The organism is Pseudovibrio sp. Ad13 (genome assembly GCF_001623225.1).
GTDB lineage: Bacteria > Pseudomonadota > Alphaproteobacteria > Rhizobiales > Stappiaceae > Pseudovibrio.
On record NZ_LMCC01000004.1, the window covers coordinates 342,791 to 450,711 of the forward strand.

Here is a 107,921-nt window from a genome sequence, read left to right on the forward strand (position 1 = left end):
AAGTGCAAAACCAGCTGCTGTCAGCCCAATTCCCTTAAACAACGACTTCATCGGAACATCTCCTGAGTGATCTTGTACGCGTCTGCAAACGCTTGTCATTTGCCGTTATATCGGAAACTTGACTTTCTCTGTCAACTAATAAACTTCGTGAAAACAATGAGATAGAACTATTCTAAACTGTGAAATTCAGCTTTTAAGGTGCTATCCACCTGCAATTGCGAATGATTTTCAATTGCGGCTCATGTCAGCCTCAAGGAAAAGTTTACTGAAAAACTCAGAGTTGTTGAAAACAAACGGGTCTGGAGGGAGTGCAGTACTCACGTTCATATGCAGAAACGATTCCAATTTTAAGGAGTCGGAGTGTCTCCTTGCAGCACTCGTGCCATCCAGATGCGGTTCATGTTTTGCCCGCAAAGGATGAAAGAAGCCTTTTTGTCTTGCAGATTAGCGCGCTCTTTTGAAAGGCCTGCCAGACCAGCAGCAGCAGCACCTTCGCACGCATTGTGCGTTGTGCGATAAAGCAGACGGATTGCTTCTGCAATCTCATCCTCGCTGACACGGATAATGCGCTCAGCACCTGATCTGATTAAGGCAAAAGCTTCCCGGGCAGGCCCTCGCACACAAATCCCTTCAGCAAAGGTATTGGCTGAAGACGTGAGTGTATATTCACCAACTTCAATGGAGCGCGCGCACCCATCCGCCTTTTCTGCGACCACGCCGATGATCTTTGTCTTCAGGCCAAAGAGGTCGCGCACAGAAATTAGTCCGCATATGCCAGTGCCCAAACCAACAGGCACATAGATGGCATCCAGGTCCTTAATCGCACGGAAGATCTCAAGCGCGTAAGTCGCGGCTCCAAGAACAAGATCATAATCAAAGCCGGGGGAGAGCACCTGCTTAGAATCCTCTGCCATTTGGCAGGCGAATGTATGGGCTTCCTCAAAGTCTTTGCCGTGCTCAATCAAAAATGCGCCGTAGCTTTGGATAGCCGCTGTCGTTTCTTTGGAAGTGCCTTGAGGAACAACAATCGCTGCGCGCTGGTGCAGCATTTTGGCTGCCCACGCGATGCCCAGTCCAAAGTTACCGCGTGTGGCGGCAACAAAGCTTGTAGAGCTGACATGCCGTTGTGATTGGCGTAGGAGATAAAGCAAAGCGCACCGGGCCTTAAACGATCCGGTGGGCGCATGGTTCTCGTGCTTGATGAAGACCTCGCAGCCCAAGGCGTCATTGAGCAAGGGCCAGCTGTAAAGCGCTGTCGGGGCCATATGGCGCCGCAGTTCCTGCGAAGCATCTTCCAAAGCAGCCAGTGTGAGCATGCGAATCTCCTGCGATGGTCAGGCCACCACAGGAGCGCGTTATTCGGCGAGAACTCGCTGAGGTGGGAAAGTGACTTCAGCCAGCGTACCTTCATCCTCTTCAGAATTTATTGAAAACGAAGCACGGTTCGCTTCCACAAGGGCTTTGGTTAATGGAAGACCAAGACCAGACCCTTCTGTTGAAGCAGAGGCATTAAGGCGGCGGAACGGTTGAAGCGCAGCTTCCAGATCAGCCTTCGACATGCCGTGGCCAGTATCCCGAACGCGCAAGTGCACTTCACCACTCGGATCAAGCACAAGCGAGATGATCACCTGACCGCCGGACCGGTTGAACTTAATGGCGTTAGACAGCAGGTTCAATGTGATCTGGCGCAGCGTTTTCGGATCCGCCACAATCTTAGGAACAGACAGAGGTGTACTGGCACGAATAATAACGCGTTGATCATTCGCCTGAGGCTGCAACAGTGCCACGCACTCATTGATTACATCGGCTGCGGAAACAGCTTCAAACGCCAGATCCATCTTGCCAGCCTCAATCCTGGCTAGATCGAGCAGGTCGTTGATCAACGTCAGCATATGGGAGCAGGAGCGATGAATATCGCGGGCGTACTCTTTATAACGCACATTCCCAAGCTCGCCAAAGCGCTCTTCCTGCATCACTTCTGAGAACCCGATCACCGCATTGAGTGGCGTGCGGATTTCATGGCTGATTTTAGTCAGGTACTCAGACTTGTGAGTGTTGGCTTTCTCCGCTTTGTAGCGGGCACTCACCAACTCTTCTTCAGCTCGCTTGAACTGGGTTATATCGCGCAACACAGCACAGAAAAGCTGCTCGTTTGCGTGGCTGACACGCCCCATGCTTAGGAAGGTTGGGAAGATATCGCCGTCCAGTGTTTGGCAAATGACCTCACGCCCGTCATTGAGCACACTGGAAACGCCATTGGCGACCAACCCATCCAGATAATCCAGCGCTGCAATGTGGCTCTCATCCGCAAGGAATGTCGTAAATGGAGCACCTAGAAGGTCATCTTCGCCGGCATTAAACAGGGCTTCTGCAGAGTGATTTGCACTGCGGATGATGCCGCGCTGATCCATCACCAGCACGCCGTCTGTCGCAGTTGCGAGAACGGATTCCAGCTCTTCAATGCGCGTGTGCAGATGTTTGATTTGAGTTTCGGAGCCAGTTGCAGCCTGAACGTGAGCCGAAGCTGCAGGGGCATCTGCTTCACCCTGTATCTTCTCCACCACAGAGATCATGAGCGCTTGCGCACCATTCCAAGGCACAGCATGCATACGCGCATCAACGGAAAGCACACCGCCTTCTGCGAGCCGTACGTGTACGATACGGTCTACAGTTTGAGAGCTTGGAGTAGGGCACTCTTCAGGTTCTGCGAAGATTGCCTCAAGGCCTCCTGCCTCATTCAATCCTTCAAAGCGCTCGTAACCAAGCAGCTCAAGCAGAGTGTCGTTTGCATAAACAACATCGCGGTCGCGAACAACGGCGACCCCAATCGGAAGGCGGTCCAGAAGGCGGGGATCGATTGGCGCTACAATCGGCTTGTCTGGAATACGTCCAGTCTTTTCGCGAGCGCGTTCTGCAGCTTCTTCAATATCCGGTGGAACGCGTGGCAGAACCACATGGGTTACATTATCCTGCTTTGGCTCAGTCGCAACGGTTTCATCACGTGCCGCAGGTTCAGCGGGCAGCGGAATAATGTTGTCAGTTTTCGTCGCTGTTGCAGGCTTTGGTTTTTCGTGGAACTCAGTCTCCACCACATCAGTTTCAGCTACGGCGAGAGCTGCTGTCTCTTCGGGTGTAGCAGGAACTGTTTTTGCGGTTTCAGCTTGTGCCGGAACAGCAGCTTGCTCATCTTTCTTCTCAGCACCCAATGCCTGCGCAATCTTGTCGAAGGCATCTCGCTCTGGTTTGGAAAGTCCAACATTCTCTCTTGGAACAGGATGTTTATCTACCAGCCGAACAATGCTGTTGGTCAATTCCGCAAGGCTGCGTGGACCAGTTCTGACTTTCTTTTGCGGCGCGTCCGGCAAGTTTGCGATAGCACGCTCAAAGTCGTCTTTACTGGTTGGCTCGGGAACTGACGGAGCAGCGCTCACCTGTTCTGCAGTCTCTGGAGGAGCTTCCTCAGCCTCAGTAAGATCCTCTTCAAAAGCCTGCAAATCAGTTTCAGCCGTCACTTGTTTAGGACCTTCCGAAGCAGGAACAGTCTGATCAGCTATTTCAGGCTCAGAAACTTCCTCAGGTTGCGCTTCGATCTCAACGGGAGCTGCAATTTCAAGAGGGTCTGTCGGATCGTGAAGGACGTCAGCATCCGTCAGTTGAAGGAAACCCTCATTCTCCTCAACAGCAAGTGCTTCTTCGTCATGAAGAAAGTGCAATCCATTTTCATCTGGCTGTGTGTCTGACGCAGGTAGATCCGGTTCTGGTGGGAGGTTGATTTCAGCATCAGCAGCGTCGTCTGCTTCAGGCTCAAGAGCCACCGCGACTGTCACCTCTTCAACCGGATCAGCCTCGGGAGAGGTTTCCGGCTCAGGATGTTCGGCACTCTCAACTACTTCCTGCTCTTCTTCCTCTGCATCCTCGCTGAAATCAACGATCAACTCTGGAATCTCAGGTTCACTCTGTAAGAAACCTGGCGCCGTAATGCCATCAACCAGTGGTGTCTCAACAATTTCCGTTACCTGATGTGTCTCAGTCTCGGAAAGTGCTTCGATTGGTGCGACGTCTCCCTGCACAAATCGTTCTGGCTGATCGTGCTCAAGCGTCAGCCCAACATCAGGCTCACTGACAGGAGTTTCTGTCTTTGCCAGTTCAGAGGTAGCTTCAGTGTCTTCGCTTTCCTCTTTTAGCGCGGCACGCAACTTGGTCAGAACTGTAAGCGGATCAACAGGTTCATCGGATTTCTTTGCATCGACGCTGCGGATAACCCCAAATCCGCGCAAGCCATCATACTCGCCTGATTTTGTTTCTACCGGTTGAGCAGATAAATCGAGAGGAACAACTTTGTTGGAATTACAGGCAGGCCAAAGCAGTGTCGCACCGCTGACGGCACGCTGTTTTTTGATCGCCTTTGAAATTGCCGGGACCTTACCAATCCTCAGCTTTTTGCGGACAGCATCGAACGGGAGGCCGATCAAAGCGGCATCCTGTGGGCCTAATAGCTCGGCGAACTCCTTCGAGAAGCTACGAAAGCAGCCGTTTCGGTCCAGCTCCCAAGTGAAGCGGATCGGCCGTTGTCGGCGTTTGAAGACAAAGTCAGCCACGAGCTCGGTCCCTACTCTGAAGGTTTCCCAAGAAGGGGTTGGTTGAGAAACGCAATCTACTCTCTTTCACAGGCACCAAGACGCAAAATTGGCGGTGCTATCAAATGATATCCGGTTTGAAACGGGCATGTAAGCGACTTCAGCGGTTTTGCTGTAAGCTTACTAAAGAAACCTGCCTCAATTTATCAGGGGTACATTTTTCCAATTATAGCCCCACCCTACTTTATCTGTAAGCTTTGAAAAACCAGAGCCTGCCATTTAGGGCAACCCACCCACCGGCAATTTCAAAAGCTAAATCCTGATAAAGGCTTAGAGTTTAACAAATGAACGCCGAACTTCGCATCTGTCAATTCCAATAGATACAAGCCGCCCAATTATTCACCCCACAATTCCTGTATACTTAAAGTACCGTAAACTGCAGTGCTCGTCTAAGCTCCTATTTTCTTTCCCTATGGTTAAGTATAGCATTGCCACATCAGAGTAAACGAGTTGCAAATAGGGGAGGGAATAGGCCCTTTCCACAATGCGAATGAAACCTTAATCAACAATGGTGGAGGCTTGAGCATGGCAGATACAAAAGTTCCTTTTGAAGTTTCGGATCAAATGCGTGAATTTGCTGATCGAAGCATTGATCAGGCACGTAAGGCTTTTGATAATTTCATGGATGCAACCGAAAATGCGGTTAGCAGCATGGAAGATGCATCGAGCACAATGCATGTGGATTCCTCAGATATGCATCGTCAGGCCCTTTCATTTGCCGAGCAAAATGTGAATTCCGCTTTTGAATTAGCGCAGCGCATGTTTCAGGCGCGCGATATGGAAGAGCTTGTGGGCTTGCAGCAAGAGTACTTGCACAAGCAGATGGAGCAAAGTGGAGCACAAATGCGAGAGATGGGTGAGAAAGCCTCCCGCGCTGTAAAGGATGCAGCAAAAAAAGCAGGAGACTTCTGAGGAGCCTTGGTTTTAAGGGGGCTGATTCCTGCCCAAACAACGGCGGAATGAGGCGTATCAGCGCCTCGTTCGAGGTATGCCATTAAAACCCAACGCTGCAAACTCGCGATTTGCACCACCAGAATAAAAAAGTTTTCTTCTTCGTTTCAGCAGCTTAAGCGCAATCGATATTGTTGCGCTGCAAAATAATGTTGCAATGCACAAAATAGCTCCTATATTAATCTCAAGTTGACCTAAGGGGAGACGGTTCTCTCCCCCTTGATCCTTTATGTTTCTCCCAAGACGATAAGGAGCAATCCAAATGACTACTGCGAAAATTGATACTGCTAAATCCGAGAAGAAAACTGAACAGGCTGCTCCAAAAGCTGCCAAATCTGTAGAGAATGAGGTGTTTGCAATGAACAAGATGGAAGTGCCTGCATTTATCCAGGAAATGACCGAAAAGAGCGTTGATCAAGCGCGTGAAGGTTATGCCAAAGTGAAGTCTGCTTCTGAAGAAGCATCTGCAATGCTTGAAGAGACCATGGAAGTGACACGTGACAGCTTCATGGAAATCAATCTGAAAGCTGTCGATGCAGCGAAAGACAATTCCGAAGCTGCATTCTCTCACATTCGCGACATGTTCGGTGTGAAGAGCTTGTCTGAAGCAATCGAGCTTCAGTCTTCTTACAGCCGCAAACAGTATGATGCGATGAGCCAACAGGTGAGAGAGATGCAGGAAACTGCAACGAAACTTGCGACCACGATGTCTCAGCCTGCAAAAGAAGCTTTCGATAAATCTATGAAAGACATGAAGCTGGCATAATTCCGGCTAAATTTTTTCGAGAACGTACATATCCTCCCGATTGGATTGCATAGCAATTTGCAACTCATGCGGGAGGATTTTGCGTTTAAGCCTCTGAAAAACAGAGTGAAACCACCTAGTTGCAGTGTGTGACTAGCGATTTTTTATCAGTGTTGTGGACTTTTTTCATTTTGATGTTTCAAGGGACTTGCCAACCTTAAAAATTCTACCTATGTTCCGCGCCACTGGCAAGCAGACGTAGCTCAGTTGGTTAGAGCGTCGGATTGTGGCTCCGAAGGTCGGTGGTTCGAATCCACTCGTCTGTACCATCTCTTCTTAAGGCTCCTTAGTGAGATAGTTGAGATCATCTGCTTCGCCAGTTCTTTTCCTTATTTACTTGAAAAGACTGGATTATTCCTCAGGTATCTGCTTGGGAATAAGAATGGCGTTTGCATTCCTTTCAATAACTTCCCCAAGCCAGAACGCGCAATCGGATTGCTCAAAGAGATCCTCATAGGTTGCCTCGATGTTCGCACCCTGCAGGACATTGAAGTTTGATGGGTTGCCGATTTTCGGCCAGCTCCACAATTTCCAGCCTTTGGATGGTCCCTCTGTGGGGGTCTTTGCAAATTGCGCCCAAAGCGCGTTCATCTTCACAGCAAGGTCTTTGTCTTCTTGTGTCGCATCCGGCGGCATAGTGTTGAATACGAATGGCAATTCCGAAGCGTGACAGGCGTTGTTCCACTGGTTGTGTGGGCCGCAAGCATTATTCACCTTCGGGTTTGTTGGCGGTTTCTCCATATTCTCGACAGATGTCTGCGCGAAGAAATAGAGCCACGTGTTATCGCTCGGCTTTTCCCGCTCGATATTGGCGGACATAGTAGGGCAGGTGAGCACTGAATTCCCAATCAGGTTGGAAAGAGCCGTGGCCGGTGTCTTCGGGCGCAAGCCATATGCAGCAGGAGTTTGTGCGCCATACCCAGCGCGGCCCACAATCAGCATCGGGTTTTCGTAATCCCGACCCAAAATCCCGTTGAAAGTTACGGCGTTTAGCTTCCCGGTCGCGTCAATAAAGTTCGCGAACAGAACGCCTTCGTTCTTGTTAAACCCCAACATCAGAGGCTTTTCATTACCCTTTTCCATCTGCACATTGGGCTGCTCTTTAAGGAAACTGCCATCGATGATAGGGGAAAAGGCTATGCTGCCAGGCAGGGCGCTCAGGAACACGCCTTTTTTGAAGAGCGTATCCTGCAGCAAAGCCTGAGCCAGAAGAATTTGTCGCGTATTTGCTTTTTCCAGATCATCAAGCTGTGCTGTTAACGCACATTCATCCGAGTCTGGATTGCGAATGACAGCTCTCAGGCATTTTAGATAGAAGTAGAAGAGGTCACGCCCTTCCTCTTTATTGCGATACTTATAGGCAGATGCGCTGCTTTGCATGATGCCAGCGCGGAACAGATCCTTAGAGCTATCAGCGCTGAACATATGCAGGCCAACAGCCATCGCTCCGGAACTCACACCAAAGATCGTGACCTGCTCAGGATCTCCGCCAAATGATGAAATATGCTTCTGTACCCATTTCAGTGCAGTCTGCTGATCCTGCAAGCCGTAATTGCCACCGTTGGAAGGCTCTTGTCCGGTGATCCCGTCAGTCGCCAGCGTACCGAGAATGCCAAGGCGGAAGTTAACTGTCACGAGCACAATGTTCTGATCAGCAGCAAACGACTTGCCGGAATAAAGCTCAATGATCTCTTTATTGGCAGCGTGATAGGCCTTGTCTGCTCCTCCAGCCATAAAACCACCACCATGGAAAAACACCATGACAGGCAGTTTGCTGAGGTTCTTGATAGCATCAGCTGGTGCCCAGATATTCATATAGAGGCAGTCTTCTTCACCGCGTAGCTGATCTTTTGGATTCCAGATCGGCTGCGGGCAACGCGCGCCGTATTGCAATGCCTCGTAGCCGTTGGGCTCATACTTATCAAACACACTGGAGGGTTGCCACCGCGTCGCTTGCCCATACTGCACGCCCTTGAACACGCTGAGAAGCTGGCTTCCAGCATCATCAGCCTTCCCGCAAAGAATCTTCTTGTTGCTGAGAGTGATGCAGGGCTGCTCAGGCGGTGCTGGTTGGTCAGGGGCAAAAAGCAGCTGGTCATCTGCATTTGGGCTTTGCGCAAATGACCACGTCATGCTGAGAATGCTGAATGCAAGGACAAGCACCGTTTTCATGGAACCCCACCTTCTTGTTTGTTTTTGGGCTTCCCTTAGTCTTCATCTTTTAGGAAAAAACGGGGTTAAACAGCATGCTTTAAATTGCCTTGCGGAAATTGTGGCAAATTTTTGAGTGTCAAAAGGCTTTGTTTAATTCAGTGGTGATTTGTGTGACTGCTATCACAAACCAATAAAAATGGCTGTTTTCAGCGACAAATCCGGTGGAATTCAAGGACACTGTCTCATTGGGCACTTGTATTAGGCGCCCAGTGGCTTTTGATAGGGTTAATGTTCGATAGGGGGCAGATTCATTGTGATTCATCTGACCCTCAAAAATTACGATGTGAGAATTTTAAATGAAAAAACTGATGCACGCCGCGTTTGCTATTGTTCTCGGCCTTTCCGTTGCAGCATGTACAACAACCAATCCATACACGGGTGAGTCCCGCGTTTCCAAAACTGCAGGCGGTGCAGGCCTTGGTGCAGCCACTGGCGCAATCATCGGCGCAATCGCTGGCGGTAAAAGCGCTCGCGTTGAAGGCGCGCTCGTTGGTGCTGCTGCTGGTGGCTTGATCGGTGGTGGTATCGGTAACTACATGGACCGTCAGGAAGCACAGCTTCGTCAGCAGCTCCAGTCCTCTGGCGTTTCCGTAACTCGTAACGGCAACCAGATCGTACTGAACATGCCAAACGATGTGACCTTCGCTGTTGGTCAGGCAACTCTGTCCTCCCGCGCAATGCAGGTCCTCAACAGTGTTTCTCTTGTTGCGAAAGAATTCCCGCAGACACGTCTGAACGTTTACGGCCACACCGACAACACTGGGTCCGCTCAGTTCAACCTGCAGCTTTCTCAGCGCCGCGCAGACTCCGTCAGCAACTACCTGTATAATCAGGGTGTAAACGGTGCACGCATCTCCGCAGCAGGTTACGGCCTGACCAGCCCGATCGCGTCCAACGCAACCGAAGCTGGCCGCGCGCAGAATCGCCGCGTAGAGATCATCCTGTCTCCTCTGAACTAATCTTTCAGACAGGCAAAAGTTTTAGAGCGCGGCCCCTTACTGGGGCCGCGTTTTTTGTTAGTCTCCCATCGCAGATAGGGGAGGCTTGCACATGACACAGGAAAATCTGGCTGCATCATATTTCCAGACTGCTGGAGAGAACTACGCAAAGTATCGTCCAACCTATCCTACCGAGCTTGTTGAGTTTCTGGCCTCACAATGCCAGCAGCACAATCTGGCTTTGGATGTTGGCTGCGGGAATGGTCAACTCAGTGGCATGATCGCCAAACATTTCAGGAAGGTGCTTGCCACAGATGTCAGCGCCTCCCAAATCGAAAACGCAGCACCCGTTCCAAACATTCGCTTTGCGGTAGAACCAGCAGAGCACTGCTCAGCTGAAGATACGTCCCTTGATCTGATTGTCGCTGCGCAGGCTGCACATTGGTTTGATCTGACAAGTTTTTATGAGGAAGTCAGGCGTGTTGCAGCACCGGAGTGTGTGCTCGCACTCGTCAGTTATGGCGTTCTGTCCATCAATCATAATGAATGCAACGCCCGTTTTCGCCAGTTCTATTACGGTGAAATCGGCTCTTATTGGCCACCAGAGCGTCAGCATGTCGACAGCGGATACGCCAGTTTTGATTTTCCATTTCAGGAGCTGGAGTATCCGGAGATGTCTATTGAGCGGGAATGGGCGCTGGAGCAGTTCCTTGGCTACGTGTGCACGTGGTCCTCTGTCAAAGCAACGGCAAAGGCTGGCAAGCAAAGCCTGATGGAAAGCTTTGTAAAAGAGCTGACCAGCCTTTGGGGAGATCCTCAGCAACCCCGCAAGATCAGTTGGCCCATCGCAATGCGGCTGGGCCGTCTCTGAGCAACAGCTGCTTTATAGGCTGCTAGGCCATCGTGTGTGTAGGTCGTCAATCTTGAACTCATGCACGTGGCTCTTGCCTACTTTGTCGACGCCCTTTGACCAATGTGGATCATTGTCTGGCAGGTCCTCGTGGGAATGCCGCAACTTCTTTGCATCCTTGCTCGGCCACAGCAGCATTGCTGCGAAAACACTGATCCACGCCAATACTGCCATGAAGAGAAAACTGACCGGAATGCCCAAACGAGCGCCAACCCAGCCAGCCATTGGATAACCAATCAGCCAGCATACATGGCTGAGCGCAAACTGGCTTGCAAACACTGACGGAAGATCTCCACCTCTCGCAGAGCGTCGTAAAACCCGGCCAGAGGGTGTTTGTGCCGCAGAATAGCCAAGGCCCATCAGGAACCAGAGCGGAAGCAACTGCGTAAAGCTGCTCAACATAAACCCGAAGCTGAGGCAAACGGCCATGATACTAGCACCTAAGATCATGACGCTTCTGTCTTTAAAACGCTCCAGAACTTTAGGAAGGCTGAGCGCTGTAATCATGGAGCCAGCACCAAAACAAGCAAGAGCAATGGCAACATCATCAGCTTGCAAGCCAAACGTGCCTTGTACAATCACCACCGTATTCACAATCACCATGGACCCGCCAGCCGCGACAGCCAGATAAACAGCAAGCATTCCGCGCAGGCGAGGGGTACTGAGATAGATACGAGTGCCTTGCGTCATGCGCTTGACTGTACGCTGGTTCTCGACAGGTTTAAGCTTTGGCAAGGTGACGGAAACGACAAGTGCTGCAGAGGCGAGGAAACCGATCACCGTACCACCAAACAGACCATGAAAATTGATTACCAACAGCAAGCCAGCCGCGATCGTCGGGCTGAGCAGGTTCTCAAGATCATAAGCAAGGCGGCTCAAGGACAGAGCGTTGGTGTAGTCTTTCTCTTCTGGCAATACGTCAGGAATAACCGCTTGAAATGCGGGCGTAAAAGCAGCGGAAGCGGACTGCAGCACAAATATAAGCAGGTAGATTTGCCAGATCTCAGTCACAAACGGTAGCGCAAGAGCAACTGCCGCACGGATGAGATCCAGCCCCACCAGCACAGCACGTCTCGGCAACCGCTCAACAAACGCAGCTGCAATCGGGGCCAGCCCAACATAGGCAATCATCTTGATCGCAAAGGCAGTTCCAAGCACTGAACCAGCGTCTTCTCCGGCGATGTTAAACGCCAGAAGACTCAGGGCGACAGTGGCAAGACCAGTACCAAACAAGGCAATGACTTGAGCAAGAAACAGGTGGCGATAGGTTCGGTTCGCGAGTACAGACAGCACGCGGAAACTCCTTTGGCTTCTTGTTTTCTTGAGTTGACTATATCCCCCTAGAGGTAACGGGAGATTGCTTTGAACTCTTCAATCGTTTGCTCGGAATTTGCATCCGGATTGTTGACAGTGTCATCAAGGCAATGATCGAGATGATCGTAGATCAGGGTCTTCTTTGCCTGCATGACAGCCTTCTCAACCGCATGAAGTTGCTGAGCTATTTCCACACATGGGCGACCATCCTCGATCATGCCGATAATGGATTTGAGGTGCCCGTCAGCGCGTTTTAGGCGATTAACAATTCCCGGATGGGACTGGTGTGTGTGCTTATTAGTCATGTCTCACTATTATCCCCCCTAGGGGGATATTGCAAGCCGACTGAATTTAACAAATGTGCAGTTAAATCATTTGAATAACCCTTCGTGGTATCGTCCGCGGCAAACGGATGGCAGCAGGGTGGCCTGAAGACCTGAGGAAACGAGGGCTTGCTCACCAATGCAGAATGCTGAAACTGAGCTTGATTGATGGATATGCACAGCCAACAAGGCGTGCCAGGAGAATGACGTGCCGGATAATTTTGTTTTTGCAGTGGACACGGATGGCGGTGTTGACGACGCCATCGCACTCATGATGCTCATCGGCTCGGGCAAGAAGATAGACTTCATCACGACTACATTCGGCAATGTCGATCTGGAGCAGGCAACAAAGAACATTCTGGACACGCTCGCCATCTGCAATGCAGACATTCCCGTCCATAAAGGCGCCTCTGATCCAATTTCCGGCGAGCGTATTGATGCTGTTTATGTTCATGGACCAGACGGGCTAGGCGGTGTGGAACGCCCTCAGCACCTCCTGAGGCATTCAGGTGAGACAGCACACAATGCTCTCCGGGATGTTCTGCGCAAAGCTGCGCTGGGTGGGCCAAAGCTTCAGATCTTGACCATTGGACCACTCACAAATCTGGCAGAAGTCTTGCGCGAGGAGCCGGATCTGGTCGAAGGAGTTGATCGCATCTGGTCTATGGGTGGAACCTGCCACGGACGCGGCAACGTTACGCCCGCAGCTGAGTTCAACATCCTTTGCGATCCGGAAGCGGCAAAAGCAGTGTTTTCACAGGCGATCAACACAACGCTTATTCCATGGGAACCAAGCCTCCATGATGCCCTCCCGGGGGATGTGGTCGATGGTATATTTGAGCGTTTGGGAGATACGATCCCAGCCAAGTTTGCAGAGCATATGTGTACGTTCATGCGAGAGCGTGGCAAGACGTGGTACCACGAAGACCTTCTCATTCTGCCTGATCCATTGGCAGCTGCTGCCCTGTTGGACTCTGAGGTTATCGCCCGAACTATTGTTTGCGGCGTACTCGTTGAAACAGGTGGAGAGTTTGCCCGCGGTGCGACTATTCTGGATCACGAGGGTAAAACGCAGGCACCCATTATCGGCATCATGGAGCGGGCAGACCGCCCTAAAGTGGAACGTATATTGGAAGGAACACTGGCAGCGCTTGCCTCGCGCCACCAGTGAAAACAATTAGAGAAGCAAGGACCATGCAGTTGCCGCAAGCATTGCGATAGCCATGGCTATTGTAATGCCGCGCATCAAAGCGCCTTCGCCAATCACCTTAAGAATTGAAACCCCAACCATCGCCCACACACTGTGAGAGATCATGCCGCCGATCAAAAAGCCAGCTGTCAGGATCGCCGCATTCTCATAAAGCCCCATACCATTGGCCGCGAAGAAGCTGGTAAACGCCACCAGGCTCATCGCCCAGGTTTTGGGGCTAAGTGGGTGAATGAGCAAACCTTCCCAAAATGTCGGCAAGCTAACTTCGCCCTTTGGCTTGATGTTCAACTGCACAATGCGCCAGGCCAGATAGGTCATGTAGGCCATGGAGGCAAACTTAAATGCGTTGACCATCAGTCCCCCGCGAGCCATCAACTGTCCCAGTCCGAAAGCCACACAGAGGTTGAGCAGAAGGCTGCCCAGCTCTGCCGCAATGATAACCGGAAAAGCAGTGCGATAACCCGCGCTGGCACCAATCGCCATGAAGGTGAGGTTTCCCGGTCCCGGAGTGCCGGTCATAATGGCTACAAAAATCGCGAATGCGCTGAGTGTTGCCCAATCCATATTGTTATTCCAGTCAATTGATACAATCTACACGATGTGCTAAATTATTGTATCGATCGTATCTATCAATCTCTTTATTGTTATGAATACAATGTGGAAGCCTGACCCAAACAAGCTCTCAAGCCCAAAATACCTAAGTATTGCAACGGCTTTGGAACAAGACATCCAAACTGGCCGCCTTGTGGAAGGTGACAAGCTTCCGCCTCAGCGCGAGCTTGCCTATCAGCTCGGCGTAACGCTTGGTACAATCACGCGGGCTTATGCCGAGGCTGAGCGCAGAAAGCTGGTGCGGGGAGAAACGGGCAGGGGCACATTCGTTGCCAAGACCGCCAATGTGCACTCACCGCTGATGCTGATGCCCAACACCGAAGGCATTCAGAGCTATGATTTAGCTCGCAATCTAGGCCTCGCTCACCTGAACCCGGATCTGGGGCAAATGCTCAGGGAATTGAGCGATGATCCTCTGGTCAATTCCCTGAACGAATATGGCCCGTCTGAGGGAACGTTCTATCATCGGGAGATAGGCGCTCAGTTTCTCTCAGAGTTTTATGGCGCTCCGGCAAATGCCAGCCAGACACTGGTTACATGCGGGGCGCAACACGGTATTCAGATCGCCATGTTGGCTATGTTCAACCGAGGCGATGCCATTGCAATAGACGAGATGATCTATCCACCCATCCTGTCTGTTCTCCCGGCTCTGGGCCTGCAAATTGTACCCATCGAAGCTGAACGGGATGAGAACGGGCATATGGGGGCTATGTCTGCTGAGGCGCTGGAGGATGCTTGCACCAAACATGATATCCGCGGCGTCTTTCTGATACCGAACGCACAAAACCCGACAACTCATACACTGAGTAACGCCGAGCGCCAGCGACTGGCGACTGTGATTGAAAAGCACAACCTCACCGTTATTGAAGACGATCCCTATACGCCCTTTATTTCCAGCAAGCAGAAGAGCTTCTTGGAGCTGGTGCCCGAGAACACTGTCCTGATCGGTTCCCCGTCCAAAGTCATGTCAGCCGGGTTGCGCACCGGCTACATCCATGTGCCGGGCAATGTCAAAACGGCTTTTGCCAATGCCATCGGCGAAAGCACATGGATGGCAGCACCGCTCAATGTAGAGATCGTGTCCAGATGGATTACAGGTGGGGAACTGCAAGAAACACTGCAAAGAAAACGAGAAGTTCTCAGACAGCGCTATCAGTACATAAAAGAGGTGTTTCCGGACAACACGCTACAAGGTGGTGAGGAGAAACTCTTCACATGGCTGCAACTCCCCCAGCAGCAAAGTGCGGAGCTGGTGGCACAAGCGGCTCTTTTGAGAGGCGTGGAAGTGCTGTCACATCGCAATTTTCAGGCTATGCCGCGCACAGACATCAACGCATTGCGGGTCAGCCTGTCAACGATCGCGCATCATAAGCACTTTGAAGAAGCGATATCTCTTCTGAAAGCATCAATCGAACATCTGGAAGATATACAAGCCCCAAGGCCAATGGTGGGGTAAAGCATAAAAAAGCCCCTGCCTGTATTCAGGCAGGGGCTAATATCTGACCTAAGCCAGCATACTAAGCAAATCTTAGTATGGGCAAGCCATGTCGCTCATGTAGTCATGAACGGTGATTTTGCCTGAAATGATGTCTGCGCGAGCTGCTTCAACAGCTGCTTTCATTTCTTCGCTAACCAGTGGAGCGTTGTTTTCGTCCATTGCATAGCCAACACCGTCTTCAGCAAGGCCAAGAGACTGGATGCCGGTTGTGAAATTGCCTTCTTTTGCATCCATGAATGCATTTGCAACAGCTACGTCAACGCGCTTAACCATGGAGGTCAGCACTTTGCCTGGAGCCAGGTGGTTCTGGTTGGAGTCAACGCCGATGAACTTCTTGTCTTCATCAACAGCTGCCTGAAGAACACCAAGGCCAGTACCGCCAGCAGCAGCAAAGATTACGTCTGCGCCACGTGCGAAGTGAGACTTAGCAAGCTCACCACCTTTAACCGGATCGTTCCATGCAGCTGGAGTAGTACCAGTCATGTTTGCGAAGACTTCACCGTCTTTGTTGGTGGTCAGTGCGCCCTGCTTGTAACCACAGGAGAACTTGGAGATCAGCGGAATGTCCATGCCGCCCACAAAGCCAACCTTGCCGGTCTCGGATGCGAGCATTGCCATCATACCAACAAGGTAAGAACCTTCCTGCTCTTTAAAGACAACAGAACGTACGTTTGGCAGATCTACAACAGAGTCGATGATAGCAAAGCTGACATCTGGGAATTCTTTAGCAACTTTTTCAACTGGAGCAGCCTGCGCAAAGCCCATCGCTACGATTGGGTTCATGCCACGGCGAGCGAAGTTGCGAAGAGCCTGCTCACGCTGGGAAGCGTTGGAGATCTCAAATTCGCGATATTCGATACCGGTCTCAGCCTTGAAAGCCTCAGCACCATTATAGGCAGCTTCGTTGAATGACTTGTCGAACTTGCCGCCCATGTCAAAGATAACTGCAGGCTTAAAGTCCGCTGCCATAGCAGTTGTGCTCATTGCTGCTGCCAATACTGCAGTTGCAGCGATGGTTTTGATGGATTTCATACCCATTCCTCCGTTATATCCCAATGGGAAACCTTTACGTTGCCCTGTCCCCAAGTCTGTCTTCACCACTAAATCCCAACCTGGAGACTCACCTCATTGAGGTGAACGTCTAAGTGCATAACTTCCCCTGCGTAAGTCCAGCTAAGTGTTAGCTTGTCCTTAATTATGCGCCTATAGGTTGTCCAAAACGATCAGGCATGTTGAAAACAGTTATGTGTACGGCCTTTAGTTGGACACATGCCGGTGTTAGGATCAAGGTTAAAATGCGAATAAATATATTAGGACTGCAAAAATTTTCAGTTATCCGCCAATTTGGCTACTTTTATTCGTTAGAACGATCAAAATTGCTTAGTGAACATGCAGGAGTTTGGGGTGTTCGAATCATTTATTGACAAGGTTAAGTTCAAAACCAGAAAAGCCGGGCTATTACTTGGCGCTGGTCTGGTGTTGCTAGGCGTGTCTTTTGCTCAAGCTGCAACCTGTGGCGATACAGGGGCGGGCTTTGACCGCTGGTTGGCGTCCTATAAAAAGACGCTCCAGTCTCAGGGCATTTCAAGGGCAACTTTGAACAGATCCTTGAATGGCATAACCTACAACCGCAAGGTGATTGGGTATGACCGGAACCAGAAATCTTTCAAACTCAGCTTCGACGAGTTTTACAAGCTCCGCGTCAACAATGCGCTCATTAACAAGGGCCGCAAGTTGATGAAAAAGCACGATCGGCTTTTCACTCGCATCGAGAACGAATTTGGCGTTCCGCGTGAGATCATCACCGCCATCTGGGGTCTTGAGACTGGCTATGGTCGTGGCATAGGCAATATGAGCACCATACGCTCTCTGGCAACTTTGGCTTATGACTGCCGCCGTGCTGATTTCTTCCGCAACGAGCTCTATCATGCGCTGCTCATCGTCCAGAAGGGCGACTTGAAGCCGAGCGAAATGAAGGGAGCTTGGGCAGGTGAGTTGGGTCAGACACAGTTCCTCGCATCCTCCTACATCAAGTTCGCGATTGACTACAGCGGCGATGGCAAACGGGATCTGCTGTACAACACCTCAGATACTTTGGCTTCCACCGCGCACTTCCTCATGTCTTACGGCTGGCGGCCGGGTCAACCTTGGGGACCGGGCACACCTAACTATGAGGTGATCCGCTCTTGGAACCGCGCTGGCGTATATGTCAAAACAATCCAGATCATGGCTGAAAAACTAAGCAAGTAATCCAGCCAGAGAAATAGAAAAAAGGCCGCTGAGTTTTTGTCTCAGCGGCCTTTTTTGTTTGAGTGATGACTTTTAATCAGCGCGGTTAATCAGTGCAGTGAAGAACTGGGTCTTCGCCTGATTGAGAGTAAGTGCTGCCATAGGATCTATGCCGTCATCTTTCGCGATGTTAGGCCCAAATACTATGCCGATGTTATTAGCATTCATCCTATTTTCCTCTTGATGACCGAGCACCATTTTGGACAGCTTTACTGCGCCTTGAACGGAGTCTGGCAGCTCATTCAATGCAGGCAGATTACTGAGTTTAGGATCGTATGCCTTCACAAAATCGAGCACTTTTGCAGACTCTGTATCAGTCAAGTTATCTCTGAGATTTTGCTTAAATACGCCAGCAAGAGTATGTTCACAAATGCCGTCAAATCCTTCAGCTTTTCTATTGGCGATAAGTCCCTCAATTTCAGTTTTCTTACCTGATTTGCGGGTCACGCCTTCGCTCAATAGTAGCTCTGGGTTCTCTTCAAAATGCTCAACGATACCCTTGTTCTGCGCTTCAGCCAGTTGCTTTTGCAGGTCTTTCGTAACTGCGAAATCAATGCCAGTTGTAATCTGCTCGGCCGTTAGGCTGTGGGCTTTGCCATCGGTGTAACCGCAAGCTGTGCAGGCGTGTTTGTAAGCTTGATCACCAAGCTCCTTGCCAAACTTATCTTGCAGTGCAGTGCGGAATGCGCCCTGATCCTGAGCTTTGGCAGTGCCTTCAGAAGAGCTCAGCTTGTGCCAGGAAACCAGCTTCCCAGCAAGTGTGGAGCTGGCCTCACGGGTTTGCAGATCGCCGCCGTCTGTAACAGTCAGCTTCTGGTTCAGGTTACCGCTAATAGCAGCGCTTTCGGCTGCGCTTTGAAAATGTGAAAGGCTAATATTGGTCATACTCTCATACCCAAAGTTTCAAAAGAAGACTCGGCTGCAACACTGGCAGAATGTTGCCAGTCCATTTGAAGAGGGGCAGTGCTGTTCAATCGCTCATGCCAGGCAGCAGAGGTGCTAATGAACAGATCCAGCTTTTCTTGCAGCGTGAAGGAAGATTTGTCGGTAATGCTAACCACTTGAGACAGGTTGATATGGTCTGTCGCCGGATCAAGGTTGAAGCTCATGCCGTGTCCGTGTGTGAGAACACAGTTGGTCTGCATAAGGGCCTTCATCTTTTCCTGATCATCGCAAGGCTGCGTACACAACACTGCATTGAACAAGAGTGTCTGCGTCTCATCGCGCCACTGCACAGTCATGAAGAGTTCTTGCTCCAGTCCAAGCAAGAGCGTGTTGTCTTCATCCAAACACAGTCCATCAAGGCCAATCCTTCGCCCGATCTCGTTGAAGAGTTCATCCAGTAGTTGACGCATTGCTATCTCGACTTTTCTGAAGCAGACGAATCTTTCTGCTTAAATATTTCCTGCTGTTAAGATCAGACTAGTATTCCTCTTGCAGCTACTCTGTTCTTTTCAGCACTCAAATGTGTTGCTACGCGTTTATACGAAGTCATTCTGAAGTAAGGTGTTTGTGCCCTCAGCAAGCCAGAAGGCAGCCGTTGAAACGGCATCGATCAAGCGCTCAGGAACTGTGTCCTCCTGCACGTCAGAGAGGCACCAACGCTCGCAGTAAAGTGCCTGCATCTTGTCTTCATCAATGGCTAGACGTCCGGCTGCGGTCGATGTGCCAAGACAGTTGGCAGCAAGCATTGCTTTCAGGATGTGGGGCTGGTTGATGTCCAGACCCGGCAGATAGAAACTGAATTCCAGATTGTTGCCGTCAATGCGGCTCAAGACACCAGAAAAGCTGTCCTCAAAAAGCAGTGCCACATGCCCGGCTTCGTCAAACTTCAACTCCGGCAGACCAAGCGTCTCGCGAATAACCGGGACGATACGGTCCACATGATGCATCGTGCATCCCCTCAATTACGTTGCTTGAGAGGAAGCTAGCGAGTCGCCAACGCCTGAGATGTGCTGAAAGGAACATTAGGGTGGGGGAATGCAAATAAAACAAACTGCAGGCGTGATCTGAATTGGATCGCTACTACAAATAACAAAGGCCCCGAAGGTGCTTCGGAGCCTTATCTATGGATCTATTTCAACTGAACGGCAAACCGGAAAACAAGGAGTGTCTGCCTGTCTGGCGGAATGGCTTAGCTGTTCAGGGCTTCAAAGAGCGGCGGTTCTTCGTCCAGCCCCATCAAACGGCGTGCAGCAGTCAGGGTATTGCTCATCAGCATCGCAATGGTCATAGGTCCAACACCACGTGGAACTGGCGTGATCGCAGCTGTGTGACCGAGTGCTTCATCAAACGCCACATCGCCCACCAGACGGGTTTTGCCTTCGCCCTTTTCAGGCGCTGGAATGCGGTTGATGCCCACGTCAATGACAAGGGCGCCTGGCTTCAGCCAGTCGCCCTTGATCATCTGCGGACGACCCACGGCAGCAATAACAATATCTGCAGAACGAACCACATCAGGAAGATCTTTGGTGCGGGAGTGAGCAATCGTCACCGTGCAATGCTCTTGCAGCAGCAGCTGAGCAATCGGCTTACCAACAATGTTGGAACGGCCAACGATCACAGCGGTTTTGCCGGAAAGATTATCGCCAAGTGCTTTCTTTGCCAGCAAAACACTGCCAGCAGGAGTGCATGGCACAAGCGCACGGTCTGTATTGCCACTGCCCAGCAGGCCAACATTGATCGGGTGGAACCCGTCAACGTCTTTCTCAGGCTTAATGAGATCGAGGACCTTATTTTCACTGATGTGCTTTGGCAAAGGCAACTGAACCAGAATACCGTGAATGGTGTCATCTTCGTTCAGTGATGTCACAAGAGTCAGAAGCTCTTCCTCACTCACATCAGCTGATAGCGTGTGTGTGACGGAGTTGAAACCACATGCTTTTGCGGTTCGGCCCTTGTTGCGTACATAAACCTGACTGGCAGGGTCTTCACCCACAATCACAACAGCCAAACCCGGCTTAATACCTGTCTCAGATTCGAGGCGTGCAGCACGTGCAGCAATCTCGTCGGTGACAGATGCAGCAATGGCTTTGCCGTCGATAATAAGAGCCTCACTCATGGCAAGTCCTATTTAAAGATCACGGTACGGTCACCGTTAAGGAGAATTCGGTGCTCCAGATGATAGCGGACAGCGCGAGCAAGAACCTGACTTTCCGTATCACGCCCCTGGGCGATGAGTTCGTTCACCGAATGGAAGTGTTCAACCCGGCTCACGTCTTGCTCGATGATTGGTCCTTCGTCAAGGTCTGCGGTTACATAGTGCGCTGTGGCTCCAACCATCTTGACGCCGCGTGCATGGGCCCGGTGATACGGTTTTGCACCTATAAAGCTTGGCAGGAAAGAGTGGTGGATATTGATCACCTTGCCTGCAAGCTTCTCACAGAGCTCATTGGAGAGAATCTGCATGTAACGCGCCAGCACCACCAGATCGATGTTTTCGCGCTCTACCAGATCAACAATCTGGGCTTCCTGTTCCGCTTTGGTCTCTTTGGTCACTGGCAGATAGTGAAAGGCAATCTGCTCATGCTCAACGCGGGACTGATACTTGGTGTGGTTGGAAGCAACCGCCACAAGATCCATCGGCAGCTGGCCAGTGGAATTGCGGTAGAGCAGGTCGTTCAGACAGTGCCCCATCTGCGAGACCAACACCAGAACACGAGGTTTTTTGGAAAGATCGTGCACCTTCCAGTCAAAACCATAGCCCGTTGCAACAGGGCCAAAGCCCTCTTCAAACTGTTCTTTGGTCATCCCGTCCGGTGCGTTGAAAGAGATGCGCATAAAAAAGCGATCTGTCTCTGCATCGCCGTACTGAGCGCTTTCACAGATGTTGCAGTTTTGAGAAGCGATTGAGTTTGCAACCGCTGCTACGATCCCTTTTCTGTCTCCGCAGGAAAGGGTGAGCACATAGTTGGCCTTGGTGTTCATAGGAGGCTTAATCTACACGTTTGAACTGAATTTGCTGCCGCGCACAATAGGCGGGAGCACCTAATTTTTAAAGGGTAAATCAACACTGGGATGCAGAAAAAAGCATTGTGCTGCAGCAATGTGATTCTTTTTCATACCCACGGTAGAAACCACTAAAACCACTAAGCTTGTGCAGACAGATCCAGATACGCAGGAGATAGGATGCCAAGTAAGGAATTACCCTGATAAATACATTGGGAGATAATCGGGTATTAAATCAACCAGATTGAGAACAACACCGTAGATTTCTAGATTGAGCTTCGGTGCGTGCTCTTAAAACCAGATTTTCGAGTGTCTGGAGGCGCATCTGTTCGACCGGTGGGCCGGGGGCGCGTCATGAAGCTCTTTATAGTACAGGAAAGCTTCCTTGATGAAGACATTACTGAGATCACTGAGGTGGTCTCCAACGGCCTTGCTGCGCGTCAACACAACATCACTCTGATCACCCTGACGGGCAAACCAAGAGACCTTTCCCACTACTCACCACGAATTACGCCGGTATTTCTGGAAAAGGCCAGAGCCGCCGCAGCTGCAGCAGGCGTTGCCAGACTGGTCGAAAAAGAGAAGCCGGATATCATTCTCTCTCACGGCACAGGCAGCAACATCGCCTGCCTGTCCGCCGTCAAAACACGCTCGCGTTTGAAGGTGCCTGTGGCGATCACGCTCCATTCATCGGTTACCATTTCAGATCGTCTTGCACTGAAAACCCAAAAGAGCGCAGCCACCATAGCAGTGCCGCTGATTTATCGTGAAGCAGAGCGGGTGATTTGTACACTCAAGTCTATCGAGCATGTCGTTGATCTTTGCGAGCAGGTGCCCAAAGAAAAGATCAGTGTCATCTACAATCCTCTTGTTGAAATGAATGTGTTTGAAACGGCAGCAGAGCCGATTGAAGAGGAGTGGTTCGAAACCCACGGCACCAGCAAGGTAATAAGCGTCGGGGCCCCGTCCAGTCGCCATGCTCATCACCAGCTCCTCCGCGCCATGGCGCTCAGCCGTTACAAGGATAATCTGCGGGCGTATCTGTTGGGCAAGGGAGAGGAGCAGGAAGAGCTCCAGCTGCTGGCCTCCAATCTGGCGCTCGATGATATCGTCACCATGCCGGGTGAAGTCACCAAGCCGGAGAGGTTCCTGAGAGCGGCCAACGTGTACGTCTCAACATCTCAGCAAGACAGCGTGTCCGGAGAACTGGTGCGGGCAATGGCCTTGGGAACACCCATCATTGCGCTCGACAGCGGCGCAGGTGCCCGCGAAGTATTGAGCGATGTTCGCAATGGCTGGCTCGTTCCATCAGGTGACGCAGACAAACTATCAGAAGCGATCCTCGCCGCAGTGAAGTGCGACAGATCTGATGACACTTTGGCCACCAGAGCACGTGATTTCTCTCAGGAACGTGCAATTGATGCCTATGAGAAACTGCTCCTCTCCATGATTTCTGAGCGTGTCACAGACCTGCACTAAGAGTGACCTCCATGGAATATGCAGTCTAACTAGTTAATATAACTAGGTAAAATATGATGCCTCACGCCATTAGCGTGGGATAACCCGGCACACACCACAAGCGTGTTTGACCTGCAAAATCAGCATCAAGTACCCTTAGGTCAGCCGTGTTCTTGGCCAGTGTTTGAGTGTGCGTACAGCTTCGTTCTCCGCCAATAAAAGATACAGGTCATTGGAGCACCACTGTTGAGTGTCTGGTTCGGGTTTTGCAGCAAGATGAGGAGTTCTCCTGCGCCTACGGTGTGTCGGCGTTCCTCTCTTATGCTGTTCTTCCTGCTGTCAGCCTGCATGGTAGGCCCGGATTTCAAAAGGCCAGAGCTCTCACCAGAAGCCAAGTTTACCCGCAATGATCCCGGTGCGACTGTGTCCGCTGACATTCAGGGTGGAGCCTCGCAGAACTTCTCTACTCAAAGAGACCTGCCGGGAGAGTGGTGGGAGCTGTTTGAGTCGAAAGCCCTCAACACGTATGTCAGCCTTGCAGTCGCCAACAGCCCCACAATTGCTCAAGCTGAAGCCAATCTCAGACAGGCACAGGAAAATGCCTACGTGGCGGGTGCTGGGCTCTACCCAACCGTCACTGGCAATGCAAGCCGTAACAGACAGAAGTTCCCCATTGGTGGCGGCGGGGCGAGTGAAATTGTTGCGAACCTGAACCCCTTCTTCACGACCTACAGCTTGTCATTGGCCATCTCCTATACGCTTGATGTCTGGGGCGGCACACGCCGGAACATTGAGTCTCAAGTCGCCAACATTCAGTACACGCAGTTTCAGGTTGAGGCAGCGCATCTGACGCTCACATCCAATCTGTTGAATGCAGTAATTCTGGAAGCCTCCCTCAGAGGGCAGATCCGTGCGACTGAAGAAATCATCAAGGTACAACAGCGGCAACTCTCCATCCTGCAAGCGCAGTTCAGGTTAGGTGGTGTGGATGAAAGTCAGGTCCTGCAACAGCTGGCAACGCTGGAGCAAACCAAAGCAACTTTGCCACCACTCCAACAACAATTGGTGGTGCAGAAAAATCAGATCAAAACGCTGGGTGGCTTCTACCCCACTCAGGATATCGTAAAGGAGTTTGATCTTTCTGATCTGAAATTGCCAAGAAAACTACCGTTAAGCCTGCCTTCAGAGCTGGTCGCACGAAGGCCAGATATCCGCTCTGCCGAGGCGCAACTCTGGCAAGCCAGTGCCAACATCGGTGTTGCATTAGCCAACCAGCTCCCAAGCTTCCAGATTACCGGCAACGTGGGCAACGACTCCGACGTGTTCAACCGTCTGTTCTTCTCCGGAACGGGTGCCTGGCAAATAACAACATCCGTAGCTCAAACCGTGTTTGATGCTGGAGCGCTCAACAGTCAGCGTAAAGCTGCGGTTGCAGCGTTCGAGTCCTCTGCCGCTAATTATCGCGAGGTTGTGCTGACCGCATTTGGCGACACCTCCAATGCGGTCAGCGCTTTGAAGAATGATGCCCGCGCCCTGAAGGCCAGTCTTGCAGCCGAACGCTCTGCCAGAAAGAGCCTGCGCCTGACCCAGCAACAGTACAATTTAGGCGCAATTGATCTCACAACACTGTTGCTTGCAGTCCAAACCTATCAGCAAGCGAAGATAAATCTGGTGCAGGCACAAGCCGCACGTTTCACAGACACTGTCGCACTGTTCTTTGCGCTCGGCGGAGGGTGGTGGAACCGTCCCAATGCCGCACCAATAAGGGATGGAAGACCTCTGACCATCATCTCGGCTGTCCCGCCATTCAATCGCAAACAGATTCAGCCGGTGAACCAGCCATGAATGAACGCAAAAAGCCCAACACCAAAAAACACATGATCATTATGCTGATTTGCGTCGGTATAGCGTTTGGTGGGCTCTACGGATTTCAGCTCTACAAATCCAGAATACTTGGGAAGGTCGTGTCAGGTCTGCAAAACAAGATCGAGACCGTCTCCTCCTACAAATCCACCAAACAACTCTGGACCGAAAAAGTCTCGGCAGTTGGCACGCTTGTAGCAATCATGGGTACTGATTTGTCGCCTGAACTTCCCGGTACGGTGACCCATATCAACTTCGCATCTGGTGAGGACGTCAAGAAAGGCGCGTTGCTGATTGAGTTGGATACCACACAGGAGATTGCGCAACTAAAGTCCTTACAGGCTCAGGAAACTCTGGCGCGTCAAACGCTGGACAGAGACCTGAAGCAATACAAAGTCAACGCCGTCAGCAAACAGCAGATCGATTCCGACTGGTCGAGCCTGAGAGACTTTCAGGGACAAGTGCAAGACCAGCTTGCGATCATTGCCAAGAAAAACATCCGTGCTCCATTCTCAGGCCGTTTGGGCATCCGCCAGGTTAGCGTTGGCCAGTATCTCAATGTGGCCCAGCCCTACGTCAACCTTCAGCAGCTTGATGATCTCTTCGTTGATTTTTACATCCCCCAGCGCTTTCTGGGCACCATCAAGCGCGCTCAGGAAATTGAGGTCTCGGCTGATACCTATCCGGGAAAGTCCATCAAAGGCAAAGTGGTTGCCATAGATGCGCAGGTTGACATCAACAACGGTAACGCCAGAGTACGTGGTCGCTTTGCAAATCCGAATAAAGAACTGATCCCGGGCATGTTCGTCGATGTGCAAACAGTGATATCGGCGCCAAAAGAGCAGGTCACAGTGCCGCAAACGGCAATCACCTACAACTCCTATGGGGTCAACGTTTATGTGCTGACTAAGACCGACGAAAAGCACATGGATAAACCTGTCTACACTGCCAAGCAGCGCTTCATCGAGGTCGGTGCAAAACGAGGTGACCAGATCGTGATTTCAAAAGGTCTTAAGGTGGATGAGCTGGTAGTGAGTGCAGGGCAGCTCAAGCTCCGCAATGGCTCCAAGGTCGTCATCGACAACTCAGTGCTGCCACTCAATGACCCTGACCCGAAACCCGTAGAGCAATAGGTGGGCCATGAACAGTTTCACAGAAATTTATGTTCGTCGCCCCGTTCTGGCCTCCACCATCAGCCTGATGATTTTGGCGCTGGGCTTGCGCGCAATCTTCTTACTACCGGTGTTAGAGTATCCAAAGACGGAAAACGCTGTCATCACCATTTCAACCACCTTGTTCGGCGCCAGCGCTGAGACTGTCGCGGGCTTCATCACCACCCCGCTGGAAGAAGCAATCGCGCAGGCCAACGGCATCGACTACATGACCTCGACCAGTGCCAGCACGGTCAGTACCATCACAGTCAATCTGGTGCTCAATTACGACGCGGACAAAGCCCTTACGGAGATCAACACTCACATCAGTTCGGTGCTGGACCAGCTGCCGCAGGAAACCCAGAACCCGGTACTCACAATTCAAATCGGTGAGACCATCGATGCCATGTACATCGGTTTCACATCCGACGTGATCGACCGTAACCAGCTCACGGACTACATCGTCCGTGTTGTTCAGCCTCAAATACAGGCGATCAACGGAGTTCAAACCGCTGAACTTATTGGCGAAAAACGCTTTGCAATCCGCGCCTGGCTGTATCCGGATAAACTGGCTGCCTATGGCCTCACCGGCACAGACATCGCAAATGCTCTGGCCCGCAATGACTTTATCTCCGGCGTAGGCAACACCAAGGGCCAGATGGTGCAGGTGGAACTCACTGCCAACACCAATCTGACAGATGTTGAAGATTTCCGTCAGCTTGCTGTGGCAGAAAGTGATGGTGCGATCATTCGCCTGCGTGATGTGGGCAGAGTGGAGCTGGGGTCAGAAGATTATAATCTGGCTGTGCTCTATTCCGGCAAGGTGGCCGTGTATATTGGGGTGCAGGCCGCGCCAGCCGCAAACGTGCTTGCCATGTTGGACCAAGTACGTCAGGTCGTGCCCAAAATCCAAAATGGAATGCCCCCGGGACTGGAAGCACGGATTGTCTACGACTCCGGTCTCTTTATCAACGCTGCAATTGATGAGGTAATCAGCGCCCTTCTTGAAGCATTAGTGATCGTAACCTTCGTGGTCTTCCTCTTCATCGGCTCCCTGCGCACGGTAGCCATTCCCATCATCGCGATCCCGCTATCGCTCATAGGCACCTTCTTCATCATGCTGGTTTTGGGCTACTCCATCAATCTGCTCACACTCTTGGCCCTGGTGCTCGCCATCGGCCTCGTGGTGGATGATGCAATTATCGTGGTGGAGGACGTGGAACGACACATCTCGGAAGGCAGTACCCCGTTTCAGGCTGCTATTCAGGCCGGACAAGATCTCGGCAGACCCATTCTCGCGATGACGGTCGTGCTTGTAGCAGTGTATGCCCCCATTGGCTTTCAGGGCGGTTTGACGGGAGCCCTGTTTACAGAATTCGCCTTCACAGTGGTTGGTTCGGTGACCATTTCAGCCATTGTAGCGCTCACTTTGACACCCATGATGAGCTCCAAGATCCTGAAAGCGAGATCACAGGAGACCTCAGGCTGGGATGATGCCATGACCCGCACGGTTGATGATATCTACGACCGGTTCCGCAAACGCTACTTGCGCGCCTTGGAAGCCTCACTGGACAACAGACTGGTCGTTCTCACCTTTGCCTTTCTGATCCTCGCCAGTATTCCCACACTCTATTCCACCTCCCAGCAAGAGCTTGCACCTCAGGAAGATCAGGGCCTTGTTCTGGCGCAGTCAACGCCAGCACCTTCGGCCACCCTGCAACAAAAAATGCTCTACACAGAAGAAATCTATCGCATCGCCCGAAAGTATTCTGAGGTTGAAGGCGTGTTCCAGCTGGTACTGTCCTCTAGCGTGCTGTCTGGCGTTCTGCTGACACCGTGGGATGAGCGCGACAAAACGGCCACCGAACTGCAATACGCCATGCAGCCCCCGATGGAAGGCGTGGCAGGTTTCAAAACCGTGATGTTCCAAAACCCGCCCTTACCGGGCAGCAGCGGCTTGCCCGTGCAATTCGTCATCAAAACCACCCAACCCGTCGACAAACTCAATGTCGTTGGGTCTCAAATACTGGAAAAGGCACAGGCCACCGGCAAGTTCATCTTCATTGATAAAGATCTGAAGATTGATAAACCGCAGGGCAAAATCAACATCGATCGGGATCGAGTCGCCGAGCTCGGGCTCACTCTGCAGGATGTGGGGCAATCCCTCACAGCGCTCATGAGTGGCGGTTACATCAACTACTTCGATTTTGATGGCCGCTCTTACCGGGTCATCCCGCAAATCATTCAGTATGACCGCCTCAATCCGGAACAACTGTTGGACACTTATATCCGGGTGCCAAACAGCTCGGCCTCTCCAGGCGGTGCAGCTGTCAGCAGCACAGCGCAAAGCGGAACCTCATCACCCAGCTCCGCCGCCAGCGCCTCGGCAGCAGGAGCATCAGGAACGAACACAAGCAGCAATGCCCCGCGCAGTACAATCGTGCCGCTCTCAAGCGTTGCGACACTGGATATGCAGGTCACACCAGAGTTCATCCCACACTTCCAGCAGCTAAACTCTATGACGCTTTCCGGCGTACCCAGCTTTGGTGTGCCTTTGGCAGAGGCCTTGCAAGTCCTGCAACAAATTGCAGCGGAAGAGCTGCCAGAAAGCTATGATGTCGACTACGCCCAACAGTCGCGCCAGTTTGAGCAGGAAAGCAGCGGTTTTGTCGTCACCTTTGCCTTTGCCTTGCTCATCATCTTCCTAACCCTTGCAGCTCAGTTCGAAAGCTTCCGCGACCCGATCATCATTCTTGTCTCGGTTCCCATGTCCATCGCAGGAGCGCTGTTCTTCATCAACATCGGGTTGGGTGGCGCCAGCATAAACATCTACACGCAGGTTGGCATAATCACGCTCATGGGCCTGATCTCCAAACACGGTATCCTGATTGTAGAGGTAGCCCGCGAACTTCAGGAAAATCAGGGCGCAACCAAACGTGAGGCCGTGATTGGCGCCTTGCAAATCCGCCTGCGCGCCATCCTGATGACAACCGCCGCCATGGTACTTGGCGTGATCCCGCTGGTGCTGGCAAGCGGAGCTGGTGCAGCTTCTCGATTCAACATGGGACTGGTGATTGCGACTGGCTTGTCCATCGGAACACTCTTCACTTTGTTCGTGGTCCCAAATGTCTACATGCTCATTGCACAAGATCGCTCCAAACTGGCACAACCCGATGATAAAGCGGAGGAATTGCCAAAGGGAAACGGTGAGCCAGACCCAACCTCATAGAGCTGTGGAACAAGGCGAACTCTCAAAAACGGCAGAATTCCCTGAGGTTTTAAACCTTCTGGGAAATGAAAGAAGCAGGTTTCAGATAAGAAATCACAAAGGCAAAAGCCCAGAGCAACACGCCAGTTCCAGTACTCACACAATCCGCTTTTATGCTCACCTGTGGAACACTTGTAAGTTTCTCACAGCAAAAAGAAATTGAGTGGTTGCCTATTCCAAATCATAAAGCTATAACCCGCCCCACACACAGCGATGGGGTGTAGCCAAGTGGTAAGGCAACGGTTTTTGGTATCGTGTACCGTAGGTTCGAATCCTACCACCCCAGCCATTTTCTCCTAAAAATTTATTCGACTAGCCTAGAGTTAAGCATCGCTTTTATGCGTTCTCTAAAGCCTGTAATGAGCAGTCAGTAACACTGGCTTAAATGCTGTTCTCTGTGCATGCACATTCCGGTTTCCAGCCACGCTCCTTCCCAAAATATAACTGTGTCGATTCTCAAGAAGATTTCGCATCATGTAACATGCTGTTTTAATTGAGATAATGCCTCATCATTGCCTGACGACCTTAGCTTACCCAAATTCCTTGAGGGTGCTTTGATCGCTGAGACCATTCTGCAACCGGCTTAACCAGAGGCTTCACCATGTCTGAGCAGATAGATACCTGCCCAGATGAACCAGAGAATGAAGCCAAGGCCGAAGATGATACCGCCCGGATCGCTCACGCCTGGAATGACTGTGGCGATCCCTGCCAGACCGATGATAATGCCAAGCAGGCTCAGGCCTTTGGAAAGACTGGAGCCACGCAAGCCGGCCCAGCACAGCAGCAGCACCCACAGGCCACCGGTGATCTCGTTGCCGCCGCCAATGCCTTCCTGCACGTTGCTCAGGGTTGCCCACATCACCAGTGCTTCGTCAAGGTCCAGTGCGTAAAGGGTTGAAACTTCCGCCAGAGAAATGTTGGCCAGCATGCCACTGGCCAAAATCAGACCCGCCCAGATCAACCCGAAAGCAGCGGCAACCTGAGAGAGACCCGGCGTTGCAGCTTTCAGCCGGTCATGCAGCGCAATCACCAACACCACCAGAAACACTGCATTGACGATGTAGATGATGAAATTCCAGAGATACATAAGGCTCTGATTGGACACGACGAATGCCAGCAGGTTCGCATCACTGCCGTCTTCGCCAAAGCCGGCATCCGCGAGCAAAGTGGTTAAAAGAGCAAAGCCAATAATGTATGTGGCCGCTTCAATAAGAGAGGCTATTCCTCCAGTTTTTTGAAGGTTCATGGCAGGGGTCCCTCTTAATATTCATAATTGAACTCAGGCAGAACATGGGATGCTCTGAGCAACAAAGAAATGTAAAGTGCAGAAAGCCGCAGCGTAAACTTGCAAATTGCGTTAAACAAGAGGCGTATACCCAGACTTGCAAAAAACTATAGTATTCGCAGCTTGAAAGTTTGTGTTGAAGCAGTCGACCATAATTCGTCACCACGACGCTCTCAGACCAATAATAAGAGACGAGTGAACAGTGCGTGATCGCCAGAAGAAAAACGGACGATGAGACGGCAGCGGCCAGATTGCTTTTGAGGGAAAGCAATCTGATTTGAGGGGGAGACCGAATGAACCTGGCAGAATGGCTGGCCCGTACAGCAAGAATAACACCCGACGCACCTGCGCTCTTTCACGGAACGCAGCTTGTGGCAACCTACGGTCAGTTTGGCGCGCGCTCCGCTGCCATCGCAGGGGCATTGCAAAACAACTACGGTGTAGCCAAGGGCGACCGTGTTGCCATCTTCATGAAAAACCGCACGGAGTATCTGGAAGCCAGCTATGGCATCTGGTGGTCCGGCGCCGCTGCAATTCCGATCAATGCCAAGCTGCACCCGAAAGAAGCCGCATGGATTATTGAGAACGCTGAGGCCACCGCCGTCTTCATCTCTGATGATGTGGGTGAGGATCTGATCAGGGAGATTGACCAGTCCAAAACCAAGGTTATCTCGGTAGATCAGGACAGCTACAAACAGATGCTCACCGCAGAGCCTCTGGGGCAGCCTGTGCCCATTGACGCGCAGGACATGGTCTGGTTGTTTTACACCTCGGGCACCACAGGCCGCCCTAAAGGGGTGATGATGTCCTCGCAAAATATCCAGAGCATGATGCTCGGCTATTATGCAGGCATCGGCACACCAACGCACGAAGACGCCACGCTTTACGCCGCTCCCATGTCCCACGGTGCGGGAATCTACAGTTTCATGCACGTTGTGGCCGGTGGTCGCCACGTTTGTCCGGTCTCTGGCGGGTTTGACGCTGCAGAGATTCTGGAGATCGCCCCGCAGATTGGCAGGATCGCCATGTTTGCAGCACCCACAATGGTGCACAGACTGGTGGAAGTTGCCAAAGCCACAGGCGCAACAGGTGAGGGGCTGGACACCATCATCTACGCCGGTGGGCCTATGTATTTCGCTGATATCGTTGAGGCCGTTGACGTTCTCGGCCCACGCTTTGCGCAGATCTATGGTCAGGGTGAGTGCCCAATGGGGATCACGGTTCTCAGTCGTGAGCAGGTCTGCGACAGAAAACATGCCCGTTGGGAAGAAAGATTGAAATCAGTTGGGGTAGCTCAAGTCGTCTCGAACGTCCGTGTGGTAGGAGAAGACATGAAAGACCTGCCCGTCGGTGAGATTGGCGAGATTGTCGTGTCAGGTTCGGCGGTCATGCTGGGTTACTGGCACAATGAGGAAGCAACCGCTTCCACGATTGTCGATGGTTGGTTGAAAACAGGCGACATGGGTGCGCTGGATGAGGAGGGGTTCCTCACCTTGCACGACCGCTCGAAAGATATGATCATCTCGGGCGGATCCAATATCTATCCTCGCGAAGTGGAAGAAATTCTGCTGATGCATCCGGATGTATCTGAAGTCGCTGTAGTCGGTCGGTTCCATGAGGAGTGGGGCGAAGAGGTGGTAGCAATCATCTCGCCAGAGAAGGGAAAGACCGTCGATTTTGCAGAGCTGGATCAGCTGTGCATTGATAACATCGCGCGTTTCAAGCGTCCAAAGCAGTACGTTGCCATGGATCAGTTGCCCAAGAACAACTACGGCAAGATCCTTAAGCGAGACTTGCGAGAGATGTTGAAAGGCCCGCAGAGAGGTGGATCAGTCTGATGAAGACCTTTGAAATTCGTAGTGCTCGCTCAAAAGATATCCCGCAGATCGGAGAGGTCGGTCTCGCCTCATGGAAACGGGGCATCGGCCCCCACGTGCCACAGATTGCTCACGATACCATGAGCAAGGCCTCCTTCACTGATTTTGCAAGCGCCTGTCTGGATCAGATTGTGGTGGCGGTCAAAGAAGATCGCGTGCTCGGCTTTGCTGCAACAGAACATGCCGACAACTTCATCACCGATCTCTGGATTGACCCGGACTACGAGAGCAGCGGACTGGGCACCGCATTGGCAGAAGAAGCGGAACGCCGCATCGCCGCCCGTGGCTACCACACCGCAGAAATCTCGGTCCTCATCCAGAACGAACGCGCTCTGGGCCTCTATCACCACATGAGATACGAGGATGTGCGCGAGGCCACCAAGTTCGACGAAGACCTCAAATGCGAAATCACCTACATCCGCCTCCGCAAACATCTCCCATTCTACGCAGAAGAAATCGCCTGAGGTCTTCCCTCAGGCATGCCTTCTTTAGCTTGGGAAACTATGAAACACGCCCATCAGATAGGTAACTCAAGCGTGGCCTTCTCTGTTGAGACGACAATGGATGTTCTGAATTTGCGGACATTTTTATCTGCAAAGAAGAACCTGTGGGTGAAGGCCTCGTAGTCTTCAATGTCTTTGGCCATAACAATCATCATGAAATCCGCATCACCAGCAATACAATAGAAGTGCGTAACTTGCCGATCCTCACGGGCTTTGCGCTTAAAGGCGTCGATCTGATCTAGTCGATCTCGTTCCAGCTCAACAGCAACCACTGCGGTTATTCCCAAACCAACTTTCTTGGGATCAAGAACGGCAACCTCTTTCTGGATTACTCCGGTATCACGTAGAGCTTTCAGCCGACGCTGCACAGATGCTGTTGACGTTCCAGAATGTTCGGACAACTCCTGAATCGAAGTCTTGGCGTTTTCCTGCAAAGCACGAAGTAGAGTTACATCGATAGCGTCCATGATAGAATTGTCCGATAAATGCTGATAATTTGATTTGTTCATATCATATTATCACCAATAAATCACTTAATTACATCACTGGCTGCATCTATGCTCAACCTCATGAAACATGGTGCTATATCAATCCTTCCCCTTGCTGCCGGGGCGGCCCTATACGGCTTCGCATTTGGTCTTCTGGCAGCGCAGACCGGCTTCCCGTGGTGGAGTGTCGGCCTTATGAGCGCAGCTGTTCATGCGGGTTCATCTCAAATCGTTGCTGTCGAGCAATTTGCCAATGCCTCAACAGTTCTTGGGGCCGCATTTGCAGGCGCTGCCCTCAATTTAAGATACATCGGGATCGTCGCCTCCCTGTCTGATGTTCTTGCAGGCTTATCTTTGCGGGCAAAGCTGGTCGCAATTCATATAACCGGAGATGAGAACTGGGCGCTCACGATGTCGGAACGGGCGAAATCCAAAGACATCGGAGCCTCATTCCTGATCGGATCAGGCCTGGTCATGATCTGCGTATGGACGGTCTCTACTGCATCCGGTGCTTTGGTTGGGACGGTCCTGCCTGACCTTGAAAGGTTCGGACTCGGCTTTGCCTTCACAGCAGCCTTTATCGCAATGGCAAGGGGATTATGGCAGGGACGATCAAGTATCCTGCCATGGGCGGTCGCGTTTGGATTAGCAATCGCGATGGTTTACCTGGGGCTTCCCAAAGCCTATGCAATTGTCGCCAGTGCCCTCTGTGGGCTAATTGCGTCGCATATGATCCGCCAAATCAGGAGCGCTTCACAATGACCAGCTCTCATTGGCTTATCATTCTCACACTGGCCGTGGCTGCCCTTTCCATCCGGATAATCGGACTTTTTGCTGGGAGCAAAGTTAGAGCATCAAAGCACTCCTGGGTGCTGGAGGAGTTGCCTGGCCTGATTGTCGTCAGCCTCATTGCGACGTCCCTTTCCGGGCAATCCGCGCAAATGTGGATGGCCGCTGCAGTCGCTTTGGCCATAGCAATCACAACAAACCACGTCATAGCAACGATGTGTCTCGGTGTCGCTGCATTTGCAGGTTTATCGCTGATTACGGGTTAGCGGTGGCGTCCCCACTCCAGCTGTAAAAGCAACCATATGGACAGTTACCGCAGTCGCTCGCCATCGGGCTTGAACAGCAAGGCCCGTGAGGCGGGCAGGGTCAGGTGCAGGGCTTCGTTGTTTTGCTCAAGGCGGTTGCCGCGGCTTTCTGCGATGACCTGAACGCCGTCCGGCAACGTGCAGTAGGCGTAGCTGGTTTCACCGAGGTTCTCGACCAGCGTCACGCTCACATCGGCGCCAACGCCGTCTTCGCCCAAGCCAACCAAAAAGTGTTCCGGGCGAATGCCAACGCTCACCATTGCGCCCTCCACCACGGAGGTGGTGATCCCCGGCACGACCAACGTCTGCCCCTCAAAACCGGATACGGAAATCTCCAGCCCTGCATCGGTTGAGCGTACCGCCTTACCACTCAGGAAGTTCATCTTGGGAGAGCCGATAAAGCCCGCCACGAACTGGTTCGCCGGATTATCGTAAAGCTCCAGCGGCTTGCCCACCTGCCGGATGTAACCACCTTCCAGCACCACGATCTTGTCAGCCAGCGTCATGGCTTCCACCTGATCATGGGTCACGTAGATCATCGTGGCCGCTACGTCCTTGTGCAGCTTGGCAAGCTCAATGCGCATTTGCACACGCAGCTCTGCATCAAGGTTGGAAAGTGGTTCGTCAAACAAGAAGACCTTCGGATTGCGCACAATCGCCCGGCCAATCGCCACGCGCTGCCGCTGACCACCGGAAAGCGCTTTGGGGTGCCGGTCCAGATACTCTTCCAGCTTTAAAATACGCGCCGCTTCATCCACCTGCCGCTTGATTTCGGCTTTGGGGTGTCCGGTCATCTTCAAGCCAAAGCCCATGTTCTCCGCAACGGTCATGTGCGGGTAGAGCGCGTAGCTCTGGAACACCATGGCAATACCGCGTTGGGAGGGATCGATGTCCGTCACATCCTCATCCGCAATATGGATGGTCCCGCTGTTGCTGGTCTCCAACCCGGCAATGGTCCGCAGCAAGGTGGATTTTCCGCAGCCAGAGGGTCCAACGAAAACAACAAACTCGCCCTCCTCAATGTCCAGGTCCACACCGTGGATCACCTGCGTGTCGCCATAACTCTTCTTTAGATCGCGCAACACAACTGCGGTCATTTGTTCCCCTCCAGAAAAATATCTTCAATATCTGAGCAAGGGCCTCCCAAAGCCCCGCAAATCAAACACCCAATGCAATCTGAGCGTTCTCTGAAATCTCATTGGTCGCCGCCTTCATGGCTGGCAAATAGGTTTCGACCATAGTGTCGAGCGAGGTCACATAGGTCGTGCTGGTCACGGAAAGCGCGCCAATCGGCTCCCCGCGCTTGTTCAGGATCGGCAAGGCCACACAAATGATGGTGCCTTCATGCTCCTCATCGTCATAGGCATGTCCGCGCGTGCGAATACGAGCCAGCTCATCACGCAGCATTGTCTCGTTCACCAGCGTCTTATCGGTATGGCGCTGGAATGATTGCGCCTTGATCGCCTCAGCAAGCCGTGCCTCAGGAAGAGCAGAGAGCATCGCTTTGCCAACACCCGTGCAGTAGGCCGGACCAATCTTGCCAGGGCTGGAGAACATGGAAACGCTGCGCGGCGGCAGGCGCTTGTCCACGTAAAGCACCTGATTGTTGTCCAGCACAGCCAGATGAATGGTCTCAGGAATCTGCGTGCTCAGCGTGTCCAGCGTATCTCGCGCCACACTGGCAAGGCTGGCACGGCTCCAGGCAGAATGGGCCAGCCGCAGCACCCGCATGCCAATGCTGTAGGTCTGATGCACCTCGTCATGCACCAGCATGCCTTCCTTCACCAATTGCCGTAGCTGACGGTGCAACGTCGCCCGGCTCAGCGGCAAAGCATTCAAAAGCTCTACGAACCGAGGGGGTGATTCTGCCATTGCAACCGCGTCCAGCACCACCAGTGCCTTGGAAATGGGGCTTGTGAGGTCTTGCTCGGTTTCCTCAGAGATACTCAGAGTTTGTGCGCCCATTTCCTGCTGTTTCCTTACCCGTTCCGGAAATCTGCAATTTTCATACAGATCCCTTCCTAGTTCCTTTGGTTGACAATTATGCACTAGCACGTAACTATTTCAATGGTCAAAACGAAGTTTCATTCAATGAAACTTATTTCTTGGCGATATTGGGAGGTTTAGGTGTTTAATTTTAGCAAAGTAGCTGCGGGCGGTTTCGCTGCAGCATTTATGATTTCAAGTTCCGCATATGCCGCTGGCGATCTGATTATCAATCTCGACCAGACGGATCCGGCTCCAAAAAAAGCATTTGAAGACATCGTGGCTGGCTTCTCCAAGGAGAACCCGGATGTGAACGTCATCGTCAACACGATGCATAAGGAGGGCTATAAAACCTCCATTCGCAACTTCCTCACAGCAGACGCGCCGGACCTGGCAACATGGTACGCAGGCAACCGCATGGCACCCTTCGTCAATGCCGGTCTGTTTGAAGACGTCTCGGATGTCTGGGAGGAAAACGGCCTTAACGAGCAGCTGAAATCAGCCGCCGCATCCATGACCATTGATGGCAAAAAATGGGGTGTTCCCTACACGTACTACCAGTGGGGCATCTACTACCGCAAAGATATCTTTGAAGAGAAGGGCATTGCTGTTCCAACCAGCTGGGACGAGCTGGTTGCAGCATCCGCAAAGCTCAAAGCAGCTGGCATTGACCCGTTCACAATCGGCACAAAAGCACTTTGGCCAACAGGCGGCTGGTTTGATTACATGAACCTGCGCGTCAACGGCTACGAGTTCCACATGGACCTCACCGCAGGCAAGGTGCCTTACACCGACCCGCGTGTAAAAGCGACCTTCGACAAGTGGGCCGAGTTGGTCAAGCCAGGCTACTACAACGCAAACCATGCAGCGTTGGACTGGCAGGAAGCTGTGCCAGCACTCGTGCAGGGCAAAGCAGCAATGTACCTGATGGGCAACTTCGCGGTTGACGTATTCAAGAACGGTGGCCTGAAGGAAGAGCAGATCGGCTTTATGCAGTTCCCGGAAATCACACCGGGCATTCCAATGGCTGAAGATGCGCCGACCGACACCATTCACATTCCGGCAAATGCCAAAAACAAGGAGGATGCGAAGAAGTTCCTTGCTTACATGGCGCGTGCAGATGTGCAGACAGCAACAAACGTCACGCTCGGTCAGTTGCCAGTAAACTCCGGTGCAGAGCGTCCTGAAGAGCGCATCCTGCAACAGGGCTTCGACATGCTCTCCAATGCGTATGCGCTGGCGCAGTTCTACGACCGTGATGCTCCGGCAGCAATGGCAAAGGCTGGCATGGAAGGCTTCCAGGAATTCATGGTGAAGCCAGAGCGGGCTGACGCCATTCTGGACCGTCTCGAGAAGATCCGGACCCGTGTCTACAAGTAGTAGATAGGCGGAATTCTTAAGTAGGGTGGCGGAAGATTTCGCCGCCCTATGCTCTAGGAATAAACAGCGCAGAAGCATGATCTTCTGCAGGAGGACATAGATGAGCGAGCAGGCCTTGGCTCCTGTATCTTCCGGAAACTCACCAAAGTTTTCTGGAGGACCTGCCACATCAGGCGCCAGCAAAACCAGATCGGCAAAGTGGATTGCCAACCAGCGCAAACTTGCACCCTGGCTGTTTTTAGCGCCGGGTGTTGTGATGTTTCTGGTCTATGTGATCGCGCCAATCGGCCAGTCACTCTGGATCAGCTTGTATGAGTGGGATGGCATCGGCGTCAAAACCTTCATCGGCATTGCAAACTATATTGAGCTTATAGATGACGAGGCGTTTTACACCGCGCTGTACAACAACGTGTTGTGGCTCGTGCTGTACATGCTGGCGGTGCCTGCCGGACTGCTGATTGCGATTTTCCTCAATCAGACTGTGACGGGCATCCGTATCTATAAGTCTCTGTTTTTCTTCCCGTTTGTCATCAGTCAGATTGTTGTCGGCCTCATCTTCTCGTGGTTTTATGCCCCCAACTTCGGTTTGTTCACCAAGCTGCTGGAGTTTATGGGCGTGGAAGGCATTGCCATCCTTGCTGATGAGCGCTTTGTCACCTATGGCATCATTGTTGCTGGCCTTTGGCCGCAGATCGCATATTGCATGATACTGTACCTGACGGGCCTCAACAACGTCTCGCCAGACCAGATTGAAGCGGCGCGGCTGGATGGGGCAAAAGGCTGGAAGATGCTCTGGTATGTCATCATTCCGCAGCTGCGCCCAGCCACCTTCATCGCAGTTGTCGTCACAATCATCGGCGCGCTACGCTCGTTTGATCTGGTCTCCATCATGACCAGCGGCGGCCCGTATGGGTCCAGTCGTGTGCTCTCCTATTACATGTACGAGCAAGCACTGTCTGAATATGGCTTCCGCATGGGTTACGGAGCCTCCATCGCTGTTGTGCTCTTCGCCATCATGATGGTGTTCATCACGCTCTTCATTGTGCGTATGCTCAAAGATGAGAGGGAGGGCTACTAAGATGTTTCCAACTCCCGTTGCAAATGCATCCGCACCAACCCGTGTCGCCTACAAGGTGGCCCTGCCAATCTCCTTAGTGGTCTGGCTCTTGCCGCTGATCGGCGTCATGGTCACCTCCATCCGCCCGGGCTCAGACCTTGCCATGGGCAACTACTTCGGCGTGCCATCCTCGTTTGAGCTGGGCAACTACCTGACCGTTTTCCAAAACACGCCCATGGGCCTGTTCATCATGAACTCGTTCAAGGTCACCATTCCTACCGTGATTGGTGCCATAGCTTTGTCATGCCTGACCGGATACGCGCTGGCGACCTACAAGTTCAAAACCAATCTCTGGCTGTTCTTCATGTTCGTGGCTGGCAACTTCGTACCCTTCCAAATCCTCATGGTGCCGGTTCGTGATCTCACGCTCAAGATGGGCCTTTACGACACGGTGACAGGTCTGGTGCTCTTTCACGTGGCCTTCCAGACGGGCTTTTGTACGCTGTTCATGCGCAACTTCATCAAGGCACTGCCAAGTGAACTGATCGAAGCCGCCCGTGTGGAAGGCGTCTCTGAGCTACGCATCTTCTGGTTCGTGGTGCTGCCACTCATGCGGCCTGCCATCGCGGCCTTGTCGGTGCTCATCTTCACCTTCATCTGGAACGATTTCTTCTGGGCGACCGTTCTGGTGCAGGGCACGCACGCCATGCCGGTCACAGGTGGCATCATCTCGCTCAACGGTCAGTGGGTTGCACAATGGCATCTGGTATCAGCCGGGTCCGTCGTTGCAGCCATGCCGCCGGTCATCATGTTCTTCCTCATGCAAAAGCACTTCATTGCAGGGCTAACGCTGGGGGCGACCAAGGGCTAACAGAATACCGGAAGCAGGAATGTCCCAAGCAATCCTGCTTCCAAAAATCAATCAATGCCGAAGGCGCTTAGGAAGTGCCTAAAGCTAATAATAAACATAAAAGGGAACAGGGGGCATAAGTGAACCAAGTGGCATCGCCAAATAACGACCTCCGTCAGATCACAAAGGCAAGCAGCTGGGTCGCCGTGGACTGGGGGACCTCCAGTCTTCGCGCATGGCTGATTGACGAAAACGGTGTAACGCAAAACAACGCAAAATCAACGCAAGGTGCGGGGACATTGCAACCTTCTGAATTTGAAGGAGTTTTGCTGGGTCTGATCGGAGACTGGTTACATAGCAACGCAAAACCAACGCAAGTGTTCATTTGCGGCATGGCTGGCAGCCGTCAGGGCTGGCAAGAGGCGGAATATGTGCCTGTGCCAACCAAACTGACAGAACTGCACCAGCATCTGGTTGCACCCAAAACAAGGAATGCCCGCATCCAACCGTTCATAGTGCCCGGTCTCTGCCAAAAATCAGAGCAACATCCGGATGTTATGCGCGGAGAAGAGACACTCCTGCTCGGCATTCTGGATGAGTTATCCGACAAATCCGGCGTTTTCTGCCTGCCTGGCACCCACAGCAAATGGGTGGAGATGGAAGAGGGGACAGTAACGCGAACCTCCACCTTCCTGAGTGGTGAGTTATTCGCGCTGATCGCCAAACAATCCATCCTCCGCCATTCACTGGACACAGAAGCAGAGCTGAACAAGGATGTCTTCCTCACCACGCTGGATCAGCTGAAAAATCAGGAAGCTACACTGCTCGGCAACCTGTTTGGCCTGCGTGCCGGACAACTGCTCAACGACACCAGCACACAGGCAGGCGCTTCCAAACTTTCCGCACTTGTTATCGGTACAGAGCTTCTCGACATGCTCGCAAAGTGCGGGGACAATCCACCCAGGCAAGTCCACCTCGTCGGTGGCAGCAAACTCGCTCAAAATTACGCACTCGCCCTGCAGCATCTCGGCTTAACGCCGATCGTGCATGATGCAGACAAAGCAGCGCTCAAAGGACTTTCCGCCGTCAGACAAGGGGCACTCAATGACAACAGTTAAACAAACACCAGAGCGCAACCTCATGGCTATCCTCCGTGGAGTGAAGCCTGCTGAGATTTTGGATATTGTGGAAGTGCTTATAGAAGCAGGCTTTTCACAGATCGAGGTGCCTCTCAACTCACCGGACGCCCTCAAATCTATCACCATGGTGCAGGACAAGTTCGGCAAGTTATCCGCCATCGGCGCGGGGACAGTTCTCACCGCAGAGCAAGTCAAACAGGTCCGCGCAGCAGGTGGAACCTTCATCGTTTCTCCCAACTACGATGAAGACGTTATCCGCACCACCAAGGCAGAAGGCATGGCCTCCTATCCGGGAGTTCTCACCCCGTCAGAATGCTTTGCCGCACTGAAGGCAGGGGCTGATGCACTCAAGATCTTCCCGGCCTTTCAGGTGGGAGTAAAAGGCATTCAGGCAGTGCGTGCAGTTCTGCCAAAAGAAACTCTGGTCTACGCCGTTGGCGGTGTCGGCCCTGCGGAATTTGCGCAGTATGTGGAAGCAGGCTGTCAGGGCTTCGGCATGGCAAGCAATCTGTACAAGCCGGGCTTTACGGCGATGCAGGTTTCTGAAAACGCAAAAGAAATGGTTGCAGCATACGATGCGCTCAAACTCGGAGAGAGTGCATGAGTGAACCATATGTTTTCGCCAAAACAGAATGCAGCTTAGGGGAGGGTCCTCTTTGGAGTGCCCGCCACGACGCGCTGTTTTGGGTGGACATCAACAATCATCTGGTGCTGAAAAAGGGCATAACCGGTGACATCGAAACATGGAAGTTCGACGAACCGGTCTCTGCCTTTGCGCAGATCCCAAGCAGCGATGACTTCATGTTATCCTCTGCAACAGGTCTGTATAGCTGGTCTCCGGGAACGCACACTCGCAACCTTATCCTCCCTGTAGAGGACCAAAACCCCGTCACCCGCTCCAACGACGCCCGCACCGACCGTACCGGCGGGTTCTGGATTTCCTCCATGGGCCACAAAGCAGAAAAAGGCGCAGGCAGCCTTTATCGTTTTTTCAAAGGGGAATTAGCGAAGGTTGCCAGCGACATCACAATCCCGAATTCCCTTTGTTTCTCGCCAGATGGGGACACTGCGTACTTTTCAGACACGGTGACATCTCAGATCATCAAATGGTCACTAAATACGCAAACTGGCCTGCCAGAAGGGCCCGCGGAGATATTTGCTGATATCTCCGGGACAGGATTTGGCCCCGACGGTTCCGTGGTTGATGCTGAGGGATATCTCTGGAACGCTCAATGGGGCGGATACAGAGTCGTTCGCTATAAACCTGATGGAATGGTGGATCGCATTATTGAGATTGACGCAAGTCAGGCATCTTGTCCTGCGTTTGGTGGGGCCGACTACAAAACGCTGTTCATTACAACGGCTCGCGAAAACCTGAGTGAGGAGCAATTGGCGAAAGAGCCTCTCGCTGGATCGGTTTTTGCAGTCCCTATTGATACTCCAGGTCTGCCAGACCCTGAACTACAAATGTGATCTCATGAGCGATAAGAAACACTTAGGTATCTGTTACTACCCAGAACATTGGTCAGAGGACTTATGGCAGCAAGACGCCAAAGAAATGGCCGAGCTGGGCATTACCTATGTGCGCATCGCTGAGTTTGCCTGGTCGCGCATTGAGCCTGAACCCGGGCGTTTCTCATGGGACTGGTTGGACAGCGCAATTGAGACTCTCGCAAGTGCGGGTCTCCAGATCGTGATGTGCACCCCAACCGCGACCCCGCCGCGCTGGATGGTGGATAAACACCCGGACATGCTCGCCGTTGACGAGAACGGCCACCCCCGAAAATTCGGCAGCCGCCGCCACTACTGCTTCTCCCACGAAGGCTACCGCTGGGAATCCCGCCGGATCACAGAAATCCTCGCTGAGCGATATGGTAATCACCCCTCCGTCGCAGCTTGGCAAACCGACAATGAGTACGGCTGTCATGAGACTGTCCGCTCTTGGTCTGGCTCCGCCCACAAAGCCTTCCAACTCTGGCTGGCGCAAAAGTACGGCAATATCAAAGCCTTGAACGAAGCCTGGGGCAATGTGTTCTGGTCAATGGAATACAACAGCTTTGAGCAGGTCGATCTGCCAAACCTGACGGTGACAGAGAGTAACCCGTCTCACAGGCTTGATTTCAAACGGTTTTCATCAGATCAAGTCGCTGAGTTCAACGGAGAGCAAGTTGATATCTTGCGCAAGCTCTCTCCGGGCCGCTCAATCCTCCATAACTTCATGGGCAACACGTTTTCCTTCGACCACTACAAGGTCGGAGACCAGCTCGATATCTCCAGCTGGGATTGCTATCCCCTTGGGTTCCATAGCCAATATCAGATGGAAAACCCGCTGGGCACACCTGATGGCTACTGGGAAGACTATTTCCAGCAAGGCGATCCCGATTATCAGGCCTTCCACCACGACCTTTACAGACAAGCGGGTCATGGCCGCCTCTGGATCATGGAGCTGCAACCCGGCCCCGTGAATTGGGCACCGTATAACCCGATCCCACTGAAAGGAATGGTGCGCCTGTGGAGCTGGGAAGCTTTCGCCCATGGTGCTGAAACTACAAGCTATTTCCGCTGGCGACAGGCTCCGTTTGCACAGGAGCAAATGCATGCAGGGCTCAAGCAGACCGATAATAAGCCAGCGCAGGCGTATGTCGAAGCCGCTCAGGTTGCCCGCGAAATTGAGGAGCTGGGCGCGTTCACCCCGTCAGAAGCTCCTGTTGCACTCATTGTTGACTACGAAAGCCACTGGGCACACGAAACTCAGCAGCAGGGTCAAGACTTTAGCTATTTCCGTCTCGTCCTCTCCTACTACCGTGCGCTGAGACAAAAGGGCGTCGATGTAGAAGTCATCAGACCAGCCTCCCAGGACTTATCCCCCTACAAGCTGGTCATTGTCCCCGCCCTTTATGCAATGAGCGAGGAACTCTCAGAAAACCTCAAAGCCTACATCGAGTTCGGCGGTGTCGTCCTCGGTGGTCCTCGTCTTGCGCAAAAAGACAAGAACTACCAGATCTCTCAAAAGACCCTTCATCTTCCTGAACCCTTTGAAGGCGTTGAGGTTCTGCGCGTCAGCACCAGCCCGAAAGCGTTCGCGACACCTGTCTCCGACCTTGCGGATCAGGAACGCGGCAAAGCCTACGTCTGGCAAGAAGAGGTCACCACCAGCTTGCCAATCCTGTTCGAAGACGAGAGCGGCCAACCGATCTTCATGGGCGAAAACAACATCTACTACGTCTCCGCCTGGGCCGACCCAACACTCATGAGTGCCATTCTGGATGAGGTCTTCAAACCTGCGAAAATTGATAAGGTGGAATTGCCGAGTGGATTGAGAAGAAGCAAAACATCTGTCGGCACTTTCTACTATAACTATTCGAAAAATAAGATGAATTTGAAAGCGCTGCGTCTCGCTGATGCAGCGGAATTGGATGGATTGGAGTTACCTCCAGCAGGGGTTGCTCTGGTTCGGGAAGGAACTGAAGAGCTATGACTGAAGCTCCAAAAACAAAACTCCGCTCACAAGAGTGGTTTGACTCGCCAGACGATCCAGGCATGACCGCACTGTATCTGGAGCGCTACCTGAATTACGGCATTACGCGTGAAGAGCTTCAGTCAGGCCGACCGATTATCGGTATTGCCCAGACGGGGTCCGATTTATCCCCGTGCAACCGCCACCATCTGGTGCTGGCAGAGCGCGTGCGCGAAGGCATCCGCGAAATGGGCGGCATCTGCTTCGAGTTTCCTGTTCATCCTATTCAGGAAACCGGCAAACGCCCAACTGCAGCGCTTGATCGCAACCTTGCCTATCTCGGCCTTGTCGAAACGCTCTACGGTTATCCGCTCGATGGTGTTGTTTTGACCATCGGCTGTGACAAGACCACGCCAGCGCTGCTCATGGCCGCCGCAACCGTCAACATTCCCGCCATCTGCTTAACTGTTGGGCCTATGCTCAATGGCTATCACAAGGGGGAGCGTGTTGGTTCCGGTACGGTTATCTGGAAAGCCCGCAAGATGTTGGCGACCGGAGAGATCGACTACAAAGAGTTCATGGAAATGGCCGCAGACTCTGCGCCATCCGTCGGCTACTGCAACACCATGGGCACTGCCTCAACCATGAACTCGCTTGCAGAAGCTCTGGGCATGAGCCTGCCAGGTTGCGCCTCTATCCCCGCGCCATATCGCGAACGTGGCCAGATCTCATATGAGACCGGTAAGCGGATCGTGCAGATGGTGCATGACGATCAAAAGCCGTCAGATGTCCTCACACGCAAGGCGTTTGAAAACGCAATTGCAGTGAACTCGGCCATCGGCGGTTCAACCAATGCGCCAATACATATCAACGCTATCGCACGACATATCGGCGTTGAGCTGCACAACGATGATTGGCAGAACCTAGGCCATAAAATCCCACTGCTTGCCAACGTTCAACCGGCTGGGGCTTACCTTTCAGAAGAGTTCCATCGTGCAGGCGGCATACCGGGCATCTTCTCAGAGCTGATGAAACACGACCACATCCATAAAGATGCTGTCACTGTTTCAGGAAAGACCACAGGTGAAATCTACGGCGAGAGCTCTGTCGCTGATTACGACGTGATCTACCCCTATGATAAGCCGATGATGAAAGATGCCGGGCTCCTCAACCTCAAAGGCAATCTCTTTAAATCCGCAATCATGAAAACCTCTGTGATTTCAAAGGATTTCAGAGAGCGTTATCTGTCTAATCCAGATGATTTAGATGCTTTTGAGGGCAAGGTTGTGGTGTTTGATGGCCCTGAAGAGTACCACCACAACATCAACAACGAGGCTCTTGGCATTGACGCCAACACAATCCTCGTCATTCGCGGAACTGGCCCGATCGGTTACCCGGGCGGTGCTGAGGTTGTGAACATGCAGCCGCCGGATGAACTCTTGAAGCAAGGCATTGATGCACTGCCATGTATCGGTGATGGTCGCCAGTCAGGCACTTCCGGCTCTCCCTCTATCCTCAACGCATCCCCGGAAGCCGCTGTCATGGGTGGTCTCGCTTTGTTGCGTAACGGAGATATCGTTCGCCTTGATCTGAACAAGGGGGAAGCGAATGTGCTGATCTCTGAGGAGGAGCTGGCGAAGCGAAAGCAGGAGCTAGCTGAAAGTGGTGGCTATGAATTCCCTGAGCATCAAACACCATGGCAGGAAATCCAGCGCGGTATCGTAGATCAGTTTGATGAAGGCATGGTGCTGAAGCCAGCAGTCAAATACCAGCGTATCGCGCAAAAAGGTCTACCGCGTCATAGTCATTGATAGTGGTTCAAAACGAAAAAAGCCGCCTCAGATTGAGGCGGCTTTTTTGTTGTTTAAGAACAGCTTAGTCTTCTGTCGCAGCCAGCAGGCTCGCGTTGCCGCCAGACGCTGTTGTGTCAATGCAGAGGTGACGTTCCAGCTGATAGCGCTCAGGCTGGTTACGCTCCATAATCAGCTGCATTAGTGCACCTTCACGTTCGGCAAGCTCAGCCTTCATTTCCTTCAGCTCTTGCTCAGCGTGGTTCGCTGCAACGGCATCAACACCTTGAAGCTCTTTCAGCGCACCAACGGCCAGATTGCCTTCTAATGCGACGATTGGAGCGGAAAGAGTGCGCAGCTTCACAGCCAGCTTTTCAGCGTCTTGTCCAACAGCAATCACCCCGTTGCCAGCTGCCAAAGCCAGAACCACCTGATGCTTCAGGCTTTCTGTATCCGGGCCAAGGCAAAGCACGGTGCCACGTGGCGCAGCATAAAGGCGGTTGGATTCACCGGTTGGTCCAGGCATGTTGTGTGCGTGATCAGCCGCAACACGGTTCAGTAGACCTGTTTCCTTCTCAAACAGGGTTGCCAGCTCGGTGAAGCGACCGAAGTTACCTTCCCACGTGCTGGTGCGTAATGCCCCTCGTGCTTTAAAGATATCCTCGGCGGAGACGGTTTTGCTCAGCTCCACACTGGTCGCCGCTGACGTGTCTGCAAGACGGAACCGAGCCACATAGTGAGGACCACCTGCTTTCGGGCCAGTACCAGACAGACCTTCACCACCAAATGGCTGAGATCCAACAATCGCGCCAATCTGGTTTCGGTTCACATAAAGGTTGCCCACCTTCACGCGCTCCACAATGTGCTGAACACGGCTATCCACACGGGTATGCAGACCAAATGTCAGACCGAACTCTTTTGTATTGATCGCGTCAATCGTCTGGTCGATCTCTTCTGCCTTGAAGGTTGCAATGTGCAGAACAGGCCCAAAGATTTCTTCGTCCAGCTCTTCGATACCGTCCAGTTTGATCAGTGTCGGAGCAATGAAGTGACCTTTGGTTGGGGCCTTCATCTGTTTGATAACGCGACCTTTTTCAGCCCACTTTTCACAGTGTGTAGCAATCTTCTTCTGTGCAGCTGCATCAATCACCGGACCAACATCCGTTGACAAGGCTGATGGGTCGCCCAGTTCCAGCTCACTCATGGCACCCAGGAGCATCGCTTTGAAATCTTCAAAGATATCTTCCTGAACGTACAGCATACGTAGCGCTGAACAACGCTGACCCGCGCTTTGGAAGCTGGAAGCAATCACATCGCGAACAGCCTGCTCAGGCAGAGCCGTGGAGTCCACGATCATAGCGTTAAGGCCACCTGTTTCAGCGATCAGCGGTGCAGATGGAGCAAGCGCTTTTGCCATAGCACGGTTGATGTGCTGCGCAGTTCCGGTGGACCCGGTAAAGCAGACACCAGCCACACGGCTGTCAGATGTCAACGCAGCACCAACTTCACCAGCACCTGGCAGCAACTGCAGAGTCTCAACAGGAATGCCAGCCTTGTGCATCAGGCCAACAGCAAACGTTGCGATCAGTGGTGTCTGTGGCGCAGGCTTGGCAAGCACTGGGTTGCCAGCTGCCAGAGCTGCAAAAATCTGTCCTGAGAAAATCGCAAGCGGGAAGTTCCAGGGAGAGATACAGGTAATTGGACCACGAAGGCCGCCTTTACCATCACGCTCATCAAGACGGATCGCTTCGTTCGCGTAGTAACGTGCAAAGTCTACCGCTTCACGCAGTTCGTTGATGGCATCCATGTAGGTCTTGCCAGCTTCACGTGTCAGCAGGGCAAAGATCTCAGGAGCATTCTCTTCAAACAGGTCTGCCGCTTTGCGCAGAATGACAGCACGGTCTTCCGCACTTTTGTCTGCCCACTCAGCGCAGCCGTTATGTGCGGTAGTCAAAGCCGCTTCAATCTGCTCAGGCGTCGCGGTCGCTACGCTGCCAACAACATCCCGCAGATTTGCAGGGTTTTTCACGCTCACCGCTTCAGCGTTCTTGACGGAAGCCGCAATGACAGGATGGCCGTTCCACTTGGTTGCTGAGAAGGATTTCAGGTTCTCAACATACTCAGCTTCCTGGCGTGTATCACTCAGGTCCCAGCCCTTTGCGTTTTTACGTCCCGCACCGTAAAGCGCTGGTGGGAGAGGGATCTTGGAGTTGCCAACATGCTCGCCATACTTCTCGATATGCGCCAGCGGATCCTGTGCAATCGCCTCTGGAGTCACGTTTTCATCGCGGATCTGGTGAACGAAGGAGCTATTCGCGCCATTTTCCAAGAGGCGGCGAACCAGATAAGCCAGCAGGTCTTTGTGTGCACCAACCGGAGCGTAGATGCGGCAGTTGGAGCCGTGTTTCTTCATGGCGCGCTCGTGAAGCGCTTCGCCCATGCCATGCAGACGCTGGAACTCGTAGGAGCTTAGCGGAAGATTTTTTCCCAATTCCAGAATGGTTGCAACACTGTGCGCATTGTGAGTTGCGAACTGCGGATAGATGCGGTCCGTCATACCCAGCAGTTTTTCAGCACAAGCAGTGTAGGAGATGTCGGTGGATACCTTACGGGTGAAGACCGGATAGCCATCAATACCGAGGGTCTGTGCACGCTTGATCTCGCTGTCCCAGTAAGCACCTTTCACGAGGCGCACCATGATCTTGCGATCATACTTCTCAGCAACCGCATAGAGCCAGTCGATCACGTGAGTTGCACGTGGACCAAACGCCTGTACAACAATACCGAAACCGTCCCAGCCCTCAGTTGCAGGATCCGCCAGCAACGCTTCAATCACATCAAGGGAAATGTCGAGGCGATCCGCTTCTTCTGCATCAATGTTGAAGCCCATATTGGAGGACTTCGCCAGCATGATAAGGGAGAGCGCGCGAGGTACCAGCTCTTTCATCACACGTTCGCGCTTGGCAAACTCATAGCGTGGGTGCAGAGCAGAAAGCTTGACTGAAATGCCTGGATTTTCGCGAATGCTTGCTTTCGTGCAATTGCTGGAAAGCGCGGTAATCGCTTTGGAGTAGGACAGATGATAGCGCTTCGCATCAGCCTCGGTCCGGGCAGCTTCGCCAAGCATGTCGTAGGAGAAGGTGAAGCCGTTGCCTTCTTCAGCGCGTGCATTACGCATGGCTTCGCGGATGGTACGGCCAAGAACGAACTGGCGACCCAATTCTTTCATCGCCTGCGCAACAGCAGTACGAACCACAGGCTCACCAAGGCGCTTCACAACTCCGCGAATGGTGCCAACGAGCCCCTGATCATCTTGCGCCAGAACTTTACCAGTCAGCAGCAGCGCCCATGTGGACGCGTTGATCAGTGTGGAAGAAGACTGACCCAGGTGCTCTCCCCAGGCACTTGGAGTAATCTTATCCGCAATCAACGCATCAATTGTCTGGGCATCAGGCACGCGAAGCAAAGCTTCCGCAAGGCACATCAGCGCAATGCCTTCCTGAGTTGAGAGGCCGTATTCGCCGAGAAAACTCTCCATGATTGTTGGAGAAGTGTTCGCCCGCAAATCTGAGATCAAATCTGCCGCTTTATCAGATGCCCGCTTACGCGAAGCCTCATCCATTTGCAGGGATGAAATGAGCTCCTGAACCACCTGATTTTCGTCAGGAAGGTAGTTATCTCTGATTTTGTTGCGGATGATCTCCGGCGTAGCCTCTGATCCCATGCCGTGCTCCCTACTGTTAAATACCTATTGTTGAGCTGACATTAGCAAAATACCCATAGGGATGTTTCCTGTATTTTTTGATGGTAAAGACTAATCGACTTTGATATTCAGTCGAAATGGTCGTTATGAATAATAAAATGGCATATCATGGAGAAATTGGACGATTTTGATCGTAAGATTGTAGAAGAACTGCAAAAATGCGGGCGCATCACTGTCACTGACCTTGCGAAAAAGGTAGGCCTCTCTAAAACGCCTTGCCAAATTCGCATGAAGAAACTGGAGGATGCAGGATACATTCTTGGCTATCGGGCAGAAGTCGATCACACCAAGTTAGGTGCTGGTCATATCGCGTTTGTACAGGTCAAACTTAACGACACGCGCTCACGCTCACTGGAAGCTTTCAACGCAGCTGCGCGGGAAATCCCAGAGATCGAAGAATGCCACATGATTGCAAGTGGATTTGATTATCTGCTGAAAGTGCGAACCAAGGATATCGGAAGTTATCGTCGAGTACTGGGAGAAAAACTCTCTGAAATGCCTTATGTAGCCCAGACATCCACATTCGTTTGTATGGAGCAGGTCAAAGACAGGCCGTTCTAGTCGACACCACGCTGCATGTAGTGTGCGTTCGCTCCATATGCTCTGAGTTTATCCTTGAGTAGTTGTTCGTGCACTGCTCGAAAGCCACGTGCCCGCCAGAATTCATTGGCGGTGTCCAGAGCAACCAGCGCAAACGTGTTGATGTAAAGACTGCGGGCGACCTGGCTCAACTGCTCAAGAACAGCTCGGGCTGCGCCAATGCCTTGTGCTTCCGACAGCAGGGCTATGTCGTGAATATAATAGACTTCGGCCTTAAAGGGCAGGGAGCCAAGTAAGCTGGAAAGCGGCGGGATACTGCGATTTTCCCATGGATGCGAGATGATGTAGCCGAGGAGGGCGTCTCTATTGTTTTGTCGCAGCACATGACAGCCATGAGGAAACAGTCGCACACGTTCCCGAACACAGTCGACATCCTCCGGCAAATGCGGATAGGTCTGCTGCATGATCTGGTCGATCTCGTGCAGGTCGTCTTCTTGCATCTGGTGCCAGCTAAAATTCTCCATGGCGGTGCTGCATTTCTCACTAATCAGGCTTCTTGCTCATCATCCGGCAGCACAATACGCTCAGGCTTGTGATCTGTCATCGTCAACATTCTCCATCCCATCACAGCAAACAGAATTGTCAGGAGGGGGCTGACAATGTTGAAGAAGGCAAATCCAGCAAACGCCAGCGTAGGAACACCAAGTGTAGCCGCCATGTAAGCGCCACAGCTGTTCCACGGTATAAGAGCAGACGTCACTGTTGCGCTATCCCCAACCGCACGGGACAGAACCTCAGGTCGCAATCGGCGTTGACGGAAAGGTTTGCGGTACATCCTGCCCGGAATAACAATCGCAATGTACTGGTCTGCCGCCAGAATGTTAGTCGCGATTGCTGTTGTAACTAGTGACAATACCAGCGCACCAGTGGTTTTGGCTGCGTGCAGGATCGGGCCAATAATCCGGTCCAAAATACCGGCTTTCTCAACCACACCACCAAACGCCAAAGCTGTCATGATCAACCAGATAGTCGTCAGCATATTGCCCATGCCACCACGGCTAAGCAGTGCATCAATAGAAGGGTCTCCTGTCACGCTCACATAACCGTTAGACATGGCGATCCAGACGCCTTTGATCACCTCCAGTGAGTAGGGCAGCGCCGGAGAGGCAGCAAGGCCAACCACTTTGTCTGGATCCATGATGACTGCATAAAGACCGCCCGCCAACGCACCAATAAATATAGTTGTAAACGGCGGGTAGCGGACAATTGCCAGTCCCAAAACCAGCAGGAGTGGAAGGAAATTGAGCAAGGTAATGTCGTAGTGCTGCTCAATACTGGTCAACGTGCCTTGCGCGACAAAGTCTCCGGGTTCTCCGAGCCACCAGAAGAGGGCTAGCGAAATGATGAGAGCAGGTATGGACGTCCAGAGATTTTCTTTGATGTGCGTATAAAGGTTGGATCCTGCCGCCGCAGTTGCCAGATTAGTTGCATCAGAAAGTGGGGAGGACTTATCCCCGAAATAGGCACCTGACAGGATCGCGCCGGCAGTGATAGCGGGATCGAGGCCCATCTTTGTCGAGATTCCCATTAACCCGATACCAATGGTCCCCGCAACAGTCCACGAACTACCAATACTGATCGAAACCAAGGCGCAAATGATGACGGTCGTGAAGTAAAAGTAATTCGGGCTAAGGAGCTGTAATCCATAATAAACCATCGCCATAATGGTGCCGGACATTGCCCATGTCCCGATCAATGAGCCCACTGCAAACAAGATAAAGATCGCATGAAGTCCGGTGCTCACGCTATCAACGACAGCATCCTTCAGTTCATCAAATTGAAAACCATGAAACAGAGCCACAAAGCTGGCGATCAGGGCACAAAACAAGAGCGCAATCTGGTTTGGTCCTGAGGAGGCTTCATCTCCAAACAGATAGTAGGAAAGCGCAAGCAGGATAACGAGCGAGGCAACGGGAATGATCGCTCCGGCCAGCGACATTTTTTGAGAATATGGAGCTGGCACTTTGGCCATATGCAATTCGTCCTTTGTTTTCCTGTTGTTTTGATGGGCAAAATGAAGCCCAAGGACAATCAAATGCATTTGAAAACAGGAACGCCCCAAAGCTCACTCAGCTTCGGGGCGTTCATCTCAGTAAAACGTGGTGTCACCAGCTGCTGTGGTGATTGAAGTCCCTTTCTCTCCCAAAATTGCTTGAGGCACTTCAGAGAGCGTGCAAATAACGGACTTCTTTCCGGTTTGCCGTGCAAAAGTTTGTGCTGCTTCTACCTTTGGTCCCATAGAACCTGCAGCAAAACCGTAGGCATCCAGTGCATCAGGAGAAGCCGATTTGATCGCGCGTTGGCTCGGGGTACCCCAATCCAGATAAACGGCATCCGCATCTGTCGCCATAATGTAGACGTCAGCATCAATCTCTTTGGCAAGAAGGCCTGAACACCGGTCTTTATCGATCACACATTCCACACCAACGAGCTTCTTTTCTTCGTTGTACATAGTTGGAATGCCGCCCCCACCTGCTGCGATGACAAGCACATCATGGTCCAGAAGCCACTTGATTGGCCGGATCTCAAAGATGTGTTTGGGTAATGGACTTGGCACAACACGCCGCCACTTATCTCCATCTTCTCGAATGGACCAGCCTTTCTCATCGGCTAGTCTCTCCGCTTCTTCTTTGGAATAAAGCGGACCGATGGGCTTTGTTGGATCTTTGAAAGCCGGATCGTTCGGATCAACCTCAACCTGCGTGAGGATCGTGGCAAATGGCTTTTCAAAGGGCAGGAGGTTCCCAAGTTCCTGCTCGATCATGTAGCCAATCATGCCAACTGTTTCAGCACCCAGCACATCCAGAGGGTAGGCCTCAACCTGCTCGTAAGCAGCACCTTGCAGAGCCAGCAAACCGACCTGAGGGCCATTCCCGTGCGTGATGACCACCTCATGACCATCATCATAAAGTGGCGCCAGCGCTTTCGCGGCGATCCGCGCATTCTTCCGTTGGTTTTCGGCAGTCATTGCCTCCCCGCGTCGAAGAAGGGCATTCCCGCCAAGAGCGACGACAACACGCATTATCGACCTCCAATCGTCGCAACCATGATGGCTTTAATAGTGTGGAGCCGGTTTTCAGCTTGCTCAAACGCCAGGTTGCGATCCGATTCAAAGACATCATCGGTCACTTCCATCTCGGAGATACCGAACTTCTGGAAGATCTCTTCACCCACCTTGGTCTCCCGGTTATGGAAGGCTGGCAAACAATGCATAAAGAACGTGTTCGGGTTGCCGGTGCCTTCAATCAGGGCCTTGTTGATCTGGTAGTCACGCAACAATTTGATCCGGCTTTCCCAGACATCCGGCGGCTCACCCATCGAGACCCAGACATCTGTATGGATAAAATCAACACCCTCAGTACCTTCTTTGACATCATCCGTAATTGTGATGCGTGCACCATACCGTTTTGCATTGAGCTCGGCTGCTTTCAGCACATGCGGTTCGGGGTGCAGCTCTTGTGGGCCAATAATGCGAACATCACAGCCACATAGAGCGCCCAGCATCAGCAAAGAGTTGCCCATGTTGTTGCGAGCATCGCCCAGATAGGCAAATGAAATTTCATGCAATGGCTTGGGGCTGTGTTCGGTCATTGTCAACATGTCAGCGAGCATCTGGGTTGGATGCCAGTCATCAGTCAAACCGTTATAGACCGGGACGCCAGAGTACTCGGCGAGGGTTTCAACTGCCTTTTGCCCGGAACCGCGAAACTCAATGGCATCGAACATCCGACCCAGCACACGTGCGGTATCCTTCATGGATTCCTTGTGGCCGATCTGAGAGCCGGATGGGTCTAGATAGGTGACATGCGCTCCCTGATCGTGAGCAGCAACCTCGAAGGCACAACGGGTACGGGTAGAGGTTTTTTCGAAGATCAGGCAGATGTTCTTATCGACAAGTGTCTGCCGTTCTGTTCCAGAGTATTTGGCTCGCTTGAGATCACGGGCCAGATCCAGCATGTAAAGCACTTCGCGTTGGCTGAAGTCTTTGAGCTTGAGGTAACTGCGACCTTTCAGATTGAAAGCCATTTTTCCTTACTCTCCATCTCTTGGATGTTTTTATTGTTCAACGGAGTTTGAAAACACTAGAACTCCACGGCGTCACGCACTGTTGGACAGGTCATGCAGTGTCCACCACCGCGACCACGGCCCAGTTCAGACCCGTCAATGGCGATGACTTCCACACCGGCTCGTTGGAGTTTTGAGTTTGTGTAGGTGTTTCGGCGATACCCAACCACGACACCAGGTTCGAGGCAGACAACGTTGTTGCCATCATCCCATTGCTCGCGTTCCTGGTCATAAGCATTGCCGCCTGTGGTCACCACATGCAGTTTCTGCATACCAAGTGCATTGGCGATGACATCGAACAGATGTCCTTCATCCTGCCTGTAATCGACACTTTCCGGTTTGTCTCCGGGACGGATCGAGAAGCAAATAATCTCATCGCAAACGCCTGAGAACGCCGTTGCTTTGTCGCGATCAAGAAGGGTGAAAACAGTGTCCAAGTGCATCGCTGCACGGCTCTTTGGCATCTGGCAGGCAATGACGCGAGTTGCTGCCTTATTGCGGAAGAGGGCACGTGCCACCTGGCCGACAGCTTGAGGTGTGGTGCGCTCACCCATCCCAATTAAAACAACTCCATTGCCGATTGGCATGACGTCGCCGCCTTCCACGGTTGATTCATGGAAGTCCTCATCCGGATCACCCCACCAGAAATTGACCTTGCCCTTGAAATGAGGGTGGAATTTGTAAATTGCAGTGGTGAGGAGCGTCTCGTTCTGGCGCGCCTGCCAAAACATCGGATTAAGCGTAACGCCGTTATAGATCCAGCAGGTTGTATCGCGGGTGAAAAGCGTATTCGGCAGAGGTGGAATGACGAAATCGTTCGGGTCCAGATAACTCCCAAACACACCTGTTGGTTTGAACCCCAACTCACACCGCGCAATGCCGCCAATCAGATGATCCGCGAGGAACTTCTCGGGCTGCTCGTAAAGCCAGGCCCGCAGGTCCTCGGCCATGCCATAGCCAACGCGATTGTGTGTAATACGCCGTTCCAGAACCCACTTACGTGCTTCCTGATCCTCTAGCGTCTCTTTCAGCAGATTGTGCATCTCCAGCACATTCACACCACGCTCTTCCATTCTGAGGCAGAAGTCGTAGTGGTGTTTTTGTGCTTCTCGAACCCAGATCACATCATCAAACAGCAACTCCTGACAGTTGCCGGGCGTAAGGCGCATATGCGCAAGCCCGGGACGGCAAACCATCACTTCTTTCAGTTTGCCAACTTCCGAATGAACACCAAATTCAGTCATGTTGCAGACTCCGTTCCAGAATTCTTGTTTGTGAGAGATCAGTGTCTCTATGTTTGGTTCAGAGGTTTGATTTGTGCGGCGCAAAGGCATGCTTGCCTCTGCGAAGATTGGAGAAACCGCCTTTAAACGCTGAGCGACAGCGCGAGTGAGATCAAAACGAACAGAATGATCACGAGCGGGATGGCAAACCGAAGCCACTTGTCATAAGGCACGCGCCCAATCGCAAGCCCGCCCATCACAACGGCAAAGGTGGGGTTGAACAGGTTCAACAGCCCACTGGCGGATTGGAAGGCCGTGACCACATATTCCGCCCCAACATTGGAGAACCCTGCCAGCGGTGCCATAATCGGCATGGACAACACGGCAAGGCCTGAGGAAGAGGGCACAAAGAACGACAGCACCAGTTCCAGCCAGAACATCACATTGATAAAGGCAACTTTGCTCAGCCCACTGACGGCCTGCTCGGACCAGTAAAGGATCGTGTCGGTAATCGAACCAGCATCCATCACCACAACGATACCGCGGGCAACCCCGATGATCAGCGCGACACCAAGCAAATCACGCGCTCCATCCAGGAAGTTGTCGACGAACTCGTGTTCACCTTGTCGGGCAACGATCCCCACGAGAATAGAGGCAGCAAGGAAGAGGGCAGCCATTTCGCCCATCCACCAGCCAAGGACAGCAACACCGTAGATCAACAGGCCGAATGTGACGACGAAGATCGCCATGATCCAGCCGTGCTTCGCCGTGAAATCGGGAATATCGTCCGTTGAGACGCCTTGCAGGAAGTGTTTTTCGTTTTCTTCCTTCATTTCGGAAACAAGGGAAGAAGTGTGATCAGCCTTCACCTTTGCAGCGTAACGCATGACCCAAGCCACACAGACCAGCCAACCAACAATCAAGATAAGGAAGCGAAGACCGATGCCGTCTGTAAAAGGCACACCAGCTGCATTAGAGGCGATTACAGTTGCAAACGGGTTGATGGTTGAGCCAAGCGTTCCGATGCCTGCACCCAAAAGAATAACGGCAACACCCGTCATAGCGTCATAACCAGCGCGGATCATCACGGGAATGATGAGCGCGTAAAACGCAAGGCTTTCCTCCGCCATCCCATAGATCGTGCCCCCGGCTGCAAAGAAGGCCATCAGTATGGGGATCATCAGGTTCTCTCGCCCCTTCAATCCCGTCATAATCTTGGCGATCCCTGCATCAATTGCACCTGTTCGGGTCACAACCATCAGGAAGCCACCAATCACAAGAACAAAGACCGCAACATCAATTGCATTCGCCGTGTAGGAGATCGGATCATAAAGACCTGCAATTGGAGCCATAAAGACTTCAACGGGACCTTGAGGATTAGCCTCTACCAAATGATAGGTGCCGGGGACCGGAACTTCCTTATCGAGGATTGGGTTGATCACCCGATCATATTTACCAGCAGGGACGAACCAGGTTGCAATTGCAACAAGAATGATGAGGGCAAATAGAATTGTAAACGCGGTAGGAAACTTGAACTTCGACATTTGCTTTTCCGCTTGGTTATGTGTCGAATGTAAACATGCTCCTGCTACCTAATATCTATGCGTATACTTACGTCAACATGTCTTCTGCTTCTTGATTAAGCGTCATCACAAATGAAATATTGCAAAGCGTTGGGGTGTTTTTAAGTAAAGTTGAAGATGATGTTTGAGGTGACCTAACTATGTAGCCGTGATCAACCTGCGATAGGGTAAAGCAAGCTACTGCAAATCATCTGCTTCTGTCAGATGGTGTGCTGCGAAAGGCATAAGTTGTCAAAATACAGTGAGTTAACTGAACGAAAAAGACTTCAGAGAAAACTCAATAACATGCAAACTAGTTTTTTCGGGTCGTAATAAGGAACCGAATGTGTGCTTGTCAGATCAGCACCAATCAGGGAAATGCCTTGAGCTTCCAGCTCAGCCCAATCAAACTCAGCAGCATGTTTTTCATCTGTGACGATAAAGTTGAGCAACTTGTCTGTTGGCGTATCTTTCCCCGCATCAGCGCGCAAATGTTTCAAGAGTGCATCTACCGTCTCATTTGGACTCATCCCGAATTGCTCGGGATCATTGCCGAGGTTGGGTACATAAACTTTCGGGTTTGAGCTACGTGCAATAGACTTGCCCACGCCCTTTGGCAGAAGATTAGCGATCAGGCTGCTGTGAAAGCTTCCCGGAGGATAGCAGATCATGTCTGCAGTCTCGATAAGATGCTGCTTTTTAGGAGAGACCTCAATCTCCACCGGATCACCTCCGGCCAGAGAACGGGTCAGATAGGTCCGTTTAATCTTGCTTGCAATGGGCGAGGTTTCTTTGCCAGTCATATTATGCTGGCCCACAATGATCTCACCAGAATCCAATTCAACAGCCAGATGCAAACGTGCATCAACAGTCGCCAGAACCGTGCCGAGTGTGTTTACCAGTTTTGAGAACAGGAAGATAATCGGATCAAGCTTCTGATTGTTGTTCAGATACCCCCCGGCAAGGATTAGGTTCCCGATACTGGCGCCTCTCAGATCGAAGTCTGATGGCATCGCATCATGAAAAAATGCCAGCTGATGCCGGATCAGGCGTCGCATTGGATTGGGAACCCGTGCGATCAGTTGATCATGCCCTTCCAACAAATCCACCAGTTCACCATGCAAGTCCTCAAGAGAAGCCGTTTTTGGAAACCGATGTGTGAAAAGACGGTAGATCTCGGACTGCCCAAGAACACTTTCATCTGCCAGTGCGATCAAGCGTGAGCGCAGATCTCCAATTGCGGGCATACCAAAGGCATGACGTAAAACAGCAGAACTTCCACCGCTATCAAACGGTGTCATCAGGTGAATGGAGTTGTGGGTGTACTGCTTCAAAGCGCGGGCTGTTGGATTAAGCGCGCTTCCTCCGCTGAAGAACAAGAGGGCAGGGCCAAGTTCTGGCAGACGCTTGTAGCGACTGATGCGAACAGGATCTGGTAGGTTTAGACCGCGCGTAACACTGAACTGCTGCATAAATGAACTTGCCCGACTGAGTGATTTTCGATCCCTGTTACCATAGGAGATCTATTCTTCTGGTTTACCGCTAAATTGCAGAAACCACTCAACTAAATAAACAGCATCCCCAAAGAACTCTAGCGATAATGATTAATCTTTAATGCCTCTAAGAAGCATTAAAGTAAATTTCCAATTAGATATATCAGGAATTCAGTAAAAACTCTGTCAAATCAAAAATGAATATTCGTTGCTCATGAACCAGAGAGATGAAAATAAGAGAAAATACCTGTAGTTCTTGTGGGTTTGATGGGTATTCTTGGTATCTGTATTTGACACCGACAAATTCAGAGGATGTAAAGCTCTGGAAATAATAAAAATAGAGAGAATAACATGAGTTCGCAGGCCCGGCCCGTTGCTCAAGCACAAGCTCAAAACACGTTTAAGTCCATTCCCCAAGCATTCATGGAATCTGTCGAACGCCTTGCCGACAAACCAGCATACTTTGTTCGTGGGAAAGATGGATGGGAAGCAACGAGCTGGATCGAATATGGCGAGCAGGTACGTAACGCTGCAAAAGCACTGCTCGCACTGGGCGTTAATCCCGGCGATGCCGTTTGTATTTTAAGTTACAATCGTCCTGAATGGACTATCATGGATGTAGCTGCCATGATGATCGGGGCTGTTCCAACGGGCATTTACTGGACAGCCGCCGCTCCTGAAATCAATTACATCCTGCGCCATTCGCAAGGCCGCATCTTGCTTGCTGAAACCAAAGCTCAGCTCAAAGGCATAGGCGAGCAGGCAGAGAATATGCGCCACCTGCGTAAGACCATTCGTTTGGATGGGCGCGTCGAAAATCCAGATCAATACACATGGGCCAGCTTTATGTCCCTGGGTGAGAACAGCCCTGGACTGGATGCTGAGCTTGACCAACGCCTCAATGACATTGTTGCCGAGGACATTGCACTCCAGATTTATACCTCAGGGACAACAGGTCTGCCGAAAGCAGTGCAGATCAGCCATCGTGCAATTCGCACAGAGTCCGATGCATTGAATCTGGCCTTCAAGCCGACACCGGCTGACCGCTATATTTCCTATCTGCCCATGGCTCATATCGCAGAGCAGTGCGGCACCATCATTCAGGCTTGTGACACTGGCTACCCGGTTTACTACGCTAAGTCCGTGACCAGCCTCGGCGAGCATTTGCCAGAGGTGAGGCCGACTGTAACCTTTGGTGTTCCGAGGATTTTTGAGAAGATCAATGAGAAAGTCGAAAAGCAGCTCAGCAAAGAGAAAGGCTTCAAGGGCAAGCTTATTCAATGGTCTCTTCAAACGAGTAAGGACTGGTATAAAGAAAGCATAAACGGCAAGTCTGCTGGTTTGGTGCTGAACACCAAAAAGAAGATCGCAAACCGCCTCGTGCTCGATAAGATCAAACACAAGATCGGCCTCGACAAGATGCGCATGTTCGTGAGTGGTGGAGCGCCCGTATCCAAGCGTGTTCTGGAGGCCTTTACAGGACTGGATATTGTTATCCGCGAAGTCTATGGCCAGTCAGAGAACTGTGGTGGTGCGACCATCAACATCATTGGAGCAACCCGTCTGGGATCTGTGGGCAAACCGATGGATGGTGTCACGATCAAAATCGCAGCAGATGGTGAGATCCTCTGCAAGGCAGACACCAACTTCTCTGGTTATGCGCATGACCCTGCCGCAACAGATGAAGCATTACGCGATGGTTGGCTCTACAGCGGTGATATCGGCTATTTCGACAAGGAAGGCTATCTCTTTATCACAGGCCGTAAAAAAGAGCTTATCATCACGTCTGGAGGTAAGAACATCTCGCCTGCGTTGCTTGAGCAAGACCTTATGGAAATTCCTTTTGTCGAATATGCTGTTGTTGCAGGCAACAATCAGAACTTTTTAAGCGCTCTGATCACCATTGATGGGGCGATGGCACAGCGATTTGCAACCGAGAATAACATCAAACCAGAAGATGTTCTGAAATCAGATCAGTTGCGGAGTGTAATTCAGGCCAGCATCAAAAAAGTGAATGCACGTCATTCGCGGGTTGAACGCATTCGCAAGTTTGAGATCTTACCGGATGGCTTCTCAATCCAGACAGGCGAACTGACGCCAACATTGAAGATCAGGCGTGCTAAAGTGCTCAATAACCATGCTGATGCTCTGGAAGCAATCTATAAGCACGACGATTAAAGCAGGTCCCTGATGTCAGAAACCCCTTGGTCCAGAGGCATGGTCCAAGGGGCTTCCAAGGGATAAAGCAGGAGCAAAAGCTTACCTACTTTTCATCAAGGAACCAGTTTGCTGCATTGTTGTAACAAATGTCCCTGATCATGCCTCCCGCAAGCTCAAAATCACCCGGAATGTGGCCTTTATCCATCCACTCCCCAACGATCCTGCAAAGCAAGCGACGGAAATGCTCGTGTCGAGGGAAAGATAGGAACGATCTGCTGTCTGTCAACATGCCGAGGAACTGGGAAAGCAGTCCCATCTGCGCAAGTTGTGTCATCTGGCGTTCCATGCCGTCCAGCTGGTCATTGTGCCACCAGCCTGTTCCTGCTTGAATTTTGCCGCCGAAGGAACCGTCCTGGAAATTTCCGGCTGTTGTTACGACAACTTCGTTCTTGGTTGGATCAAGAGAATACAGCACAGTTCTGGGCAATGCTTTTTCACGATCTAACGTGTCGAGGAACTGGTTGAGTGGATTAGCAAGCTCACGATCATCAATGCCATCACAACCGACATCTGGTCCAAGAGCCTTGAACATGCGGCTGCGGTTGTTCCGTGTCGCACCAATGTGCATTTGCATGACCCAACCAAGTTTGGCGTATTCCTTGCCAAGAAACACCTGAACAGCTGACTGGAATGCAGTCACATCATCAAGACTTAGAGTTGCTCCGCTTTGTCCCTCTTTGAAGATACGGTTCAGCTCAGCACCGGACGGAACCGGACAGAACAACATGGAATCCAGACCATGGTCCGCCGCACGGCAACCATGTCGGCCAAAGTGATCCAGCCGCATGGAAAGTGCTTCAAGCAGGCGCTCATACTTATCGATATGGAAACCAACGGTTCTGCTGAGTTTCATGATGTAATCAGGAAACGTCGGCTTATCGATCTTAAAGGCCGGGTCAGGCCGGAAGGTAGGCCGAACAACCATTGTAGAGGTTGGATCCTGCGCGATCATCTTATGCCAATGCAGGTCATCGCAAGGGTCATCAGTCGTTCCCAGCATCTTCACGTGCTGCATCTGCAACAGGCCACGAGCGGAAAATGGTTTGGTCGCAAGCTTTCCGTTACAAACTTCCCAGACAGTCTCAGCGGACTTCTCTGAGAGGATCACACCTTCCAGCCCGAAGTAGCGATACATCTCCAGATGCGTCCAATGGTACAGCGGGTTCCCAAGAAACTTCGGCATCACGGAAGCGTAGGCGAGGAACTTCTCTTTGAAGCTGGTGTCCTTGCCGGTGATCAGGCTTTCATCAATCCCGGCCCACCGCATAGCACGCCATTTGTAGTGATCGCCCTCAAGCCAGACGCGGCCAATGTCATCAAAGCGATGGTCTTCAGCAATGGTCTGCGGACATAAGTGGTTGTGGTAGTCCACGATTGGCATTTCAGCTGCATAATCGTGGTAAAGCCGCTGTGCTGCTTCTGTCTCGAGGAGGAAGTCTTGTCCAAGAAATGGCTGCATCGTTTTTGCCCTGAGGTAGGGGGATTGATCCTGTGACCAATCCCTGAGTATGAGCGTTTGCTCAGCCTGTGGCCGAGCAAGATTTTCCTTAAAACCTAGTCAGCCAAATCAGCGATAGCCTGCGCGGCACCTTTTTCTGCCACTGCTTGGTAGGCCTTGTGAACCGCTTCCTTGAACTCATCGTTAGCAACAAGTTCAGATGGGAACACAGAATCCAAGGCAAGCAGAGTATCGACATAGGTTGTTGCGTCGCCGCCGTCTTTGGCGACAATTTCGGTAAGCTTCTCTTTCATTGGATCAACTACTTCGTAACTTTCGCCATTGCGATCCGCGCGGATGTAGTTCATCCAGCCACCAATACCGAGCACCAGATGACGATAGTCGCCGCCATTGGCGAGATGAAACTTCACAGAGTTTAACCAGCGCTGCGGCATCTTCTGTGTTCCATCAGCAGCAATCTGCCAGGTACGGTGTTTCAGTTTGGAGTTGGAATAACGTTTGAGCAATGAGACCGCATAAGCCTCCAAATCCACATCGCCTGGAACATCTAGTGTGGGCAGCTGTTCATCCACCATCAGTTTGCGTGCTTCTGCGTAAAACACAGGATCGGCAGCGCAATCTGCAATGGTCTCCTTGCCAGCAAGGAAGCCAAGGTAGGCAAGGAAGGAATGAGAGCCGTTCAGAGTGCGAAGCTTCATCTCTTCAAACGGCTCAACATCCGCAACAAGTTGCGCGCCAGCAAGCTCCCACTGTGGTCGTCCAGCTTTGAAGTTGTCTTCAATCACCCACTGACGGAACGGCTCACATACGATGCCATTCAGATCAACTTGTCCGCCAAGGCTCTCGCGGATGAGGTCTCGGGACTCGTCAGTCAGCGCAGGCACGATGCGGTCCACCATGGTGGATGGAAAAGAGACATTGGTCTCAATCCAAGCCGCCAACTCTGCATTCTGCTTGGCAGCAAACTCACGAACGGCAATCCCGCAGAGCACGCCATTATGAGGAAGGTTATCGCAAGACATCACCGTGATAGGGCCGTTGCCAAGCGCCCGACGTTTCGCAAGGCCGGCGACGATCAACCCGATAGCGGTTTGGGGAGCTTCTGGTGCTTTAAGGTCCTGCTGGATCATTGAATTGTCCAGATCCAGCTTCCCGTTTGTAACGCAGTAGCCTTTTTCGGTAATGGTGAGAGAAATGACCTTCAACTGCTCTTCGGCTAGTCCGTCGATCAGCGTTGAAACGCCATCGCGTGCTATGTGCTGTGTTTCGCAAACAGCGCCGAGGAGCCGGGTATTTGTGCCTTCATCAGCAGTCTCAACCAACGTGTAGAGGTGATCATTCTCTGCCAGCTTATCGAGCAGATCCGGCGTTCCGAACAACTCAATCACCCGCAGGCCCCAATCACCACCACCGGCAGCAAGTGTTTCGTGCAGATGCATTGCAACGTGAGCACGGGCAAAGGCACCAAAACCAATATGAGCAACACGCGGCTTTAGTGATGTACGATCATAAGATGGGACAGACACATCACCTGGAAGCGCATTGAGATCGAGTTTCTGAAATTCAAAAGTCATAGGAGGTGGACCTTATCAAAGCTCATTGAGTGAGAAAGTGTGAGTGTCATCCGAAACCTGTTGTCCGTTCACGACCACAGTCGGAACAAGACCATTCGGTGAGCGGCCTTTGATGAAAACGGAAAGTTCTCGTCCATCAATCTCAAGTGAACCGCTGCGGCACAAAGTTAAAATTTGCTCGTTGGAACTGCAGGAAAGAACCATATGCAAGGTGCTGTGCGTGCCATCGAGCCATTTATGGCTGATGCCATCATCTTCAAAAACAGCAAGCTCTCGCTTTCCGGTGCCTTGGAACGGGAAGATCGCCAGGGCTTCAAGATGGCACTCAGTGGTGTTTTTAACTGTTGGGTTAGCAAGCGGAATGACGGTACCAGCACGCACGAACAGGGGGAGGCGTTCCAAAGGTGCATCAACAACGATGGTTTGTCCGCCCTTGTGATACGCGCCTGTATCGAATTCGTACCAGCCATCGCCATTATCTGGCAGATAAACCTCACGTGTTGTTGCACCTTGCTCAACCACAGAAGCAACCAACAGGTCCTTACCGAGCAGATAGTCATCTGTCTCCGCAAAGGTGCAAGCGTCTCCTTCGTGATCAAGGAATGTTGGGCGCAAAAGCGGCTCATCCATCACATGCATATCGTGCAGCATGGTGTAGAAATACGGCATCAGATGCTGACGCAGTTGGATCGCATTGCGGATAAGGGGCGTCACTTCTGGATACATCCAGGCTTCATTGACAGTTGCATCATCATTCCATGAATGGATCGTGAAACGTGGATGCATGACGCCATTTTGAACCCAGCGAACAAACAACTCAGGATCAGGACGAGCACCAGAGAAGCCGCCCACATCGTGGCCGACATTGTAGATACCTGACATCGACAGGCCGAGACCCATCTTGATGTTGTATTTCAGGTTGTTCCAGCCAGTTCGGTTATCACCAGTCCACGTCTGTACATAGCGTTGCAAGCCAGGGCAACCACTGCGAGAGATAAGATAAGGGCGTTCTTCCGGTGCATACTCCACCTGTGCTTCATAAGAAGCACGCATCATCAGGAAAGAATGAAGCGGACGAATGAGCCCGACCTCAATCTCTTCACCAAACCCTTGACAGCGAGCAGAGAAATCCCAGATCTCATACTCGTTATTATCGTTCCAGGTGGAACCGATACCACGTTCAAGCAACTGCTCGGTGACGTTGGCTTTCCACCAGCTCACAGTATCCAGATTGGTGAAGTCGAGGTGAGAACCTTCATCATCCCAGAACAGAGACCGTTCTGGCTGGTCAGCTTCACTGTCCTGAATGAACAGGCCTTTCGCTGCCACATCGCCATACATAGGGTGGTCCTGCAACAAGCAAGGCTTTATGTTCGCGGCGAGATGAACGCCAGCATCCAGAAACTTTGAGGTCATGGCCTTTGGATCAGGACATTTCTCATAGTTCCAGTTGAACACATAGCGCTTGGAGCCAATTGATGTGTAACCGGAGGAAAGCTGGAAACTGTCGCAAGGAATGGCGTGCTCTTTGATCAGATCAACAAAGCCTTCCAGCTGTTCCTGCGCATTCTCCGCATCGGTGTAATACATGGTCGAGCCGGAATACCCGAGGCTCCACTTCGGCGGGAAGATATGCTTGCCAGTCAGCCAAACCTGTGTCTTGGTCACCTCCAATAGGGAAGGGCCAAGCATAAAGTAATAGTCCAGATCTCCGTCTTCAGCACGGTATGATCTGTAAGGCTGATGATAATTGTCGATCTCATTGCCAAGATCAAACCAGCAGCTCGCAAGATTGTCGTAGAACACCCCATAAGAGACGCCAGAACCGGTGCGTGTCAGCGTAAACGGCAGATGCTTGTAAAGTGGGTCGGTGGTCTCTGCATCATACCCCATCGCATCCAGATTACGCATTTCGTAGCTGCGACCATTGCGCAGCAGATTGCCAGCTTTTTCACCGAGGCCATAAATCCGGTCATCTGCAGGTTGGCTGAAGAAATGCGAGTTCTTGTGGTCTTTGACGCCTAGCATATAAGCGCCTGTAGGCCGTTCGCTGGCGATAACCTGGTATGACCCGTCTTCGCTTTTTGCCTCCCAGATTATCTGAAGCGGTGTTTTCACGGAGACGCGCAAAGCCCGCGTCTCCAGTGTAAGTGTGTCCTCTGCGAGCTCCTGCTTAAACTCTGGCAGCGAGAAGCCTTTGACAGAAAGGCGAGACCGGCCTTCAAACGGAACCGGCGTTTCTGCCGGAGTGATGGACCACGTCCGTCCTTGCCGGAACTCACCATTCTTGCGCAAAAGAACCCGAACAAGCTTGTCTTCAAGAACGAACAGAGAAAGCAGATGCTTGTTATCTACAAGCAGGTCAACCCGGTTCTGTTCGGTCTCGATGTAGGACCACTTACCTAGCGTTTTCATTATGCTTCAACCAGTTTTGTTGGGTGTTGTTATGGTTGCAAAGTGTCTGTCTGTTATCCGCCGTAACCAAGAATGACCCGCGGCAGGAACAGGCTGATTTCTGGAATGAAAGTCACCAGCATCAGGATGGAAATCACCGCTGCATAGAACGGCAGCATTGGTTTGATCAGATCCTGAATAGCAACCTTGCCTACAGAGCAGCTGATGAACAGCGCACTGCCCACTGGCGGCGTAATGATGCCGATGCACAGGTTGTAGGTCATCATGATACCGAAGTGCACAGGATCCATGCCAAGCTCAGTCGCGACAGGCAGGAAGATTGGTGTGAAGATCAGCAGCGCAGGGGTCATGTCCATAAAGGTGCCAATTACCAGCAGACAGATGTTGATCACCAGCATGATGATGAATGGGTTTTCTGAGACATTCGCCAGTGCTTCACCAATTGCGTACGGAATGTCAGAGAACGTCATGGCCCAGGACATGCCGATAGAACACCCGATCAGCAGCAGCACGATGGAACTGGTGATCGCACTCTCAAGAATGATGGTAGGTAGATCAGTGACCTTCACTTCGCGGTAAATGCCAACCGCCAACAGCAGGGTGTAAACCACTGCCACCGCAGAAGCTTCAGTCGCTGTAAAGACGCCACCAATGATTCCACCCATGATGATGAAGATGAGCAACAACGGCAGGAAAGCATCAGCGATTTTGAAGAGGATCTCTTTGAAACTTGGCAGCGGGATCAGCGGATAGCCGCGTTTCGCAGCAACGATACCAGCCACAACCATCACACCAAGACCCATCAGGATACCTGGCAAGTATCCGGCAACGAACAACGTTGCCACGGATGTACCACCAGAAATTAGAGAGTAAACGATCAGCGTTGAGGAAGGTGGGATCAGCATGCCAGTTGGGCAGGAGGCAGCGTTCACCGCAGCAGAAAAGGCAGGGTCATAGCCTTCTTTGCGCTGTAGCGGAGACATGATGCCACCGATTGCAGCAGCAGAGGCTACAGCAGAGCCCGAAATGGAGCCAAACAGCATATTTGCCAGAACATTGACGTGTGCCAAAGCCCCCGGCAAACGACCACCAACAATCTTGGCCAGCTCAATCAAGCGGCGTGCGATACCGCCAGAGTTCATGATGTTGCCAGCGAGAATGAAGAAGGGGATCGCCAACAGCGTAAAGCTGTCCAGACCACTCGCCATCTTCTGTGAAACAACAAAAAGGGCCTGATCAAACGAGATCAAAAAGGTGATTGTTGCTGTTGCCGCCAGCCCGATTGCAAAGGAGATCGGCACGCCGAGTGTAACGAGAACGCCAAACACACCAAACAGAATAAGACCGCTTTGAAGCTCACTACTTAAAAATTCCATCAGACTTACTCTTATTTTGCAGCAGGATCAGCGGCGTCAGGTATCTGGTCGTTTGGACCTGTACCCGTGCCATTGACGAGACCAATGAAGAACTCAATGCAGTAGAACAGCATGATGCCGCCAGAGAACGGAATAGCTGCGTAGATGTAGCCCATTGGAACGCGAAGAGCGGGCGAGACCTGCCCGTTGGCGAGTGTCTTCAGGACCAGTTGTCCGCCGCCGTAAAGCATGACAACACCTGAGAAGAACGCGATCGCCAGAATGATGAAGTAATCTGAAAACAATTTCCGATTGCCGACCAGTGAGCCGGTTAAAAGATCAATTGCCAGGTGTCTTCGCATTCCAAGCGTATAGGCCGCACCAATCAGGCCGATCCACATAAACATGAAACGAGCAAGTTCATCGGTCACGGTGCTTGGCGTGCCAAGAACGTATCTCGAAAAAACCTGCCAAACCACACACACCACGAGCACGACAAAAACCGACACCGTGACGGCCTTGAGGATCGTGTTAACTATTTTGGTCAGCGCTTGCATTTTGTTTCCCTAATCCAGGTGAAGGCGCGGGCTCAGTATGCAGAAAGAATCTACAGTGGGCGACCAATTTCTCCTGAGGGGTTGTTCAGGAGATCTTGAATTCGTGAGAGGGTTTCAGTTGGAGATCTGCAAATCTACGGATATCCAATGAATCCAATTAAATTACCTCTCCTCCAATTAATTGCTGATTTTTGATTATTGGTCAACCAATATGATAAAATGGTTTGACAATGTCGCAGTTTTGTACAAATGTGACATGTGTGGAGAGAGGTTTGGTTGATCTCCTTTCTCCACAATTCAACGGTATCAGCGGAATTGCTCTGACCTCTTGTTTTTAAAGGAAGATGTAGAGACGGGAGCAACGCCAACCAATGGTAGCGTGCTGAAAGATGTATTCTGAGGCAATGGGAAGGGGAACAAGCTCTCGGTCAGCTATTTAAACTATTTATAACAGTAGCTTGAGAGTTTGGATTATTGGTTTGATACATACATTTCGGAATGATGAGGCTCTTTGAGTGTACAGAGGTTCCGGTGTGATGATTTTCAGATCAATGGCACATTCGCCTGATTTTCTCAAATACACACAAATAGGTCGACCAACTTGGACGGATGTCCCAACAACGACGAAACCAATATTGGTCAACGAGGATCAGTGATGCTTGAGCGGATGGAAGGTGCCGATAACGGCCTGGCTTGCTTGCATGATGAGGACTATGACGTTCCTTTCAATAAGCAGAATCTGAACAGCAGTACGCTGATTTTCACGGGTGGCCGTAAAGCTGAGTCGCTAAACGGAGAGTGGAACTTCTGCGTCGACCTGCTGGACACCGGGCTGCGCCAGAAATGGTTCTCTTTCACTTCAGAAGCGCCGGAAGATAAGACTGAGCCGTACGATTACGACCCTTATGCAGGCGAAACCGTTCCAGTCCCTTCGTGCTGGTCCATGCTCAAGGACAAATGGTACTTCTTTGAAGGCAGTGCGTGGTACACCCGCTCACTGGATCTGGAAGAATTGCCGGAAGACGAACGCCTTTTCCTCAGAGTAGGGGCGGCTCAATACGATTGTAAGGTGTTCCTGAATGGCGAGTTTCTCGGCAACCACTACGGCGGGTCCACACCATTCAATGTAGAGCTAACCGATCACGCAAAACCGGGTCGCAACTGGTTGATGCTGTGCGTGAACAACACCCGCACCCTCGACCGCGTGCCAATGCGAAATACCGATTGGTTCAACTACGGTGGCATTTATCGGGACGTAGAGCTCTATAGAACCCCGAAAACATTCATCTCAGATTTCTTCGCTTACCTGATCCCTGACAGCTCCTACGATAAAATCGTGATTGAGCTGCAGGTCAACGGCCCAGACAGAGCGTCCGTCACAGTCGAATTCAAAGAGTTGGGCATCAAGTCTGAGGTTCCCGTTGACAAAGACGGGTTCGGAAAACTGGTTATCCCATCAAAACCAGAGCTGTGGTCACCAGAACACCCGCGCCTCTATCAGGCAACAGCCTCTGTTGGAGAAGATCGTGTCGAAGACATGATCGGGTTCCGTCAGATAGATCAAGTCGGAACGGACGTTCAGCTCAATGGCAAGCCAATCTTTTTTCGAGGCATCTCCGTGCACGAGGATGACGAGTTTACCGGTAAAGTCTTGCGTGATGAGGATCTGGAGCAACGGTTCCGACATGCTAAAGAGCTGAACTGCAATTTCATGCGGTTCGCCCATTACCCGCACGATGAACGCGCGGCAAAAATGGCAGACCGCGAAGGCATTCTTCTTTGGGAGGAAATTCCGGTTTACTGGGCAATCGACTTCAAGAACCCGGATACCCTCAAAGACGCCCGCAACCAGCTTCAGGAGCTGATCAAGCGTGATCGCAACAGAGCATCTGTCGTCATCTGGTCTGTTGGAAACGAGAACCCAGACACTGACGAGCGCCTCTCGTTCATGAAGCATCTGGTTGATACTGCAAAAGAGATGGACCCGACACGTCTGACTTCTGCTGCCTGTCTCGTGAACCACACCAAGAACCGTATCGAGGATCGCCTGATCCAGCATATCAATGTGATCGGCATTAACGAGTACTATGGTTGGTATGAGGAGAATTTCGACGACCTGATCGACTTCCTGGACAACTCCGAGCCGGGCAAACCTGTGGTCATCTCCGAAACTGGTGCAGATGGTTACATCGGTGAGGGGAAACTGGAGAAGGGCTTCTTCAGTGAGAGTTACATGGCTGAGGTTTACCGCAAGCAGATTGCCACCTTACGCCAGCGAGAATTCGTAAAGGGCATCTCACCATGGATCCTCTATGATTTCCGTGTCGAACGTCGACAGAATATGTTCCAGCAAGGCTGGAACCGCAAAGGCTTGATCGCCTCAGACAAGAAAACAAAGAAAACAGCCTTCAAACTTCTTGCAGATTTTTATGCAGAGCTGAAAGCGAAAAACTGATCTGGATTGCACCATGACATTAGACTCGAACAGAAGACGTTATCAGGATGTGGCAGAAGAGCTGGTTCGCGATTTGGCGAACGGTGCTTTTGCAATTGGTGACAAGCTCCCTACAGAGCGCAAGATTTCTGAGGATCTGGGCGTTAGTCGGTCGCTGGTCAGAGACGCGATGATCATGTTGGAAGTGCAGGGGCTTGTTGATGTCCGCAAAGGCTCAGGTACTTATGTTCTTCGTCTTCCGGGTGATGTGACACCAGACAGTTCACTAGAGCAGGACATTGGCCCATTTGAACTGCTGCAGGCTCGCCAGCTGCTGGAAAGCAACATTGCAGCTTTCGCCGCAACAATGGCGACCAAAGCTGATGTGATGCAAATGCGCGAGACGCTGGCAAAGGAACGGGTTGAAATTGAATCTGGTTCCGGAAGTCACAAAGCTGACGAGGAGTTCCACCGTCTGGTCGCTCAGGCAAGCCAGAACTCTGTCCTGACTGAATCAGTTGAGCATCTTTGGACCCTGCGCAAACGTTCCCGCATGTGGGAGCAACTGCATCAGCGCATCTTCGACCAAGGCTATCAGATTAAGTGGTTGGATGATCACCAGGCAATCCTGTCGGCGCTGCAATGCCGGGATCCGCAAATGGCCCGGCAAGCCATGTGGCAGCATCTGGAGAATGTGCGCATGACACTGCTGGAGCTTTCAGATGTCGACGATCCTGCATTTGACGCATACCTGTTTGATACCGATCCGCTGGCAGCGGTGAACGATCTCAAAAAATAACCGAAGTGAAATGTTAAACCGGGCCTTGGCCCCAAAATTTGAAAAGCAAAGAGCTAAACATGGAACAGACTTGGCGCTGGTATGGCCCACATGATCCGGTCACTCTCAAAGATGTTCGGCAGGCAGGGGCAACGGGCATTGTCACCGCTCTCCATCACATCCCGAATGGCGTAGTGTGGCCAGTTGAAGAAATTCAAAAGCGCAAAGACGAGATCGAAGCTGCTGGTCTTGTCTGGTCTGTTGTCGAAAGTGTTCCGGTCCATGAGCATATAAAAACGCGCACTGGGGATTTCGAAAAGTATATCGAGACCTATAAGCAATCTATCCGCAATCTAGTGGCCTGCGGCATCACCAAGATCTGCTACAACTTCATGCCTGTACTTGACTGGACACGTACAGATCTGACCTACGAACTAGAAACAGGCGCGACCTGTCTTCGCTTTGATGCAGATGTCTTCACAGCCTTCGATATCTTCATTCTCGAGCGCCCGAACGCTAAAGAAGAATACTCTGCAGAAGAAGTTGCGCGCGCAACCGCTGTCTTCGAGGCGATGTCTCAGGAAGATAAAGACGGATTGGTTAGAACGATCCTGGCCGGCCTTCCAGGTTCGGAAGAATCCTACACGGTTGCAGATATTCGCGCCCACCTGGAGCGCTACAACGGCATTGATGCAGATAAGCTAAGAGAGCATCTGGCACTGTTCCTCAAAGAGGTCATTCCAGTGTGCGCAGAAACTGGAGCGGTGATGGCAATCCATCCGGATGATCCTCCGCGTCCTCTGCTGGGCTTACCGCGGGTATGCTCAACTGAATCCGATTATGAATATATTTCGAAGGCAGTCGATGTACCTGAAAACGGCTTTACATTCTGCACTGGCTCTCTGGGTGTTCGGGCTGATAATGATCTTGTAGGCATTGTGCAGCGCTACGCCAAGCGCATCCATTTCGTCCACCTGCGGGCCACCAAACGTGAAGACAATCCGCTGTCCTTCCACGAGGCGGACCATCTGACCGGCGACGTTGATATGGTTGGTGTGATCTCAGCCTTGGTGGATGAAGAAGAGCGTAGGAAAGCAGCTGGCTCTGATGATCTGATACCGTTCCGTCCAGACCACGGCCATGCCATGCTCTCAGACCTGCAAATGAAATCTGCGCCGGGTTATCCAGCAGTGGGCCGTTTGCGGGGCCTTGCAGAGTTACGAGGTGTTGAAACAGCAATACGAGCGATGCGCGAACCTGCATAAACTAAATTCGCAAAATCAAACATCAACAAGCCGGGGCATTGCTCCGGCTTTTTTGTACTCACTGTGAAATCAACGAATATTTTATTTGTGTAATATTATTACATAACATATAAAAGTCATCCCCTTCGTGGAGCTGCCCACGGTGAGTTGAGGTGCCTATTGTGCAATTGATTGAGATGGATGGAGTTGGGATCAAACGGCAAGGCCGTTGGTTGATCCAGAATGTGACTCTGAGTGTGAAAGCTGGTGAGATTGTAACGCTCATCGGGCCGAATGGAGCTGGCAAAAGCACGACCGCGAAAACCGCATTAGGCGTGTTGAAAGCAGATGCCGGAAAGATCAAGCGCAAACCCAATCTCAAAGTCGGCTATGTCCCTCAGAAGCTCGCCGTGGACTGGACAATGCCTTTGACTGTCGGCCGCTTGATGAGCCTGACCGCCAAACCGTCCAGGGCTGAGATTGATAAGGTGCTGGAGAAAACGGGTATCTCGCATCTCATCGATGCCAATGTGCAGCAGCTTTCGGGTGGTGAATATCAAAGAGCACTGTTGGCAAGAGCGATCCTGCGCACGCCAGACCTTCTCGTTCTGGATGAGCCGGTACAGGGTGTCGACTATTCTGGTGAGATAGCTCTTTACAATCTGATCCTCGAAATTCGTGAGGAACTGAACTGCGGTATCCTGCTCATTTCGCACGACTTGCACGTGGTGATGGCGCAGACAGATACAGTGGTTTGCCTTAACGGCCATGTGTGCTGCAGCGGTGCACCAGAACATGTGGCAGCCTCTGATGCCTACAAGCAGCTCTTCGGGGATGCTGCCTCACAGTCTCTGGCGATCTACCACCATCATCACGACCACAGCCATAAGGCCGACGGAACAATCGTTCCATCCAAAGGGGATTCTGGAGACTGCTGCGATCATGGATGATTTTATTCTAAGAGCCATGTTGGCCGGGATTGGACTTGCGCTTGTCAGCGGACCACTCGGCTGCTTCGTCGTCTGGCGTCGGATGGCTTATTTCGGCGATACCATGTCCCACTCAGCGCTTCTTGGCGTTGCGCTTGCCTTCCTGTTGAACATCAATCTCATGGTAGGCGTACTGGGTGTGACAGTAACGGTCTCCTTGTGTTTGCTCATCTTGCAAAAACGGGGGGCGCTCTCAACGGATGCTTTGCTGGGGTTACTATCGCATTCGGCCCTTGCACTCGGCATGGTCCTGATTGCGTTCATGAGCTCAGTGCGTTTTGATCTGCTCTCTTTGCTGTTTGGGGATATCCTCGCTGTTGGCAATGAGGACGTCATTGCAATTTACGCCTGCGCCGCAGTTATTCTCGGTTTGATGTACTTTCTCTGGCGCCCATTGCTGGCGTCCACGGTCAATCGGGAACTGGCGGAAGCTGAAGGTTTCAATCCAGACCTGACACAGCTCGTTTTCATGGTCATGATGGCAGCAATCATCGCCATTGCTATGAAGATCGTCGGTGTTTTGTTGATCACAGCGCTTCTGATTATTCCAGCAGCGACAGCGCGCTGGTTTGCTAGAACACCGGAGCAAATGGCCGTTGCCTCATCTATCATCGGTGTGGCGAGTGTTATTCTTGGTCTGGAAGGCTCACTACAGTTTGACAGCGCGTCCGGTCCATCCATCGTAGTGGCCAGCCTGTGCTTATTTTTGCTTTCATTGTTTGCATCCCGGCTCATAAACAGAGTATTGGGAAAGGAGCGAGGGCAGTAGAGCGTATTCCCGAAAAGTGGTTCCGGTTTTTGGATAGGAAGACGCTTGAGAACAAAGTGTTCGGGCTTGATGCGTGAATGCATAGGAACGCAACAAGCTTTGGAGTGAAAGAAGTGGCAATGGCAACTGCAGAAGTGAAGCTCACTAAAAATCAGCGTCTGGTTCTGGACTTGCTGTGCGCTTCAGATGCACCTATGAGCGCGTACTCCATTCTGGATCAACTTCGCTCTGAGGGACTTCGCGCACCACTGCAGGTCTACCGTGCTCTGGACAAGCTCATCGGACTGGGTCTGATCCATCGCCTTGAAAGCATGAACGCTTTTGTCGCGTGTGCACATCCCTCATGTCATTCTGTAGAGATGGTTGGCTTTGCGATTTGTGAAGCTTGTGGCAAAGCGCTGGAATTTGCTGACAATGATGTCGCGGAAATTCTGAGCGGTTGGGCAAGCGCGAATGGTTTTGATGCCAAATCAACTTCCATCGAGATTAAAGGCACCTGTGCATCCTGCCAAGAAAAGTTGGAAAGCTCCTCAGGAGCTGAGTGAGAACCTACGCCGTAGATCAAAGAGGCTGGGTACATCACTCTCTGTGTGGTGCAGTTCTGAAGGTTCGATCAGTTCTCGCGAAATCCAATTTGTCGTGTAAAGCAAAGGCTTCTTCTGTTGGCGCGACGTTGGCTGGCCGCCAAACCCGCTGCCATCGACAAGAATAAGATCACTTGGAAGTTTTCGCCGAAGTTCGGAGAGGCTGGAAAACAGCAGGGAACGGTTCTTACTACATACCTGTAATCCGGTGGCTCGTTCTGCAAGTCTTGCAAGGATATCCGGGAACGAGCGTGTACGTTCACTCACCACGTATCTCAGAAAGATGCCGGGTGAGTAATCCCCAAACAGACTTTCAATGTCGTCCTCTGGATGTACTTCGCTCCAATTGCGAAACGGAACATACAACGCATTTTCGTTGTTGTAGAAGGCCTCATGGCTAACCGTGTTGAAGTGGCCTTGATGTTTGGACGAAAACACAAGGTTCAACTGGTTCTGCTCAGGCGCTACAGCTTCATCTATAATGCGGAGCCCACCATTATAAAGCGGATCTCCATAGGCAAGCACAAGTGCACCAGAAATACGTTGAAACGTCTGGTCGAACTCTCTGTCCGGTGAGGGACCGATGCTTAAGAGCAAATCAGAAGCAACAAGGGTGCGCGTGGGGATCGGACATATACCGCCATGATCGCTCCAAATGACCTCAAGGTCGCTCAAACTGGCAAAATCGCTTGGCTGCACAGTTTTCTAGTCCTCTGAAAGATTGAAGCCGGGCCTTGGGAGCCTACAAAATCAATAATGAGGAAAAGTTGACGCTACGGCAAGTGCGTGTAGGGCGCAAACAGTCAAACTGGAAAAACAAATTGCTTGCTGTGGCAAGAGCGCTACAGCAACGCCACCTGTTGGACTGGTCGTTGCTGTAACACCCGTAAAAGGAAGGAGAATAAACTGCGGCGAGGGAGCGGTATTCTCGCCACAGGTGTGTCAGTTCCGTTTAAGGAGCTGCAACATACGTTGGCTGCAATGTGGAGGATGGTGTCACACCAGCACCCGCGCCTGAGATTTTGTAGCCATTGGCTCCGCGGCGTGCATTGGTCTTGGCACGCGCCGCTTTGCGGTTGCCGCCACGATAATCCACGTTGATGCCCAACTCATTGATCATTGCGACCAGCTGAGAGCGGGAATAGAAGCCCAGGGTGCTCAGCAGTGCAGAAACATGATGCTTCACGGTCGCTTCGGAAATTCCGAGCTCATGAGCGATCTGTTTGTTCAACTTACCTTCTTTCAAGTAAGTCAAAATGGTTGCCTGACGGCGTGTCAGATTGGCCAGACCTTCATAAAAGTCGATACCAAATGCGTTCTGTGCATCTTCGGACTCAGTGGTCACCTCAACAGTGCCGCCGGTCAAAATCGCTTTGAAGACAGAAAAATCAGCAGTCTTTGGAACAGCTGCACTTGCACCACGGGCAATGAAGTAATCTGCAAGGCCCGGATTGTCTTGCTCAAGCAGCATGACAAGGCTGGAAATCTCATAGGTCTCCAGCAGTGCGGATGCCGTGCCTAGTCCTGGTGCCCCCTTCATACGAGGGTTCACAAGTACCACTGCGGAAGGGTGAAGTTCTACCCAAGTCTGCAACTCGGAAAAGCTTTTTGTCACAAGTACATTCACGCCATGACACTCATTGGAGTAGATACTCGCAAGTGCTCTGGAAAATGCCGGATGTGGATCACCAATAATAACAGTGTGCATGGAAACCTTCTCCCTTAGGGTTCCAACAGTGGACTGACGCTCCCGATACATAATTTCTCCTCCCTAAACTATGCACTACGTGTTTCGTCTTATCTCTTGAAAAAAATACATGCATATGGTTTTTTTACAAGCGTTGATGTGAGGCTCCATGAAAAATAATTTTCAAGATACCGGTGAAACGCGAAAATCTACTCAGGCAGAGAAGAGTGACCGCATGCGTAAGGAGATCCTCCTTGCGGCTATCAGCTGTTTGCACGAGTTTGGCTATCACCGTGCATCTATTAAGAAAATTACCGAAAAGACCAGATTTTCGCAGGGTGCGCTGCAGCATCATTTCCCGACTAAAGAAGATCTGATGGTCTTTGTTCTGGAAAGGTTGCTCGCGAAGTCCGTTCGGTTGACTTTGGAGTGGTTGAACGAAATCGGTGAGGATAAAAGCAGAATTTCTGAGCTGACTATCAAATGGTGGACGAATCAGGCGAACTCTCCTGAGTACCTCACCATGGTGGAAATTCTTGTTGCAGCGCGAACGGAAGACTCGCTGCGTCGCCGCATCAAACCCACCTTCGACAACTTCGCAAAAGTGACTGACGATCGAATTCTGGCAATTTTTGATAGCAATAAAATAAGTCAGACAATCGCACGTACGCTCATCACAGCCTCGCGTCAGATGATGACAGGCCTGATCAGCTCAGATGGTTTGTTTATGAAGGAAGAAGATAAGCAGGCCTACATCGAGCACTGGGCGATGTTTTTGCAGCAGCTTATCGAGCATAGAATGCAGGAATCTGCGTAGACTTTAGTCTATGTGGCATCCGGGCACGTGGCCCGAATGCACGATCTTTTAGCAGCCGAGATTACATCAGCTGGCTAAGTTTCATTGCAACGCTCATGTCACCATCAATAGTGAACTTGCCCTGCATGAATGCCGCTGTTGGATCCAGATCGCCAGCAATCAGAGACTGAAGGTCTTCAAAGGTAACGCCAATTGTGCAATCAACGTCTTTGTTGTCGGTGGAGATGGAATTGCCATCAATCACCAAAACACCTTCGTCACCACAGTCAAACTTGATTGAGCTGTCAAAGTCGCTGGATTCTACGCGGCCTTTCAGGTCATTCAAAAGTGCGTCCATGCTCATATTTGTTCCCTCCATCTGTTAAATTACAGTGTTTGAAAAATCCGGGCAGATGCCTAAGGGGTCTTAAGTAGCGCACTACGTATTACGCATCAGGCATCGTGTTAACGTAAGCGTAATTCAGCATGCGTTGAATGTAAAGACACCAGATTCCGCTTATTCGGGATTAGCCCTGCTGCCTTAGTAGGGCGTTATGCCAGCTGATCTGCCAAAGACTTCGTCTTCTCAGTCACAACATCGCCCGTGTGCTTTGTCGCTACAGGCTCAATGAGCACGATCCAGCATTCCTCTTGAGCAACCGGGTTGTGCATTTTGCCTTTGGGGACAACATGGAAGTCACCCTCATTTAGGGTAACAGCTTCCTCTTCGTACTCAATAATGACACTGCCTTTTACAACATAGAAGAGCTCATCTTCCTCATCATGCTTGTGCCAAGCGAGATCTCCTTTGACCTTGGCGACCTTAACATACTGGTCGTTCACTTGAGCGACGACCCGAGGAGACCAGTAGTCAGTGATCTTTTCAAATTCAGAATTAAAATTGCCAATCATAGGAACCTCATAAAAACAGGATACTGACGGTTATATGGGGCCGTTGCAGTCTCGTACAACACAGACTGGCTCATCCGTTGACGTTTGCTTACAAGCCGTTATAAGCGCCCCCATGAACACTCCGAGCCCATCCTTTATCTACGCACCGCCCATGGAGCCCTTCCTTGATGTTGTCCATCAGGATGAGCAGCTTCTGGTCCTTAATAAGCCGAGTGGTTTGTTGAGTGTCCCCGGTCGCGCAGAAGAGCATAGGGACTGTTTGGAAAGCCGCGCTCAATCCATCTATCCAACAGCAACAACCATCCATCGGTTGGATATGGATACCTCTGGCCTGCTTGTGATGGCCATGAACAAAGACGCGCACCGTCATGTCGGGCTTCAGTTCGAAAAGCGCATGACGCGAAAAACTTACATTGCCCGCGTATGGGGGCACGTCTCTGAGGATCAGGGAGAGGTTGATCTTCCTCTACGATGTGACTGGCCCAATCGCCCAAAACAGATGGTTGACCATGAGCAGGGCCGTTCAGCACTCACGCGTTGGGAAGTGGTCCGCCGCGAGGAAGCGACAACCCTTGTAAAGCTGATGCCAGTCACAGGCCGCTCTCACCAGCTTCGCGTACATATGCTCGCGCTTGGTCATGTCATTGTGGGAGACCGCTTCTACGCTGACGGAGAGGCGCTGGTGTTTTCAGATCGATTGCACCTCCACGCGCAAACGCTTGAGCTGCGTCATCCCATAGGTGGTGAATACAATACCTTTACAGCTTCCTGTCCGTTTTGGGATCTGTAAGTCGCCAATACCTGCCAGACTCATGGAATTTGTAAAAATGAGTCACATTAAATACGGGTAATATCGTATTTTGTGCAGCCAGAGCGCACTATTCACAAGCACTAGGTGAAACTACCAGCAAATTATTGCAGGAAAAGAACTTTCACACAGTATAAGACAGTGCAGTTGTCCTATAAGCAAATCGCTGGCTATCTCTCAGTAAAAATCGCGATCTCAATTCACGTTAACTCATTGAATATAAAGTGCAATATCACTGATTTTATGGGTGGAAACTGTATGCAATGCTATGCAATAAATGACAAGTTTGATTATTATGACAATTCTGGTCTCTGAGAGTAGCCTTCAGATTGCCAGTTTTATGACATCCTATTCATATATCTCTGATTTTTGACTTAAGTCATGCGCCTAAAGTACAATGTGACCCAATAATACCTGTGTCGAACAGAAGAGCGGTTTCCTCCCTAGAGCTGTTTTGTGACATGTACGGATAGTTTGTCACGTTTCTGCTTCGGATTTTGCCTACGGAGAAGAGAATGCCTGTCACTAATCGCGAAGAATTAGACGCCCTGGTTGCTCGGGTTAAAAAAGCGCAACGGACTTACGCTACATACACACAAGAGCAGGTAGATAAGATTTTCCGTGCAGCGGCTTTGGCTGCTGCGGATGCTCGCATCCCACTCTCCCGCATGGCGGTTGAAGAGACTGGAATGGGCGTAATGGAAGACAAGGTTATCAAAAACCAGTTTGCTTCCGAATACATCTACAACAAATACAAGGATGAAAAGACCTGCGGTATCCTCGATGAAGATGACACCTTTGGTACCATCACCATCGCAGAACCAACAGGCATCATCTGCGGCATTGTCCCAACCACAAACCCGACCTCTACTGCGATCTTTAAAGCACTGATTTCTTTGAAGACCCGCAACGGTATCATCTTCAGCCCGCACCCACGTGCAAAGCTGGCAACCAATGAAGCTGCTCGCATCGTTCTGGACGCTGCAATCAAAGCTGGCGCGCCAAAAGACATCATCGGCTGGATTGACGTTCCAACAGTGGAACTCTCCAACGCATTGATGACACACGATGAGATCAACCTGATCCTTGCAACCGGTGGTCCGGGCATGGTGAAAGCAGCTTACTCTTCCGGTAAACCAGCCATCGGTGTGGGCGCAGGTAACACCCCGGTTGTGGTTGATGAGTTTGCAGACGTGAAGCGCCTTGTTGCTTCTGTCCTCATGTCCAAAACATTCGATAACGGCGTGATCTGCGCATCTGAGCAGTCTGTTATTGTTGTCGAGGAAATCTACGAGCAGGTTAAAGAGCGCTTCTCCAGCCACCAGGGCTACGTGCTGAAAGGCAAAGAGCTTCAGGCTGTTAAAGATGTACTGCTGAAAAATGGTGGACTCAACGCAGCGATCGTAGGTCAGCCAGCACCAAAAATTGCTGAAATGGCCGGCGTAAAAGTTCCTGCAGGCACCAAGATCCTGATTGGTGAAGTCACCGAAGCCAGTGAAGCCGAAGCCTTCGCACACGAAAAGCTGTCTCCAACACTTGCAATGTACAAGGCAAAAAGCTTTGAAGACGCATGTGACACCGCTGAAAAGCTCGTGACCATGGGCGGCATCGGTCACACCTCAGTGTTCTATACAGATCAGGACCGTTGCGCAGACCGTGTGAAAGAATTTGGCCGTCGGATGAAGACTGCCCGTATTCTCATCAACTCTCCTGCATCCCACGGCGGTATTGGTGACCTTTACAACTTCTCCCTCGCACCAAGCCTCACACTGGGCTGCGGCTCTTGGGGTGGTAACTCCATCAGTGAGAACGTAGGTCCAAAGCACCTGATCAACAAAAAGACCGTTGCGAAGCGAGCTGAAAACATGCTGTGGCACAAACTGCCTGAATCCATTTACTTCCGTCGCGGCTGTTTGCCAATCGCTCTGGGTGATCTGGAAGGCAAAAAGCGCGCACTGATCGTAACCGATGGATTCTTGTTCAAGAACGGCTACGCTGATGAGACTGTTCGTGTTCTCAAAGGCCTGGGCATGGAAACAGATGTCTTCTACGAAGTAGAGGCAGATCCAACACTGTCCATCGTGCGTAAAGGCGCTGACCTTTGTAAAGCATTCAAGCCAGATGTGATTGTTGCAATTGGTGGTGGTTCCCCAATGGATGCAGCAAAGATCATGTGGGTCATGTACGAACATCCGGAAGTTGACTTTGCTGACCTGGCATTGCGCTTCATGGACATTCGTAAACGTATCTACAAGTTCCCTAAAATGGGCGAAAAAGCCAAGATGGTTGCGATCCCAACCACCTCTGGCACCGGCTCTGAAGTAACCCCGTTTGCGGTGGTGACTGATGACGAAACCGGCATGAAGTACCCAATTGCGGATTACGAACTCACACCAAACATGGCTATCGTGGATGCGAACCTTGTCATGAACATGCCGAAGTCTCTGACAGCGTTTGGCGGCATTGATGCCATCACTCACGCAACAGAAGCTTACGTCTCTGTTCTGGCAAACGAGTACTCTGATGGTCAGGCTCTGCAGGCTCTCAAACTGCTTAAAGAGAACCTCGTAGAATCCTACGAAATGGGTGCCGAATCCCCGAATGCACGTGAGAAAGTGCACAACGGTGCAACCATCGCAGGTATCGCATTTGCGAACTCCTTCCTCGGTGTTTGCCACTCTATCGCACACAAAGTAGGTGCAGCGTTCCACGTACCGCACGGTTTGGCCAATGCCATGCTGATCTCTAACGTGATCCGCTACAACTCAAATGACAACCCAACCAAGCAGACCGCATTCTCTCAGTATGCGCGTCCTCAGGCAAAATGCCGGTACGGCGATATTGCTGACCATCTGGGCCTCACAACAGCTGGAGACAGCCGTGAAGCAAAGGTTGAGAAACTGGTTGCTTGGGTAGAAAGCGTCAAGAAGGCTCTTGAGATCCCTGCAGGCTTTAAAGACCTAGGTATCACTGAAGAGCAGTTCATGGCGAAACTCGACGAAGTCGCAGTGGAAGCATTCGATGACCAGTGCACCGGTGCTAACCCACGGTACCCACTGATCGATGAGATCAAACAGCTCCTTCTCGATGGTTACTACGGTCGCGTCTACGTAGAGGGCCGCGCGGAGGATGTTGTAGATCTTGCGCAGGAAAAAGCGAAAAAGGCCTCTAAAGCGAAAGCTTAAGCCCAACGCCATTCCTGCAAGCTAAACATTGCGGCTCGAAAAAAGACCCCGGGGCACTTGCTCCGGGGTTTTTGCGTTACAGTGACCAACATAAAGTGATAACTCTTGCATATGGAAACGAAGCAACTCAAGTTCTCCTATCGGGATGATAGCAGCATCCCAACGTTCCCAGATGATGGCCCCATTTCAGTCATGGATGCCCACTGCGGACTTTGCGCAAAAGGAGCTGCATGGATAGCAAGGAATGATCAGGAAGAAGAGTTCAGGATAGTACCGCTGCAGTCCGAACTGGGAGAAGCATTAGCAGCCCATTATGGGCTCGATCCATCTAATCCATTGAGCTGGCTATATCTCGAAAATGGAGTTGCATATACCTCACTGGATGCATTGATCCGTGTTGGGATACGCTTGGGGGGAGTATGGAACATTTTGGTTGTATTGCGAATTTTACCACGATCTGTGCAGGATGCGATGTACGGAGTTGTTGCCCGCAATCGCTATAAGTTTTTCGGTAGGGCTGATTTGTGTTCAGTGCAAAATTCTGAAGTCAGAAAAAGGCTATTACTTTGAAAATATTGGTACTTGGCGGCTACGGGGTCTTTGGTGGACGACTGATCGAACTTCTTTTGAATATTGAGAGTCTCGAGATTGTCGTTTCTGGACGTGATCGTAATAAGGCTGAAGATTTCTGTAAAAAACACAGTGGTGATGCAACACTCACCCCTTTAGCTTTAGATCGCACGGATATTGCTCTCCAGCTACCGGAAATAAAGCCTGATATTGTAATTGATGCCTCAGGCCCGTTTCAGGCCTACGGTCAAAATAGATATGTCACCGTTGAAGCCTGTATTGCAGCTAAAGTGAACTATCTTGACTTTGCAGATGCCGCAGATTTTGTCTTCGGTGTTTCACAGTTTGACCAGCAGGCAAAGACCGCCGGAATTTTTGTGATCTCTGGCGTAAGTAGTTTTCCGGTTCTGACAGCAAGTGTCCTTCGGGAGATCTCTAAGACGATGGAGATACACCACGTCACTGGAGGTATTGCGCCATCTCCATTTGCTGGAGTTGGGCTCAACGTAATGCGCGCGATTGTTGGTTATGCTGGTTCGCCAATCACGCTGTTTCGTGAAGGCAAACGTGCACAAGCAATTGGTCTTGCTGAAACACGACGCTACACGATCTCTGTACCGGGCAAATTGCCCATGAGAAATACCCATTTTTCGCTAGTCGACGTGCCTGACCTGCAAGTCCTGCCACCTGAGCATCCTACAATGCAATCGATCTGGATGGGGGCGGGACCTATTCCGGAGGTTTTGCATAAGATGTTAAACTGGATGGCTCGGGTGAGGTCAACACTGAGGCTCCCGTCCTTTGAGCCGTTGTCTCCGCTTTTCTATCGGGTCCTTAACCTCTTTAAATATGGAGAGCATCGGGGAGGTATGTTTGTTCATGTAAGCGGCTCAGCGAATAAAGGGCCTGTTGAGCAGTCATGGCATATGTTGGCCGAAGGCGATGACGGCCCATATATTCCTTCTATGGCCATCGAAGCAATTATTCGGAAAATTCTTGCAGGCGAAGTACCCAAAACAGGTGCAAGATCTGCAACCCGGGAATTGGAGCTGGAAGACTATAGTAAACTCTTTGAAAAGAGACCGATCACTATGGGATTCCGGCAGGATCAAAGAGCCGAGCTCAACCCGTTCAAACAGGTGCTTGGGAGTGCCTTCAATCTTCTTCCAACTGCATTACAGAACTTTCATGGCTCAGGCCAAAAACAAACGTGGCAAGGTCAGGCAGTAGTTCATCGAGGCTCAGGGCTGCTTTCGAAAATGATAGGTCGTGTGTTCGGTTTTCCCAAAACGAACGACGCGGCGAATGTGTGTGTCACCCAGATTCCAGATGAAAATGGTCTAAGCTGGACCCGGTCGTTTGATGGAAAAGAATTTGAATCTTTTCTGAAAGTGGGTAGAGGAAAAGACAGTTACCTTCTGAGTGAACAATTTGGACCCGTGAAGGTTGCTCTGGCACTCGTCTTAGATGAGGGAAAGCTGCGCTTTATTCCTCGGAGATGGTCTATATTCTCAATACCCATGCCACGAATTTTGCTGCCTCACGGAGAGAGCTTTGAGCAAGAGACGGATGGGCGGTTTTCGTTTGATGTCCAGATTTCAGCTCCAGTGGTAGGGCACATCGTTTCCTATAAAGGTTACCTCGAACCAGAGACTTAGTACCCGTAAATAGCCTTTACACCTAAGTAAATGTGGCGGCAAAGCTACAGCAAGCTCTCGGAAACTTCCGTAGCGTTCAAAGTCTCTTTCGCTGATTGGCGTGTTTTGCTAGAGCTGACTGCCTAGTTAACAACGTGAGAAATCAATTTTGCCTATGTAATCACCGGTCTCTTTTAGTCAATCATTGTTCTGCAAAAGATACTCTTTTGCGGCGCGCTTTCTGTTGCGCGGATGGTGGCATGAGACCGGTTTGGCCTCGTGATTTCTGGCACTATCCTTGCGCATTTTTGCGCGCTGCTTTCTATAAAATCCTTAGCCTTACCGTGTGCTGTAACGGCGTCATGCTGCGCATCCGCTTTTTGACAAGTGGAAATCCAAAAGCATGTCGAAATCGCTTAAATACGTCTGGACGCTTCAACCAGAAAACCCTCCACACCCGATTATACCCTGCAAGAACTGCGGTGTTCTTAAGCCCTTCAAGCCATCAGGGAAGTTCCGTCTCAATGCAAATGGCACCAGACTGGACGCATGGCTTATCTACAAATGCATGACCTGTGACGCCACGTGGAACCGTCCGATCTTTGAACGCCGCAACCGCAAGCAGATCGCCCCGGACTTATTGGAAGCACTGCAAATCAATTGCCCGGAGCAAGTGAAAAGGTATGCCTTTGATAAAACGGGTTTGCCTGCTGTCGCCACGCCAAGTGAAAGTGAGGGGATGATCACCGTTCACAAGCAAATCGTGGAGGGCACGGTGCAAGATTGGACAAATCTTGAGATCGCACTGAACACAGTCATGCCGGTCAACCTGAGGCTGGATAGATTGCTCGCTCAGGAGCTGGGAGTGTCACGAAACGCCCTGAAACTACTCGCCAGTCAAGGGGGGCTTCTTGATGGAAACGACGAGCCTCTTCAATTGAAGAAACCTCCCAAACACGGCGCAGTCGTGCGCCTTCAACTTGCTGACCATACTTACCTGAAAACACAAGTGCACTCAGCCTTACTCGCAGATGAATTTGTAGAAGCGTGACATCAACCACAAGCCCCCAGAACAAAGACTTGGGGGCTTGTTCCTACTGAATTGAGGTCGGCAATAAGCCACTAAAGATTACACATCACGTCCGCCAGAATCTCATAGGTCATCGGGTTCCCCATCTGGCTGACGTTGAAGCGCATGAACTGGCCCATGGATTGGGTTGGGCTGAAAACATCACCTGGGGCGAGAACCATGTTTTGCTGCAGGGCTGCGCGGGCGAGTTCTGCTGAATCGATGCCTTCCGGCAGCGAGCACCAGAGGTAAAATCCGCCCTCTGGCATCAACCAGGTCTGGATGCCCAGCTCAACCAGATTGGCGGAAACCTCGCGCCGTGTCTTGGCAAGGCGAATACGCAAAGCCTCCATGTGTTTTCGATAGGAGCCATCACTCAGGCAAGCATAAATAAGTTCCGTGGTGATCGGGCTGGGACCACCAAAGGTCGTAGCCACCTGAAGATCAACCAGAGCTTCAATCCAGTCTGGTCTGGCAGCGATATATCCGCAGCGTGCGGAAGCCGACAATGTCTTTGAAAAGCTGCCAAGTCGGATCACGCGATCAAACCCGCCCAAGGCAGTCAGGCGCGGCGTTATTTCTGGCAAAAACTCAGAAAACACATCATCCTCAATCAGGATGAGATCATGCCGGGCCGCGATACTCAGGATCTTATGAGCACCTTGAGGAGAGAGGGTGACCCCCGTAGGGTTATGCAAGGAGGTGTTGGAGATGTAAAAACGTGGCTTATGCTCCACAACAGCCTGCTCAAACTGCTCACAATCCATGCCTGTCCTGGTGTACGGCACGCTCACAATCTCAACCTGATGCGCTTTCAGGATTGCCTGAAAGTTGAAGTAACACGGGTCACTGACAAGAACTTTGTCTCCGGGGCGCAGCAAAAACCGGCACAGGAGGTCAATGGATTGGGTAGCAGAACCGGTCAGCAAAATCTGGTTTGGATCAACCTCAATCCCTTCTGCCGCAAACTGCCGTGCCTGCAACCGTCTCAGATTGCTGGCACCCCGTGTACTTGCATAATCTGAAAGCAAGTGATCATCCGCCTTGCTCAAATTACGAATGGCCTTGCGCAGGGATGCGTTCGGCATCCAGTCCGCAGGCATCCAGCCACATCCGGGTTTGAGCATATCTCGGCCGGTATCCAGCGATTGACGAGAGACCCAGAACGGATCGATCTCCCTGTCCAGATGCGGTCCAATCTCTGAAACCGTAAAGGGTTGCGTTTTCGGGGAGACATAAAACCCGGCCCCTTTGCGGGCAAAGATAATCCCTTCGGCAGCAAGCCGGTCATAAGCCTCAACTACTGTGGAGGCGGAAACATTCATTGTTGAGGCAAACCCTCGGATGCTTGGCAGTTTCTCACCCGGTTCCAACGCGCGGCTGCTGATCTTGCTGCGCACAGCCTGCATCACGCGTTGTGTCTGTTGCCCATAAGCCATTTTACATCTCACCTGCTGTATTGACGATTGTAGCAGTACAGTTTCTCATAATTGTATTGTTTTGTGGCTGTTGTGCCTAGCCCCACCTCGCTAAAAAACGGAAAACGGAGGTGAATGATGCAAGCATCACTGGCACAAAGAGGCTCAGCAGGCTGGGGAAACGGTCTGCTCGGTGTCATAATTTTCAGCGGCTCTTTACCCGCAACACGCACAGCTGTCGCCGGATTTGATCCATTCTTTCTGACAAGCATACGCGCAGTGATTGCTGCATTGCTGGGCATTGCGTTGCTGAGCGTGCTGAGACAGCCTCTCCCAAAACGGCAGGATATCCTGTCATTGGCAGTCGTTGCACTTGGTGTCGTGATCGGCTTCCCACTGCTGTCTGCATTAGCACTCGCGCAGATGACAGCAGCCCAGTCCCTGGTTCTGATGGGAATTTTACCATTCTCGACGGCAATCTTCGCTGTGTTGAGAGGAGGGGAAAGACCAAAACCATTCTTCTGGGTGTTCTCAGGTGTGGGCAGTCTTGCTGTGGCGATGTTCGCGCTCTCACAAAACGCAGAAGGCTCACTGCTTGGCTCTCTTTACATGTTCGGCGCAATTATTGTGTGTGGCCTTGGATATGCAGAAGGGGCGACACTTTCAAGAAAACTGGGAGGCTGGCAGGTCATTTCATGGGCACTTGTGCTGGCTCTTCCAGTCATGCTGGTGGCTGCAATCCTGAGTGTACCTGCGGAGCTGCCAGACAGTCAGTCTACCGCATGGTATGGCCTCATGTACGTATCTGTCTTCTCAATGCTGGTTGGCTTTGTATTCTGGTATCGCGGACTGGCTTTGGGCGGTGCAGCGGGGGTTGGACAGCTTATGCTCCTGCAACCATTCTTCGGCCTCATGCTCGCAGCATTGCTGCTTCAGGAGACGATTTCGTCAATGATGATTGCAGCGACAGTCGTTGTGGTTGGCTGTGTTGTCGGTGCCAAACGATATGCATAAATGAAAATGAGAGCAGGCCCACCAGAAGCGGCCTGCTCTCACTGTGAGATCTATACCCGTCGCAGTATTTGCACGATAGTCGCGCCCGGTTCCCGTAAGGGAGTGGTGCAAACGGAAAGCACGCGCCCATCACAAGGCGCAGTGTACTTCGCCACTACATCGCCGAAAGCGTTTGTCATGGTGGCAACCAGCTGGCCTTTGGTCACCTCCTGATTAAGCTGCACCAACACACGCGCAAACCCGCCAGTGTCTGCAGTGATCGACACATCGTCGTTCCCCACATAGCTTTCAATCCCAAGCAGGTTCACTTTGCCGGCAATCATCCCATAGTCGATCAAAGTGTTCAAAATGCCCTGAACGCCGCGCTGGGTCATATCCGGATCAAACACATTGGCACAGCCCAGCTCGATGGTAAGCGATGGAATACCAGCCCGAACCAACTCAGTCTCAACCGAGCCATCAATACCGTCATCTTCTAGGATCTGATCTGCAGGTTGAAGAGCGGCCAGTCGACATACATCTGCACTGCGGAAGTCTGCGAACATAAAGAATGGGAAAGCTGTTCCGGTTGAATCCGTGTGCAGATCCAGAAAGATATCCGCATTGTCCATGTAAAGATTATGCCAAAGCGCATAGGCATACCGGCTTCCCGCATTTGAGCTCTTCGCATCCCCCGGCATCATGCGATTGAGGTTTGTGAAGGTCTGTGTCTCATTTTGCGAAGGGTAGTAGCGCGAAGCCAGCTGCATGCCAGGAGGGTTTGCGCCCGGTACCAGAACAACAGTACCTTTCAGAGCCGCTGGATCAAGATGCGGTAACAACTGGTGGATCACATCCACCCCCTGAACCTCATCGCCATGCAGCGTTGACTGAATGAATAGCTTTGTTCCGGGTTCCGCACCCTTGATCACAATCACTGGAATACGGTGGTAATTTCCCAGGGAGTCTGTGGAGGCTTTAAAGAAGAAACGGTGTTTCCCAGCAGCAAGCTCATCAACACTGAGCTTTTCGATGACGGGTACACCATCAATGATATCATTCGTTGTTTTCATGGAAGAAACCTACCGTGCCCGACACAGATGGAACAAGTGAGTTTACATCAAACATCACAGTGTTGATTAGCCTGAGTATCTGAAGCTGAACATCCCACCTTCGGGTGTCTGATACATGATCTCCCAATAACAACTTTAGCTAGGTTTGATTTTTGTATACTTATGTATGCAAAATTGAGGTGCTTCATGAATATCGCAAGTGATCACGCATTTTCCGGCCTGCAGAAAATCTATGACCAAGCTCGTCCGCGCTACCCACAGGATGCGCTGGAACACATCGTGGATCTGTTGGAGATGCCCAAAGGTGCAGAGCAGGGGCATCTATTGGATGTTGGCTGCGGCACCGGAATTTTGACGCGCCAACTTCAAGGGCTGTCACCAAGCAGCAAGTTTACAGGATGCGACGTCAACGAAGACATGCTGTTTCAGGCAAAAGCAAGGGATAAGGCAGGTGAAGTGTCTTGGCATCAAGCCGCTGCTGAAAAGCTTCCGTTCGAAGACAGTGCCTTTCATCTCATCACCGTCGCACAGGCCGCACAATGGTTTGATCGACCGAAGTTCTACCGGGAAGTACAGCGTGTTCTCACCTCACAAGGGTGTCTGGTAATTATCGAGAACAACCGGCAGCTGGAAGCCTGCGCTTTCATGCGTGCCTATGAAACCCTAATCGAAACGCACAACACCAGTTACTCCAGAGATTACCGCAGGTTCGACTATGCGCAGGAGATGCAAAAGGCAGGCTTTGCTCAGGCAAACGTTCGGCGGTTCCCTTGGTCCCGTTCCATGTCACATCAGGATTTTGTTGAAATGGCCAAATCCTCCTCAAAAGTTCAAGCTGCGATCAAAGCAAGCAATGGCGTTTTCCTGATTGAGCTTGATCAGATCCTGCAAGAACATTGGGGGGAGGACGAGCAAATAGTGATTGATTATTCGACACAGGTCTTCGTTGGGCAGCAATGAGACTGTTGAGGCGCTGAGGCAAATCGGCTTGTGCAGCTTAAACCAATGCAAAGACTATCTTCTTAGAGTATCGGGAATGCGCAACTTAAAGGCGATCCATTGAACACGAATAGTGGACACCGCCGGGATTAAAATGGCCAAATGTCCTATCAAAATCTGACCGTCATCTTTGCAGTGGTTTTTTTGTACAGCGTGATGAGCCGACGGCTGGAGCAAAAGCCGATCAATGGAGCATTGCTGTTTTGCATTATTGGCTTTTTGCTTGGCAATGACGGTTTGGGGTGGTTTCAGGTCAAACTCACTAATGAATCCATCAAGACATTGGCCGAATTGGCCCTCGCCATTGTTTTGTTTACGGATGCGGCCAAAGCAAACCTCAAAGTCCTTGCCACCAACATTGACTTGCCACGACGGCTCCTCTTGGTTGGCTTGCCGCTCACAATCATATTTGGCATCGGAGCCGGGATGGCGTTGTTGCCACAACTCCCTGTCATCGAGATTGCAATTCTGGCTGCTTTACTCGCTCCAACGGATGCCGCGCTTGGCAAGGCTGTGGTGACAGATCCCTCTGTACCAGCCAAGATCAGAGGAACTCTGAATGCAGAAAGCGGGTTAAACGACGGCATCTGCGTTCCAATCGTGTTTTCTCTCCTCCCAATTGCAGCTGATCCATCCCTGATAAGCCACCTGAACAAAATGGCCGCGCAATTGCTTGCTGAGCAGATTGGCCTGGGTGTTCTTGTGGGGATTGGCATTGCCATTCTCGCTGGGCAGATCATTGATTATTCTTTCCAGACCAAGGAGCAATCCAAAACGTGGGAGCAAGTGACTGTCGTTGCTTTGGCGATCTGCTGCTTTTCAGTCGCGCAACTGGCAGGTGGCAGCGGGTTCATCGCGGCCTTTGTGGGCGGTATTGTTTTCGGTTGGCTGGAGAAGCCTTACAAAGAGCAGCTCCTGGATTCAGCAGAAGGAATAGGGGACTCGCTCTCCCTCATGACATGGCTCATTTTTGGCGCAGCTATCATCGGCTCAGTCCTGCATGAGTTCACGTGGGAAATCCTGGCCTACTCCATCCTGAGCCTGACGGTCGTCAGAATTTTGCCTGTCCTTTTCGTCTTGCGCGGTGAGCCGTTGAGCACAAAAGAAAAGCTATTTATTGGCTGGTTTGGCCCACGAGGCCTAGCAAGCATCGTCTTTGCTATTATCGTGCTGGATGCGAACCTGCCGGGCAGTTCCGTCATCGCATCAACTGCCGTAACCACCATCGGCCTCAGCGTGATCCTGCACGGACTAACAGCGCATTCCTTCATCAAAGCCCTGAAGAAGAAGTAGTAGAAGAGGGGCTGGCAAGAGGTTGTCTCGCCAGCACATCAGATCAGTCGATCATTTTTGCATGCAGTGCTTCGTTATTAGGGAAGTGCTGCAGACCTTCTGTCCAGATTTCTTTGGCAGTTAGAAAGTCCCGCTTCTGCTCATAAATCGCCCCAAGCACCAGATACGGATACACATGATGCCAGTTGGACTTGGTTTTCTGCTGCGCCTCAATCATGGACTTCAGGATTTTGATGGAGGAGGCCTCCTGATCCCGCTTATGAGAGAAGCCATAGAGTGTTGCTTTCCCAAGCCACGCGCCCCAGCTGGCCTTATCTTGACTCAGTGCCTGATCAAAATAAACATCAGCACGGGCTGCCAGCTCAGCCATCTCGCTTTCATCCTCCGACATATAGGCCCCATACGTCAGAAGCGTGCCATACCGGGCAATCAGTTCCGGATTGCTGTTGGAGGAAATGTCCTTGTCCAGCAACTCAACTGTCTCTTTGAAGCTCTTGGAAGAAACCAGCTGAACCACCAGCAGCTCCCCATCCGGGCTCCACAGAGAGGTTGTCTTTATTTTACTCAAGCCCTGTTGTGGGCTGATATGCTGCTGTGTTGCGCCATTTTTATCCCATGAGAACGCCCAGGGCACCCAATGGTCAGCCAAGGCTGGCGGGCTAATAATCACGCTCATGAAGAGAGCCGGTGCCACAAAGCAAGCTTGGCACATTCTTTTGATAATACTCATAAAAAATCCGTCGTATTGAGAAGAAACATGGGCTTTTAACCTTCTTATTTCCTGCAGAAAATTACAGGACCTTTATTGACAGTTGTGTATCTAATGATACATATAAGTATCATGTCGATACCATTGAACAACACCACAAAAGACAAACTGCTGGAAGCAGCCGTACGTGTGCTCAACAATCAGCCACGGGCGTCTCTGGCAGATATTGCAGAGGCCGCAGGCGTAAAACGCGTAACTCTTCACCGTGTTATTGGCACACGTGAGGAATTGCTGCGTGACGTGGCCTTGCGCGCTTTAGACCAGATGGACGAAGCGTCTTATGCAGCCATCAAAGGCAAGCGCAAAGCGTTTGAACAGCTCAAAGCCATTGTAGGCGCTCTGGTGCCTTATGCAGATTCCTGTCACTTCCTCTGGAAGAATCCCGACGTCTGGGATGATCCCGAAATTGCTAGAGAAATCAAGCGCCACGACAAGGAACTCTGTGATTTAATTGTTCGCGCAAAGGAAGAAGGCGACATTCTCTCCTTCATTCCAAACAGCTGGATTATAGCCTCGCTGGACGCTGTTTTGTATGCAGCAGCAAGCACATCACAGGCCGGAAACATCGCAACCAATGATGCCAGCGCACTTGCAATTCAAACCTTGTTTGGCGGCATTACGAAGAAGGTAAAGGGCATGCAACCCGTTGGGGGTTAGAGCGTGTTCCGTTTGATTGGATTCAAGCAAACGAAAAGAATTCGCTCCGACAAAGATGTTAGAGTGCGGTGCGCGAATGTAAATGAACGCGGGGTGCTCTGGGAGGCAGAACGAACAGTATAGGCCATATCAGGTCGGATAGGAACGTGATGGCTGCAGCAACTAAAATCGGGCGACTGGAGGGGCTGGACCTTGCCAGGTTCATCGCCTTCGTGGGTATGGTGATTGTCAACTTCTCCATCGTGATGGGTGCAGAAGGCGCTGAGGGTATCCTCAGCAACATCATCTACGCACTGGAAGGACGCGCTGCAGCCACCTTCGTCGTGCTGGCAGGCATCGGCCTTGGTCTGGCGGGGATGAAAGGGGAGCTTAACCTCACCATCTTCACCACGGTCAAACGCGCTGCCTTCCTGCTCGTGCTCGGCCTGCTCAACATGCTCATTTTTGATGCTGACATCCTGCACTACTACGCGTTTTACTTCCTCTTCGGCGCTCTGCTGCTGCCATTGAGCACCCGCGCTCTGGGCTGGCTCATTGCGGGTCTTGCCACTACCGCGGTGGTCATGGTCATCCTGTTGGATTATGACGCTGGCTGGAACTGGACCGACCTGACTTATCCTGAGTTCTGGACACCCGTCGGCTTCCTCCGCAATCTGTTCTTCAACGGCTGGCATCCGGTCATCCCGTGGCTTGGGTTCCTACTGTTTGGTGTGATGCTCAGCCGCTCAAACCTCTCCTCCACCAAAACGCAAGATGCGCTCATGTTCGGCGGCCTTCTGGTCTTCTTGTTCGTCAACGCTGTCAGTGCTTACCTGCAACCGCTCATCGCGATGGTAGAGCCGGAACTGGCCGGTCTGGTGGGCACAAGCCCGGTGCCGCCAATGCCGTTTTACCTGATGGCTGGTATGTCCGTCGCCTCCATGGTCGTCGGCGTATGCCTGCGCGCAGCCCCAATGCTGAAAAGCCTCGGCGTGCTGACCGTCCTCAACCCCGCAGGCCGCCAGACCCTCACACTCTACCTCGCCCACATCCTGCTCGGCATGGGCGTGATGGAAGAACTCGGCCTGCTCGGCGGCCAAACCCCGCAGGCAACCTTCCTCGCCTCAACCATTTTCTGCGTTACAGCAGTCGTCTATGCCCTCATCTGGAGCCGATACTTCAAACGCGGCCCAATCGAAGCCCTCATGCGCAAAGTTGCCGGATAGTCCTCCCAAGAGCCACCCATCAGATCACGGTTGCCACGTCCGCCTCCAAAAGCTAGGCTCCGGTTTTACTCTCGGGAATATTGCAGTGTCTTTTTTATCGGCCCCACCCAAACTTGTGATTTTTGATTGTGACGGCGTGCTTGTGGACTCCGAGCCGCTCTACATCCGCACTCTGCATCGTTTGCTGCAGTCCTATGGGGCGCCGCTCACCTTTCAGCAATGCTGGGAGATGTTCGTCGGCAAAACCAGCCGCGAGGTTGACGCCTACCTTAAAGAGCAGGGCCTGAACGCGCCCAGCCATTGGAACAAGGATTTCCACGAGCAGTCAAACGCTCTGCTGGAAAAGGAAGTCCAGCCCGTCCACGGCATTCAGCAGGTGATAAAGCAACTCGCCAACGCAAAAATCCCCATCTGCGTTGGCTCGAACGGACATCCGTTCACGGTCCGCATGTCGCTGGAAATCACCGGCCTGCTGCCATGGTTTGACGGCAACGTCTTCACCGCAACGGATGTCGGCGCCAGCAAACCCGCGCCGGACCTGTTCCTGCACGCCGCGAAGAGGGCAGGCATCAACCCGGAGCACTGCGTCGTCATTGAGGACAGCGCCACCGGCATGAAAGCCGCCGCCAGCGCCGACATGCGCTGCTTCGCCTACACGCCAGAAACCATCCCAGCACCCTCAAACCTCTTCGGCGCCCACCCGTTCCAATCCATGACCACCCTACCAAACCTGCTCGGCCTCGTTCCGGCATGAGCAGCCCGCTGGTCCCTGAATTCGCCGTCTCCGATTGGCTTGCATCCAAGCGCTTTTATTGCGAGGTGCTTGGCTTTGAATGCGTCTACGAGCGGCCAGAAAAAGGGTTTTGTTATCTGCGCCTTGGACTTGCGGAGATCATGATCGACCAGATTGGAGTAGGCCGAACGTTCGACAATGGCCACGCCCCACAATCCTATCCATTCGGGCGGGGACTGAACGTGCAGATTGAGGTGGAAACCATAGAACCTATGCTCCATGCACTGAAGCAAGCGCAGGTCTCGCTTTTTCTGGAGCCCGAGGACAAGTGGTACCGCAAAAAACACACTGAAGTCGGCAACCGCCAGTTCGTCGTCGCTGATCCAGACAGTTACTTGCTCCGCTTCTGCCAATCTCTGGGAACTCGCGAGATCTAGGCCTCGTGCTGGCGAACCCCCCGGTGTCTTCCCGGCCCCCGAGCCGGGATCCATACCCCTAAAGCTCACGGGAAAGCACAACACATCCATACAAACGCACACACAAACGCTGGCCTGCGGGCACAATTCGCCCGGCCGCAGACCAGCAGGACACTCATGAAGGGCTGTGTAAGGGTGGTACTGCCAGTCCTTGGAGTGCCATTTCACGGTGATCTAATCAAGAGACACAGTTTTAGTGTTGACCAATGTTGGAGAGGCGACGCTGCGTGTCGCGTGACCGGAAAATCCTTTAGGGAAGGATGTGCCGGACAACGCATCAGTTAAAATTCCGCAGGTCTTGTTGAGTGCCTCTAGGCGGTCAGATAGTGCACAATGCAAAGTGAGCAAAGCATCCCGCTCGCAGCTGTTCTTCATCCGCTCGCTCAGCACCATATGCTGGATGTATGCAAGGTTCTGAAGATCAGAAACAGCAACGTTCACTTCGTCAATTTCATTTTGAAGAGTATTTGTGGCGCCACAGGCGCATGCAGTGTCGTCCATATTCAAAGCCTTCTTTTCTGGCTGTTGAAGATCCGCACGACAAGGAGTTTTCTACGACCCACTGGCGAGCGGGAGGTTAGAAACCTGGAAAAGACAGGCGAGTTTATTCCCTCCCGAAGGAGGTGTTGTATTCACCGCCCTCCCGCTCATAGCAAAGGGTTTGCGCCTTTAGAAAAAAGACACAAAAAATCCGCTAGTTGACGGGAGCGGTAGCCGCTTTTCAGAGGTTTCTACGCCTCACATATGAATGTGGAATGGAACGCCCGCCCTGTCAACGAAAAGTTGCAGAAGAAGGCGGAGGTGTTGCCGTGGAGATACGCTACAAAATTTCAACAAACATCGCGAACCCCACCGCCGTCTTCCCGCACTTGATGCGGGATCCAGAGCTACACTCACCAACGCCAACACCCATAGCACTGTATACCGCATCTCCGCGTTGCTTGTCCGGGTTGACGGGGAGGGAGGCTTGATTAGGTGTACTGAGAAACCCGTCCCAGGAACAACTGGTTGCTGATCCCTAAGGTACTGGTGCAATGAATAAGTGCCCAAATTTAAACTCGATACAGCTTTGGTTTGTAGTCGTTTTAGTATATGCAATTTTTGCGAGAATTTATCCAAAACCTGAATACATCGTTGGTGAGAAAATGAGTGAGCTAGTCCCGCTGAGTTCATGGAAGCCCGGAAAACGTGCAGTGATAGATGTACCTGAGCAAGGTATTTATCTAGAACTGAATGGTGAAACTGAGATAATAAATTGGTTAAAATCTCAGTTGGAAAAGTGGGATCGGCTGACAAGAGATTTATCTTTTCCAGAAATTCTTCAACTCTCTAGTCATGTGATGGATTACTATCATAACGCTATCGCAGGAAAGCAGTTTAATAATATAGGTTCACTGATTTCATCAAATTGTATTCTGTTAGCAGAAAATGACGTTGGACGTTTCGTTTTCGATTCTGAGGCGGCGCCCCGTGAACGGCTTTACTATTTATGCTTCCATGCTCGTGTTAAGTTTATGTCTGGACCGGGACAGGCATCAGATGATTTTGTCCGTTTGTTGCGGCAAAAGTTTATGGATGATTGGGAACCTAGTTTCATAGGAAGTTCAAAAGAAACCAGAGCATCACATAGCTTTACATCATATTCTTATAGAAGGCTGGAAGGACGAAGTTCTCTCAAAGAAAGAGAGTTGTCTTCGTTAACTCAAGAAGTTGAAGATGCAAAAAAGCAATATGAGGCGATAAAAGTTCAAATTCGCCATCGTGAGATTGAGTTGTCTGAACTTATCGCGCAGCGAAGAATTGACTTAGCGCTGGAACCGGCTTCTGAACGTTGGAAGAGGCTCGCTCGGTCACATTTGCTTGGAGCGACTTTGGGAATGCTGCCTTTCTTTCTCGTCATACTTTCCGCGTTTTTTTATCGAACAGAAATATTGCATGGCTTAGGTGGTTTTCTTGCCCCTTATGAGGGAGCAACAGTCACTCCATTAGAACAGATAACGAAGTTTGCAAAAGAGGTACCATGGGGCTCATTCGTTTTAATTTCAGCACCCGTCATCTTTGTTGCATGGGTGTTGAGGTTCTTCTCGCGTATATTTATTCAAAGCTACAATCAATATAATGAAGCGAAAAGTAAAGAGGCATTGACGCGGGTGTACGCTCATATGGCTGCGAGTGAAAATGGTGGTCTAACGGATGCTCAAAAATTGCTTGTTTTTGATGCTCTTTTTAAACCAAGGATTGTTGACCATAAAGATGATGGTTCGCCGATAAGTGCCTTGGAGAAGATTTCAGATAAGCTGAAAGCGTAGCACGGACTACCTAGAAATGCTTATCCTTCCTGCCCTAGATACCGGATCTTCGCTTCGCTTGTCCGGCATGACGGTGAGGGCGGGCGTGGAGCCTAAGCCCCCACCGCCGTCTTCCCGCACTTGTTGCGGGATCCAGCCGGAACTCACCCCAGATAAAGGCTTAGCCAGATCATGCGATTGGCAATCTGCATGTACACCCACAAACTACAGCATGCACACAAACGCCTCCTCAGCCACCGCGTTCATCGGGCATACGCCGTGAGCTCCGCCCTGCTGCTTCGCTCTGGATACCGGATCTTCACTTCGCTCGTCCGGCATGACAACGAGGGTGGGCGTGGAGCCTAAGTCCCCACCGCCGTCTTCCCGCACTTGATGCGGGATCCAGCTGGAAATCGCCCCTGATAAAGGCCTAGCCAGATCATGCGATTGGCAACCTGCACATACACTCCCAAACTACGACATGCCCTATTACATCTACATCACCGCAAGTCAGAGAAACGGGACGCTCTACACGGGCGTCACCAATAATCTGGCGCGCCGCATTCATGAGCATCGGGAGAAGGCGGCAACCTCGTTTACTGCTCGCTATGGCGTTTCTCAGCTGGTTTATTATGAAGAATTTGAGCGTATTGGGGATGCAATCGCTCGTGAGAAAAAGCTGAAACGTTGGAGACGAGCGTGGAAGCTGAAGCTAATTGAAACACTTAACCCGTCATGGCGTGATCTGTATTCGCAGTTAGCATGAGGCATTTTCTAACCGCTCTGGTTCCCGCATCGTGTGCGGGATGATATCGGTGAGGAGAGCTCGGCAGGGGGCATCTGCACCCCACCCCTTGCATTCCCGCGCATTTACCTATATCTCCCGAGGCAACGCGCTTATCGGGCATATGCTTGGAGCGCCACCCCGCTGCCTGCAATATATTCAGCAAGGCAGCCTGCTCGAGTGGGATGTAACACGGGCACGCACCGTGGTCCGCAGCGTTTCTAGGTCGCTTTCAAAGCTCCTCTCAAACTCCATGGATCTCAATTTTAGCCAGTCTGGCCGCGTAGATGTATGTCTGCGGGGTATATGCTGGCGTTTAATCTATGAGCATCTTCCTGATCCCATATCAGGGGGCGTGCTCTGCACATCTTGGAAGTACGAGAGTGAAGAATTTTGACGAAGCTGGCCTCGCCGAGCCTATCCTGCGCGCCGTAAAAGAAGAGGGCTATGAAGCCCCAACTCCAATCCAGCGTGAAGTAATTCCGCACATGAAAGCGGGCGAGGACATCCTCGGCATCGCACAAACAGGCACCGGCAAAACCGCAGCATTTGTGCTGCCGTTGCTGACCCGTCTGGCAGAAGACCGCAAAAAACCAGCGCCGCACACCTGCCGTGCGCTTATTCTTGCGCCAACCCGTGAGCTTGCCTCCCAGATCGCCGATAGCGTGCGCACCTATGGCCAGTATATCGGCCCATCAACTGCCGTTATTTTTGGTGGTGTGAAACCCGGCCCACAGCTGCGCGCCCTGTCCAGAGGCCTGGACATTGTGATCGCCACACCGGGCCGTCTGGAAGACCACATGAGCACCGGTGGCATTAAGCTGGATGCCACAACAACAGTGGTACTGGACGAAGCCGACCAGATGCTGGACCTTGGCTTTGCCCCAGCCATCCGCCGTATTCTTGGCAAACTGCCAAAAGTGCGCCAGACAGTGCTGCTCTCCGCAACCATGCCACACCAGATCCGCAAGCTGGCCAAAGAGTTCCAGACCAACCCGCGCGAAATCTCCGTGGCGCCGGTCTCCCGTCCAATTGAGAAAATCGAGCAGTCCGTTCGCTTCCTCAATTCAAGCTCAAAACGAGCTGCCCTGCAGGAAATCCTGTCAGAAAAAGACATCGAACGCGCCATCGTCTTCACCCGCACCAAGCGCGGCGCAGACCGTGTCAGCGGTCATCTGGACAAAGCAGGCCTCAGCTCAGCAGCCATCCACGGCAACAAGAGCCAGCGCCAGCGCGAAAGATCGCTGGATGGCTTCAAAAATGGCTCCATCAAAATCCTTGTGGCAACAGACATCGCTGCCCGCGGTATTGATATTGATGGCGTCAGCCATGTGGTCAACTACGAGCTGCCAAATGTGCCGGAAGCGTACGTTCACCGCATTGGCCGGACAGCCCGCGCAGGTAAAAGCGGTGTTGCCATCTCCTTGTGTGATGGAACCGAACAGCCATACCTACGCGACATTGAGCGCCTGATTGGCCGCAAAATCCCGTCTGGTGATGGCGATTGGGCGGACGGCGAAATGCCTGCGTACGATCCAGCAAACGAACAAACACAGCTGAAACGCCACAAACGCCCGCAAGGCAACCGTCGCCGCAGTGGCGGTGGTGGCGGCGGCGCTGGCCGCTCAGCCGGTGGTGCTGGTCGTCCAGCAGGTGGTGCAGGCCGCAACGGTGCCGCACAAGGCAGCAAACCAGCAGGTGAGGCAGGCGCAAGACCAGCCGGTGCAAAGCCAAATGCAGGTCGTGGCCGCGGCGGCAAACCAAACGCAAATGCGCGCCCAGCTCAAAAAAGCGGTCCAAACCGCAGCCAGAGCAACAGACCACGCCGCGCAAAACCAGCAGCTGCACAGCGCTGATTTCATAAAACACGCCGGGGCTCACAAGCCCCGGTTTTACTTTCAGGCCTCAATGGTCTCTGCTGTCTCGTCCTCCGCCCGAGTACCAAAATTGGCAGGCGAGACGATCTCGATCAACTCAAAATCCTCAGAATGCTCAATCTCGCGGTGGCGAATGCCCGCTGGCTGCACCACGCAATCCCCCGGCTTCACCGTGCGGATGCCATGCCCCTCATACTCAAACCGCGCCCAGCCTTTCAGCACATAATAAAACTGAAAGGAGCAATCATGCACATGCCATTGCCCCGTCGCATTGTGCCCCTCACGCGCTTTGATCACATGCGCAACCACAGCCCCATTGGTGGCATCGGCAACTCCAAGGTCGCGGTACTCAAAATAACTGCGCAACCCCCGCGCCTCAAACTCCCCAGCCTCACCTTCGCTGTGGCTGAAACTCTGTTCCTGCTCCATGAAAATCTCTCCCTCATCGTTGGGTAGTAGGGACCGTCAGGGCAGGAAACGTCAAGTTACAGATAAAGATAGCTGGCCGTCGTGAAGTAAACCAACACCCCAAGCACATCATTGCTAGTGGTGATGAAAACACCCGTCGCCGCTGCCGGATCAATGCCAATCTTGTCCAGCACCACAGGCACCGTTGCCCCCACCATGGCAGCCACCGTGGTGACGATGACCAGAGAGGACGCAGCCGTAAGCGCCAGCCACACCGGGTCATGAATCTCAAACAGCACGGCCCCAATGCTGATGAGCACAGTCAGTACACTGCCCGCAATCACACCGTTAGACAGCGCCCCGCAAAACTCCTTCCAAAGCCGAAACAGCGTACTGCCCGTCCAGATAGACCCCGTCGCAATGCCCTGCACCGCAACAGCAGACGCCTGAAGCCCGGAATTGCCCGCCATCGACATGATCACCGGAATAAACGCCGCCAAAATAGCCGCCTTCTCCAGCTCATCCTCAAAAGACCCAACCACCAGCGCTGCAACAGCAGATCCAATCAACCCTGTCATCAACCACGGTAGCCGCCCTTTGATGATCCGGCGCACGGAGTCAGATGGTCGCGCTTCCGGCGAAACCCCGCCCATCAACATCAGATCTTCCGAGAGCTCCTCCCGCACAATCTGGTTCATCTGCTCAGTCGTAATCCGCCCAATCAGCTTCCCGTCAACATCAATCACCGGCATGGAGGAGATCTGCCGCTTCGCCGCCTTACGCAGCACATCCTCCTGATCCATCTCCGCAGACACCGCCAGCACATTGGCATCCATCACATCCCCGATGCGTGCTTTGGGCTCCAGCGTCAGCAAGCGCGTCACATCCAGCCGGCCCACCAGCCGGTGCTTAGCATCCACCACAAACACCGTACGAAATCGCCCCACCAGATCATACTGGCTCTTGATCGCGGCAATCGCCTTCCCTGCCGTATAATCCTCGTTGAACGCCACAAACTTCCGGCTCATCAACCGCCCAGCCGTATCCTCCCCATGCAAAATCCGCTCCTCAATCTCCGCCCGCGCATCCAGCTGCGGCACGATGATGTCGAGCAAACTCTGCGGAAACTCATCGAGCGTATCCGCCAGATCATTCTCCTTCAGCGTATTGAGAATCTCCACCAGCCGTGTGGTCGTCCCGTCTTTCAGCAGTTCAGCCCGAAAATCCGGATAAAGCTCAGCGAGGATCTTAGTGGAAGGCCGAATAGGCAGCAGCGCAAACAGCTTGCGAGCATCCGGCAGGGGCAGGGCAGTCAACAACTGCAGCAAATCCGTGGGCGACCACTTCTTCAGCCGCTTCACCAGCCAGCTGGTCTCATGCGCGCGCAGCAAATGGCGCACCGTCTTCAGCACCTGCTTGTTGTGCTCATGCGCGGTGGTGTCTGTCTTGCTGCTCCACTGAAGTGGCTTCTTGTTCTTTGCCATCCTCCGCACCTTTGTTTGGGTACGATATTCTACCTGCGCAGACCATGCCTCAGCGAAGTAAATCTCTCCCTAAGATCAAGCAAAACCAATGCTGTGTTTCTATAGCTAAAGTTTTCAAAGAATACCGCAGCCCACAATGAGAAAGCCTTTATGAAATCTAAGTTATGAGGGGCCTTGCGCGGGCGGTTATATCAGCGCCCAACAGCATAAAATGACGCACACCAGCGTCTACATATTGGAAAATCTCCGAGAAAGATGTGCCATGCTCAACCGGATCTCTCCAAAACTGTGCGTTCAGATTGTAGCTGCTTCGTTCCTTTCGCTTTTGGCAACCGGTTTTCTGATTAACTCCTCAATGGCTCAGGACAGCTACGCTCAGGCAGAACCCTACGAGGAACTGAGCGGAGCGGGCTCCATGTATCCAGACGTCCTGTTCAATGAGACTTTGCGTCTCTTCAAAACATCAAACCCCGAGATCGAAGTGCGATACGACCCGATCGGCAGTGGAGCTGGGGTGCTGGCATTGCAGGCTGGCAAGGTCGATTTTGCTGTCTCCAGCGCTCCGCTGGAAGCGATCCTCGAGCAAGACCTTGATATTGATGCCGCCGATGAGCCTGTCGCCATAGAGGACAAACTGCTGGAGATCCCCATCACCGCAGGCATGCTCGGTATTCTTTACAATATTGAAGGTGTTGGCCACTTGAAGCTCACGCGCAACGCGCTCTCCGGTATTTTTGATGGCTCCATCCAATACTGGAACCACCGCGAAATCCGCATGGTGAACCCGGACCTGCGCTTGCCAAAGCTGAAAATCACCATTGTTGGCCGCAGTGATGCCAGCGGCGCAAACCTTGCCCTTTCCAAGCACTTGTACACCGCCGAAAATGCATGGTCTGGCAAATCTGCCAGCATTTGGCCACTGGAAACTTTCCCGAAAGACGCTGTCCTTGTGCCCAGTTCTTCTGAGGTCGTCACCAAGATCACCGAGAACAATGGCTCAATCGGTTATGCCCCCTCAGCCTTTGGCAGCACACTGGGAATCCCGATGGCTCTGGTCGAAAACCAAAAGGGTAACTTCGTAGCACCCTCACTCAATGCCGGAGAAGCAGCCATCGAGGAGATCAGCAGAAGTGGCGATCCGCTCTCCATTGATGAGATTCACAACCCTGAAGCTCCCAGCGCTTACCCCATCATTTCATTCTTTTGGCTGGTGACGGAAGACGTCTACCCTGATGTGAAAACTGGCACTGCGGTGCGCCAGTTTGCTGAATTTGTTTTGAGCGGACAGGCAAGGGGAGCCGCAATTTCATCCGGCTACATCCCGCTTCCGGCCAACATGCGCGCAGATGCCAAGAAGCTGGCAGCAACCATTCATTGATGTAGAGCGGATCAAACGACGATCCCACATGCAGTCACTTCAAACAAAAAAGCGGCGGAAATGATCCCGCCGCTTTTTGAATTTAGTATGAAGTTTGCTTATCTAGGCTCGCTACGCAAACCTTTGACGATTGCAAAACATGCGCCAAGCAAGATAATCGCAAACGGGAAGCCGGTTGAAACCGTCATCGCCTGAAGGCTGGAAAGACCACCGCCAAGCAGCAATGCAATCGCAACAAGGCCAACCAAAGACGCCCAGAAGATGCGCTGCTGAACGGGTGCGTTCACCTTGCCGCCAGCTGTAATGGTATCGATCACTAAAGAGCCGGAGTCTGAAGATGTCACAAAGAATGTGATGATCAAAACAACACCCAGTACAGATGTGATTTCAGCAAGTGGCAGGTTGCTCAGCATCTCGAACAGCTGAATTTCAGTCGCCGCACCTGCAATTTTGCCAAGGGTAGAAGTCGCTTCCAGCTCAATCGCTGTGCCGCCAAAGGCTGTCATCCAGAGGGTGGTAACAACACTTGGAATAACCAGCACGCAAATCATGAACTCACGAACGGAGCGGCCACGGCTGATGCGAGCGATAAACATGCCCACAAACGGTGCCCAGGAGAACCACCAAGCCCAGTAGAAAGTTGTCCAGCCCTGACGGAAGTTATCGTCAACGCGGCCAACTGGGTTGGAAAGTGCTGGCAGATATTCCAGATAAGCTTCCAGATTCCAGAACAGCTTCTGCAGGATGTCCAATGTTGGACCGGCCAACAGAACAAAACCAAGCAGCAAAGCAGCGGTGATTACGTTGAAGGTGGAAAGGTGTTTAATGCCTTTATCCAGCCCCATAACAACGGAACAAAGTGCAATAGCAGAGATCGCGATGATCAAAATGACTTTGGTTGTTGTCGTGATTTCAAGACCAAACAAATGGTTCAAACCAGCATTGGCTTGTTCTGCACCAATACCCAGAGAGGTTGCCAGACCAAACATGGTGGCAAACACAGCCAGAATATCAATCACGTGACCCGGCCAACCCCAAACGCGTTCACCCAGAATTGGATAAAAGATAGAGCGGACGGTCAGCGGCAGGCCTTTGTTATAGGAAAACAGAGCCAGACCAAGAGCAATCACAGCATAAGTTGCCCATGGGTGCAGGGCCCAATGGAAGATGGTGGAGGCCATGGCAAGGCGCTCTGCTTCCGCACCGCTCAGCGCTTCACCGCCCAATGGGGCCCAGCTGCTGCCAGAAGTGATGGAAGAGAAATGGCCAAGTGGCTCAGCCACGCCGTAAAAGACAAGGCCGATGCCCATGCCCGCAGCAAACAGCATGGAGAACCATTCGCTGTAGCTGTAATCTGGTTTTGCATCTCTGCCGCCGATGCGAACCTTTCCCAGTGGAGACACAATAAGGAAGAGGCAAAGCAACACAAAGATATTGCCGGCAATTAGGAAAAACCAGTCAAAACTAGAAGTGAGCCAAACACGTAGATCACCAAAGACCGGACCAATAGCGTCTTTATAGAGCAGAGTAATTGCAACAAAAATTGCAATCGCAATACTGGAAATAGTGAAAACGATATTGTGGACGTCAAACGGAACACCAGCGATTCGCGGTGTAATATTGTCTTGTCCTACTTCATAATCAGTATCAATAAGATTGGACGGCCCTTCGGGGGCCGGAATAAGATCTGCGCAGGTTTGATCAGTCATACTGGTCCTGTTTATTGGCAGATATCCACGCATGCAGCTCGAGTGCGCACGTCACGTGGATTTAGCAGCTCAACCAAGAGCCATGATCCGCTTGTTAGCCATCTGCCGCGAAAGCTCATGGGCGAGCCTATACGATCACTGCCAGAAATGGGTTCCACGCACAAAGGGCGGAAGCTGGCAACGCGGTTGCCTCCATGGCGGAGGCACAGATGGATAGCGATGCCATACAGCGAAAGTGATCTGGCTTAGCAAGAAGCCGTCGCTGACAGTGATTGGTTAGGCACCACTTGGTGTGCGCGAAACCTACAAATTTAAATGCATTACACACAAGAGTAAAAATACTTAGTCTTGGGGATAGCTTTTGCCGATTTGCCTGATCCTGCAAAAGCAATATCAAAGAGACCTAAAAACCTGTCTCACATCTCTAAGCTTGTGATCTTCATATTCTATTTTCGGGCCTCATACTGCTCGAACACGCCAGTTTCAGAAAATACCAATCTCTTCCATGTTGTATTGACTGTGCAAAGATGAAGATATTTCAGGCCTAATGAGGCACGTGAGTAGGGCTGCTCTCTTATTGATGGCTTTCTCATAGCAAACCTTAGTGTGTGAGGTGAGGTTCGGACGCAGCGCAGAAAATACCATTCAAAGTAAGAGCAGCTCAGTTTCGGCTCTGTGGGAAGTCGATCCGATACGCATTGGAGACATGCTGCATTCGGCCTTAGGGCGAGAGGTGCAATCGAGGTGTAAGGTGGCGATGATGTTTGTGGCAAAAGCGTGAAGTTGCCATCTATGACCTAAAAGGCGAACTGTGGTTAGAACTCAGTTTCATGCCTGACTCAGATGTTCGCTCAGACTTTGAAACAGATTTGTGCACGCTCTGGAGCTCCACAGTCAAACAGCGGTTCTTTGTTCTACTGATGAAAGAAAAGGAGATCGGGTTTGCGTTCGAGCATAAACCCAATGCTGATCTTGGAAGCGAGGATCAGAGGGATAAGCTGCTTCTAAATGGTGTCGACCAAAACTATGAGGGCAAAGCCTATATATAAAGTCACATTGCTCTGGATTGCGAAGTGAAAACCCAGTTCCTCAGAACTGGGTTTTGTTGGCTCGATCTCGATAAGTTAAGATAGCGCCCATTTAGCAACGATGTCTTCAGCACCTTTCAAAAGGTCCGCATCGTAAGAGCGTGTTGTGACCGCAATGTTCTCTTTCACCTGCCATTCCTGATAGGCTCCGGTAATAATGGGCCCGACCGCATCCTGCGCCATCAACCACCCCATAGCCAGATGGGCCAGAGGCATACCGGCTTTTTCAGCGAAAGCTTTCAACTCGTCAGCACAGCCGAGATACTTCTCCAGTAGCGGAGAATTCAGTTTCGGGTTATTGGCGCGATCATCATTTTGGTCAAAGTTACCACTTGCTTTGAAGGTTCCTGCCAGCAATCCCTGCATTAATGGGCTATAGGGCAAGTACTTGAGGTCATGCTCCTCGCAAAGCGGAATGATCTCATCACGACTACGGTAGCTCAGCGGTATATTATGATAATGCGTGGCATTCGGCTCCAGAAGGTTATAAAGCCCCTGATAAGTAGCCAGCTCACAATGTTGCATCAGCCCTTTAGTCATCTTCAATGAGAAGTTGGAGACACCCAGATGTCGAACCTTCCCACTCTCCACAACAGCACGTAAACCTTCTGCGGTCTCTTCAACAGGTGTATGGGGATCAGGCCAATGGCACTGCAGCACATCAATATATTCTGTCTGCAAACGCTCGAGTGATTGATCCACCTCTTCTATAATAGAAGCTTTGGTCAGATTGTTTTTGACAGCTCTCTCTGGGGTGTTCCAAACAAGCCCGCACTTGGTGGCAATATACAGCTGGTCACGTTCAAAGGTCTTGAGGGCCTCACCCAAAAGCGTTTCCGCATGCCCAAGCCCGTAAACCGGTGCGACATCAAAGAAATTGATGCCCAGCTCAACGGCTGTTCGCATGGTTCGGATAGAGGTTTGATCCTCTGTGTCATTCCAGGTGCCACCCACAGCCCAGCAGCCGAACCCCAGCACAGACGCATTCATATCTTTCAAAGCTCTGAAAATCATTGTTTTTTCCGCTATTTAAACTCCCAGGGGGAGGGGAGCACACAAAAATAAACAGCGCAATGCGCCATAACCGCCTTTCCAGATCTGAAGCTGATGATCAAAAGCCCACCTTAGCGGGGATAGTTTTTTGGTTTGCGTTTATAAGATTTGATAGAAGGAGGATAAGTCCTGTCTCTCAGTTGGCCGGGGCAGGAGGCATTTGCTGATGCCGTTCTTAGTCCTCAGTCTTCCC

At 51.7% G+C, this 107,921-nt stretch carries 90 protein-coding genes and 2 tRNA genes; 51 read left to right on the forward strand and 41 right to left on the reverse strand.

The features are described from left to right. Positions 1-347: 347 nt before the first annotated feature. Both PsAD13_RS06355 and PsAD13_RS06360 read right to left on the reverse strand, forming a co-directional pair. Complete coding sequence (locus PsAD13_RS06355; protein WP_063317597.1) at positions 348-1,316, reverse strand: threonine dehydratase; 969 nt, start codon at positions 1,314-1,316, stop codon at positions 348-350. Between the two features lie 39 nt (positions 1,317-1,355). Continuing rightward, positions 1,356-4,598 carry an ATP-binding protein gene (locus PsAD13_RS06360; protein ID WP_063317598.1) on the reverse strand — a complete coding sequence of 1,081 codons (3,243 nt, stop codon included), beginning with the start codon at positions 4,596-4,598 and terminating at the stop codon, positions 1,356-1,358. A 564-nt stretch (positions 4,599-5,162) separates the two neighbouring features. On the opposite strand from PsAD13_RS06360, the gene PsAD13_RS06365 reads away from it, so the two are divergent. The 3 genes from PsAD13_RS06365 to PsAD13_RS06375 all read left to right on the forward strand — a co-directional run bounded on the left by PsAD13_RS06365 (position 5,163) and on the right by PsAD13_RS06375 (position 6,662). After that, a complete protein-coding gene (locus tag PsAD13_RS06365; RefSeq protein WP_063286892.1) occupies positions 5,163-5,549 on the forward strand; it encodes a phasin family protein in 387 nt (128 codons plus the stop codon). 301 nt (positions 5,550-5,850) lie between these two features. Then, a complete protein-coding gene (locus PsAD13_RS06370; RefSeq protein ID WP_057464801.1) occupies positions 5,851-6,354 on the forward strand; it encodes a phasin in 504 nt (167 codons plus the stop codon). Between the two features lie 231 nt (positions 6,355-6,585). Beyond that, positions 6,586-6,662: transfer RNA gene (locus PsAD13_RS06375), tRNA-His, on the forward strand. 82 nt (positions 6,663-6,744) lie between these two features. Here the strand turns inward: PsAD13_RS06375 and PsAD13_RS06380 are convergent. Further along, on the reverse strand, positions 6,745-8,565 hold the full coding sequence (locus PsAD13_RS06380; RefSeq protein ID WP_063317599.1) for a carboxylesterase family protein: 1,821 nt from the start codon (positions 8,563-8,565) through the stop codon (positions 6,745-6,747). A 338-nt stretch (positions 8,566-8,903) separates the two neighbouring features. On the opposite strand from PsAD13_RS06380, the gene PsAD13_RS06385 reads away from it, so the two are divergent. Next, complete coding sequence (locus PsAD13_RS06385; protein WP_063290774.1) at positions 8,904-9,566, forward strand: OmpA family protein; 663 nt, start codon at positions 8,904-8,906, stop codon at positions 9,564-9,566. A gap of 91 nt (positions 9,567-9,657) precedes the next feature. Further along, positions 9,658-10,416, forward strand: coding sequence for a class I SAM-dependent methyltransferase (locus tag PsAD13_RS06390; protein WP_063317600.1), 759 nt, complete (start codon positions 9,658-9,660; stop codon positions 10,414-10,416). A gap of 12 nt (positions 10,417-10,428) precedes the next feature. Here the strand turns inward: PsAD13_RS06390 and PsAD13_RS06395 are convergent, their stop codons facing one another. Next, positions 10,429-11,748, reverse strand: coding sequence for an MFS transporter (locus PsAD13_RS06395; RefSeq protein WP_063317601.1), 1,320 nt, complete (start codon positions 11,746-11,748; stop codon positions 10,429-10,431). Positions 11,749-11,795: 47 nt separating this feature from the next. Continuing rightward, positions 11,796-12,074 (reverse strand): metal-sensing transcriptional repressor, encoded by a 279-nt coding sequence (locus tag PsAD13_RS06400; protein WP_063317602.1) that lies wholly within the window; start codon positions 12,072-12,074, stop codon positions 11,796-11,798. Positions 12,075-12,300: 226 nt separating this feature from the next. On the opposite strand from PsAD13_RS06400, the gene PsAD13_RS06405 reads away from it, so the two are divergent. Beyond that, the gene (locus PsAD13_RS06405; RefSeq protein WP_063286898.1) at positions 12,301-13,263 is read left to right on the forward strand and encodes a nucleoside hydrolase; all 963 of its coding nucleotides are present in this window, start codon (positions 12,301-12,303) and stop codon (positions 13,261-13,263) included. Between the two features lie 6 nt (positions 13,264-13,269). Here the strand turns inward: PsAD13_RS06405 and PsAD13_RS06410 are convergent, their stop codons facing one another. Beyond that, a complete protein-coding gene (locus PsAD13_RS06410; RefSeq protein ID WP_063309697.1) occupies positions 13,270-13,866 on the reverse strand; it encodes a LysE family transporter in 597 nt (198 codons plus the stop codon). A gap of 91 nt (positions 13,867-13,957) precedes the next feature. Between PsAD13_RS06410 and PsAD13_RS06415 the strand changes: the two genes are divergently transcribed. After that, positions 13,958-15,370, forward strand: a complete 1,413-nt coding sequence (locus tag PsAD13_RS06415) for a PLP-dependent aminotransferase family protein (protein WP_063317603.1) — start codon at positions 13,958-13,960, stop codon at positions 15,368-15,370. A gap of 72 nt (positions 15,371-15,442) precedes the next feature. Here the strand turns inward: PsAD13_RS06415 and PsAD13_RS06420 are convergent, their stop codons facing one another. Beyond that, positions 15,443-16,396, reverse strand: coding sequence for a BMP family ABC transporter substrate-binding protein (locus PsAD13_RS06420; RefSeq protein ID WP_244271724.1), 954 nt, complete (start codon positions 16,394-16,396; stop codon positions 15,443-15,445). 420 nt (positions 16,397-16,816) lie between these two features. On the opposite strand from PsAD13_RS06420, the gene PsAD13_RS06425 reads away from it, so the two are divergent. Beyond that, positions 16,817-17,662: a lytic murein transglycosylase gene (locus tag PsAD13_RS06425; RefSeq protein ID WP_244275114.1), complete on the forward strand. Its 846-nt coding sequence runs from the start codon at positions 16,817-16,819 to the stop codon at positions 17,660-17,662. 72 nt (positions 17,663-17,734) lie between these two features. On the opposite strand, the gene PsAD13_RS06430 is transcribed toward PsAD13_RS06425, so the two are convergent. The 5 genes from PsAD13_RS06430 to purU form a co-directional block, all read right to left on the reverse strand. Next, positions 17,735-18,586: a RhoGAP domain-containing protein gene (locus PsAD13_RS06430; RefSeq protein ID WP_063317605.1), complete on the reverse strand. Its 852-nt coding sequence runs from the start codon at positions 18,584-18,586 to the stop codon at positions 17,735-17,737. Continuing rightward, positions 18,583-19,056 (reverse strand): type III secretion system chaperone, encoded by a 474-nt coding sequence (locus tag PsAD13_RS06435; RefSeq protein ID WP_063286902.1) that lies wholly within the window; start codon positions 19,054-19,056, stop codon positions 18,583-18,585. The genes PsAD13_RS06430 and PsAD13_RS06435 overlap by 4 nt, the downstream gene beginning before the upstream one ends. 126 nt (positions 19,057-19,182) lie before the next feature. After that, the gene (locus PsAD13_RS06440) at positions 19,183-19,593 is read right to left on the reverse strand and encodes a type III secretion system chaperone (protein WP_063286903.1); all 411 of its coding nucleotides are present in this window, start codon (positions 19,591-19,593) and stop codon (positions 19,183-19,185) included. Between the two features lie 242 nt (positions 19,594-19,835). Beyond that, on the reverse strand, positions 19,836-20,762 hold the full coding sequence (gene folD / locus PsAD13_RS06445) for a bifunctional methylenetetrahydrofolate dehydrogenase/methenyltetrahydrofolate cyclohydrolase FolD (RefSeq protein ID WP_063317606.1): 927 nt from the start codon (positions 20,760-20,762) through the stop codon (positions 19,836-19,838). Between the two features lie 8 nt (positions 20,763-20,770). After that, positions 20,771-21,628, reverse strand: a complete 858-nt coding sequence (gene purU / locus PsAD13_RS06450) for a formyltetrahydrofolate deformylase (RefSeq protein ID WP_057464790.1) — start codon at positions 21,626-21,628, stop codon at positions 20,771-20,773. Positions 21,629-22,003: 375 nt separating this feature from the next. Here purU and PsAD13_RS06455 point away from each other — a divergent pair, with 375 nt between their 5' ends. From PsAD13_RS06455 to PsAD13_RS06475, 5 genes are all read left to right on the forward strand, one after another. After that, positions 22,004-23,128, forward strand: coding sequence for a glycosyltransferase (locus tag PsAD13_RS06455; protein WP_057464789.1), 1,125 nt, complete (start codon positions 22,004-22,006; stop codon positions 23,126-23,128). A 225-nt stretch (positions 23,129-23,353) separates the two neighbouring features. Further along, entirely contained in the window at positions 23,354-24,952 is a 1,599-nt protein-coding gene (locus tag PsAD13_RS06460; protein ID WP_208986465.1) for an efflux transporter outer membrane subunit, read from the forward strand. Further along, positions 24,949-26,103, forward strand: a complete 1,155-nt coding sequence (locus PsAD13_RS06465; RefSeq protein ID WP_063317607.1) for an efflux RND transporter periplasmic adaptor subunit — start codon at positions 24,949-24,951, stop codon at positions 26,101-26,103. The genes PsAD13_RS06460 and PsAD13_RS06465 overlap by 4 nt, the downstream gene beginning before the upstream one ends. Positions 26,104-26,110: 7 nt before the next feature. Continuing rightward, positions 26,111-29,350 (forward strand): efflux RND transporter permease subunit, encoded by a 3,240-nt coding sequence (locus PsAD13_RS06470; protein WP_063317608.1) that lies wholly within the window; start codon positions 26,111-26,113, stop codon positions 29,348-29,350. 253 nt (positions 29,351-29,603) lie between these two features. Beyond that, positions 29,604-29,678: transfer RNA gene (locus tag PsAD13_RS06475), tRNA-Gln, on the forward strand. A gap of 294 nt (positions 29,679-29,972) precedes the next feature. Here the strand turns inward: PsAD13_RS06475 and PsAD13_RS06480 are convergent. Next, positions 29,973-30,635, reverse strand: coding sequence for a DUF4386 family protein (locus PsAD13_RS06480; RefSeq protein ID WP_063317609.1), 663 nt, complete (start codon positions 30,633-30,635; stop codon positions 29,973-29,975). Between the two features lie 332 nt (positions 30,636-30,967). Here PsAD13_RS06480 and PsAD13_RS06485 point away from each other — a divergent pair, with 332 nt between their 5' ends. Together PsAD13_RS06485 and PsAD13_RS06490 are read left to right on the forward strand one after the other, a co-directional pair. Further along, the gene (locus tag PsAD13_RS06485; RefSeq protein WP_063304223.1) at positions 30,968-32,512 is read left to right on the forward strand and encodes an AMP-binding protein; all 1,545 of its coding nucleotides are present in this window, start codon (positions 30,968-30,970) and stop codon (positions 32,510-32,512) included. Beyond that, positions 32,512-33,015, forward strand: coding sequence for a GNAT family N-acetyltransferase (locus PsAD13_RS06490; protein WP_063286910.1), 504 nt, complete (start codon positions 32,512-32,514; stop codon positions 33,013-33,015). Before PsAD13_RS06485 ends, PsAD13_RS06490 begins: the two co-directional genes overlap by 1 nt. A gap of 53 nt (positions 33,016-33,068) precedes the next feature. Here the strand turns inward: PsAD13_RS06490 and PsAD13_RS06495 are convergent, their stop codons facing one another. Then, a complete protein-coding gene (locus PsAD13_RS06495) occupies positions 33,069-33,521 on the reverse strand; it encodes an Lrp/AsnC family transcriptional regulator (protein ID WP_063286911.1) in 453 nt (150 codons plus the stop codon). A 90-nt stretch (positions 33,522-33,611) separates the two neighbouring features. On the opposite strand from PsAD13_RS06495, the gene PsAD13_RS06500 reads away from it, so the two are divergent. Both PsAD13_RS06500 and PsAD13_RS06505 read left to right on the forward strand, forming a co-directional pair. After that, positions 33,612-34,304 (forward strand): AzlC family ABC transporter permease, encoded by a 693-nt coding sequence (locus tag PsAD13_RS06500; RefSeq protein WP_208980830.1) that lies wholly within the window; start codon positions 33,612-33,614, stop codon positions 34,302-34,304. Further along, complete coding sequence (locus PsAD13_RS06505; protein ID WP_063317610.1) at positions 34,301-34,597, forward strand: AzlD domain-containing protein; 297 nt, start codon at positions 34,301-34,303, stop codon at positions 34,595-34,597. The genes PsAD13_RS06500 and PsAD13_RS06505 overlap by 4 nt, the downstream gene beginning before the upstream one ends. A gap of 44 nt (positions 34,598-34,641) precedes the next feature. On the opposite strand, the gene ugpC is transcribed toward PsAD13_RS06505, so the two are convergent. Together ugpC and PsAD13_RS06515 are read right to left on the reverse strand one after the other, a co-directional pair. Then, entirely contained in the window at positions 34,642-35,733 is a 1,092-nt protein-coding gene (ugpC, locus tag PsAD13_RS06510) for a sn-glycerol-3-phosphate ABC transporter ATP-binding protein UgpC (protein WP_063286914.1), read from the reverse strand. Between the two features lie 61 nt (positions 35,734-35,794). Next, positions 35,795-36,601, reverse strand: a complete 807-nt coding sequence (locus tag PsAD13_RS06515) for an IclR family transcriptional regulator (RefSeq protein ID WP_063317611.1) — start codon at positions 36,599-36,601, stop codon at positions 35,795-35,797. 210 nt (positions 36,602-36,811) lie between these two features. Between PsAD13_RS06515 and PsAD13_RS06520 the strand changes: the two genes are divergently transcribed. The 8 genes from PsAD13_RS06520 (at position 36,812) to PsAD13_RS06555 (ending at position 46,316) form a co-directional block, all read left to right on the forward strand. Beyond that, positions 36,812-38,002 carry an extracellular solute-binding protein gene (locus PsAD13_RS06520; protein ID WP_063286964.1) on the forward strand — a complete coding sequence of 397 codons (1,191 nt, stop codon included), beginning with the start codon at positions 36,812-36,814 and terminating at the stop codon, positions 38,000-38,002. Between the two features lie 100 nt (positions 38,003-38,102). After that, positions 38,103-39,080, forward strand: a complete 978-nt coding sequence (locus PsAD13_RS06525) for a sugar ABC transporter permease (protein ID WP_244271722.1) — start codon at positions 38,103-38,105, stop codon at positions 39,078-39,080. Between the two features lies 1 nt (position 39,081). After that, entirely contained in the window at positions 39,082-39,930 is an 849-nt protein-coding gene (locus tag PsAD13_RS06530) for a carbohydrate ABC transporter permease (protein WP_063286916.1), read from the forward strand. Positions 39,931-40,049: 119 nt separating this feature from the next. After that, a complete protein-coding gene (locus tag PsAD13_RS06535) occupies positions 40,050-41,027 on the forward strand; it encodes a 2-dehydro-3-deoxygalactonokinase (protein ID WP_208986466.1) in 978 nt (325 codons plus the stop codon). Beyond that, positions 41,014-41,652 carry a 2-dehydro-3-deoxy-6-phosphogalactonate aldolase gene (locus PsAD13_RS06540; protein WP_063317612.1) on the forward strand — a complete coding sequence of 213 codons (639 nt, stop codon included), beginning with the start codon at positions 41,014-41,016 and terminating at the stop codon, positions 41,650-41,652. Before PsAD13_RS06535 ends, PsAD13_RS06540 begins: the two co-directional genes overlap by 14 nt. Continuing rightward, the gene (locus PsAD13_RS06545) at positions 41,649-42,521 is read left to right on the forward strand and encodes an SMP-30/gluconolactonase/LRE family protein (protein ID WP_063317613.1); all 873 of its coding nucleotides are present in this window, start codon (positions 41,649-41,651) and stop codon (positions 42,519-42,521) included. The genes PsAD13_RS06540 and PsAD13_RS06545 overlap by 4 nt, the downstream gene beginning before the upstream one ends. Before the next feature lie 4 nt (positions 42,522-42,525). After that, complete coding sequence (locus PsAD13_RS06550) at positions 42,526-44,526, forward strand: beta-galactosidase (protein ID WP_063317614.1); 2,001 nt, start codon at positions 42,526-42,528, stop codon at positions 44,524-44,526. Further along, entirely contained in the window at positions 44,523-46,316 is a 1,794-nt protein-coding gene (locus PsAD13_RS06555) for an IlvD/Edd family dehydratase (RefSeq protein WP_063317615.1), read from the forward strand. The genes PsAD13_RS06550 and PsAD13_RS06555 overlap by 4 nt, the downstream gene beginning before the upstream one ends. A gap of 64 nt (positions 46,317-46,380) precedes the next feature. Here PsAD13_RS06555 and putA read toward each other — a convergent pair whose 3' ends face one another. Continuing rightward, the gene (gene putA / locus PsAD13_RS06560; RefSeq protein ID WP_063317616.1) at positions 46,381-50,019 is read right to left on the reverse strand and encodes a bifunctional proline dehydrogenase/L-glutamate gamma-semialdehyde dehydrogenase PutA; all 3,639 of its coding nucleotides are present in this window, start codon (positions 50,017-50,019) and stop codon (positions 46,381-46,383) included. Between the two features lie 147 nt (positions 50,020-50,166). Between putA and PsAD13_RS06565 the strand changes: the two genes are divergently transcribed. Beyond that, entirely contained in the window at positions 50,167-50,619 is a 453-nt protein-coding gene (locus PsAD13_RS06565) for an Lrp/AsnC ligand binding domain-containing protein (RefSeq protein ID WP_063290746.1), read from the forward strand. On the opposite strand, the gene PsAD13_RS06570 is transcribed toward PsAD13_RS06565, so the two are convergent. The 7 genes from PsAD13_RS06570 to PsAD13_RS06600 all read right to left on the reverse strand — a co-directional run bounded on the left by PsAD13_RS06570 (position 50,616) and on the right by PsAD13_RS06600 (position 58,980). Next, positions 50,616-51,122: a GNAT family N-acetyltransferase gene (locus PsAD13_RS06570; RefSeq protein WP_063317617.1), complete on the reverse strand. Its 507-nt coding sequence runs from the start codon at positions 51,120-51,122 to the stop codon at positions 50,616-50,618. The genes PsAD13_RS06565 and PsAD13_RS06570 overlap by 4 nt on opposite strands. A gap of 23 nt (positions 51,123-51,145) precedes the next feature. Then, positions 51,146-52,630, reverse strand: a complete 1,485-nt coding sequence (gene nhaC / locus PsAD13_RS06575) for a Na+/H+ antiporter NhaC (protein ID WP_063317618.1) — start codon at positions 52,628-52,630, stop codon at positions 51,146-51,148. Between the two features lie 117 nt (positions 52,631-52,747). Then, on the reverse strand, positions 52,748-53,680 hold the full coding sequence (gene arcC / locus PsAD13_RS06580; protein ID WP_063317619.1) for a carbamate kinase: 933 nt from the start codon (positions 53,678-53,680) through the stop codon (positions 52,748-52,750). Then, positions 53,680-54,684 (reverse strand): ornithine carbamoyltransferase, encoded by a 1,005-nt coding sequence (gene argF, locus PsAD13_RS06585; protein ID WP_057464772.1) that lies wholly within the window; start codon positions 54,682-54,684, stop codon positions 53,680-53,682. Before argF ends, arcC begins: the two co-directional genes overlap by 1 nt. 56 nt (positions 54,685-54,740) lie before the next feature. After that, a complete protein-coding gene (gene arcA / locus PsAD13_RS06590; RefSeq protein ID WP_063290799.1) occupies positions 54,741-55,967 on the reverse strand; it encodes an arginine deiminase in 1,227 nt (408 codons plus the stop codon). Between the two features lie 122 nt (positions 55,968-56,089). Next, the gene (locus PsAD13_RS06595) at positions 56,090-57,490 is read right to left on the reverse strand and encodes a YfcC family protein (RefSeq protein WP_063317620.1); all 1,401 of its coding nucleotides are present in this window, start codon (positions 57,488-57,490) and stop codon (positions 56,090-56,092) included. A 305-nt stretch (positions 57,491-57,795) separates the two neighbouring features. After that, positions 57,796-58,980, reverse strand: coding sequence for a GAK system CofD-like protein (locus PsAD13_RS06600; protein WP_063317621.1), 1,185 nt, complete (start codon positions 58,978-58,980; stop codon positions 57,796-57,798). A gap of 372 nt (positions 58,981-59,352) precedes the next feature. Here PsAD13_RS06600 and PsAD13_RS06605 point away from each other — a divergent pair, with 372 nt between their 5' ends. Beyond that, positions 59,353-61,179 carry a long-chain fatty acid--CoA ligase gene (locus PsAD13_RS06605; RefSeq protein WP_063317622.1) on the forward strand — a complete coding sequence of 609 codons (1,827 nt, stop codon included), beginning with the start codon at positions 59,353-59,355 and terminating at the stop codon, positions 61,177-61,179. Between the two features lie 85 nt (positions 61,180-61,264). Here the strand turns inward: PsAD13_RS06605 and uxaC are convergent, their stop codons facing one another. From uxaC to PsAD13_RS06630, 5 genes are all read right to left on the reverse strand, one after another. Then, positions 61,265-62,680, reverse strand: coding sequence for a glucuronate isomerase (gene uxaC, locus PsAD13_RS06610; RefSeq protein WP_063317623.1), 1,416 nt, complete (start codon positions 62,678-62,680; stop codon positions 61,265-61,267). A gap of 95 nt (positions 62,681-62,775) precedes the next feature. Further along, on the reverse strand, positions 62,776-64,254 hold the full coding sequence (locus tag PsAD13_RS06615; RefSeq protein WP_063317624.1) for a mannitol dehydrogenase family protein: 1,479 nt from the start codon (positions 64,252-64,254) through the stop codon (positions 62,776-62,778). A 15-nt stretch (positions 64,255-64,269) separates the two neighbouring features. Next, positions 64,270-66,669 (reverse strand): glycoside hydrolase family 31 protein, encoded by a 2,400-nt coding sequence (locus tag PsAD13_RS06620; protein WP_063317625.1) that lies wholly within the window; start codon positions 66,667-66,669, stop codon positions 64,270-64,272. Positions 66,670-66,722: 53 nt separating this feature from the next. Continuing rightward, positions 66,723-68,045: a TRAP transporter large permease gene (locus tag PsAD13_RS06625; protein ID WP_063301348.1), complete on the reverse strand. Its 1,323-nt coding sequence runs from the start codon at positions 68,043-68,045 to the stop codon at positions 66,723-66,725. An 11-nt stretch (positions 68,046-68,056) separates the two neighbouring features. Further along, positions 68,057-68,581, reverse strand: coding sequence for a TRAP transporter small permease (locus PsAD13_RS06630; protein WP_063317626.1), 525 nt, complete (start codon positions 68,579-68,581; stop codon positions 68,057-68,059). Positions 68,582-69,236: 655 nt separating this feature from the next. On the opposite strand from PsAD13_RS06630, the gene PsAD13_RS06635 reads away from it, so the two are divergent. From PsAD13_RS06635 to PsAD13_RS06660, 6 genes are all read left to right on the forward strand, one after another. After that, positions 69,237-71,036 (forward strand): glycoside hydrolase family 2, encoded by a 1,800-nt coding sequence (locus PsAD13_RS06635; protein ID WP_063317627.1) that lies wholly within the window; start codon positions 69,237-69,239, stop codon positions 71,034-71,036. A gap of 13 nt (positions 71,037-71,049) precedes the next feature. Beyond that, positions 71,050-71,814 (forward strand): FCD domain-containing protein, encoded by a 765-nt coding sequence (locus PsAD13_RS06640; protein ID WP_057464761.1) that lies wholly within the window; start codon positions 71,050-71,052, stop codon positions 71,812-71,814. 59 nt (positions 71,815-71,873) lie between these two features. Then, positions 71,874-73,058 (forward strand): mannonate dehydratase, encoded by a 1,185-nt coding sequence (gene uxuA, locus PsAD13_RS06645; protein WP_063317628.1) that lies wholly within the window; start codon positions 71,874-71,876, stop codon positions 73,056-73,058. A gap of 176 nt (positions 73,059-73,234) precedes the next feature. Beyond that, positions 73,235-73,987: a metal ABC transporter ATP-binding protein gene (locus PsAD13_RS06650; protein ID WP_208986480.1), complete on the forward strand. Its 753-nt coding sequence runs from the start codon at positions 73,235-73,237 to the stop codon at positions 73,985-73,987. Beyond that, entirely contained in the window at positions 73,980-74,795 is an 816-nt protein-coding gene (locus PsAD13_RS06655; protein ID WP_063286938.1) for a metal ABC transporter permease, read from the forward strand. The genes PsAD13_RS06650 and PsAD13_RS06655 overlap by 8 nt, the downstream gene beginning before the upstream one ends. 119 nt (positions 74,796-74,914) lie before the next feature. Then, positions 74,915-75,340 (forward strand): Fur family transcriptional regulator, encoded by a 426-nt coding sequence (locus PsAD13_RS06660; RefSeq protein ID WP_057464805.1) that lies wholly within the window; start codon positions 74,915-74,917, stop codon positions 75,338-75,340. Here PsAD13_RS06660 and PsAD13_RS06665 read toward each other — a convergent pair. Together PsAD13_RS06665 and PsAD13_RS06670 are read right to left on the reverse strand one after the other, a co-directional pair. Further along, positions 75,326-76,078: a hypothetical protein gene (locus PsAD13_RS06665; protein WP_063317630.1), complete on the reverse strand. Its 753-nt coding sequence runs from the start codon at positions 76,076-76,078 to the stop codon at positions 75,326-75,328. The genes PsAD13_RS06660 and PsAD13_RS06665 overlap by 15 nt on opposite strands. 253 nt (positions 76,079-76,331) lie before the next feature. Next, entirely contained in the window at positions 76,332-77,138 is an 807-nt protein-coding gene (locus PsAD13_RS06670) for a response regulator transcription factor (RefSeq protein ID WP_057464756.1), read from the reverse strand. Positions 77,139-77,235: 97 nt separating this feature from the next. Here PsAD13_RS06670 and PsAD13_RS06675 point away from each other — a divergent pair, with 97 nt between their 5' ends. Continuing rightward, positions 77,236-77,883, forward strand: a complete 648-nt coding sequence (locus PsAD13_RS06675; protein ID WP_057464755.1) for a TetR/AcrR family transcriptional regulator — start codon at positions 77,236-77,238, stop codon at positions 77,881-77,883. Between the two features lie 61 nt (positions 77,884-77,944). Here the strand turns inward: PsAD13_RS06675 and PsAD13_RS06680 are convergent, their stop codons facing one another. Then, positions 77,945-78,226: an SCP2 sterol-binding domain-containing protein gene (locus PsAD13_RS06680; protein ID WP_057464754.1), complete on the reverse strand. Its 282-nt coding sequence runs from the start codon at positions 78,224-78,226 to the stop codon at positions 77,945-77,947. Positions 78,227-78,414: 188 nt separating this feature from the next. Continuing rightward, positions 78,415-78,774, reverse strand: a complete 360-nt coding sequence (locus PsAD13_RS06685; protein WP_063309750.1) for a cupin domain-containing protein — start codon at positions 78,772-78,774, stop codon at positions 78,415-78,417. A 151-nt stretch (positions 78,775-78,925) separates the two neighbouring features. Between PsAD13_RS06685 and PsAD13_RS06690 the strand changes: the two genes are divergently transcribed. The 5 genes from PsAD13_RS06690 (at position 78,926) to PsAD13_RS06710 (ending at position 86,025) form a co-directional block, all read left to right on the forward strand. Further along, positions 78,926-79,564 carry a pseudouridine synthase gene (locus PsAD13_RS06690; RefSeq protein ID WP_063317631.1) on the forward strand — a complete coding sequence of 213 codons (639 nt, stop codon included), beginning with the start codon at positions 78,926-78,928 and terminating at the stop codon, positions 79,562-79,564. Between the two features lie 533 nt (positions 79,565-80,097). Further along, entirely contained in the window at positions 80,098-82,767 is a 2,670-nt protein-coding gene (adhE, locus tag PsAD13_RS06695) for a bifunctional acetaldehyde-CoA/alcohol dehydrogenase (protein ID WP_063304247.1), read from the forward strand. Between the two features lie 111 nt (positions 82,768-82,878). After that, positions 82,879-83,337, forward strand: a complete 459-nt coding sequence (locus PsAD13_RS06700) for a DCC1-like thiol-disulfide oxidoreductase family protein (RefSeq protein ID WP_063304248.1) — start codon at positions 82,879-82,881, stop codon at positions 83,335-83,337. Beyond that, positions 83,334-84,995, forward strand: a complete 1,662-nt coding sequence (locus tag PsAD13_RS06705; RefSeq protein WP_063317632.1) for an SDR family oxidoreductase — start codon at positions 83,334-83,336, stop codon at positions 84,993-84,995. The genes PsAD13_RS06700 and PsAD13_RS06705 overlap by 4 nt, the downstream gene beginning before the upstream one ends. Positions 84,996-85,377: 382 nt before the next feature. Further along, on the forward strand, positions 85,378-86,025 hold the full coding sequence (locus tag PsAD13_RS06710; protein ID WP_063317633.1) for a DUF1062 domain-containing protein: 648 nt from the start codon (positions 85,378-85,380) through the stop codon (positions 86,023-86,025). A 71-nt stretch (positions 86,026-86,096) separates the two neighbouring features. Here PsAD13_RS06710 and PsAD13_RS06715 read toward each other — a convergent pair whose 3' ends face one another. Continuing rightward, a complete protein-coding gene (locus PsAD13_RS06715) occupies positions 86,097-87,482 on the reverse strand; it encodes a PLP-dependent aminotransferase family protein (RefSeq protein WP_063317634.1) in 1,386 nt (461 codons plus the stop codon). A gap of 117 nt (positions 87,483-87,599) precedes the next feature. Between PsAD13_RS06715 and PsAD13_RS06720 the strand changes: the two genes are divergently transcribed. Continuing rightward, positions 87,600-88,475 (forward strand): DMT family transporter, encoded by an 876-nt coding sequence (locus PsAD13_RS06720; RefSeq protein WP_063317674.1) that lies wholly within the window; start codon positions 87,600-87,602, stop codon positions 88,473-88,475. 50 nt (positions 88,476-88,525) lie between these two features. On the opposite strand, the gene PsAD13_RS06725 is transcribed toward PsAD13_RS06720, so the two are convergent. Beyond that, a complete protein-coding gene (locus tag PsAD13_RS06725) occupies positions 88,526-89,527 on the reverse strand; it encodes a succinylglutamate desuccinylase/aspartoacylase family protein (protein ID WP_063317635.1) in 1,002 nt (333 codons plus the stop codon). 186 nt (positions 89,528-89,713) lie between these two features. Between PsAD13_RS06725 and PsAD13_RS06730 the strand changes: the two genes are divergently transcribed. Together PsAD13_RS06730 and PsAD13_RS06735 are read left to right on the forward strand one after the other, a co-directional pair. Then, positions 89,714-90,487: a methyltransferase domain-containing protein gene (locus PsAD13_RS06730; RefSeq protein WP_063317636.1), complete on the forward strand. Its 774-nt coding sequence runs from the start codon at positions 89,714-89,716 to the stop codon at positions 90,485-90,487. Between the two features lie 141 nt (positions 90,488-90,628). Next, on the forward strand, positions 90,629-91,819 hold the full coding sequence (locus PsAD13_RS06735; protein ID WP_063294677.1) for a cation:proton antiporter: 1,191 nt from the start codon (positions 90,629-90,631) through the stop codon (positions 91,817-91,819). Positions 91,820-91,862: 43 nt separating this feature from the next. On the opposite strand, the gene PsAD13_RS06740 is transcribed toward PsAD13_RS06735, so the two are convergent. Then, positions 91,863-92,495 (reverse strand): hypothetical protein, encoded by a 633-nt coding sequence (locus PsAD13_RS06740; RefSeq protein WP_153040853.1) that lies wholly within the window; start codon positions 92,493-92,495, stop codon positions 91,863-91,865. A 165-nt stretch (positions 92,496-92,660) separates the two neighbouring features. Between PsAD13_RS06740 and PsAD13_RS06745 the strand changes: the two genes are divergently transcribed. The 4 genes from PsAD13_RS06745 to PsAD13_RS06760 all read left to right on the forward strand — a co-directional run bounded on the left by PsAD13_RS06745 (position 92,661) and on the right by PsAD13_RS06760 (position 95,620). Further along, positions 92,661-93,245 (forward strand): TetR/AcrR family transcriptional regulator, encoded by a 585-nt coding sequence (locus PsAD13_RS06745; RefSeq protein WP_208986469.1) that lies wholly within the window; start codon positions 92,661-92,663, stop codon positions 93,243-93,245. Between the two features lie 149 nt (positions 93,246-93,394). Further along, complete coding sequence (locus tag PsAD13_RS06750; RefSeq protein WP_063317638.1) at positions 93,395-94,450, forward strand: DUF418 domain-containing protein; 1,056 nt, start codon at positions 93,395-93,397, stop codon at positions 94,448-94,450. Between the two features lie 85 nt (positions 94,451-94,535). Continuing rightward, entirely contained in the window at positions 94,536-95,204 is a 669-nt protein-coding gene (locus PsAD13_RS06755; protein WP_208986470.1) for an HAD family phosphatase, read from the forward strand. Beyond that, positions 95,201-95,620 (forward strand): VOC family protein, encoded by a 420-nt coding sequence (locus PsAD13_RS06760; RefSeq protein WP_063317639.1) that lies wholly within the window; start codon positions 95,201-95,203, stop codon positions 95,618-95,620. Before PsAD13_RS06755 ends, PsAD13_RS06760 begins: the two co-directional genes overlap by 4 nt. Before the next feature lie 213 nt (positions 95,621-95,833). Here PsAD13_RS06760 and PsAD13_RS06765 read toward each other — a convergent pair whose 3' ends face one another. After that, positions 95,834-96,160 (reverse strand): hypothetical protein, encoded by a 327-nt coding sequence (locus PsAD13_RS06765; protein WP_063317640.1) that lies wholly within the window; start codon positions 96,158-96,160, stop codon positions 95,834-95,836. A gap of 533 nt (positions 96,161-96,693) precedes the next feature. Here PsAD13_RS06765 and PsAD13_RS06770 point away from each other — a divergent pair. The 3 genes from PsAD13_RS06770 to PsAD13_RS06780 all read left to right on the forward strand — a co-directional run bounded on the left by PsAD13_RS06770 (position 96,694) and on the right by PsAD13_RS06780 (position 100,587). Then, a complete protein-coding gene (locus PsAD13_RS06770) occupies positions 96,694-97,968 on the forward strand; it encodes a hypothetical protein (protein ID WP_063317641.1) in 1,275 nt (424 codons plus the stop codon). Between the two features lie 460 nt (positions 97,969-98,428). Continuing rightward, on the forward strand, positions 98,429-98,713 hold the full coding sequence (locus PsAD13_RS06775) for a GIY-YIG nuclease family protein (protein ID WP_063317642.1): 285 nt from the start codon (positions 98,429-98,431) through the stop codon (positions 98,711-98,713). 401 nt (positions 98,714-99,114) lie between these two features. After that, a complete protein-coding gene (locus PsAD13_RS06780; RefSeq protein WP_063317643.1) occupies positions 99,115-100,587 on the forward strand; it encodes a DEAD/DEAH box helicase in 1,473 nt (490 codons plus the stop codon). A 42-nt stretch (positions 100,588-100,629) separates the two neighbouring features. Here the strand turns inward: PsAD13_RS06780 and PsAD13_RS06785 are convergent, their stop codons facing one another. Both PsAD13_RS06785 and mgtE read right to left on the reverse strand, forming a co-directional pair. After that, positions 100,630-101,037 carry a cupin domain-containing protein gene (locus tag PsAD13_RS06785; protein WP_063317644.1) on the reverse strand — a complete coding sequence of 136 codons (408 nt, stop codon included), beginning with the start codon at positions 101,035-101,037 and terminating at the stop codon, positions 100,630-100,632. 56 nt (positions 101,038-101,093) lie between these two features. Further along, on the reverse strand, positions 101,094-102,500 hold the full coding sequence (gene mgtE, locus PsAD13_RS06790; RefSeq protein WP_063317645.1) for a magnesium transporter: 1,407 nt from the start codon (positions 102,498-102,500) through the stop codon (positions 101,094-101,096). Positions 102,501-102,762: 262 nt separating this feature from the next. On the opposite strand from mgtE, the gene PsAD13_RS06795 reads away from it, so the two are divergent. Beyond that, positions 102,763-103,878, forward strand: coding sequence for an extracellular solute-binding protein (locus tag PsAD13_RS06795; RefSeq protein WP_057464736.1), 1,116 nt, complete (start codon positions 102,763-102,765; stop codon positions 103,876-103,878). Positions 103,879-103,976: 98 nt separating this feature from the next. On the opposite strand, the gene PsAD13_RS06800 is transcribed toward PsAD13_RS06795, so the two are convergent. Further along, positions 103,977-105,587, reverse strand: a complete 1,611-nt coding sequence (locus PsAD13_RS06800) for a BCCT family transporter (protein WP_063317646.1) — start codon at positions 105,585-105,587, stop codon at positions 103,977-103,979. Positions 105,588-106,417: 830 nt separating this feature from the next. Here PsAD13_RS06800 and PsAD13_RS06805 point away from each other — a divergent pair. Further along, on the forward strand, positions 106,418-106,636 hold the full coding sequence (locus PsAD13_RS06805) for a hypothetical protein (RefSeq protein ID WP_153040854.1): 219 nt from the start codon (positions 106,418-106,420) through the stop codon (positions 106,634-106,636). Between the two features lie 75 nt (positions 106,637-106,711). Here the strand turns inward: PsAD13_RS06805 and PsAD13_RS06810 are convergent, their stop codons facing one another. Next, entirely contained in the window at positions 106,712-107,689 is a 978-nt protein-coding gene (locus PsAD13_RS06810) for an aldo/keto reductase (protein ID WP_063317648.1), read from the reverse strand. Positions 107,690-107,921: the final 232 nt, after the last annotated feature.

What these genes read in the sequence shown, in the direction of transcription:
- PsAD13_RS06355 (WP_063317597.1), bottom strand. Translation starts at nt 1,316, where the DNA reads ATGCTCACACTGGCTGCTTTGGAAGATGCTTCGCAGGAACTGCGGCGC.
- PsAD13_RS06365 (WP_063286892.1), top strand. Translation starts at nt 5,163, where the DNA reads ATGGCAGATACAAAAGTTCCTTTTGAAGTTTCGGATCAAATGCGTGAA.
- PsAD13_RS06370 (WP_057464801.1), top strand. Translation starts at nt 5,851, where the DNA reads ATGACTACTGCGAAAATTGATACTGCTAAATCCGAGAAGAAAACTGAA.
- PsAD13_RS06380 (WP_063317599.1), bottom strand. Translation starts at nt 8,565, where the DNA reads ATGAAAACGGTGCTTGTCCTTGCATTCAGCATTCTCAGCATGACGTGG.
- PsAD13_RS06385 (WP_063290774.1), top strand. Translation starts at nt 8,904, where the DNA reads ATGAAAAAACTGATGCACGCCGCGTTTGCTATTGTTCTCGGCCTTTCC.
- PsAD13_RS06390 (WP_063317600.1), top strand. Translation starts at nt 9,658, where the DNA reads ATGACACAGGAAAATCTGGCTGCATCATATTTCCAGACTGCTGGAGAG.
- PsAD13_RS06400 (WP_063317602.1), bottom strand. Translation starts at nt 12,074, where the DNA reads ATGACTAATAAGCACACACACCAGTCCCATCCGGGAATTGTTAATCGC.
- PsAD13_RS06410 (WP_063309697.1), bottom strand. Translation starts at nt 13,866, where the DNA reads ATGGATTGGGCAACACTCAGCGCATTCGCGATTTTTGTAGCCATTATG.
- PsAD13_RS06415 (WP_063317603.1), top strand. Translation starts at nt 13,958, where the DNA reads ATGTGGAAGCCTGACCCAAACAAGCTCTCAAGCCCAAAATACCTAAGT.
- PsAD13_RS06420 (WP_244271724.1), bottom strand. Translation starts at nt 16,396, where the DNA reads ATGAGCACAACTGCTATGGCAGCGGACTTTAAGCCTGCAGTTATCTTT.
- PsAD13_RS06430 (WP_063317605.1), bottom strand. Translation starts at nt 18,586, where the DNA reads ATGACCAATATTAGCCTTTCACATTTTCAAAGCGCAGCCGAAAGCGCT.
- PsAD13_RS06435 (WP_063286902.1), bottom strand. Translation starts at nt 19,056, where the DNA reads ATGCGTCAACTACTGGATGAACTCTTCAACGAGATCGGGCGAAGGATT.
- PsAD13_RS06440 (WP_063286903.1), bottom strand. Translation starts at nt 19,593, where the DNA reads ATGCATCATGTGGACCGTATCGTCCCGGTTATTCGCGAGACGCTTGGT.
- folD (WP_063317606.1), bottom strand. Translation starts at nt 20,762, where the DNA reads ATGAGTGAGGCTCTTATTATCGACGGCAAAGCCATTGCTGCATCTGTC.
- purU (WP_057464790.1), bottom strand. Translation starts at nt 21,628, where the DNA reads ATGAACACCAAGGCCAACTATGTGCTCACCCTTTCCTGCGGAGACAGA.
- PsAD13_RS06455 (WP_057464789.1), top strand. Translation starts at nt 22,004, where the DNA reads ATGAAGCTCTTTATAGTACAGGAAAGCTTCCTTGATGAAGACATTACT.
- PsAD13_RS06465 (WP_063317607.1), top strand. Translation starts at nt 24,949, where the DNA reads ATGAATGAACGCAAAAAGCCCAACACCAAAAAACACATGATCATTATG.
- PsAD13_RS06470 (WP_063317608.1), top strand. Translation starts at nt 26,111, where the DNA reads ATGAACAGTTTCACAGAAATTTATGTTCGTCGCCCCGTTCTGGCCTCC.
- PsAD13_RS06480 (WP_063317609.1), bottom strand. Translation starts at nt 30,635, where the DNA reads ATGAACCTTCAAAAAACTGGAGGAATAGCCTCTCTTATTGAAGCGGCC.
- PsAD13_RS06485 (WP_063304223.1), top strand. Translation starts at nt 30,968, where the DNA reads ATGAACCTGGCAGAATGGCTGGCCCGTACAGCAAGAATAACACCCGAC.
- PsAD13_RS06490 (WP_063286910.1), top strand. Translation starts at nt 32,512, where the DNA reads ATGAAGACCTTTGAAATTCGTAGTGCTCGCTCAAAAGATATCCCGCAG.
- PsAD13_RS06495 (WP_063286911.1), bottom strand. Translation starts at nt 33,521, where the DNA reads ATGGACGCTATCGATGTAACTCTACTTCGTGCTTTGCAGGAAAACGCC.
- PsAD13_RS06500 (WP_208980830.1), top strand. Translation starts at nt 33,612, where the DNA reads ATGCTCAACCTCATGAAACATGGTGCTATATCAATCCTTCCCCTTGCT.
- PsAD13_RS06505 (WP_063317610.1), top strand. Translation starts at nt 34,301, where the DNA reads ATGACCAGCTCTCATTGGCTTATCATTCTCACACTGGCCGTGGCTGCC.
- ugpC (WP_063286914.1), bottom strand. Translation starts at nt 35,733, where the DNA reads ATGACCGCAGTTGTGTTGCGCGATCTAAAGAAGAGTTATGGCGACACG.
- PsAD13_RS06515 (WP_063317611.1), bottom strand. Translation starts at nt 36,601, where the DNA reads ATGGGCGCACAAACTCTGAGTATCTCTGAGGAAACCGAGCAAGACCTC.
- PsAD13_RS06520 (WP_063286964.1), top strand. Translation starts at nt 36,812, where the DNA reads ATGATTTCAAGTTCCGCATATGCCGCTGGCGATCTGATTATCAATCTC.
- PsAD13_RS06525 (WP_244271722.1), top strand. Translation starts at nt 38,103, where the DNA reads ATGAGCGAGCAGGCCTTGGCTCCTGTATCTTCCGGAAACTCACCAAAG.
- PsAD13_RS06530 (WP_063286916.1), top strand. Translation starts at nt 39,082, where the DNA reads ATGTTTCCAACTCCCGTTGCAAATGCATCCGCACCAACCCGTGTCGCC.
- PsAD13_RS06540 (WP_063317612.1), top strand. Translation starts at nt 41,014, where the DNA reads ATGACAACAGTTAAACAAACACCAGAGCGCAACCTCATGGCTATCCTC.
- PsAD13_RS06545 (WP_063317613.1), top strand. Translation starts at nt 41,649, where the DNA reads ATGAGTGAACCATATGTTTTCGCCAAAACAGAATGCAGCTTAGGGGAG.
- PsAD13_RS06550 (WP_063317614.1), top strand. Translation starts at nt 42,526, where the DNA reads ATGAGCGATAAGAAACACTTAGGTATCTGTTACTACCCAGAACATTGG.
- PsAD13_RS06555 (WP_063317615.1), top strand. Translation starts at nt 44,523, where the DNA reads ATGACTGAAGCTCCAAAAACAAAACTCCGCTCACAAGAGTGGTTTGAC.
- putA (WP_063317616.1), bottom strand. Translation starts at nt 50,019, where the DNA reads ATGGGATCAGAGGCTACGCCGGAGATCATCCGCAACAAAATCAGAGAT.
- PsAD13_RS06565 (WP_063290746.1), top strand. Translation starts at nt 50,167, where the DNA reads ATGGAGAAATTGGACGATTTTGATCGTAAGATTGTAGAAGAACTGCAA.
- PsAD13_RS06570 (WP_063317617.1), bottom strand. Translation starts at nt 51,122, where the DNA reads ATGGAGAATTTTAGCTGGCACCAGATGCAAGAAGACGACCTGCACGAG.
- nhaC (WP_063317618.1), bottom strand. Translation starts at nt 52,630, where the DNA reads ATGGCCAAAGTGCCAGCTCCATATTCTCAAAAAATGTCGCTGGCCGGA.
- arcC (WP_063317619.1), bottom strand. Translation starts at nt 53,680, where the DNA reads ATGCGTGTTGTCGTCGCTCTTGGCGGGAATGCCCTTCTTCGACGCGGG.
- argF (WP_057464772.1), bottom strand. Translation starts at nt 54,684, where the DNA reads ATGGCTTTCAATCTGAAAGGTCGCAGTTACCTCAAGCTCAAAGACTTC.
- arcA (WP_063290799.1), bottom strand. Translation starts at nt 55,967, where the DNA reads ATGACTGAATTTGGTGTTCATTCGGAAGTTGGCAAACTGAAAGAAGTG.
- PsAD13_RS06595 (WP_063317620.1), bottom strand. Translation starts at nt 57,490, where the DNA reads ATGTCGAAGTTCAAGTTTCCTACCGCGTTTACAATTCTATTTGCCCTC.
- PsAD13_RS06600 (WP_063317621.1), bottom strand. Translation starts at nt 58,980, where the DNA reads ATGCAGCAGTTCAGTGTTACGCGCGGTCTAAACCTACCAGATCCTGTT.
- PsAD13_RS06605 (WP_063317622.1), top strand. Translation starts at nt 59,353, where the DNA reads ATGAGTTCGCAGGCCCGGCCCGTTGCTCAAGCACAAGCTCAAAACACG.
- uxaC (WP_063317623.1), bottom strand. Translation starts at nt 62,680, where the DNA reads ATGCAGCCATTTCTTGGACAAGACTTCCTCCTCGAGACAGAAGCAGCA.
- PsAD13_RS06615 (WP_063317624.1), bottom strand. Translation starts at nt 64,254, where the DNA reads ATGACTTTTGAATTTCAGAAACTCGATCTCAATGCGCTTCCAGGTGAT.
- PsAD13_RS06620 (WP_063317625.1), bottom strand. Translation starts at nt 66,669, where the DNA reads ATGAAAACGCTAGGTAAGTGGTCCTACATCGAGACCGAACAGAACCGG.
- PsAD13_RS06625 (WP_063301348.1), bottom strand. Translation starts at nt 68,045, where the DNA reads ATGGAATTTTTAAGTAGTGAGCTTCAAAGCGGTCTTATTCTGTTTGGT.
- PsAD13_RS06630 (WP_063317626.1), bottom strand. Translation starts at nt 68,581, where the DNA reads ATGCAAGCGCTGACCAAAATAGTTAACACGATCCTCAAGGCCGTCACG.
- PsAD13_RS06635 (WP_063317627.1), top strand. Translation starts at nt 69,237, where the DNA reads ATGCTTGAGCGGATGGAAGGTGCCGATAACGGCCTGGCTTGCTTGCAT.
- PsAD13_RS06640 (WP_057464761.1), top strand. Translation starts at nt 71,050, where the DNA reads ATGACATTAGACTCGAACAGAAGACGTTATCAGGATGTGGCAGAAGAG.
- uxuA (WP_063317628.1), top strand. Translation starts at nt 71,874, where the DNA reads ATGGAACAGACTTGGCGCTGGTATGGCCCACATGATCCGGTCACTCTC.
- PsAD13_RS06650 (WP_208986480.1), top strand. Translation starts at nt 73,235, where the DNA reads ATGGATGGAGTTGGGATCAAACGGCAAGGCCGTTGGTTGATCCAGAAT.
- PsAD13_RS06655 (WP_063286938.1), top strand. Translation starts at nt 73,980, where the DNA reads ATGGATGATTTTATTCTAAGAGCCATGTTGGCCGGGATTGGACTTGCG.
- PsAD13_RS06660 (WP_057464805.1), top strand. Translation starts at nt 74,915, where the DNA reads ATGGCAACTGCAGAAGTGAAGCTCACTAAAAATCAGCGTCTGGTTCTG.
- PsAD13_RS06670 (WP_057464756.1), bottom strand. Translation starts at nt 77,138, where the DNA reads ATGTATCGGGAGCGTCAGTCCACTGTTGGAACCCTAAGGGAGAAGGTT.
- PsAD13_RS06675 (WP_057464755.1), top strand. Translation starts at nt 77,236, where the DNA reads ATGAAAAATAATTTTCAAGATACCGGTGAAACGCGAAAATCTACTCAG.
- PsAD13_RS06680 (WP_057464754.1), bottom strand. Translation starts at nt 78,226, where the DNA reads ATGAGCATGGACGCACTTTTGAATGACCTGAAAGGCCGCGTAGAATCC.
- PsAD13_RS06685 (WP_063309750.1), bottom strand. Translation starts at nt 78,774, where the DNA reads ATGATTGGCAATTTTAATTCTGAATTTGAAAAGATCACTGACTACTGG.
- PsAD13_RS06690 (WP_063317631.1), top strand. Translation starts at nt 78,926, where the DNA reads ATGGAGCCCTTCCTTGATGTTGTCCATCAGGATGAGCAGCTTCTGGTC.
- adhE (WP_063304247.1), top strand. Translation starts at nt 80,098, where the DNA reads ATGCCTGTCACTAATCGCGAAGAATTAGACGCCCTGGTTGCTCGGGTT.
- PsAD13_RS06700 (WP_063304248.1), top strand. Translation starts at nt 82,879, where the DNA reads ATGGAAACGAAGCAACTCAAGTTCTCCTATCGGGATGATAGCAGCATC.
- PsAD13_RS06710 (WP_063317633.1), top strand. Translation starts at nt 85,378, where the DNA reads ATGTCGAAATCGCTTAAATACGTCTGGACGCTTCAACCAGAAAACCCT.
- PsAD13_RS06715 (WP_063317634.1), bottom strand. Translation starts at nt 87,482, where the DNA reads ATGGCTTATGGGCAACAGACACAACGCGTGATGCAGGCTGTGCGCAGC.
- PsAD13_RS06720 (WP_063317674.1), top strand. Translation starts at nt 87,600, where the DNA reads ATGCAAGCATCACTGGCACAAAGAGGCTCAGCAGGCTGGGGAAACGGT.
- PsAD13_RS06725 (WP_063317635.1), bottom strand. Translation starts at nt 89,527, where the DNA reads ATGAAAACAACGAATGATATCATTGATGGTGTACCCGTCATCGAAAAG.
- PsAD13_RS06730 (WP_063317636.1), top strand. Translation starts at nt 89,714, where the DNA reads ATGAATATCGCAAGTGATCACGCATTTTCCGGCCTGCAGAAAATCTAT.
- PsAD13_RS06735 (WP_063294677.1), top strand. Translation starts at nt 90,629, where the DNA reads ATGTCCTATCAAAATCTGACCGTCATCTTTGCAGTGGTTTTTTTGTAC.
- PsAD13_RS06740 (WP_153040853.1), bottom strand. Translation starts at nt 92,495, where the DNA reads ATGAGCGTGATTATTAGCCCGCCAGCCTTGGCTGACCATTGGGTGCCC.
- PsAD13_RS06745 (WP_208986469.1), top strand. Translation starts at nt 92,661, where the DNA reads ATGTCGATACCATTGAACAACACCACAAAAGACAAACTGCTGGAAGCA.
- PsAD13_RS06750 (WP_063317638.1), top strand. Translation starts at nt 93,395, where the DNA reads ATGGCTGCAGCAACTAAAATCGGGCGACTGGAGGGGCTGGACCTTGCC.
- PsAD13_RS06760 (WP_063317639.1), top strand. Translation starts at nt 95,201, where the DNA reads ATGAGCAGCCCGCTGGTCCCTGAATTCGCCGTCTCCGATTGGCTTGCA.
- PsAD13_RS06765 (WP_063317640.1), bottom strand. Translation starts at nt 96,160, where the DNA reads ATGGACGACACTGCATGCGCCTGTGGCGCCACAAATACTCTTCAAAAT.
- PsAD13_RS06770 (WP_063317641.1), top strand. Translation starts at nt 96,694, where the DNA reads ATGAATAAGTGCCCAAATTTAAACTCGATACAGCTTTGGTTTGTAGTC.
- PsAD13_RS06775 (WP_063317642.1), top strand. Translation starts at nt 98,429, where the DNA reads ATGCCCTATTACATCTACATCACCGCAAGTCAGAGAAACGGGACGCTC.
- PsAD13_RS06785 (WP_063317644.1), bottom strand. Translation starts at nt 101,037, where the DNA reads ATGGAGCAGGAACAGAGTTTCAGCCACAGCGAAGGTGAGGCTGGGGAG.
- mgtE (WP_063317645.1), bottom strand. Translation starts at nt 102,500, where the DNA reads ATGGCAAAGAACAAGAAGCCACTTCAGTGGAGCAGCAAGACAGACACC.
- PsAD13_RS06795 (WP_057464736.1), top strand. Translation starts at nt 102,763, where the DNA reads ATGCTCAACCGGATCTCTCCAAAACTGTGCGTTCAGATTGTAGCTGCT.
- PsAD13_RS06800 (WP_063317646.1), bottom strand. Translation starts at nt 105,587, where the DNA reads ATGACTGATCAAACCTGCGCAGATCTTATTCCGGCCCCCGAAGGGCCG.
- PsAD13_RS06805 (WP_153040854.1), top strand. Translation starts at nt 106,418, where the DNA reads ATGCCTGACTCAGATGTTCGCTCAGACTTTGAAACAGATTTGTGCACG.
- PsAD13_RS06810 (WP_063317648.1), bottom strand. Translation starts at nt 107,689, where the DNA reads ATGATTTTCAGAGCTTTGAAAGATATGAATGCGTCTGTGCTGGGGTTC.